110 protein-coding genes and 1 riboswitch (2 of these 111 running past the window's edge) are annotated in these 112169 nt (G+C 72.3%); of the genes, 59 read left to right on the top strand and 51 right to left on the bottom strand.

Annotated elements, in window-relative coordinates:
* The 3 genes from ACWENQ_RS12670 to ACWENQ_RS12660 all read left to right on the top strand — a co-directional run.
* Positions 1-142, top strand: the 3' portion of a protein-coding gene (locus tag ACWENQ_RS12670) for a sugar phosphate isomerase/epimerase family protein (protein WP_452414179.1). 647 nt of this gene lie to the left of the window's left edge; only the last 142 of its 789 coding nucleotides appear in the window; its start codon lies off the left edge, out of view; the stop codon is at positions 140-142.
* Complete coding sequence (locus ACWENQ_RS12665) at positions 139-1029, top strand: alkaline phosphatase family protein (protein ID WP_452414177.1); 891 nt, start codon at positions 139-141, stop codon at positions 1027-1029. The genes ACWENQ_RS12670 and ACWENQ_RS12665 overlap by 4 nt, the downstream gene beginning before the upstream one ends.
* Positions 1030-2189: 1160 nt before the next feature.
* Entirely contained in the window at positions 2190-4844 is a 2655-nt protein-coding gene (locus ACWENQ_RS12660) for a PEP/pyruvate-binding domain-containing protein (RefSeq protein ID WP_452414175.1), read from the top strand.
* Between the two features lie 115 nt (positions 4845-4959).
* Here the strand turns inward: ACWENQ_RS12660 and ACWENQ_RS12655 are convergent, their stop codons facing one another.
* From ACWENQ_RS12655 to ACWENQ_RS12630, 6 genes are all read right to left on the bottom strand, one after another.
* Entirely contained in the window at positions 4960-5796 is an 837-nt protein-coding gene (locus tag ACWENQ_RS12655; protein WP_452414173.1) for a sugar phosphate isomerase/epimerase family protein, read from the bottom strand.
* The gene (locus tag ACWENQ_RS12650) at positions 5793-6956 is read right to left on the bottom strand and encodes a dihydrodipicolinate synthase family protein (RefSeq protein ID WP_449924313.1); all 1164 of its coding nucleotides are present in this window, start codon (positions 6954-6956) and stop codon (positions 5793-5795) included. Before ACWENQ_RS12650 ends, ACWENQ_RS12655 begins: the two co-directional genes overlap by 4 nt.
* A complete protein-coding gene (locus tag ACWENQ_RS12645; protein WP_354904378.1) occupies positions 6953-8092 on the bottom strand; it encodes a Gfo/Idh/MocA family protein in 1140 nt (379 codons plus the stop codon). Before ACWENQ_RS12645 ends, ACWENQ_RS12650 begins: the two co-directional genes overlap by 4 nt.
* A 150-nt stretch (positions 8093-8242) precedes the next feature.
* The gene (locus tag ACWENQ_RS12640; RefSeq protein WP_449924929.1) at positions 8243-9469 is read right to left on the bottom strand and encodes an HRDC domain-containing protein; all 1227 of its coding nucleotides are present in this window, start codon (positions 9467-9469) and stop codon (positions 8243-8245) included.
* Between the two features lie 65 nt (positions 9470-9534).
* On the bottom strand, positions 9535-10128 hold the full coding sequence (locus ACWENQ_RS12635; RefSeq protein WP_354904375.1) for a DUF3000 domain-containing protein: 594 nt from the start codon (positions 10126-10128) through the stop codon (positions 9535-9537).
* Positions 10129-10188: 60 nt separating this feature from the next.
* Positions 10189-10392: a hypothetical protein gene (locus ACWENQ_RS12630; RefSeq protein ID WP_452414171.1), complete on the bottom strand. Its 204-nt coding sequence runs from the start codon at positions 10390-10392 to the stop codon at positions 10189-10191.
* Between the two features lie 348 nt (positions 10393-10740).
* Between ACWENQ_RS12630 and hemE the strand changes: the two genes are divergently transcribed.
* Positions 10741-11772, top strand: coding sequence for a uroporphyrinogen decarboxylase (gene hemE, locus ACWENQ_RS12625; RefSeq protein WP_452414170.1), 1032 nt, complete (start codon positions 10741-10743; stop codon positions 11770-11772).
* A 212-nt stretch (positions 11773-11984) separates the two neighbouring features.
* Here the strand turns inward: hemE and ACWENQ_RS12620 are convergent, their stop codons facing one another.
* Complete coding sequence (locus ACWENQ_RS12620; RefSeq protein ID WP_452414168.1) at positions 11985-13076, bottom strand: DUF4349 domain-containing protein; 1092 nt, start codon at positions 13074-13076, stop codon at positions 11985-11987.
* A gap of 145 nt (positions 13077-13221) precedes the next feature.
* Between ACWENQ_RS12620 and ACWENQ_RS12615 the strand changes: the two genes are divergently transcribed.
* The 4 genes from ACWENQ_RS12615 to ACWENQ_RS12600 all read left to right on the top strand — a co-directional run bounded on the left by ACWENQ_RS12615 (position 13222) and on the right by ACWENQ_RS12600 (position 16731).
* The gene (locus tag ACWENQ_RS12615; RefSeq protein ID WP_452414166.1) at positions 13222-13863 is read left to right on the top strand and encodes a class I SAM-dependent methyltransferase; all 642 of its coding nucleotides are present in this window, start codon (positions 13222-13224) and stop codon (positions 13861-13863) included.
* Between the two features lie 19 nt (positions 13864-13882).
* Positions 13883-15295, top strand: coding sequence for a protoporphyrinogen oxidase (hemG, locus tag ACWENQ_RS12610; RefSeq protein ID WP_452414164.1), 1413 nt, complete (start codon positions 13883-13885; stop codon positions 15293-15295).
* A gap of 4 nt (positions 15296-15299) precedes the next feature.
* On the top strand, positions 15300-16004 hold the full coding sequence (gene hemQ, locus ACWENQ_RS12605) for a hydrogen peroxide-dependent heme synthase (protein WP_449924291.1): 705 nt from the start codon (positions 15300-15302) through the stop codon (positions 16002-16004).
* A gap of 88 nt (positions 16005-16092) precedes the next feature.
* The gene (locus ACWENQ_RS12600) at positions 16093-16731 is read left to right on the top strand and encodes a hypothetical protein (RefSeq protein WP_449924288.1); all 639 of its coding nucleotides are present in this window, start codon (positions 16093-16095) and stop codon (positions 16729-16731) included.
* A gap of 2 nt (positions 16732-16733) precedes the next feature.
* Here the strand turns inward: ACWENQ_RS12600 and msrB are convergent, their stop codons facing one another.
* Positions 16734-17135 (bottom strand): peptide-methionine (R)-S-oxide reductase MsrB, encoded by a 402-nt coding sequence (gene msrB / locus ACWENQ_RS12595; protein ID WP_354904354.1) that lies wholly within the window; start codon positions 17133-17135, stop codon positions 16734-16736.
* A 347-nt stretch (positions 17136-17482) separates the two neighbouring features.
* On the opposite strand from msrB, the gene ligD reads away from it, so the two are divergent.
* The 3 genes from ligD (at position 17483) to ACWENQ_RS12580 (ending at position 19756) form a co-directional block, all read left to right on the top strand.
* Positions 17483-18481, top strand: coding sequence for a non-homologous end-joining DNA ligase (gene ligD, locus ACWENQ_RS12590; RefSeq protein ID WP_452414163.1), 999 nt, complete (start codon positions 17483-17485; stop codon positions 18479-18481).
* A 62-nt stretch (positions 18482-18543) separates the two neighbouring features.
* Positions 18544-19077, top strand: a complete 534-nt coding sequence (locus ACWENQ_RS12585; RefSeq protein WP_452414161.1) for a hypothetical protein — start codon at positions 18544-18546, stop codon at positions 19075-19077.
* Positions 19070-19756 (top strand): class F sortase, encoded by a 687-nt coding sequence (locus tag ACWENQ_RS12580; protein WP_452414160.1) that lies wholly within the window; start codon positions 19070-19072, stop codon positions 19754-19756. Before ACWENQ_RS12585 ends, ACWENQ_RS12580 begins: the two co-directional genes overlap by 8 nt.
* 89 nt (positions 19757-19845) lie before the next feature.
* Here the strand turns inward: ACWENQ_RS12580 and ACWENQ_RS12575 are convergent, their stop codons facing one another.
* The 4 genes from ACWENQ_RS12575 to ACWENQ_RS12560 are packed head-to-tail and all read right to left on the bottom strand — an operon-like array spanning position 19846 to position 23539.
* Positions 19846-21276, bottom strand: a complete 1431-nt coding sequence (locus ACWENQ_RS12575; protein ID WP_452414525.1) for an aldehyde dehydrogenase family protein — start codon at positions 21274-21276, stop codon at positions 19846-19848.
* A 36-nt stretch (positions 21277-21312) separates the two neighbouring features.
* A complete protein-coding gene (locus ACWENQ_RS12570) occupies positions 21313-21666 on the bottom strand; it encodes a hypothetical protein (RefSeq protein ID WP_449924277.1) in 354 nt (117 codons plus the stop codon).
* A gap of 26 nt (positions 21667-21692) precedes the next feature.
* Positions 21693-22817, bottom strand: coding sequence for an ATP-dependent DNA ligase (locus tag ACWENQ_RS12565; protein ID WP_452414158.1), 1125 nt, complete (start codon positions 22815-22817; stop codon positions 21693-21695).
* 2 nt (positions 22818-22819) lie between these two features.
* The gene (locus tag ACWENQ_RS12560; protein WP_354904339.1) at positions 22820-23539 is read right to left on the bottom strand and encodes a pyrimidine reductase family protein; all 720 of its coding nucleotides are present in this window, start codon (positions 23537-23539) and stop codon (positions 22820-22822) included.
* Positions 23540-23669: 130 nt separating this feature from the next.
* Here ACWENQ_RS12560 and ACWENQ_RS12555 point away from each other — a divergent pair, with 130 nt between their 5' ends.
* On the top strand, positions 23670-24068 hold the full coding sequence (locus tag ACWENQ_RS12555) for a hypothetical protein (RefSeq protein WP_354904337.1): 399 nt from the start codon (positions 23670-23672) through the stop codon (positions 24066-24068).
* Here the strand turns inward: ACWENQ_RS12555 and ACWENQ_RS12550 are convergent.
* Positions 24061-24966, bottom strand: a complete 906-nt coding sequence (locus ACWENQ_RS12550; RefSeq protein WP_452414156.1) for a LysR family transcriptional regulator — start codon at positions 24964-24966, stop codon at positions 24061-24063. The genes ACWENQ_RS12555 and ACWENQ_RS12550 overlap by 8 nt on opposite strands.
* Before the next feature lie 73 nt (positions 24967-25039).
* Here ACWENQ_RS12550 and ACWENQ_RS12545 point away from each other — a divergent pair, with 73 nt between their 5' ends.
* A complete protein-coding gene (locus tag ACWENQ_RS12545) occupies positions 25040-25429 on the top strand; it encodes a RidA family protein (protein ID WP_449924264.1) in 390 nt (129 codons plus the stop codon).
* Between the two features lie 123 nt (positions 25430-25552).
* On the opposite strand, the gene glgX is transcribed toward ACWENQ_RS12545, so the two are convergent.
* The 4 genes from glgX to ACWENQ_RS12525 form a co-directional block, all read right to left on the bottom strand.
* A complete protein-coding gene (gene glgX, locus ACWENQ_RS12540; protein ID WP_449924261.1) occupies positions 25553-27682 on the bottom strand; it encodes a glycogen debranching protein GlgX in 2130 nt (709 codons plus the stop codon).
* A gap of 170 nt (positions 27683-27852) precedes the next feature.
* Entirely contained in the window at positions 27853-28281 is a 429-nt protein-coding gene (locus ACWENQ_RS12535; protein ID WP_449924258.1) for an OsmC family protein, read from the bottom strand.
* Positions 28282-28385: 104 nt separating this feature from the next.
* Positions 28386-28919 (bottom strand): peptidase inhibitor family I36 protein, encoded by a 534-nt coding sequence (locus tag ACWENQ_RS12530; protein WP_449924255.1) that lies wholly within the window; start codon positions 28917-28919, stop codon positions 28386-28388.
* 133 nt (positions 28920-29052) lie between these two features.
* Entirely contained in the window at positions 29053-30444 is a 1392-nt protein-coding gene (locus ACWENQ_RS12525; protein WP_449924252.1) for an ankyrin repeat domain-containing protein, read from the bottom strand.
* A 94-nt stretch (positions 30445-30538) separates the two neighbouring features.
* Between ACWENQ_RS12525 and ACWENQ_RS12520 the strand changes: the two genes are divergently transcribed.
* Positions 30539-31201 (top strand): DUF1707 SHOCT-like domain-containing protein, encoded by a 663-nt coding sequence (locus ACWENQ_RS12520; protein ID WP_354904325.1) that lies wholly within the window; start codon positions 30539-30541, stop codon positions 31199-31201.
* 134 nt (positions 31202-31335) lie between these two features.
* Here the strand turns inward: ACWENQ_RS12520 and ACWENQ_RS12515 are convergent, their stop codons facing one another.
* From ACWENQ_RS12515 to ACWENQ_RS12490, 6 genes are all read right to left on the bottom strand, one after another.
* Entirely contained in the window at positions 31336-32049 is a 714-nt protein-coding gene (locus ACWENQ_RS12515) for a sirohydrochlorin chelatase (RefSeq protein WP_449924249.1), read from the bottom strand.
* A 239-nt stretch (positions 32050-32288) separates the two neighbouring features.
* A complete protein-coding gene (locus ACWENQ_RS12510; RefSeq protein ID WP_354904321.1) occupies positions 32289-33017 on the bottom strand; it encodes a phosphoadenylyl-sulfate reductase in 729 nt (242 codons plus the stop codon).
* Positions 33014-33157 (bottom strand): Insertion element protein, encoded by a 144-nt coding sequence (locus ACWENQ_RS12505; RefSeq protein WP_354904319.1) that lies wholly within the window; start codon positions 33155-33157, stop codon positions 33014-33016. The genes ACWENQ_RS12510 and ACWENQ_RS12505 overlap by 4 nt, the downstream gene beginning before the upstream one ends.
* Positions 33154-34827, bottom strand: a complete 1674-nt coding sequence (locus tag ACWENQ_RS12500) for a nitrite/sulfite reductase (RefSeq protein ID WP_449924244.1) — start codon at positions 34825-34827, stop codon at positions 33154-33156. The genes ACWENQ_RS12505 and ACWENQ_RS12500 overlap by 4 nt, the downstream gene beginning before the upstream one ends.
* A 123-nt stretch (positions 34828-34950) precedes the next feature.
* Entirely contained in the window at positions 34951-35022 is a 72-nt protein-coding gene (locus tag ACWENQ_RS12495; RefSeq protein ID WP_354905218.1) for a putative leader peptide, read from the bottom strand.
* Between the two features lie 61 nt (positions 35023-35083).
* Positions 35084-35224 carry a hypothetical protein gene (locus ACWENQ_RS12490; protein ID WP_354904315.1) on the bottom strand — a complete coding sequence of 47 codons (141 nt, stop codon included), beginning with the start codon at positions 35222-35224 and terminating at the stop codon, positions 35084-35086.
* Between the two features lies 1 nt (position 35225).
* Here ACWENQ_RS12490 and ACWENQ_RS12485 point away from each other — a divergent pair, with 1 nt between their 5' ends.
* The 4 genes from ACWENQ_RS12485 (at position 35226) to glyA (ending at position 38825) form a co-directional block, all read left to right on the top strand.
* Positions 35226-36008, top strand: a complete 783-nt coding sequence (locus ACWENQ_RS12485) for a TIGR03084 family metal-binding protein (RefSeq protein ID WP_452414155.1) — start codon at positions 35226-35228, stop codon at positions 36006-36008.
* A 32-nt stretch (positions 36009-36040) separates the two neighbouring features.
* Positions 36041-36412, top strand: coding sequence for a YccF domain-containing protein (locus tag ACWENQ_RS12480; RefSeq protein ID WP_354904310.1), 372 nt, complete (start codon positions 36041-36043; stop codon positions 36410-36412).
* 66 nt (positions 36413-36478) lie between these two features.
* Positions 36479-37441, top strand: coding sequence for a YihY/virulence factor BrkB family protein (locus ACWENQ_RS12475; protein WP_452414153.1), 963 nt, complete (start codon positions 36479-36481; stop codon positions 37439-37441).
* A gap of 24 nt (positions 37442-37465) precedes the next feature.
* Positions 37466-37546, top strand: a riboswitch (ZMP/ZTP riboswitch).
* 25 nt (positions 37547-37571) lie between these two features.
* Complete coding sequence (gene glyA / locus ACWENQ_RS12470; protein ID WP_354904305.1) at positions 37572-38825, top strand: serine hydroxymethyltransferase; 1254 nt, start codon at positions 37572-37574, stop codon at positions 38823-38825.
* Between the two features lie 69 nt (positions 38826-38894).
* Here glyA and ACWENQ_RS12465 read toward each other — a convergent pair whose 3' ends face one another.
* The gene (locus ACWENQ_RS12465; protein WP_452414151.1) at positions 38895-39887 is read right to left on the bottom strand and encodes a LacI family DNA-binding transcriptional regulator; all 993 of its coding nucleotides are present in this window, start codon (positions 39885-39887) and stop codon (positions 38895-38897) included.
* 106 nt (positions 39888-39993) lie between these two features.
* On the opposite strand from ACWENQ_RS12465, the gene ACWENQ_RS12460 reads away from it, so the two are divergent.
* The 6 genes from ACWENQ_RS12460 (at position 39994) to ACWENQ_RS12435 (ending at position 45362) form a co-directional block, all read left to right on the top strand.
* On the top strand, positions 39994-40869 hold the full coding sequence (locus tag ACWENQ_RS12460; RefSeq protein WP_449924230.1) for an ABC transporter substrate-binding protein: 876 nt from the start codon (positions 39994-39996) through the stop codon (positions 40867-40869).
* Positions 40866-41966 (top strand): amino acid ABC transporter permease, encoded by a 1101-nt coding sequence (locus tag ACWENQ_RS12455; RefSeq protein WP_449924227.1) that lies wholly within the window; start codon positions 40866-40868, stop codon positions 41964-41966. The genes ACWENQ_RS12460 and ACWENQ_RS12455 overlap by 4 nt, the downstream gene beginning before the upstream one ends.
* Positions 41966-42709 carry an amino acid ABC transporter ATP-binding protein gene (locus tag ACWENQ_RS12450; RefSeq protein ID WP_354904296.1) on the top strand — a complete coding sequence of 248 codons (744 nt, stop codon included), beginning with the start codon at positions 41966-41968 and terminating at the stop codon, positions 42707-42709. Before ACWENQ_RS12455 ends, ACWENQ_RS12450 begins: the two co-directional genes overlap by 1 nt.
* Positions 42706-43413, top strand: a complete 708-nt coding sequence (locus ACWENQ_RS12445) for a type 1 glutamine amidotransferase (protein WP_452414149.1) — start codon at positions 42706-42708, stop codon at positions 43411-43413. Before ACWENQ_RS12450 ends, ACWENQ_RS12445 begins: the two co-directional genes overlap by 4 nt.
* 175 nt (positions 43414-43588) lie before the next feature.
* Complete coding sequence (gene rsgA / locus ACWENQ_RS12440) at positions 43589-44689, top strand: ribosome small subunit-dependent GTPase A (protein WP_452414148.1); 1101 nt, start codon at positions 43589-43591, stop codon at positions 44687-44689.
* A gap of 43 nt (positions 44690-44732) precedes the next feature.
* The gene (locus ACWENQ_RS12435) at positions 44733-45362 is read left to right on the top strand and encodes a phosphoribosyltransferase (protein ID WP_354904290.1); all 630 of its coding nucleotides are present in this window, start codon (positions 44733-44735) and stop codon (positions 45360-45362) included.
* Between the two features lie 11 nt (positions 45363-45373).
* On the opposite strand, the gene ACWENQ_RS12430 is transcribed toward ACWENQ_RS12435, so the two are convergent.
* Complete coding sequence (locus tag ACWENQ_RS12430) at positions 45374-45847, bottom strand: ATP-binding protein (RefSeq protein WP_449924221.1); 474 nt, start codon at positions 45845-45847, stop codon at positions 45374-45376.
* A 178-nt stretch (positions 45848-46025) separates the two neighbouring features.
* On the opposite strand from ACWENQ_RS12430, the gene ACWENQ_RS12425 reads away from it, so the two are divergent.
* Positions 46026-46916, top strand: a complete 891-nt coding sequence (locus ACWENQ_RS12425) for a helix-turn-helix domain-containing protein (protein WP_452414146.1) — start codon at positions 46026-46028, stop codon at positions 46914-46916.
* A 63-nt stretch (positions 46917-46979) separates the two neighbouring features.
* Positions 46980-47213 (top strand): DUF397 domain-containing protein, encoded by a 234-nt coding sequence (locus tag ACWENQ_RS12420; protein ID WP_449924216.1) that lies wholly within the window; start codon positions 46980-46982, stop codon positions 47211-47213.
* 189 nt (positions 47214-47402) lie between these two features.
* Here the strand turns inward: ACWENQ_RS12420 and ACWENQ_RS12415 are convergent, their stop codons facing one another.
* The 4 genes from ACWENQ_RS12415 to ACWENQ_RS12400 form a co-directional block, all read right to left on the bottom strand.
* Entirely contained in the window at positions 47403-47714 is a 312-nt protein-coding gene (locus tag ACWENQ_RS12415) for a WhiB family transcriptional regulator (RefSeq protein WP_192773819.1), read from the bottom strand.
* A 101-nt stretch (positions 47715-47815) separates the two neighbouring features.
* A complete protein-coding gene (locus tag ACWENQ_RS12410) occupies positions 47816-48730 on the bottom strand; it encodes a sucrase ferredoxin (protein ID WP_452414523.1) in 915 nt (304 codons plus the stop codon).
* Between the two features lie 80 nt (positions 48731-48810).
* The gene (locus tag ACWENQ_RS12405) at positions 48811-50304 is read right to left on the bottom strand and encodes a glycerol-3-phosphate dehydrogenase/oxidase (protein ID WP_452414144.1); all 1494 of its coding nucleotides are present in this window, start codon (positions 50302-50304) and stop codon (positions 48811-48813) included.
* The gene (locus ACWENQ_RS12400) at positions 50301-50798 is read right to left on the bottom strand and encodes a TetR/AcrR family transcriptional regulator (RefSeq protein WP_354904278.1); all 498 of its coding nucleotides are present in this window, start codon (positions 50796-50798) and stop codon (positions 50301-50303) included. Before ACWENQ_RS12400 ends, ACWENQ_RS12405 begins: the two co-directional genes overlap by 4 nt.
* Positions 50799-50830: 32 nt before the next feature.
* Between ACWENQ_RS12400 and ACWENQ_RS12395 the strand changes: the two genes are divergently transcribed.
* Entirely contained in the window at positions 50831-52390 is a 1560-nt protein-coding gene (locus tag ACWENQ_RS12395; RefSeq protein WP_452414521.1) for an FAD-binding oxidoreductase, read from the top strand.
* Here the strand turns inward: ACWENQ_RS12395 and ACWENQ_RS12390 are convergent.
* Entirely contained in the window at positions 52359-52742 is a 384-nt protein-coding gene (locus ACWENQ_RS12390) for a hypothetical protein (RefSeq protein WP_452414143.1), read from the bottom strand. The two genes, ACWENQ_RS12395 and ACWENQ_RS12390, sit on opposite strands and share 32 nt — an antisense overlap.
* 95 nt (positions 52743-52837) lie before the next feature.
* Here ACWENQ_RS12390 and ACWENQ_RS12385 point away from each other — a divergent pair, with 95 nt between their 5' ends.
* Together ACWENQ_RS12385 and ACWENQ_RS12380 are read left to right on the top strand one after the other, a co-directional pair.
* Positions 52838-54334 carry a metallophosphoesterase family protein gene (locus ACWENQ_RS12385; RefSeq protein ID WP_449924202.1) on the top strand — a complete coding sequence of 499 codons (1497 nt, stop codon included), beginning with the start codon at positions 52838-52840 and terminating at the stop codon, positions 54332-54334.
* A 121-nt stretch (positions 54335-54455) separates the two neighbouring features.
* Complete coding sequence (locus ACWENQ_RS12380; RefSeq protein ID WP_452414141.1) at positions 54456-56051, top strand: bifunctional 3'-5' exonuclease/DNA polymerase; 1596 nt, start codon at positions 54456-54458, stop codon at positions 56049-56051.
* A gap of 3 nt (positions 56052-56054) precedes the next feature.
* On the opposite strand, the gene ACWENQ_RS12375 is transcribed toward ACWENQ_RS12380, so the two are convergent.
* From ACWENQ_RS12375 to ACWENQ_RS12350, 6 genes are all read right to left on the bottom strand, one after another.
* Entirely contained in the window at positions 56055-57302 is a 1248-nt protein-coding gene (locus ACWENQ_RS12375; protein WP_452414140.1) for an MFS transporter, read from the bottom strand.
* Positions 57303-57482: 180 nt separating this feature from the next.
* Entirely contained in the window at positions 57483-58298 is an 816-nt protein-coding gene (locus ACWENQ_RS12370; RefSeq protein ID WP_452414138.1) for an MOSC domain-containing protein, read from the bottom strand.
* Between the two features lie 221 nt (positions 58299-58519).
* A complete protein-coding gene (locus ACWENQ_RS12365) occupies positions 58520-61312 on the bottom strand; it encodes a protein kinase domain-containing protein (RefSeq protein ID WP_452414137.1) in 2793 nt (930 codons plus the stop codon).
* A 153-nt stretch (positions 61313-61465) separates the two neighbouring features.
* Positions 61466-62845: a DUF1116 domain-containing protein gene (locus tag ACWENQ_RS12360; RefSeq protein WP_452414135.1), complete on the bottom strand. Its 1380-nt coding sequence runs from the start codon at positions 62843-62845 to the stop codon at positions 61466-61468.
* Positions 62842-64194, bottom strand: coding sequence for an FdrA family protein (locus tag ACWENQ_RS12355; RefSeq protein ID WP_452414134.1), 1353 nt, complete (start codon positions 64192-64194; stop codon positions 62842-62844). Before ACWENQ_RS12355 ends, ACWENQ_RS12360 begins: the two co-directional genes overlap by 4 nt.
* Positions 64191-65054: a DUF2877 domain-containing protein gene (locus ACWENQ_RS12350; protein ID WP_449924182.1), complete on the bottom strand. Its 864-nt coding sequence runs from the start codon at positions 65052-65054 to the stop codon at positions 64191-64193. The genes ACWENQ_RS12355 and ACWENQ_RS12350 overlap by 4 nt, the downstream gene beginning before the upstream one ends.
* A gap of 110 nt (positions 65055-65164) precedes the next feature.
* Here ACWENQ_RS12350 and ACWENQ_RS12345 point away from each other — a divergent pair, with 110 nt between their 5' ends.
* The 8 genes from ACWENQ_RS12345 to ACWENQ_RS12310 all read left to right on the top strand — a co-directional run bounded on the left by ACWENQ_RS12345 (position 65165) and on the right by ACWENQ_RS12310 (position 74659).
* The gene (locus tag ACWENQ_RS12345; protein WP_452414133.1) at positions 65165-66796 is read left to right on the top strand and encodes a PucR family transcriptional regulator; all 1632 of its coding nucleotides are present in this window, start codon (positions 65165-65167) and stop codon (positions 66794-66796) included.
* Positions 66797-66806: 10 nt separating this feature from the next.
* Positions 66807-67016, top strand: coding sequence for an RNA-binding S4 domain-containing protein (locus ACWENQ_RS12340; protein ID WP_452414131.1), 210 nt, complete (start codon positions 66807-66809; stop codon positions 67014-67016).
* Positions 67017-67097: 81 nt separating this feature from the next.
* The gene (locus ACWENQ_RS12335; protein ID WP_354904248.1) at positions 67098-68408 is read left to right on the top strand and encodes a uracil-xanthine permease family protein; all 1311 of its coding nucleotides are present in this window, start codon (positions 67098-67100) and stop codon (positions 68406-68408) included.
* Positions 68409-68616: 208 nt separating this feature from the next.
* Positions 68617-69969, top strand: a complete 1353-nt coding sequence (locus tag ACWENQ_RS12330; RefSeq protein WP_449924173.1) for a uracil-xanthine permease family protein — start codon at positions 68617-68619, stop codon at positions 69967-69969.
* A complete protein-coding gene (locus ACWENQ_RS12325; RefSeq protein WP_449924171.1) occupies positions 69966-70829 on the top strand; it encodes an FAD binding domain-containing protein in 864 nt (287 codons plus the stop codon). Before ACWENQ_RS12330 ends, ACWENQ_RS12325 begins: the two co-directional genes overlap by 4 nt.
* Positions 70819-71301: a (2Fe-2S)-binding protein gene (locus ACWENQ_RS12320; protein WP_449924168.1), complete on the top strand. Its 483-nt coding sequence runs from the start codon at positions 70819-70821 to the stop codon at positions 71299-71301. Before ACWENQ_RS12325 ends, ACWENQ_RS12320 begins: the two co-directional genes overlap by 11 nt.
* The gene (cutA, locus tag ACWENQ_RS12315) at positions 71298-73652 is read left to right on the top strand and encodes an aerobic carbon-monoxide dehydrogenase large subunit (RefSeq protein ID WP_452414130.1); all 2355 of its coding nucleotides are present in this window, start codon (positions 71298-71300) and stop codon (positions 73650-73652) included. Before ACWENQ_RS12320 ends, cutA begins: the two co-directional genes overlap by 4 nt.
* Positions 73649-74659, top strand: coding sequence for a leucine-rich repeat domain-containing protein (locus tag ACWENQ_RS12310; protein WP_452414129.1), 1011 nt, complete (start codon positions 73649-73651; stop codon positions 74657-74659). Before cutA ends, ACWENQ_RS12310 begins: the two co-directional genes overlap by 4 nt.
* Positions 74660-74721: 62 nt before the next feature.
* Here the strand turns inward: ACWENQ_RS12310 and ACWENQ_RS12305 are convergent, their stop codons facing one another.
* The 4 genes from ACWENQ_RS12305 to ACWENQ_RS12290 form a co-directional block, all read right to left on the bottom strand.
* Entirely contained in the window at positions 74722-75954 is a 1233-nt protein-coding gene (locus ACWENQ_RS12305) for an MFS transporter (protein ID WP_452414127.1), read from the bottom strand.
* A 105-nt stretch (positions 75955-76059) separates the two neighbouring features.
* Positions 76060-77010 (bottom strand): cytochrome d ubiquinol oxidase subunit II, encoded by a 951-nt coding sequence (gene cydB, locus ACWENQ_RS12300; protein ID WP_452414126.1) that lies wholly within the window; start codon positions 77008-77010, stop codon positions 76060-76062.
* A gap of 10 nt (positions 77011-77020) precedes the next feature.
* A complete protein-coding gene (locus tag ACWENQ_RS12295) occupies positions 77021-78361 on the bottom strand; it encodes a cytochrome ubiquinol oxidase subunit I (protein ID WP_452414124.1) in 1341 nt (446 codons plus the stop codon).
* A 231-nt stretch (positions 78362-78592) separates the two neighbouring features.
* Complete coding sequence (locus ACWENQ_RS12290) at positions 78593-78802, bottom strand: hypothetical protein (protein ID WP_452414122.1); 210 nt, start codon at positions 78800-78802, stop codon at positions 78593-78595.
* A gap of 61 nt (positions 78803-78863) precedes the next feature.
* Here ACWENQ_RS12290 and ACWENQ_RS12285 point away from each other — a divergent pair, with 61 nt between their 5' ends.
* Positions 78864-79625, top strand: coding sequence for an SRPBCC family protein (locus ACWENQ_RS12285; RefSeq protein WP_449924152.1), 762 nt, complete (start codon positions 78864-78866; stop codon positions 79623-79625).
* Between the two features lie 34 nt (positions 79626-79659).
* On the opposite strand, the gene ACWENQ_RS12280 is transcribed toward ACWENQ_RS12285, so the two are convergent.
* Positions 79660-80325, bottom strand: coding sequence for a B3/B4 domain-containing protein (locus ACWENQ_RS12280; RefSeq protein ID WP_452414121.1), 666 nt, complete (start codon positions 80323-80325; stop codon positions 79660-79662).
* Between the two features lie 8 nt (positions 80326-80333).
* On the bottom strand, positions 80334-80930 hold the full coding sequence (locus tag ACWENQ_RS12275; protein ID WP_449924147.1) for a LysE family translocator: 597 nt from the start codon (positions 80928-80930) through the stop codon (positions 80334-80336).
* Between the two features lie 28 nt (positions 80931-80958).
* Between ACWENQ_RS12275 and pdxR the strand changes: the two genes are divergently transcribed.
* Genes pdxR through ACWENQ_RS12260 form a run of 3 tightly spaced genes read left to right on the top strand, consistent with a single transcriptional unit; the run spans position 80959 to position 83891 of the window.
* Positions 80959-82431 carry a MocR-like pyridoxine biosynthesis transcription factor PdxR gene (gene pdxR, locus ACWENQ_RS12270; protein WP_452414119.1) on the top strand — a complete coding sequence of 491 codons (1473 nt, stop codon included), beginning with the start codon at positions 80959-80961 and terminating at the stop codon, positions 82429-82431.
* A 33-nt stretch (positions 82432-82464) separates the two neighbouring features.
* On the top strand, positions 82465-83262 hold the full coding sequence (locus tag ACWENQ_RS12265) for an ArsR/SmtB family transcription factor (RefSeq protein WP_449924141.1): 798 nt from the start codon (positions 82465-82467) through the stop codon (positions 83260-83262).
* A 56-nt stretch (positions 83263-83318) separates the two neighbouring features.
* Positions 83319-83891 carry a TetR/AcrR family transcriptional regulator gene (locus ACWENQ_RS12260; protein WP_354904214.1) on the top strand — a complete coding sequence of 191 codons (573 nt, stop codon included), beginning with the start codon at positions 83319-83321 and terminating at the stop codon, positions 83889-83891.
* A gap of 20 nt (positions 83892-83911) precedes the next feature.
* Here ACWENQ_RS12260 and ACWENQ_RS12255 read toward each other — a convergent pair whose 3' ends face one another.
* The 3 genes from ACWENQ_RS12255 to ureA are packed head-to-tail and all read right to left on the bottom strand — an operon-like array spanning position 83912 to position 87277.
* Complete coding sequence (locus ACWENQ_RS12255) at positions 83912-84949, bottom strand: agmatine deiminase family protein (RefSeq protein WP_452414117.1); 1038 nt, start codon at positions 84947-84949, stop codon at positions 83912-83914.
* A gap of 15 nt (positions 84950-84964) precedes the next feature.
* The gene (locus ACWENQ_RS12250; RefSeq protein WP_449924133.1) at positions 84965-86599 is read right to left on the bottom strand and encodes an urease subunit alpha; all 1635 of its coding nucleotides are present in this window, start codon (positions 86597-86599) and stop codon (positions 84965-84967) included.
* Positions 86600-87277, bottom strand: a complete 678-nt coding sequence (ureA, locus tag ACWENQ_RS12245; RefSeq protein ID WP_354904206.1) for an urease subunit gamma — start codon at positions 87275-87277, stop codon at positions 86600-86602.
* Positions 87278-87417: 140 nt separating this feature from the next.
* On the opposite strand from ureA, the gene ACWENQ_RS12240 reads away from it, so the two are divergent.
* Together ACWENQ_RS12240 and ACWENQ_RS12235 are read left to right on the top strand one after the other, a co-directional pair.
* A complete protein-coding gene (locus tag ACWENQ_RS12240; RefSeq protein WP_449924130.1) occupies positions 87418-88314 on the top strand; it encodes a hypothetical protein in 897 nt (298 codons plus the stop codon).
* Between the two features lie 15 nt (positions 88315-88329).
* Positions 88330-88929: a DsbA family oxidoreductase gene (locus tag ACWENQ_RS12235; RefSeq protein WP_452414116.1), complete on the top strand. Its 600-nt coding sequence runs from the start codon at positions 88330-88332 to the stop codon at positions 88927-88929.
* A 157-nt stretch (positions 88930-89086) separates the two neighbouring features.
* On the opposite strand, the gene ACWENQ_RS12230 is transcribed toward ACWENQ_RS12235, so the two are convergent.
* The gene (locus ACWENQ_RS12230) at positions 89087-89314 is read right to left on the bottom strand and encodes a response regulator transcription factor (protein ID WP_449924124.1); all 228 of its coding nucleotides are present in this window, start codon (positions 89312-89314) and stop codon (positions 89087-89089) included.
* 553 nt (positions 89315-89867) lie between these two features.
* On the opposite strand from ACWENQ_RS12230, the gene ACWENQ_RS12225 reads away from it, so the two are divergent.
* Both ACWENQ_RS12225 and ACWENQ_RS12220 read left to right on the top strand, forming a co-directional pair.
* Positions 89868-90518, top strand: a complete 651-nt coding sequence (locus ACWENQ_RS12225) for a DivIVA domain-containing protein (protein WP_452414115.1) — start codon at positions 89868-89870, stop codon at positions 90516-90518.
* A 33-nt stretch (positions 90519-90551) separates the two neighbouring features.
* Positions 90552-92288, top strand: a complete 1737-nt coding sequence (locus ACWENQ_RS12220; RefSeq protein WP_452414114.1) for a hypothetical protein — start codon at positions 90552-90554, stop codon at positions 92286-92288.
* Between the two features lie 222 nt (positions 92289-92510).
* Here the strand turns inward: ACWENQ_RS12220 and ACWENQ_RS12215 are convergent, their stop codons facing one another.
* Entirely contained in the window at positions 92511-93161 is a 651-nt protein-coding gene (locus tag ACWENQ_RS12215; RefSeq protein ID WP_354904190.1) for a thymidine kinase, read from the bottom strand.
* 55 nt (positions 93162-93216) lie between these two features.
* Between ACWENQ_RS12215 and ACWENQ_RS12210 the strand changes: the two genes are divergently transcribed.
* Positions 93217-93603 (top strand): hypothetical protein, encoded by a 387-nt coding sequence (locus tag ACWENQ_RS12210; protein WP_452414112.1) that lies wholly within the window; start codon positions 93217-93219, stop codon positions 93601-93603.
* Positions 93604-93646: 43 nt separating this feature from the next.
* Here the strand turns inward: ACWENQ_RS12210 and ACWENQ_RS12205 are convergent, their stop codons facing one another.
* Complete coding sequence (locus ACWENQ_RS12205) at positions 93647-94798, bottom strand: RNA-guided endonuclease InsQ/TnpB family protein (protein ID WP_452414111.1); 1152 nt, start codon at positions 94796-94798, stop codon at positions 93647-93649.
* A 262-nt stretch (positions 94799-95060) separates the two neighbouring features.
* On the opposite strand from ACWENQ_RS12205, the gene ACWENQ_RS12200 reads away from it, so the two are divergent.
* The 5 genes from ACWENQ_RS12200 to ACWENQ_RS12180 all read left to right on the top strand — a co-directional run bounded on the left by ACWENQ_RS12200 (position 95061) and on the right by ACWENQ_RS12180 (position 102088).
* Positions 95061-97076 (top strand): hydantoinase/oxoprolinase family protein, encoded by a 2016-nt coding sequence (locus tag ACWENQ_RS12200; protein WP_452414109.1) that lies wholly within the window; start codon positions 95061-95063, stop codon positions 97074-97076.
* A complete protein-coding gene (locus tag ACWENQ_RS12195) occupies positions 97073-98875 on the top strand; it encodes a hydantoinase B/oxoprolinase family protein (RefSeq protein WP_452414108.1) in 1803 nt (600 codons plus the stop codon). Before ACWENQ_RS12200 ends, ACWENQ_RS12195 begins: the two co-directional genes overlap by 4 nt.
* 133 nt (positions 98876-99008) lie before the next feature.
* On the top strand, positions 99009-99899 hold the full coding sequence (locus ACWENQ_RS12190; RefSeq protein ID WP_452414106.1) for a Gfo/Idh/MocA family protein: 891 nt from the start codon (positions 99009-99011) through the stop codon (positions 99897-99899).
* A 72-nt stretch (positions 99900-99971) separates the two neighbouring features.
* Positions 99972-100979, top strand: a complete 1008-nt coding sequence (locus ACWENQ_RS12185) for an NAD-dependent epimerase/dehydratase family protein (RefSeq protein ID WP_452414104.1) — start codon at positions 99972-99974, stop codon at positions 100977-100979.
* Positions 100980-100984: 5 nt separating this feature from the next.
* Entirely contained in the window at positions 100985-102088 is a 1104-nt protein-coding gene (locus ACWENQ_RS12180) for a dihydrodipicolinate synthase family protein (protein ID WP_452414102.1), read from the top strand.
* Here the strand turns inward: ACWENQ_RS12180 and ACWENQ_RS12175 are convergent.
* Positions 102085-103290, bottom strand: coding sequence for a hypothetical protein (locus tag ACWENQ_RS12175; RefSeq protein WP_452414100.1), 1206 nt, complete (start codon positions 103288-103290; stop codon positions 102085-102087). The genes ACWENQ_RS12180 and ACWENQ_RS12175 overlap by 4 nt on opposite strands.
* 47 nt (positions 103291-103337) lie before the next feature.
* Between ACWENQ_RS12175 and ACWENQ_RS12170 the strand changes: the two genes are divergently transcribed.
* The 7 genes from ACWENQ_RS12170 (at position 103338) to ACWENQ_RS12140 (ending at position 109619) form a co-directional block, all read left to right on the top strand.
* On the top strand, positions 103338-104624 hold the full coding sequence (locus ACWENQ_RS12170) for a DegT/DnrJ/EryC1/StrS family aminotransferase (RefSeq protein ID WP_452414098.1): 1287 nt from the start codon (positions 103338-103340) through the stop codon (positions 104622-104624).
* Between the two features lie 62 nt (positions 104625-104686).
* On the top strand, positions 104687-105937 hold the full coding sequence (locus tag ACWENQ_RS12165; protein WP_452414096.1) for an ABC transporter substrate-binding protein: 1251 nt from the start codon (positions 104687-104689) through the stop codon (positions 105935-105937).
* 75 nt (positions 105938-106012) lie between these two features.
* Positions 106013-106879, top strand: a complete 867-nt coding sequence (locus ACWENQ_RS12160; RefSeq protein WP_449924091.1) for a carbohydrate ABC transporter permease — start codon at positions 106013-106015, stop codon at positions 106877-106879.
* Complete coding sequence (locus ACWENQ_RS12155) at positions 106876-107739, top strand: carbohydrate ABC transporter permease (protein ID WP_449924088.1); 864 nt, start codon at positions 106876-106878, stop codon at positions 107737-107739. Before ACWENQ_RS12160 ends, ACWENQ_RS12155 begins: the two co-directional genes overlap by 4 nt.
* Before the next feature lie 63 nt (positions 107740-107802).
* Positions 107803-108894, top strand: coding sequence for a dihydrodipicolinate synthase family protein (locus ACWENQ_RS12150; RefSeq protein ID WP_452414094.1), 1092 nt, complete (start codon positions 107803-107805; stop codon positions 108892-108894).
* Positions 108895-108948: 54 nt separating this feature from the next.
* Positions 108949-109209 carry a CopG family transcriptional regulator gene (locus ACWENQ_RS12145; protein ID WP_452414092.1) on the top strand — a complete coding sequence of 87 codons (261 nt, stop codon included), beginning with the start codon at positions 108949-108951 and terminating at the stop codon, positions 109207-109209.
* Entirely contained in the window at positions 109209-109619 is a 411-nt protein-coding gene (locus tag ACWENQ_RS12140) for a PIN domain-containing protein (RefSeq protein ID WP_452414091.1), read from the top strand. The genes ACWENQ_RS12145 and ACWENQ_RS12140 overlap by 1 nt, the downstream gene beginning before the upstream one ends.
* 85 nt (positions 109620-109704) lie before the next feature.
* Here ACWENQ_RS12140 and ACWENQ_RS12135 read toward each other — a convergent pair whose 3' ends face one another.
* Together ACWENQ_RS12135 and ACWENQ_RS12130 are read right to left on the bottom strand one after the other, a co-directional pair.
* Positions 109705-110445, bottom strand: a complete 741-nt coding sequence (locus ACWENQ_RS12135; RefSeq protein WP_449924082.1) for an amidohydrolase family protein — start codon at positions 110443-110445, stop codon at positions 109705-109707.
* Positions 110442-111164: an amidohydrolase family protein gene (locus ACWENQ_RS12130; RefSeq protein WP_449924079.1), complete on the bottom strand. Its 723-nt coding sequence runs from the start codon at positions 111162-111164 to the stop codon at positions 110442-110444. Before ACWENQ_RS12130 ends, ACWENQ_RS12135 begins: the two co-directional genes overlap by 4 nt.
* A 178-nt stretch (positions 111165-111342) precedes the next feature.
* Between ACWENQ_RS12130 and ACWENQ_RS12125 the strand changes: the two genes are divergently transcribed.
* Positions 111343-112169 carry the 5' portion of a PQQ-binding-like beta-propeller repeat protein gene (locus ACWENQ_RS12125; RefSeq protein ID WP_452414089.1) on the top strand. 1111 nt of this gene lie beyond the right edge of the window, so only the first 827 of its 1938 coding nucleotides appear in the window; it begins with the start codon at positions 111343-111345; the stop codon falls past the right edge of the window.

The raw sequence follows: 112169 nt of genomic DNA, 5'->3' as shown, positions 1-112169 counted from the left end.
GCTGCTACGCGCGCACGGCTACGACGGGTGGGTCTCGCTGGAGTGGGAGCGCACCTGGTACCCGCAGGTCGCCCCGGTGCAGGACATCCTGCCCGGCGCGGCCGACTGGGTGCGCCGCTTCTCCGCCCCGGCCGCGGCGTGACGCCGACGGCCAAGGTGCTCGTCGTCGGGATGGACGGGCTCAGGTTCGACCGCGTGCCGGCCATCAGGCCGCCGGTGCTGCTCGGGCTGATGGCGGCGGGAACCCACGGCACCGCCCTGCTCCCGTACGGCGAGGCCGTCGCGCCGCGCACCGGGTCGCCGGGCGAGGTGGTGCCCGGCAGCCGGGCGGGCGTCACGGCCAGGACGGACTCCGGGCCCGGCTGGTCGTCGATCGCGACGGGCGTGTGGCCCGACAAGCACGGCGTGGTGGACAACAGCTTCGCCGCCGCCAACTTCACGAAATATCCGGACTTCCTCACGCGGGCGAAGGTAGCCCGCCCCGACCTGTCCACCTACGCGATCTTCTCGTGGGCCGCGCTCGCCGAGCACGGCGCGTTCGGCGAGGCCATCGACGTGCGGATCGCGCTCGACGGCTACGCCGACACCTTCGCCGCCTGCGACGCCCGCGTCGCCGACGCGGCCGCCCGGCACCTGGCGGCGCAGGACCCCGACCTGGCCTTCGTCTACTTCGGCGACACCGACGAGGTCGCCCACGACCTCGGGCCGCTGTGCCAGGAGTACACCGACGCCCTGCTGCTGCAGGACGCCTTCCTCGGCCGGCTGCTCGCCGCGGTCAGGAGCCGCGCGAGCTACCCGGGCGAACGGTGGACCGTGATCGTCACCACCGACCACGGGCACGTCGACTCCGGCGGGCACGGCGGCGTCTCCGACGAGGAGCGCACCACCTTCGTGGTCCTGTGCGAGCTCGACCGCCCGACGCGGCCGGTGCGCGCCCCCCGCCTGGTCGACATCGCCCCGACGGTCCTGTCGCGCCTCGGCATCCCCGTCGACCCCGCCTGGAACCTCGACGGCCACCCCCTCCCCTGACCCCGTCCGTCCTCGCTCCCAGGCATCTCCCACCGGGGGGCCACCACGTCGTGTCTCCCACCCACAGGGCCACCCCGGCGCGTCTCCCACCGGCGGGGGCCGCCCTGTCGCGTCTCCCACCGGCGGGGCCACCCTGTCGCGTCTCCACCCACAGGGCCACCTCGTCGCGTTCTCCCACCAGCGGGGGCCGCCCTGTCGTATCTCCCACCGGGGCTGCCCTGACGTGTCTCCCGCCCGCGACTCCCGTCGTCTCCATCGCCCCGGTCGGCCCTCGCCCATCCTGTCCACTCCTTTCCGCGGGCCCGGCCGTCTCCTTCGGCCCCTGCTTTCCCTGGCCCGGCCGCTTTCCCTGGCCCGGCCGCTTTCCCTGGCCCGGCCGCTCCTGCGGTCCCGTTCTCCATGCATAGCCGTCCGCGACTCGCGGCCCCTCGACCCTCGGGCCGTTCCTCGCCTCCTCCCGCGCTCCCTCACGCCTGCGGTTCCCGTCGGCTCGACCGCTCCGGCGCCGGACCGCGTCGAACGCCTCAGGGCGGCCGCGCCAGGGGGTCAGGTGCGCGGCGCAAGACCGACCCCGACGCCCGCCGCCACCGGATCCGGCACCCGCCGACCGCCCACCGCCGGCCGCCGCCCCTCTCCGGCCACTCGCCCGCCAGCCGCTTGCCGTTGGCCGCGCCCCGGTTGGCCGTGTCCCGGTTGGTCGTGCCTCGGTTAGCCGCCCCGGTCGGCCGCGCCTGGGCCGGCTGCTCCGGTCGGCTGCTCTCCGCCGATCGCTCGTCGTCGCCCGCCCAGTCATCGCCATCCGCAGGTCGGTCGCGTGCTGGCGTCGTCCGACGCTGCCGGGATCCCAGCGCCCAGGCCGGTCCCGCCTGCCGTACGCCCTGGAGCGCCTCGGGCCGGCCTGCCGTACCTCTCGGAAGACCTCGGGCTCGCCTGACGTACGCCCTGGAACGCCTCGGGCCGGCCTGCCGTACACCCCGGAAGACCTCGGGTCCGCCTGACGTCCGGAACGTTCTGGCTCGCCGTCCCAGGTAGTCGGCCGAGAGAGAAGTTCATCACTTGATGAATTTTTTCACAGAAAGGCATTCCATCGCCGCTCTCCGCGATGCACACTGCTGGCAAACAGGGATGAGAAGTACAGCCGACCGCAAGGGGAACACCGGATGAAGACCGCACGCGAACCACTCGCCCTCCCGTTCGCGGACATCGACGCGGGCATGCTGGCCCAGGTCGGCGGTAAGGCCGCCAACCTGGGCGAGATGACCGCCGCTGGTCTCCCCGTGCCGCCCGGCTGCTGCCTGACCACCGAGGCCTACCACCGGGTCGCGGAGGGCACCGCGCTGAAGGACGTCATCGCCGAGCTGGCCACCACCGAGCCCGCCGACGCCGCCCGGCTCGCCGAGCTGGCGGGCAGGGCCAGGGCGCTGCTCCTCGAGGCGCCGGTTCCCGAGGAGGTGCGCGAGGCGGTCGACGACTCCTACGCGCGCCTCGGCGACCGGGTGCCCGTGGCCGTGCGGTCGTCGGCGACGGCCGAGGACCTGCCGTACGCCAGCTTCGCCGGCCAGCAGGACACCTACCTCAACGTCGTGGGCCCCGAGGCGGTGCGCGACGCGGTCCGCCGCTGCTGGGCCTCGCTGTGGACGGACCGGGCGGTGGCCTACCGGGCGGCCAACGGGATCGACCACGCGGCCGTCCGGCTCGCGGTGGTGCTGCAGCGGATGGTCGCCGCCGAGGTGGCCGGCGTGATGTTCACGGCCAACCCGGTGACGGGCCGCCGCCACGAGGCGGTCATCGACGCGGCCCCCGGCCTGGGCGAGGCGGTGGTGTCGGGCGCGGTCAACCCCGACAGGTTCGTCGTCGACATGGCAGGCGGCCGGATCACCGAGCGCGGGATCGGCGACAAGCGGGTGTCGATCCGCCCGCTGCCCGGCGGCGGCACCGAGCGCGCCGACCTGGACGGCACGCGGGAGGCGTGTCTCACCGACCGGCAGGTGCGCGACCTGGCCGCGCTCGGGCGCAGGGTGGAGGACCACTACGGGGCGCCGCAGGACACCGAGTGGGCGATCGACGCCACCGGCGCCCTCTGGCTCACCCAGGCCAGGCCCATCACCACGCTGTACCCGCTGCCCGCCACCACCAGGCAGGGCCTGCGGGTCTACTTCTCCGTCAACGTCGCGCAGGGCGTGATGCGCCCCTTCACGCCGATGGGCATGGCCGCGTTCAGGCTGATCAGCGGGGGAGCCACCGCCATGGCGGGCTTCCCGCCCGCCGACCCGCTGGCCGGGGCGCCGATCGCGGCCGAAGCGGGACAGCGGATGTTCCTCGACATCACCGCCGCCGTGCGCAGCAGGATGGGGCGGGCCGTCCTGCCCAGGGCGCTGGCGTTCGGCGAGGCCCGCGCGGGGGTGGTCTTCGCCCAGGTCGCCGAGGATCCGCGGCTGTCGGTGACCACCACCTCCCCGCTCCCGTTCGTCCGTGCGGCGCTGCGGGTGGCCAGGCGCGTCGGCGCGCACCGGCGGGTGGCGCTGGCGCTGGCCAGGCCCGAGGCGGCGCTCGCCTACACCAGGCGGCTCGGCAAGGCGCTGGAGGCGCGCCTGCGCGTCGACCCCGGCGCCACCGCCGAGCAGCGGCTCGACCACGCCGAGCGCTGCCTGCGCGGCACGTTCCCGATGATCTTCTCGATCATGCCGGTGGCGCTCCTGGGTTACGCGGGGTTCGGCCTGGCGGGCAGGCTCTCCGGCGCGAAGGGCGACCAGTTGCAGGCCGTCCTGCGCAGCCTGCCGCACAACCCGACCACCGAGATGGACCTGGAGCTGTGGCGGCTGGCCACGGGCATCGGCGCCGATCCCGAGGCGGCCGCGCCGTTCCGGACCCTGCCGGTCGGCGAGCTGGCGGCCCGCTTCGCGCGCGGTGAGCTGAAGGCGCAACGGCTGATCGAACGCTTCCTGGCCCGCTACGGCCAGCGCGGCGTCGCCGAGATCGACCTCGGCATGCCCCGCTGGTCCGACGAGCCGGCGCACATCCTCGGCGTGCTGGCCAACTATCTCCGGCTCGAGGACGGCGGCCTCGCGCCCGACGAGATGTTCGCCAGGGGAGCGGAGGAGGCCGAGCGCGCCGTGCGCGCCATCGTGTCCATGGCGGCGGCCAAGGGCCGGTTGCGGGGCCGGCTGGCGGCGGCCGGGCTGCGCCGGACCAGGATGTTCGGCGGCCTGCGCGAGCTGCCGAAGTACTACATGGTCGAGGTCCTGGCCACGGTACGGCGCAGCATGCGCGTGGTGGGGGAGGAACTGGTGGCCAAGGGCGTGCTCGAGGCCGCCGACGACATCTACTTCCTCGACTTCCGCGAGGTCCGCCAGGCGCTGTCCGGCGGGTCACGGGCCGCGCTGGTGGCCGAGCGGCGGGCCGCCTACGAGCAGGAGGTGCGCCGCCGCCACGTGCCCAGGATGCTGCTGTCCGACGGCACCGAGCCGGAGGCGCTTGCCGTACCGGCGGTCGCCGAGGAGGGCGCGCTGACCGGCACCCCGGCCTCGGCCGGCACGGTCACCGGGCCCGCCAGGGTGGTGCTCGACCCGGTCGGCGCGCACCTGGAGCCCGGCGAGATCCTGGTCGCCCCCTCCACCGACCCGGGGTGGACGCCGCTGTTCCTGACGGCGGGCGGGCTGGTCATGGAGATGGGCGGCTCGATGTCGCACGGCGCGGTGGTCGCCAGGGAGTACGGGATCCCCGCGGTGGTGGGCGTGGCCGAGGCAACCCACCGGATCGTCACCGGGCAGACGATCACCGTGGACGGCTCGGCGGGCGTCATCTCGATCGACTGACCCCGGCCTCCCCGGCCTCCCCAGGCTCCCGGGCGTTCCCGGCATCCCCGCTGTCCGCGGTCTCCCCGGCCGCGGCGGACCTCCGCCTCCGGTCAGGGAGGGTGCCCGCCGTCGATCAGGGCGCGAGGACGACGGAGGCGAAGCGCTCCTTCATCGTGGACACCACCGTGTCGGGGTCGGCCGCCCAGACGTCGGCGTTGAAGATCTCCACCTCCACGTCCCCCGTGTAGCCGGCCGCCCGCACCGCCCGGGTGAGCGGCGCGAAGTCGATCACCCCGTCGCCCATCATCGCCCTGCCGAGCAGCACGTCGGCGGGCAACGGCTGCAGGAAGTCGCACACCTGGTAGGAGGCGATCCGCGACCCCGCCCGCGCGATCTGCACGAAGACCGCCGGGTCCCACCACACGTGGAAGGTGTCGACCACCACCCCCACCTGCTCCACCGGGTACGGCTCGGCCAGGTCGAGCGCCTGGCCCAGCGTGGACAGCACCGCCCGGTCCGCGCAGTACATCGGGTGCAGCGGCTCCAGCGCCAGCCGCACCCCGCGCTCGCCCGCGTAGGGGGCCAGCACGGACAGCGCCTCGGCCACCCGCTGCCGCGCCCCCGCCAGGTCCCGGGAGAACCCCTCGGCGGGCGGCCGGCCGGCGGGGACGCCGGGCAGGCCGCCGACGACCATCACCAGGCAGGCCGCGCCCAGCTCGGCGGCCTCGTCGACGGCCCGCCGGTTGTCGTCGAGGGATTCCGGCGAGCCGCTGGTCAGGAAGCCGCCCCTGCACAGCGACGAGACACGGAGCCCGGCGCCGGTGACCCGCTTGACCGTCTCGGCCAGCCCCTGCGCCGCCACCTCCTGCCGCCACAGCCCGATGGCCTCGACGCCGTGCCGTACGCACCCGTCGACGGCCTCGGCCACCGTCCACCGCCTGGTGGTCCACTGGTTGAGAGAGAGCTTCACAGCCCGTTCACCGCCAGCAGGGCCCGCATCCGCCGTACGGCGAGCTCCTGGTCGGCCAGCAGCCCCGCCCGGTCGGCCAGCCTGAACACCTCGCACAGGTGCGGCAGCGACCTGGCCGCCTGGGCGCCGTTGACCATGGTGAAGGCGTCCTGGTGGCCGTTGAGCCAGGCCAGGAAGACGATGCCGGTCTTGTAGTGGTACGTCGGCGTCTCGAAGATCTTGCGCGACAGCGGGACGGTCGGGGCGAGGATCTCGTCGTAGTGCGCCAGCAGCCGGTCGCGGGCCTCGTCGGTGCAGGCGGCCTCGGCGGCGTCGAGCACCTGCAGCGCGGCGGCCGCCGCGGGCGCGATCGCGTCGAAGATGCCCAGCAGCGCGTGGGAACCGGTCCTGATCAGCGACGGGTAGTTGAAGTCGTCGCCGGTGTAGAGCTTGACGCCGGGCGGCAGCGCGGCGCGCAGCGCCACCTCGTGCGCCTCGTCCAGCAGCGACACCTTGACCCCGTCGACCATCGCGGCGTGCGCGTGGACCAGCTCGAGGAAGGACGCGGTGGCCCCGGCGACGTCGCGCGCGCCCCAGTACCCGGCCAGCTGCGGGTCGAACATCTCGCCCAGCCAGTGGAGGATCACCGGCCGGTCGGCCACGCCGAACAGCTTGCCGTACACCCGGTGGTAGTCGGCGGGCCCGGTGGCGAGGCGGGCGAGCTGGCGCGAGGCCATCACGATCACGCGCGCGCCCGCGGCCTGGACGGTCTCGATCTGCTCGGTGTAGGCGGCGACGACCTCGTCCAGGGTGGCCGCGGCGGGCGCGTGGTCGGTGCCGGCGCCGCAGGCCACCAGCTCGGCCGGGTCCCCGACGGTGGCGGCCTCGGCGGCGCTGCGCCTGATCAGCTCCCGGGTGGCCGCCCAGTCCAGGCCCATGTTGCGCTGGGCGGTGTCCATGGCGTCGGCGACGCGCAGGCCGTGCGACCACAGGTGGTGCCGGAAGCGCAGCGTGGCCTCCCAGTCGACCGCCGCGGGGGAGCCAGGGGTGTTGTCGCCCAGCGGGTCGGCGACCACGTGGGCGGCCGCGTAGACGACGCGGCTCGTGGCGGGCCCGTCGACGGCCGGCCAGGTGACGGGATCGCTCAGCGTGTGGCTCCCGCCGGGCAGGTCGATCCTCACAGCTCCGCCACCGCCATCCTGCGGCCCTCGGCCGAGCTGCGCAGCCCGAGCTCGGCCAGCCGTACGCCGCGGGCGCCGGAGGCGAAGTCGTAGGGGAAGGGCGCGTCCTCCACGACGTGCCGGACGAACAGCTCCCACTGGATCTTGAAGCCGTTGTCGAAGTCGGCGTTGTCGGGCACCTCCTGCCAGTCGTCGCGGAAGCGCGCCGTGACGGGCAGGTCGGGATTCCAGACCGGCTTCGGGGTGGTGGCGCGGCTCTGGACGCGGCAGTTGCGCAGGCCCGCGACGGCGCTGCCGTGCGTGCCGTCCACCTGGAACTCCACCAGTTCGTCGCGGTTGACGCGGACCGTCCAGGAGGAGTTGATCTGCGCGATGACGCCGCCGGCCAGCTCGAAGACGGCGTAGGCCGCGTCGTCGGCCGTCGCCTCGTACGGCTCGCCCCGCTCGTCCACCCGGGTCGGGATGTGCGTGGCCGCTCTGGCGTAGACCGACTCGACCGTGCCGAACAGGTTCTCCAGCACGTAGTTCCAGTGCGGGAACATGTCCAGGATGATGCCGCCGCCGTCCTGGGCGCGGTAGTTCCAGGAGGGCCGCTGGGCGCTCTGCCAGTCGCCCTCGAAGACCCAGTAGCCGAACTCGCCGCGCACCGACAGGATGCGGCCGAAGAACCCGCCGTCGATCAGCCGCTTCAGCTTGAGCAGGCCCGGCAGGAACAGCTTGTCCTGCACGACCCCGTTCTTCACGCCCTTGGCGGCGGCCGCCTCGGCGAGCGCCACCGCCTCCGCGTAGGACTCGGCGGTGGGCTTCTCGGCGTAGATGTGCTTGCCCGCCTCGATCGCCTTCAGCACCGACTTGACCCGGGCCTGCGTGACCTGGGCGTCGAAGTAGACGTCGGCCTCCCGGAGGGCGGCGTCGAGGTCGGTGGTGTGGTCGGCGATGCCGTGCCGGGCGGCCAGGTCGGCGAGCTTGGCCTCGTTGCGGCCCACCAGGATCGGCCGCAGCACGACCCTGCCGCCGTCGGAGAGGGTCACGCCGCCCTGCTCGTTGATGGCCAGGACCGACCGCACCAGGTGCTGGCGGTAGCCCATCCGGCCGGTGACGCCGTTCATCGCGACACTGATCGTGCGCACGCTCATGTGACCTCTCCTCAGGGAAAGCGCTTTCCAGATGACCGTACGGCGGCCGGAGCCGGGCCGTCAAGCGGCTTGCACGCGTCCTTGTCGTCAGGCGCCTTGCACGGCGCCCTTGGTGGCCAGGTGCTCAGACGGCGACCTTGGTCGCCAGGCTTACACGGCGCCCTTGGTCGCCAGGCGGTCGAGCGCCTTAGCCAGCGGGCGGGAGACGAGCACGACCTGCCACTCGCGGGCGCCCAGCGAGCGCAGCCGCTCGGCGACCGCCTGCTCGCTGATCTCCTCCGGCGGCTCCCAGGTGAGCCGGCGCACCGCGTCGGGCTGCAGGAGGTTCTCCGTCGGCATGCGGTGCTCGTCGGCCAGGGCGGCCACCACCGAGCGGGCCGCGGCCAGCCGCTTGGCGGCCGCGGGGTCGCGGTCGGGCCAGCGGTTGGCGGGCGGCGGGCCGTCGCCCGGCATGCTGGGCGACGGCAGCTCCGAATCGGACAGCGCGCGGGCGCGGTGGACCGCGTCGAGCCAGTCGCTCATGTGGCGGCGGGCGGCCCGGCCGGTGAAGGCGGTGATGTCGGTCAGCGCCTTCTTAGTGCGCGGCATCTCCAGCGCCGCGGTGACGATGGCCGCGTCGGGCAGCACCCTGCCCGGGGCGATGTCACCCTCACGGGCGATACGGTCGCGCATGGTCCACAGCTCGCGCACGATCGCCAGCGCCCTGACGTTGCGCACCTTGTGGATGCCGGAGGTGCGCCGCCACGGGTCGGAACGCGGCGCCGGCGGCGGGGTGGCCAGCACCGCGGCGAACTCCTCCTCGGCCCACGCCAGCTTGCCGCTGTCGACGAGCTGGCCGTGGAGCACGTCACGCAGCTCGACCAGCACCTCGACGTCGAGCGCCGCGTAGCGCAGCCAGTCTTCCGGCAGCGGCCTGGTCGACCAGTCTGCCGCCGAGTGGCCCTTCTCCAGGCGCAGCCCCAGCACGGTCTCGACCATCGTGCCGAGACCCACCCGCTCGTAGCCGAGGAGCCGCCCCGCCAGCTCTGTGTCGAACATCCGCCGCGGCCTGAACCCGACCTCGGTCAGGCACGGCAGGTCCTGCGAGGCGGCGTGCAGCACGATCTCCGCGTCGGCCACCGCCGCGTCGAGCTTCGACAGGTCGGGACAGGCGATCGGGTCGATCAGCGCGCTGCCCGCACCCGCCCGGCGCAGCTGCACCAGGTAGGCCCGGCCGCCGTAGCGGTAGCCCGAGGCGCGCTCGGCGTCGACCGCCACGGGGCCGCTGCCCTTGGCGAACTCCTCCACCGCCCTGGCCAGCTCCTCCTCCGAGCCGATGACGGGCGGGATGCCCTCCCGCGGCTCGAGAAGGGGGACGACGGTGTTGTCCTGGCTCAGGAGGTCTCCTCCTGCGGCCTCGGGAGGCTGCTCGCTGCGCCTGCTGGTGCCCTCACTACGTTCGGTCACGGCCTGGTGGACTCCGGATCTTCGCGTCGGCGCGGCATCGTGGCCACGTCAGGTGGTAGCGGTGGAATGCCGGCCGCCAGGCACATCAGATCGCACCAGGCGGCGACGTGGCCGGAGAGCTCCTCCTCGGCGGGCGACCACGACGCCCGCAGCTCCAGCTCCGTGGAGACGGGGGCGTCGGCCTTGTCGCCGAAACCCTCGGAGACCGCGCGGGTCACCGTGCCGCCCGCCGCGTGGTAGCCCGCCGCGTGGGCGTCGAGCGCCTCGGTCAGCCAGCTCCACACCACGGGCCCCAGCAGCGGATCGGAGGTGATCTCCGGCTCCATGTCGGCCCTGACGTAGGCGACCAGGCGGAACTGCCCCTCCCACCCGCGCTGCCCGTCGGGGTCGTACAGCAGGATAAGCCTGCCGACCGCCAGTTCCTCGTCCTCGCGGTAGACCGACGCGCCGATGGCCGCGGAATACGGCGCCAGCCGCTGCGGGGCGGGCAGGTCCTCCAGCTCGATCTCCGGCCTGACCTCGGCCGCGCGCAGGCTCTCGGCCGCCCGGCTGAAGGCGGCGGGGGCCGGCGGCGCGTCACCGAAGGTCATAGCCGAAGCGTAGGTCGAGGAGGGTCGCATGGGGACCACGGGGGTGCTCATCGGTGCCGATCAAGCCGCGACCGTCAGCGGGCGCGCGTGGGGGACGGCCAGATCGAAGGGAGCGACGAGCAGCGCATGACCGCACTCCAGGCAGGCCCACTCCGGGCACACCTCATGCTCGTCCGGGCACGGCGGCTGCTCGAACAGCCGCTCGCGTGCGCAGGACGGGCAGTGCTCACTGCGGCGCTCGGGGGAACTCCACAACGCGGTCATCGGTACGGAGCCTTTCTTCGCGGACGTGGCTCCGACGTTGGCATGCCACGCTGACAATTCCGCGCAACGCGCTCGGCGTGTCACGAAAGTCGGGCGGTATTCGATGACGCGCGGTGGATTGGCGAACATTTGGTCCAGTCAGGAGGGGATTAAGGGGAGATCGTGACAGGAACTGTACCGGGGTGGCGCCGATGGCGGAGCCGGGTGAGGGTGGCAGGCCCTCGCTAATGGGATGAACTGCGCTAAACCTCATGTTCGACTCCTGATCGTGACTTTAGCGGTTGCATGCGTATGTTTCCGATTAGCGCCGATGGAGCGACCGCCACCGGCCCATGGCACCCTTGAATGGTGAATCTCGCCGACTCCGCCTTCCTGCGCGCCTGCCGCCGCCAGCCCGTCCCGCACACCCCGGTGTGGTACATGCGCCAGGCCGGGCGGTCCCTGCCCGAATACCTCAAGGTGCGCGAGGGCGTGCCGATGCTGACCGCGTGCGCGCGTCCCGACCTGATCGTCGAGATCACCCTGCAGCCGGTCCGCCGCTACGGCGTCGACGCGGCCATCTTCTTCAGCGACATCGTCGTCCCGCTCAAGGCCATCGGCGTCGACCTCGACATCAAGCCCGGCGTCGGCCCGGTCGTCGCCGACCCCATCCGCGACCGCGCGGGCCTGGCGGCGCTGCGCCCCCTGGAGCCCGGCGACGTGCCGTACGTCACCGAGTCGATCGAGGCCCTGGTGGGCGAGCTGGGCGGCACCCCGCTCATCGGCTTCGCCGGCGCGCCCTTCACGCTCGCCTCGTACCTGATCGAGGGCGGGCCGTCCAAGAACCACGACCACACCAAGGCCATGATGTACGGCGAGCCCGCGCTGTGGCACGCGCTCATGGACCGGCTGACCGGCATCGTCATCGAGCACCTGCGGATCCAGATCAGGGCGGGCGCCTCCGCGGTCCAGCTGTTCGACTCCTGGGTGGGCGCGGTCGCGCCCGACGACTACCGCGAGCTGGTCCTGCCCTACACCCGGCGGATCTTCACGGCGGTCTCCGAGGTGCCGCGCATCCACTTCGGCGTGGGCACCGGCGAACTGCTCGGCGTGCTCGGCGAGGCCGGGCCCGACGTGGTGGGCGTCGACTGGCGGGTGCCGCTCGACGAGGCCGCGCGCCGCGTCGGCCCCGGCAAGGCGCTGCAGGGCAACCTCGACCCCGCCATCCTGCTGGCCCCGTGGGAGGCCGTCGAGCGCAAGGCTCGGCAGATCCTGGAGCGCGGGCGGGCCGCCGAGGGCCACGTGTTCAACCTCGGCCACGGCGTGCTGCCCTCGACCGACCCCGACCAGCTGCGCAGGCTCACCGACCTGGTCCACTCCTTCACCCCCGAATCCGCCTGACCGGACCGGACCCCCGGCCACCGGCGGCCCGATCACTGAGGGCCCAGTCGCCAAGGGGCCGCGGTCGCCAGGGGGGCCGATCGTTGAGGGCCCGGTCTCCGCAGACCCGATCGCTGTGGGTCCGATCGCCCAGTGCCGGGTCGCCCAGTGCCGATCACCGAGGGGCCCGACCGGTGCGGATTCGGTCTCCGCGGGCCCGGTCGCGGCGCCGTCTAGGGCGGGGGTGGCGCGTCGCCGGTCCGGGGGCGCCGCGGGTTCGGCTGGGCCGGTGCGTCGTCGGGCCGCGGGTCAGCCTGGGCCTGCTGGGCCGGGGGCTGGTCGTCGCCGGGCCGAGGGTGGTGCGGCCGTTCGCCGGACGCCTGCGGGTCGCGCGGCCCGCCGTGGGCCGCGGGCACCGGGGGAGCGGCGGGCCCGGTCCGGGACACCGGACGGCGGGCCCGGCCCCGCCGTACCAGGAGCAGGATGACGACGGCCACCGGAAGCATCGCCACGAGCCACGGCAGCAGCACGCCGACCACGGTCAGCGCGATCTGCACGAAGCCGACCAGCGCCGACCAGCCGGCCCGCAGACCGCCGAGGAAGCCCGCGGGCTCCTCCGACGGCTCCGCCACCGGCGTCACGGGCCCGATCAGCCGCAACGTCAGCGTCGCCGTCGACACCTGTGCGGCCAGCGCCTTCTGCCTGGCCTGCAGCGACTCCAGCTCGGCCTCGCGGGTGGCGATCTCCCGCTCGACCTCGATCACCTGCCCGACGGTGTCGGCCCTGGTGAGCAGCGTGCGCATGGCGGCCAGCGCCTGCTCGGCCGACTTCAGCCGGCTGGCGACGTCGGCGACCTCCTCGGTCACGTCCGTGGTGTTCTGCCGCAGCGACTCCCGCTTGCCGAGCAGCTTGCCCATCCGGTCGAGCAGCCCCTGGTAGGCCGCCGGCGGGATCTTGAAGACCAGCGTGGAGCTGCCGTCGCCGCCGTCGAAGGCGTCGGACTCCTCGCTGGACAGGTAGCCGCCCGCCGCCGTGACGAGCTGCTTGGCCTGCTCGGCCGCCTTGGTGACGTCGCCGGCGCGGACCGTCATCTCCGACACGTAGATGATCGAGCGCTGCTCGGGCGCTATCGTGACCTTCTTGGCGGACTCGCCGGAGACCGTGCTCCGCCCGGTGCCCGCCGTCTCGGCCTGCGCGGCAGGCGCGGCCGCCGGCGCCGTGCCCCCGGAGTCGTTGCGGGCGGCGGAGTTCCCGCCGCCGCAGCCGGACAGGACGAGCACGGCGCACGCCGCCGTTAACGCCATGCCGTACCGAATTCTGCTCATATCCGTGAGACGGATCCGGTACGGGAGCTGCCGTCACGAAGGCGTCACGTTCGGCATTCCACCCGATCACGGCACGACCGCGGTACCAGAGAGAAATCGTCCTCGCGGACGATCATCGCGGCGCCGCGTCGCGCAGGCTGGAATCATGCGGACGCTTCCTGACAGGCTGCACAGGACCTTCTTTCGCACGATGTCGCTGTTGCCCGCGCGCGGGCAGGGTCGTTTCCTGCAGCGTTACTTCGACTGGTTCCACCGCAACCCCGATCCGTGGCGGCACGCCGTCGACCCCTACGAGGCGGCCAAGTACGACGCCACCCTCCGGCACGTCGGCGCCGGCGAGTTCGGCAGGATCCTGGACGTCGGCTGCAGCGAGGGCACCTTCACGCTGCGGGCCGCCGCCGCCTACCCCGCGGCGGACGTGGTCGGCGTGGACGTCTCCGACCGCGCCGTCGAGAGGGCCACGGCCAGGGCGGAGGGCAGAGCCGCCTTCGTCGCGCTCGACTTCCTCAACCAGGATCCCGGAGGCCGCTTCGACCTGGTCTTCTGCGCCGAGACGCTCTACTACGTGGGCAGGGAGGAACGGCTGCGGCTCGCCTGCGGACGGCTGCGCTCCTTCCTGGCGCCGAGGGGCACGCTGGTCGTCACGCATCCGTGGCCTGAGGCGCGCCGGCTGCACGGATTCCTCGACCGGGATCCGGCGTTGAGCAAGGTCGGCGAGCGCGTCGAGAGCGGGAACGGACGGCCGTTCGCCGTCAGCTCCTACCGGCTCGGCGAGGCGGCGGGGTGAGGCGGTACCGTCAGGAGACGTGGAAGGGAATCAGCGGCATGTAGTGATCGTCGGCGGCGGCATCTCAGGGCTGGCCGCGGCGTGGTTCCTCAGCCAGGGCGGCGCCGGCCGGGTGAGGGTGACCGTGCTCGAGGGCAGCCCCAGGATCGGCGGCAAGCTGTACGCCTCCGAGGTGGCGGGCATCGCCGTGGACGAGGGCGCCGAGTCGATGCTGGCCAGGCGGCCGGAGGGCACCGAGCTGGCTCGGGCGGTCGGACTGGGCGCCGACCTGGTCCACCCCGGCACCACCCAGGCGAGCATCTACTCCAGGGGCGTCCTGCGGGCGATGCCCAAGGGCCAGGTCATGGGGGTGCCCGGCGACCTGACCGAGCTGGCCAGGTCGGGCATCGTCTCGCCCGGCGGGCTGCTGCGGGTGCCGCTCGACCAGGTGCTGCCCGCCACGCTGGTGCGCACCGACGTGTCCGTCGCCGCCTACGTCCGGGCGCGGATGGGCTCGGAGGTCGTCGACCGGCTGATCGAGCCGCTGCTCGGCGGCGTCTACGCGGGCCGGTCCGACATGCTCTCGCTGGAGGCGACGATGCCGCGCATCGCCGCCGCCGCGCGCTCGGAGCGGTCGCTGCTGGGCGCGGTCAGGGACATCGTGCAGGAGACGCCGAAGGACGCCGGCCCCGTCTTCGCCGGCCTGCGCGGCGGGCTCGGCAGCCTGCCGGAGGCCGTGGCCAAGGCCTCCGGCGCCGACATCAGGACCGGCGTGACCGTCAGGGAACTGCGGCGCACGCAGGACGGCTGGCGCCTGGTCACGGGCCCGGTCCCGCGGCCGGAGATCGTCGAGGCGGACGCGGTGATCCTCGCCACGCCGGCGACCCCCGCCGCGCGGCTGCTGAAGGACGAGGTGCCGAAGGCCGCCGCCGAGCTGTCCAGGATCGAGTACTCCAGCATGGCCATCGTCACTCTCGCCTACCCGCTGGCCGCCTTCCCCTCGCCGCCCACCGGCAGCGGCTACCTGGTGCCGCCGGTCGAGGGTCGTCCCGTGAAGGCGGCCACGTTCAGCTCGGTCAAGTGGCCGCACCTGGCCGCGTCCGACCCCTCGGTGGTGGTGGTGCGCTGCTCCATCGGCCGCATCGGCGAGGAGCAGCTGCTCCAGCGCGACGACGCCGAGCTGGTGTCGCTCGCCACGGCCGAGATGGGCGAGGTCGCGGGCGTGCGAGGGCTGCCGCTCGACACCCGCGTGACCAGGTGGGGCGGATCGCTGCCGCAGTACAACGTCGGCCACCTCGACCGGGTGGCCCGCGTCCGCGCGGCCGTGACCGTCGAGCCGGGGCTGGCCGTCTGCGGCGCCGCCTACGACGGGGTGGGCGTGCCCGCGTGCATCTCGACCGCCCGTACGGCCGCGGCCCGGATTCTGGACCACCTGGGTGGCAGGGGAGAATGACCACATGACTGAGGGGACGACCCAGCGGCCCAAGGCCCGCGACCTTAACCAGGTGATCCGCTACACGATGTGGTCGGTGTTCAAGGCCACCGAGCAGTGCCCTGGCAACCGCGAGGGCATGGCCGACGAGGTCAACGAACTGCTCGAGCAGGCCGCCGGCAAGGACGTCGTGACGCGCGGCTGCTACGACGTGGCCGGCTTCCGCGCCGACGCCGACTACATGCTCTGGTGGCACGCGCCGACGGCCGAGGACCTGCAGGACACCTACTCGCGCTTCCGCCGCACCACGCTGGGCCGGCTGAGCGAGCCGGTGTGGTCGGCGATGGCGCTGCACCGGCCCGCCGAGTTCAACAAGTCGCACATCCCCGCCTTCCTCGCCGAGGAGGAGCCGAGGGGGTACGTCTGCGTCTATCCCTTCGTGCGGTCGCTGGAGTGGTACCTGCTCGACGACGCCGAGCGCCGTTCGATGCTGGCCGAGCACGGCAAGATGGCGCGCGAGTACCCGGACGTCAGGTCCAACACGGTGGCCTGCTTCGCCCTCAACGACTTCGAGTGGATGCTCGCCTTCGAGGCCGACGAACTGCACCGCATCGTCGACCTCATGCGCCACCTGCGCGGCGCCGAGGCCAGGCGGCACACGCGGATCGAGGTGCCGTTCTACACCGGCGTCCGCAAGCCGGTGGGCGAGCTCATCGCGACGCTGCCCTGACGGGTCGAGGCGCTCGCCCGGCGGATCCGCCATCTCCCGAGACGGATCTCTCCTGCGCTGTCATAATCAGGCCAAATCCCCTGTCGTTGTGAGGCAAAGGGTGGCTGAAGGCGGCGGCCTGGCACGCTCCAGGCGTGGCAGGCACGGGCGGCGGCGCGGCAGAGCGCGCGGGTTACGGGTGCTGGAGGGCGCGGTCGCCGGGGCGGCGGTGGTGGCGCTCGCGCTGGCGGCCGGCGCCGGGATGTTCGGGCGGGAGCGGGCCCAGCGGGCGGCAGGCACGGTGGTGACCGTCGCTCCCTCCGCCCCGGTCGCCGCGGCGGCCTCGGTGGGAGGGGTGGGCGAGCCGACGAGCCGGGCCCCTTCGTCCGGGGCGGCGCCCGCGGCCGTACCGGACAGACGGAAGAGGTCCGAGCACACCGACCAGCGGGCGGCCGAGTACTTCGACAAGCGGTGGGGCCGCGGCGACAAGGCGGCCAAGCGGCTCAAGGACATCCGCAGCGTGGGGGGATACCTGCGCATCTATACCGACCTGCCGGAGTCGGCCCACAACTCCAAGCAGGCGATCACGCTCTGCGAGCGGGGGCTGGAGTACCTGCGGGAGATCGGCGAGGACCGGCCCGTGGTCTTCGTCCAGGCCGAGTTCGGGGAGAACGGCAATCCCGTCCTCGCCAACGTCCTCGGCCCCGACGACGGCGACTGCCGCGTCACCCATCCCGCTCCCGGCTGACGCTACGCCTTGGGCTCGAGCCGTACCGAGATCGAGTTGATGCAGTAGCGGTCGTCCGTGGGCGTGGGGTAGCCCTCGCCGTGGAAGACGTGCCCGAGATGGGAGTCGCACGTGGCGCAGCGCACCTCGGTGCGGACCATCCCATGGCTGTGGTCCTCGATCAGCGTGACCGCGCTCGACTGGGACGGTTCGAAGAAGCTCGGCCACCCGCAGTGCGACTCGAACTTCGCGTCGGACCTGAACAGCTCGGTGCCGCAGGCGCGGCAGGAGTAGACGCCCTCGGTCTTGGTGTCGACGTACTCACCGGTGAACGGACGCTCGGTGCCCGCCTCCCGGAGGACGTGGTACTCCTCGGGGGTGAGCTGCGCGCGCCACTCGGCCTCGCTCTTGACCACCTTGTTCATGCCCTCCACCTTATGCGGAGGAAGAATCATTCGAGCGAAGCATCCATTCCGGGGTCTTTCTGCGTCTTTGTCGATGTGGGGGTGACTTCGCCTCCCTAGAGGGGTGAGACCGCTCGCCTGGGGTCGTCGCCGCTGCGCAGCATGCCCGTACTGCGCGCCGGCGGCCCGTTGAGGCCGGCCGGACGATGCGCCAGCGTCCGGGACGGCGTGAAGGCGGGCGGTCGTCAGGTTCGTCCTGTCGAGCGCCCGGTCCCGCCACCGCGGCGCTCCGGGACGAACCCACCCACTCCTTCGCTCGTCGGCCCCGTCAGGGGCGTCATGCGGGGATTCGGGGTAGGTTCAGCCCCATGGCGTCGCCCTTCATCGAACTGCAGGCCGGGGACCGTACCATCAAGGTCACCAATCCCGACAAGGTGTACTTCCCGGGCATCGGGGCCACCAAGCGAGAACTGGTGGAGTACTACATCAGCGTGGGCGAGGGCGCGCTCCGGGCGCTCAGGGACCGCCCGACGCATCTGAAACGGCACCCCGACGGCGTCCAGAGCGAGGCCATCTACCAGAAGCGGATGCCGGCCAAGCGCCCCGACTGGCTGCGGACGGTCACCGTGACCTTCCCGAGCGGGCGGACGGCCGACGCGCTCAGGGTCACCGAGGTGGCCTCGATCGCCTACTGCGCCAACCTCGGCACCATCGACTTCCACCCGTGGCAGGTGCGGGCCGACGACGTCGAGCACCCCGACGAGCTGCGCATCGACATCGACCCGCAGCCCGGCCTCGGGTTCGACGCGGCCCGCCGGGCCGCCTTCCTGGCCCGCGAGGTGCTGGCGGAGGCGGGCCTGACCGGCTTCGTGAAAACCTCCGGCAACAGGGGCGTGCACATCGCGGTCAGGATCGAGCCCCGCTGGGACTTCGTCGAGGTACGGCACGCGGGCATCGCGCTGGCCAGGGCGGTCGAGGAGCGCGACCCCGACCTGGTGACGACGGCCTGGTGGAAGGAGGAGCGCGGCGAGCGGGTGTTCATCGACTACAACCAGAACGCCAGGGACAGGACCGTCGTCAGCGCCTACGCGGTGCGCGCCCAGCCGCACGCGCCCGTCTCCGCGCCGCTCACCTGGGACGAGCTGGCCGACGCCGAGCCGGGCGACTTCGACATCAGGACCATGCCCGAGCGTTTCGCGCGGATCGGCGACGTGCACCGCGACATCGACGAACGCGCGTACTCGATCGAGACGCTCCTGGACTGGTACGCCAAGGACGATCGCGGCGACCTGCCGTACCCGCCGAACTATCCCAAGATGCCCGGCGAGCCGAAGCGGGTGCAGCCCAGCAAGGCCAGGGACGAGTGACGTGTATCACTTGAATCACATTACTTGACGCCCGGTCCAATAGTTCGGGAGGCTCTCGGACTATGGCTCTGGCATCAGCACGACGGCTCGCCGCCGCTGGAGCGGTGACGGCCTTCATCATCGGCGGCGTGACCATGGCGGCGGGTGTGGGCACCGCCATGGCCGCCGACTGCAAGCTGCTCGTCCTGGCATGCGAGGACGATCCGGTCCAGGGTGGCGACCCGGGAGATCCGTGGCAGCCCGAGGTGCGGCCACCGCAGCTGCCGGTCCCCGACGACGTCTGGTCCGACGTCCCCGTCCCCCGCGACACCTGGTCGAACGCTCCCGCGCCGCAGGACACCTGGTCCAGCGGCCCCGCCCCCCAGGAGACCTGGTCCTCGGGCCCCGCCGAGCCGCCGCGGCCTGAGGCGCCGTGGAAGCCGGCGGACGAGGACAAGCACCGCATCCCCGACGGGCCGCCGCAGACCGGCGCGGGCGGGCTCGCTCCCGCCGACCCGATGTGGCCCTTCGCCGCGGGCGGCGCCGCCCTGCTGGCCGGCGCGGGTCTCGCGGGCTTCGCCGTACGGCGCGGCGCCGCGGAACGGCGGAGTGGCTAGGCCGCCCGGGCACAAGCCGATCATGGCGGGGGCCGTGCTGGTGTCGCTCGCCGGGCTCGCGCTGATCTGGTTCGGGATCACCGGCATGGCCGGCGCGCCCGAGAGCGCGCCGGCGTCCGCCACGACCGGCACGGCGCTGCCCGAGGTCGGCGCGCCGGCGCTGACCGGGCCGCCCGAGGCGCTGGTCGGCCGGGTGGCCGCGCCCATGAGAGCCGCCAGGCCGACGGCGGTGTACATCCCCAAGCTCGGCGTGTCGGCCCCGCTCATGGAGCTCGGGCTCGACGCCAGAGGCGCCATCGAGAACCCGCCGCTCGACCATCCCAACGTGGCGGGCTGGTACCGGTACGCGCCGGTGCCGGGCGCGCGGGGCGCGGCGGTCATCACCGGTCACCTCGACACGCGCACCGGCCCCGCGGTGTTCGCCAACCTCCGCTCCATCAAGCCGGGTGACCAGGTGCAGGTGATGCGGGCCGACCGGTCGGTGGCCATCTTCGTGGTCGACCGGGTCGAGCAGGTGGCCAAGAGCGCCTTCCCGAGCAGGAAGGTGTTCGGCAAGGTGACGTACGCGGGGCTGCGGCTGGTGACGTGCGGTGGCGCCTTCGACAGGAAGGCGCACAGCTACCGGGACAACACCATCGTCTACGCGCACCTCGCCCACGCCTACCACCCCGGCTCCTGACGCGCACCAGGGCGGCGCGGACCCGGGCGGCGCGGACCCGGATCGGGGATCGCGGGGAAGGCTTAGCGCGCTCAGCCGGCCGGGGCCCGTCACAGGTTGATGATCGCGGCCTTCTCCCTGGTGTACTCCAGCACAGCGTCGTGACCGTAGCCGCTGTCCTTCACCCCGCCGAACGGCAGGCTGGGCGGCATCTGCCGGAAGGTGTTGACCCACACCGCGCCGCTGTCCAGGTCGCGCACGAACCGGTGGGCCCGGCCCAGATCGCGCGTCCACACGCCCGCCGCCAGCCCGTAGACCGAGTCGTTGGCGATGGCCAGCGCCTCCTCGTCGCTGCCGAACGGCAGGGCCACCGCGACCGGCCCGAAGATCTCCTCCTGGCAGACGCGCAGCGCGTTGTCGGTGGCGGTGTAGAGCGTCGGCGCGACCCAGTAGCCGCCGGGCAGGCCGGGCACCACCTCGGCGCCGGTCGTCCCGCCGAAGACGAGCTCGGCGCCCTCCTTCTCGGCGATCTCCAGGTAGGAGGCGACCCTCTCGTACTGGCCCGCCGACACGATGGGGCCCATCGTGGTGCCCAGGTCGAGCGGGTCGCCGAGCACGATGCCGGCCGCGGTCGCGCGGATCCGCTCCAGCATCTCGTCCCAGATGTCGCGGTGGATGAGGATGCGGGAGCCGGCCACGCAGACCTGGCCGGCGTTGCCGGTGAAGACGGAGTTCACCGTGACGCCCTGGGTGGCCGCGTCGAGGTCGGCGTCGGGGAAGACGATGTTGGGCGACTTGCCGCCCAGCTCGAAGGTGAGCGGCTTGATCCCGGCCGCCTGGGTGATCGCGATGCCGGTCTGGGTGGAGCCGGTCAGGCTGATCTTGTTGACCCCGCGGTGCCTGACCAGCGCCTCGCCGACGTCCTCGCCCATGCCGGAGACGAGGTTGAGCACGCCCGGCGGCAGCACCTCGGCCAGCAGCTCGCCCAGGCGCAGCACCGAGGCGCTGGCCTGCTCGGCCGGCTTGACGATGACGGTGTTGCCCGCGGCCAGCGCGAAGGCCGCCTTGGCGGAGAACGTCGAGACGGGGGAGTTCCACGGGATGATCGCCAGCGCCACGCCGTACGGCTCCCGCCTGGTCAGCCCCAGGCTGTCGGGACCGAGGATGACGGTGTCGCCCTTGACCGCGTCGAATACCTGGCCCGCGGCCAGTTCCCAGAGGAAGCGCATGCCTGGCAGGTCCTTGTGCAGGGTGTCGCGCAGGATGCGGCCGTTGTCGCGGGTCTCGATCCTGGCCAGCTCCTCGGCGTGCTCGGCGAAGACCGCCGCGACCTTGCGCAGGTACTGGGCCCTGCCCAGGGCGGGCATCGCCGACCAGGCCGGCAGTGCCGCCCGGGCGGCCGCCACGGCGGCGTCGGCGTCGGCCTTCCCGCTGGCGGGGATCCGCGCCCACACCTCGCCGGTGGCCGGGTTGACCGAGTCGAGGGTGCGGCCGTCGGCCGCGCTGACGAGCCTGCCGCCGATGAGGTTGCGATACTCCATCACGCAACCAAGCATATGCTTGCTTGCTCGACGAGGCTAGCGGCGCGACGACCCCAGTGTGAAGGCGACGTTCACCAGGACGACGCCGCCCCAGACGACCAGATAGGTGAGCAGCCCCGCGTCGCCGACGGTGATCGCGATGGTCGCGATCGTGCCCATCACCAGCGAGACGATCGCCAGCGCCAGCCGCATGCCGGTGATGCTCTGCTGCTGCTTCAGCGTGTGCCACGTGGCGCCCGACTCGGCGGCCACGCGATCGTCCACGCGCCGGTCGACCTCCTTGCCGATCTTGTCGAGGAAGGACTCGACGAGGGAGTCCTCGAAGTCGGGCCCGAGGTCGCGGCGCGCCGCGACGGCCGCACGCAGCTCATCGCCAGGAGTTGACGTCATAGATCGAGATATAACGTATCTTGCGCTCAGCGGGCAAGAATGTCATCAAGGTTGTACGAAACTGGCCTTTCCAGCTGCTCATAGGTGCAGGATTCGGGCGTCCGATCCGGCCGCCACCGCCGGAACTGCGCGGTGTGGCGGAACCTGTCGCCCTCCATGGCGTCGTAGGCCACCTCGATCACCAGCTCCGGCCTGAGCGGGATGAACGACAGGTCCTTCTTGGCGTTCCAGCGCGACACCGCGCCCGGCATCCGCTGGCCGCCGCTCGACGGGGTCGCCGCGGGCAGGCCCGCGCGCAGCAGCGCCTGGTCGGCCCACTCGCCCCAGGGATGCTCGCCCAGCGCGGCGAGGTACGGCTTGAGCTCCTCGACCAGCTCGGCCCTGCGCGCCATGGGGAAGGAGGCGGCCACCCCGACATGGTGCAGCCTGCCGTCGGGGCCGTAGAGGCCGAGCAGCAGCGACCCCACGATCGGCCCCGTCTTGTGCTCGCGGTAGCCGGCGATCACCACGTCGGCGGTGCGCTCGTGCTTGACCTTGAACATGGTGCGCTTGTCGGGGACGTACGGCTGGTCGCCGGGCTTGACGATGATGCCGTCGAGCCCCGCCCCCTCGAACATCTCGAACCACTCCGACGCCTGCTCGTCGTTCGTGGTCACCGGGGTCAGCCTGATCGACTCGCGGGCCTCGGGGAAGAGCTCCTCCAGCCGCGCCCGCCGCTCGGCGAACGGCGCCTCCATCAGCGAGCGCGAACCCAGCGCCAGAAGGTCGAAGGCGACGAACGAGGCGGGCGTCTGCTCGGCGAGCATCCGCACCCTGGAGGCGGCAGGATGGATGCGCTGCTGCAGCGCCTCGAAGTCGAGCTCCTGCCCCCTGCGCAGCACGATCTCGCCGTCGACCACGCACTTGTCGGGCAGCTCCGCCCTGACCGCCTCGACCAGCTCGGGGAAGTAGCGCGTGAAGGGCCGCTCGTTGCGGCTGCCCAGGAACACCTGCTCGCCGTCGCGGAAGATGATGCAGCGGAAGCCGTCCCACTTCGGCTCGTAGAACAGCGTGCCGTCCTGCTTGGGCATGCCCTTGACCGCCTTGGCCAGCATCGGCGCCACCGGCGGCCGTACCGGCAGGTCGAGCTGGGGATCGAGCTCGTCGTCCATGGCTACTCCCTGATGTATCTGCAGAAGAGGAAGCCCTCCTCCTCCAGCACGTGCGCCAGGCCGAGGCCGGTCTGGTTCGCCTCGCCGTTCAGGATGCGCGCGGCGCCGCCGCCGATCAGCATCGGGCTGATCGACAGGCACAGTTCGTCGACCAGCCCGGCGGCGGCCAGCTGGGCGTTGAGCCGCGGCCCGCCCTCGCACAGGATGCCGCCGAGCCCCCGGTCGTGCAGCGCCTCGACGGCCAGGCCGAGGTCGACCCGGTCGGCGCCCGCCACGATCACGTCGGCGAGCTCGGCCGCCTCCGCGCGGCGGTCCTTCGGCGCGGCCTCGCAGGTGATCACGATCGTCCGCGCGTACGGCGCCGCCTCGGTGAACAGCGGGCTGCCCAGGTCGAGGTCGAGCCGGCGGGTCACCACGGCGATGGGCGGTGCGGGAGGGCGGCCCTCGCGCAGCGGCTGCCACGACTGCCTCGGTCTGGCCGGGCCGTAGCCCTCGGTCCTGACGGTGGCCGCGCCCGCCATCACGACGTCGGCCAGGCCGCGCAGGACCCCGAAGATCCGCCGGTCACCCTTGCTGGACAGGCCGCCCGACAGACCCTTCACCCACGAGCCGCCGTCGGCGCTGGCGACCATGTTGACGCGCAGCCAGGGCCGCCGCTCGGGGTAGGCGTAGGCCTGGGGGATGTCTGGATCGTCTGCTGTGTCGGGATGGATGCGACGCACCCCTCTACCTTGGCACACAGCACCGACGAACCGGGGCGAGGGGCGTTATTAGCAGTTTGGTGTAACAGGAGACGTACATAGCCGTTTGTGCATAACGTGGCGGCAGGGCTGCTGCTTCGGAGGAGGCCGGGTGGGCGTGGTCACGGTCGCGTCGTGGGTGCTCAACGCTCTGATCGGCGGCTACCTGCTGTACCTGTGGCTGTCGGGGGGCGGGCTGCGGCAACAGGCGACGAAGGTCACCCGCTTCCCCGTGGCGCTGATCTTCTCCCATCCGGTGCTGGCGTGCTCCGCGCTGGCCTGCTGGGTGGGATACCTGGTCACCGGGCAGCGGGCGCTGGCGTGGCTGGCCTTCGCGGTGCTGTCGGTGGCGGCGCTGCTGGGCTTCACGATGTTCACCAGATGGCTCGGCGCCGGACGCCACGCGCGGGGCGCCGAGCAGCGCTTCCCGCTGCTGGCGGTGCTGGCGCACGGGGTGGTGGGCGTGACCACCTTCGTCCTGGTCCTGCTGTCCGCGTCGTCGATCAGCTGAGCCGCGGCGCGGGCGGGGCGAGGGTCGTGGCCAGGGTGGCGAAGGCGTCCACCAGCGGGTCCCTGGTGTCCGCCCGCCAGGCCAGCGCGACGCTCGTCGTCGGTGCGCCCGCCAGCCGCCGGTAGACCACGCCCGCCGGCCGTACCATGCCCGCCGCGGCGGGGGCCAGGCTGACGCCGAGTCCGGCCGCGACCAGGCCCGCCACCGTCTGCCACTCCACCGCCCGCTGCGCCACCCGCGGCTCGAAGCCCGCCGCCCTGGCCAGCCCCAGCAGCCGGTCGTGAAAGCCGGGGCCGTGCTCGCGAGGGAAGAACACGAACGGCTCGGCGGCCAGGTCGGCCACCTCGATCCGGCGCCGCGCCGCCAGGCGATGGCCCGAGGGCAGCACGGCCACCACCTCCTCGGCCCGCAGCGGCCGCAGTTCGAGCCCGGGCTCCTGCTCCACCTCGCGCACCAGTCCCACGTCGATCACCTCGTCGCGCAGCGCCGCCAGCTGCCGCGTCGTGGTCATCTCGTGCATCTCCACCCGCACCGCCGGCCGCGCCCGGCCGAAGGAGGCGATCAGATCGGGCACGACGGTCAGCGCGAGGGAGGCGGCGAAGCCGACGCGCAGCCGTCCCACCTCACCTCGCCCGGCCCGCCTGGCGGCCTCCAGGCCGTCGGCGACCTCCTCCAGCGCCCGCCGCGCGGCCGGCAGCAGCTGCGCGCCCACGGCGGTCAGCTCGCGGGCGGCCCGGTCGAACAGCGGATGCCCCACCCGCTCCTCCAGCCGCCTGATCTGCTGGCTGAACGGCGGCTGCGCGACGCCGAGGCGCTCGGCGGCCCGCCCGAAGTGCAGCTCCTCGGCCAGCACCACGAAGGCGTGCAGCTGCCTGAGGTCCAGCTCCGGGCGTTCCATATCTCAAGAGATATCAGGCATGCCCACGCCGCGTCTTGGACATATCGCCCGTGCCGCTGTGAGGATGCCTGCCATGACAGCACGCACGCTCATCTCCAGCGGGTCGACCTTCGAGGAGGCCATCGGCTACTCCCGCGCCGTCGTCCAGGACGGTTGGGTCTTCGTCTCCGGCACGACCGGCTTCGACTACCGGACGATGACCATCTCCGACGACGTGACCGAGCAGGCCGCTCAGTGCCTGCGCAACATCGGCGACGCCCTCGACCGCGCGGGCGCGTCACTCGCCGACGTCGTCAGGGTCACCTACATGCTCCCCGACCCCGACGACTTCGAGCCCTGCTGGCCGGTGCTCCGCGCGGCCTTCGCGCAGGTACGGCCGGCCGCCACGATGATCGCCTGCCGCCTGGCCGACCCGCGGATGCGCATCGAGATCGAGGTCACCGCCCTCCTGCGCGCGTCCTAGCGCCCGGCCGTGCCGCGGACGGCCGCTCACCGTCCGGTGCCGGCCGGCGGCATGCGCGCCCACTGCTCGAAGGCGCGCGGGGACGCCGGGCAGGGTAGCGGTGCCGGCGACCTCGGCACTCGTCTAGGGCTGGGACGCCGGCCGCGCGTGGCGCAGGACCTGCATGCTGTGGGCCGTGACCGGCACCAGCGCGCCCGGCGACCGCTGATCGTCCAGGGACTCCTCGCGCGGCGTCTCGTCGTCCGTGTTCAGCACGATGGTCCACGAGTCGGCGAACTCCGCGCCGGGCAGCGTGAACGTCATGTCCTCGTGGTGGGCGTTGATCAGCAGCAGGAAGGAGTCGTCCACGATGCGCTCGCCGCGCGGCCCAGGCTCGGTGATGGCCTCGCCGTTGAGGTAGACCGACATCGACTTGGCGTAGCCGGTGTGCCAGTCGCTCGCCGTCATCTCCGCCCCCGCGGGGGTGAGCCAGACCAGGTCGCGCTTGCCGTCCTCCGGCGTGTGGCCGCGGAAGAAGCGGCGGCGCTGGAAGACCGGATGCTCGCGGCGCAACCGCGACAGCGCGCGGACGAAGTCGAGCAGGCCCTCCTCGGTGCGGGCCATCGACCAGTCGACCCAGGCGATCTCGTTGTCCTGGCAGTAGGCGTTGTTGTTGCCGCGCTGGGTGCGGCCCAGTTCGTCGCCGTGGGAGAGCATGGGCACCCCCTGCGACAGGAACAGCGTGGTCAGGAGGTTACGGCGCTGGCGGTGCCGCAGCCGGACGATCTCCGGATCCTCGACGGGCCCCTCGGCGCCGCAGTTCCACGAGCGGTTGTCGTCGGTGCCGTCGCGGTTGTCCTCGCCGTTCTCCTCGTTGTGCTTGCGGTTGTAGGAGACCAGGTCGGCGAGCGTGAAGCCGTCGTGGCAGGTGACGAAGTTGATGGAGGCCACCGGGCGGCGGCCTGAGGTGGCGTACAGGTCGGCGGAGCCGGCCAGGCGGGAGGCGAACTCGGGCAGCGCCGACCCGGTGCCGCGCCAGAAGTCGCGCACCGAGTCGCGGTACTTGCCGTTCCACTCGGTCCACAGCGGCGGGAAGTTGCCGACCTGGTAGCCGCCCGGACCGACGTCCCACGGTTCGGCGATCAGCTTGACCTGGGAGATCACCGGGTCCTGCTGGATGAGGTCGAAGAAGGCGCTCAGCCGGTCGACGTCGTGCAGCTCGCGGGCCAGCGCGGCGGCCAGGTCGAAGCGGAACCCGTCGACGTGCATCTCGAGCACCCAGTAGCGCAGGGAGTCCATGATGAGCTGCAGCGCGTGGGGGGAGCGCACGTTGAGGCTGTTTCCGCAGCCGGTGTAGTCGAGGTAGTAGCGCCGGTCGCCGTCGTGCAGGCGGTAGTAGGCGCCGTTGTCGATGCCGCGGAAGCCGAGCGTCGGGCCCATGTGGTCGCCCTCGGCGGTGTGGTTGTAGACGACGTCGAGGATCACCTCGATGCCCGCCTCGTGCAGCGCCCGCACCATCGCCTTGAACTCCAGCACCTGCTCGCCGCGCTGGCCGGCGCTGGAGTAGGCGCCGTGCGGCGCCAGGTAGGCCATCGTGTTGTAGCCCCAGTAGTTGGTCAGCCCGCGGGCGACCAGGAAGTGCTCGGGCACGAAGTGGTGCACCGGCATGAGCTCGACCGCGGTGACCCCGAGCGAGAGCAGGTGGTCGATGATCGCCGGGTGCCCGATGGCCGCGTAGGTGCCGCGCTGCTCCTCGGGGACCGCGGGATGGCGCATGGTCAGCCCGCGCACGTGCGCCTCGTAGATGACCGTCTGGTGGTACGGCGTGTGCGGCGGCCGGTCGTTGCCCCACTCGAAGAACGGGTTGATGACCACGCTCTTCGGCATGTAGGGGGCGCTGTCGACGGTGTTGATCTTGGAGGGGTCGGTGAAGTGGTAGGAGAAGACCGCCTCGTTCCACCGCAGCTCGCCCTCGATGGCCTTGGCGTAGGGGTCGAGCGTCAGCTTGGCGGGGTTGCAGCGGTAGCCGCGCGGCGGGTCGTAGGGGCCGTGCACGCGGTAGCCGTACCGCTGGCCCGGCATGATGCCGGGCAGGTAGCCGTGCCAGACGAAGCCGTCGACCTCGGGCAGCTCGATGCGCTCCTCGGCGCCGTCGTCGTCGAACAGGCACAGCTCGACCCGCTCGGCGACCTCGGAGAACACCGCGAAACTGGTGCCTACGCCATCCCAGGTGGCGCCGAGGGGATAGGGCTCACCCGGCCAGACCTCTCGCATGTGGCCCGATTGTCGCACGTGTCCGCCTTTCCGTCGCTATGACGAGAGTACGAACCCTTGAGGGGTTCTCGCTCCCGCGGCGTGTCGCCGTCCCGTCAGGGGCGGGGAAGATGTCGCGTCGCGGGCCCCGCGTCGAGCGGCGGCGCCGGGCCCGCGCCGACCGGCGGGCCTCAGCCGAGCAGTTCGGCGTTGAGCGAAATGATGGTGCCCGCCAGCGCCTTGCTCACCGGGCAGTTGGCCTTGGCCGTCTCGGCCGCCTCCTGGAACTGCTCGGCGGTGATGCCGGGCACCTGCGCGCGCACGCTCAGCACGATGCCCGTGATGCCCTCGCCCGGCTGGAAGGTCACGTCGGCCTTGGTCTCGATCGTCTGCGGCGGGGTGCCTGCCTGCGCCAGCCCGTGGGACAGGGCCATCGAGAAGCACGAGGAGTGCGCGGCCGCGATGAGCTCCTCGGGAGAGGTCTTGCCGTTGGCCGCCTCGGCCCTGGAGGGCCAGGAGACGTCGAAGGTGCCGACGCCCGAGGTGTCGAGCGAGACCTGACCGGAACCGTCGAGGAGCGCGCCCTTCCACTGCGTGGTCGCGGTACGGGTGGTCGCCATGGCGATGTCCTTTCGCTGGAAAACCCCAACATATCCCGCTGGTCGTCGATGATCGCCGGTACCCGCCGCGGGGTCGCGGGGCCGCGTCGACGGCCGGCGGGCGGTCAGTCGCAGCCGCCCGAGCCGCGCGTGCTCAGGCAGGCCCAGCCGAGCGTGCCGGCCTGGCGGCGCGCGCCCGAGGGCAGCGTGTTGGGGCTGCCCAGGTAGGACCCGTAGACCTTCACGGTGGGGGTGTCACGGGTGCGGCGCAGCAGCAGCTGGGCGGTGTGGTGGTTGTTGTGCACCGAGCCGAACCGGTCGATCCGCAGGTCGACCCACTTGCCCTTACCGCTGAGCACCCACTGGTTGCCGCGGTAGCGCGACCGCTCCCAGAAGCAGGCCACGCCCGAGTCGCAGTCGCCCTGCCCGTCGAGACTCGCGCACGTGGACGGGAAGACGTGGACGCTCAGCGCGCCGTCGTCGTAGCTCACGGTGTTGGTGTCGACCCTCGTGCCGCCGGGATGGCGGGCCAGCTGCGCCGCTATCGCGTTGTCGCTGTCGAGCGCGCACTGGTCGGTCGGGTCGGCGGCGGCATGGCCTGCCGAGGCGGGCAGGCAGGCGGCCAGGAGGGTGATCGCGGCGGCGAGTCCGATGTGCACGCACGGTCCTAACGTCGGAGGCTGATGACGAACGGAACGTTAGCGTGTGACTGCGCTGTGTTACACCACCTTCTCGCCAAAGTCGCCGCGTGACTCCCGCGCGGCACGTCGGGGAGTCACGCGGCGTGCGCGCTCAGCCCTCCAGGGACCTGCGGGCCTCCTCGGCCACCTCGCGGGCGTAGTCGTCGTCACTGTCGGCCAGCACCCGCTCGAACCCGGCCCTGGCCCTGTCGTCCTTGCGCAGCGCGAGCCCGCGGGAGGCCTCGGCGACGGTGCGCAGGTCGCTGTCGGCCAGCCTGTTCGCCAGCGCCTCACGGATCTGCGGGGTGTCGGCGTCGAGGTTGGCCAGACCCGTGGTGGCCCAGTCGCGGACCTCGTCCTCGTCGTCGGCCGACATCTCGACCAGCAGCGCGAGGCCCTCGCTCCAGAGCCCGCCCTCCTCGCCGCCCAGCTGTTCGGCATCGCCCGGCAGCACGTCGGCCAGCGCGATCGCGTCCGTCATGGTGCGCTTGTGCCCGGGGCGGCCGATGATGCCGAGCACCTGGGGCAGCGCCCTCGGGTCGCCCTGGTGGCCGAGCGCCGCCAGCACCGACCGCAGCACCTGCGGGTCGCCCTCGGTCGTGGCCATCTTGCGCAGCAACGGCAGGGTCCGCTCCCGGTACGGCTTGTCGCCGTCCTCGGTGACCCCGAACTGCGCGATGGCGTCGACGCCGAACTCCCGCTCGCGGGCGTCCTCGCTGACGCACAGCCGGGACAGCGCCTCGTAGGTCTCCTCGTCGGCGCGCTTGCCGAGGGTGTCGGCGACGATCCACCACGTCTCGGCGTCCTCGTCGGTGTCGCGGTGCGCCACCGCCCTGGCCACGAGCTGGTCGACGGGGGTGTGGATGCCGTCGGCCTCCTCCAGGAGGGTGGCGATCGCCGCGTGGCCGCGCTGGGCCTGGACCTGCTCGCGCTCCTCGCCGTCGGGGGACTGGCCGGCCACCGTGACCAGCTCGGTGCCGTCCTTGGCGTACTGGCGGCCCACGACGTACTCCCAGCCCTCCTGCTCGATCTGGTCGAGCAGCGCGCTCTCCAGGTGGACGCCCACCCAGTCGACCGCGATGTCGAGCGGTGTGTCGCCGTCGGCGTCGTACTTCTCGATGTCGGCGCCCGCGTCGAGCAGCACCCTGACCACGCCGAGCGCGCCACGCCTGGCGGCCAGCGTCAGCGGCGTGTCACCGTCGTCGTTGGCCGCGTTCACGTCCGCGCCCGCCTCGATGAGCACCTGGGCGGTCTCGGCATGGCCGTTGGCCGCCGCCCACGCCAGCGCCCGCCAGCCGCCGCTCTCGGCGCCGTCGACGTCGGCGCCCCCGGCCAGCAGCGCCTGCGCCACGGCCACGCGGTCCCACGCGGCCGCCGCGCACAGCGGGAGGCCCTCCTCCTCGCCCTGGCTGACCACCTTGGGGTCGGCGCCCGCGGCCAGCAGCTCGCCCACGGTCTCCAGGTCGCCGGTCAACGCCGCCCTGTAGAGCTGTTCCTCATGCATGACAGGACCCTAGCGTCTTCCGTCTCGGCCCAGACTCGTGCGGCTCGGCGATCTCGGGCTCCGCAAGCCCGTCAAAACGCGATATGTTGCGTCTATGAATGAACCGGGGGACCTGCGCGCCTCAGACGCCGAGCGAGAGGCCGTCGTCGAGCGGCTGCGAGAAGCCTCGGTCGAGGGCCGGTTGACGCTGGTCGAGCTGACCGACCGGACGGAGGCCGCCTACCAGGCGACCACGCACGCCCAACTGGCCCTGATCACTCAGGACCTGCCGGCCGCCGGCATCGCGGCACCCCTGCCCGCCGCGCCGCCCTCACGTCGCCGGCGGTGGTTCGTGGCGATCATGGGTGACTCCAAGCGCCGCGGCAAGTGGCGGATCGACCAGGAGCTCGGCGCCGTCGCGGTGATGGGCGACGTGCTGCTCGACCTGCGCGAGGCCGAGGTCCGCACCAACACCATCGACGTCACGGCCGTCTCCGTGATGGGCGATGTGAAGATCATCGTTCCGGACGGCGTGGACGTCGACCTCGACGGCATGGCCGTCATGGGCGACAAGAAGGTCGACGTGCTGGAGGCCGCGCCCGGCATGAACGTGCCCGTGGTGCGCGTGCACGCCTACGCGGTCATGGGCGACGTGAAGGTCATCGGCGACTCGCGGGCCAAGCCGATCAAGCGAGGCTGGGCCGCCTGGCGCGAGCACCTCGGCCTGTCCCACGAACAGCTGTGGAGCGGCGAGCGGCGGCAGCTCGACCGCGACTGACCCCGCGGGACCGGGCCGGGCCGACCACGCCGGGTCCGGGCCGGGCCGACCACGCCGGGTCCGGGCCGGGCCGACCACGCCGGGTTTCGAACCGGGCCGGACGGGGTCGCCCCGATAGGCCGGGGCAGCCCCGATCAGGCCGGGACCGCGGCGGGTTCGGCCCGCAGCGCGAGCTCGTAGCGTTCGAGCAGCACCTCGACCAGCTCGGGGGCCGGACCGAGCACGTCCGACACGACGTCGGCGCCCGCGCCGCGCCGTACCTTGTCGGCGAAGAAGCCGGGCGCCAGCAGGTACGGCGCGACGGCCACCCGCGGTGCTCCCGCGGCACGCAGGGCCGCGACCGCCTCGGCGGGGGTGGGCCCGGCCGCGGACGCGTAGGCGGGCGTGACGGCCCACCAGCCGGACCGGCGGTCCCAGTCGCGGGCCAGAGCCGCGACGACGGCGTTGGCGCGGGCGTCGCTCGAGCCGGCCGAGACCAGCACGACGGCCGTGCCGGGATCGCCGGTGGCGACCCCCGCCTCCGTCAGGCGGCGGTCGAGGGCGTCGAGCAGCAGCGGGTGCGGGCCCAGCGTCGTGCCGTAGCGCACGCGCAGGCGGGCGTCACGGGCGCGCGCCTCGGCCAGCGCGGCCGGCAGGTCGACCCTGCTGTGGTAGGCCTCGGTCAGCAGCAGCGGCAGCACGACCGCCTCGCGCAGGCCGTGCAGCGCCTGGCCGAGCGTCGGCGGGCCGTGGTCGAGGTAGGCCGAGCGGACCTCCAGGCCGGGCCGCCGCCGGCGGACCCGGTCGAGCAGGGCCTCCACGGTCGCGGCGGCGCGCGGGTCGCGTGACCCGTGCGCCACCGCGACCAACGGGATCGCGCCCCTGCCAAGGCGCGCTCCCTCACCCGCCGAATGCCGACCGGCGGTGGCAGGAGGTCCCGGGGCATGCGGTTCAGCGGCCACCGCTCCCGGGACGACAGCTCGCGGGGTCACAGCTCCCTGGGCCACCGCTCCCGGGAGCAGGGCTGCAGGGATCGGAGTCCCTGCGGCCAGGGTCTCCGGAGCCGGCGTTTCCCGCGTCAGCGCTTCCTGGATCAGCGCTTCCTGGATCAGAGGTGAATGCCGCATTCGGTCTTCCCCATGCCCGCCCAACGGCCGCTGCGCGGATCCTCGCCCTCGGCCACCTGTCGCGTGCAGGGCGCGCAGCCGATGGACGGGTAGTTGTCGTAGTGCAGCGGGTTGATCAGGACGCCGTTGTCGGCCATGTAGTTGTCGACGTCGTCCTGGGTCCACGCGGCGATCGGGTTGACCTTGACCATCTGGCGCTTGGCGTCCCACTCCACGACCTTGGTGCCCGTGCGCGTCGGCGACTCGTCGCGGCGGATGCCGGAGAGCCACGCCAGGTACGGCTCGAGCGCCCGGTTGAGCGGCTCCACCTTGCGCAGGTAGCAGCACAGGTCGGGATTGCGGCCGAACAGCCGCGGACCGAGGTCACGCTCCTGTTCCTCCACCGTCCGCGACGGCTTCACATCGATCACGTTGACGTCATAGACCTGCCGTACCGCGTCACGGGTGCCGATCGTCTCGGCGAAGTGGTAGCCCGTGTCGATGAACAGGACGTCAACACCCGGCTTCACCCTGCTCACCAGGTCGATCAGCAGGGCGTCGCTCATGGAGGAGGTCAGGCACAACCGGTCGCCGAACGTGGCGGCCGCCCACCGGATGATCTCCCTGGCGGGCGCGCCCTCCAGGAACACGGCGGCGGACTCGACAATGGACTGCAGGTCGAGCGTGCCGCGCTGTTCTCTTAACGTCACCTCGATGTCAACCAGCGTCATATCCTCACTCCGATCCCGAGAAACTTGAGCTTGAAGGCGCGGGCGCAGGCCCGGCAGTACCAGCCGCCGTCGCCCTCGTAGGGCTCCAGGTCCTCCTCACCGCAGTACGGGCAGTGGAAGGGAACCGCGCGCTCGCTCATCTGAGGTCCGCCTCGTCCGCTCGCTGGACCCAGTCGGCGAACGACTCGCCCTCTTTCTTCTGGTCCTCGAAGTGGGTCAGGACCCGCTCGACGTAGTCGGGCAGCTCCTCGGCCGTGGTCTTCAGGCCGCGCACCTTGCGGCCGAAGCCCGCGTTGACGCCGAGCGAGCCGCCGAGGTGGATCTGGAAGCCCTCGACCTGCTCGCCCTTGTCGTTGACGACCAGCTGGCCCTTCAGGCCGATGTCGGCGACCTGGATGCGGGCGCAGGAGTTCGGGCAGCCGTTGACGTTGATGGTCAGCGGCTCGGCGAAGGACGGCAGCCGCTTCTCCAGCTCGTCGATCAGGTGGGAGGCGGTGGCCTTGGTCTCGACGATGGCCAGCTTGCAGTACTCGATGCCGGTGCAGGCCATCGTCTGGCGGCGGAAGGTGGAGGGCGTGACCTGCAGGTCGTGCGCCTCCAGCGCGGCCACCAGCGAGTCGACCTGGTCGGGCGCGACGTCGAGGATGACCATCTTCTGCTCGACGGTGGTGCGGACCCGGGCCGAGCCGTGCCGCTCGGCCAGGTCGGCGATCACGTGCAGCGTGTCGCCGTCGAGTCGGCCGACCTTGGGCGCGAAGCCGACGTAGAAGTTGCCGTCCTGCTGCGGGTGGACGCCCACGTGGTCGCGGCGGCTGTTGCGCGGCTGCTCGGGCGCGGGGCCGTCGGGCAGGTCCTCCTTGAGGTACTCCGTCTGCAGCACCTCGCGGAACTTCTCCGGGCCCCAGTCGTTGACCAGGAACTTGATCCTGGCGCGGTGCCTGAGCCTGCGGTAGCCGTAGTCGCGGAAGATGCCGATCACGCCGCCGTAGACGTCGCCCACCTGGTCGGGGCGGACGAACACGCCGAGCCGCTTGCCGAACATCGGGTTGGTGGACAGACCGCCGCCCACCCACAGGTCGAAGCCCTTCTCGCCCTGCTCGTTGACGACCCCGACGAAGGCCACGTCGTTGATCTCGTGCACCGTGCAGTGGGCCGGGCAGCCGGAGATGGCCGACTTGAACTTGCGCGGCAGGTTGGAGTAGGCCGGGTCGCCGATGAAGCGCTCGTGCACCTCGCGGATCGCCTCGGTGGCGTCGAGCACCTCCTCGGAGTCGATACCGGCCAGCGGGCAGCCGAGGATGACGCGCGGCGTGTCGCCGCAGGCCTCGGTCGTCGACAGGCCGACGGCCTCCAGGCGCTGCCAGATGTCGGGCACCGCCTCGATCTCGATCCAGTGGTACTGGATGTTCTGCCGGTCGGTGACGTCGGCGGTGCCCCGGCCGTACTGGTTGGAGATGTCGGCCAGCACCCGCAGCTGCTCGACGCTCAGCTGCCCGCCGTCGATGCGGACGCGCAGCATGAAGTAGCGGTCGTCCAGCTCCTCCGGCTCCAGGACGGCGGTCTTGCCGCCGTCGATGCCGGGCTTGCGCTGGGTGTACAGGCCGTACCACCGCATGCGTCCACGCAGGTCGGCCGGGTCGATGGAGTCGAAGCCGCGCTTGGAGTAGATGTCGATGATGCGCTGGCGTACGTTCAGCCCGTCATCGCTCTTCTTGTTCTCCTCGTTCTTGTTCAGCGGCTCGCGGTAGCCGAGAGCCCACTGACCTTCGCCGCGCGGGCGCTTGTGATGCCGGCTGGCAGGGGTGGTCATAGCGCGTCCTTTGGGTCATGGGCGCGCGCCGGCCTCCTCCTGCCTCATCGTCGAGTGCAGGGGACCGGGGTGTGCGACGCGCGCGTCGTTCCAGAAAGAAAACGGAAAGGAGAGCGGGCGTCGCTAACAGATGGCGCTGCGGACACGCTGAAGGTCGACGTGACGTCGCACGACGAGCATTGGGTCCGCTGGCATACCTCAGACCATACCTTGGCGGTCTGCCATGTCCAACAGTGGTCCAGAGTCTGGACGATCTTCAGCCCTGCCTGGGCCAGTCGAGTTCCGACTCCTTGGGCGTGTCCTCGCTCTGGTGCTGGCAGTCGCACCACGAACCGCCCCTGCACTCCTCGTGATGCTTCTCCTTGCACTTCTCGCAGATCACCACTTGATTATTCATCGTGGACTTCTTCCCGGCCCTGCTCATCGACCTGCGCGACGAGACCGCCGACCTCGAGTCGCTCCTGGAGGGCGCCGACTGGGAGCTCCCCACGCCGGCCGAGGGGTGGCTGGTCCGCGACCAGGTCGGCCACCTGGCGTGGTTCGACGAGGCGGCGGTCAGAGCCGTCACCGACCCCGGCTCCCTGCGGGCCGGCGAGGTGGCCGAGACCTTCGTCGACGACCTGGTGGCCGAGGCCCGCGCGCTGCCCGCCGCCGAGGTGCGCGCGTGGTTCCGTACGGCCCGCGCCCGCATGCTGGAGGTGTTCGCCACGCTCGATCCCAGGCGGCGCGTCCCCTGGTACGGCCCGCCCATGTCGGCCGCCTCCTTCGTCACCGCCAGGCTGATGGAGACCTGGGCCCACGGCCAGGACGTGGCTGACGCGCTGGGCGTGGTCAGGACTCCCACCGCCAGGCTCAGGCACGTGGCCACGCTGGGGGTGCGGGCCATGCCGTACGGCTTCGCGGTCAGAGGCAGGCCGGTGCCCGCCGACCCGGTGCGGGTGGAGCTGACGCTGCCGGACGGCGCGCCGTGGACGGCCGGGCCCGCGGGAGCGCGGGACGTGGTGCGCGGGCCGATGCTCGACTTCTGCCTGCTGGTGACCCAGCGGCGGCACCTGGACGACCTGCGCCTGGAGGTGACGGGCGAGACGGCGCGGGAGTGGACGGCGGTCGCGCAGGCGTTCGCGGGCCCGCCGGGGAAGGGCAGGGACCCGTCAGGGGTGATTCAGGGCGATTCCGGATGATCGTTTGGGATATGTGCTGACATGCTGAGCATATGCGCACCATTCTGAACGTGATCTGGCTGGTCCTGGCCGGCCTCTGGCTGGCGATCGGCTACGTGATCGCCGGCGTCATCTGCTGCATCCTGATCATCACGATCCCCTTCGGCATCGCCTCGTTCAGGATCGCCGGCTACGCGCTGTGGCCCTTCGGCAGGACCGTCGTGCGCGATCCCGACGCCGGCGCGATGTCGACCATCGGCAACGTCATCTGGATCATCTTCGCGGGCTGGTGGCTGGCGCTCGGCCACATCATCACCGCGATCCCGCTGTTCATCTCGATCATCGGCATCCCGCTGGGAGTGGCCAACATCAAACTCATCCCCGTCTCGCTCCTGCCCCTCGGCGCGCGTATCGTCGAAACCTGACACGAGATCGGATTGTCACAGGTCATGCGGGGAAGCTGACCTCGGACAGCGAATACCTTGGTTGCCATGACGTCCACCGACGCACCGCCCGGCGCGAAGCGCCGCGGGCCGCGGCTCAGCATGAGCCGCGCGAGGGAGCGGCTCAGCTGGGTGCTGGACACCCGGTCGTGGGCCATCGTTCGCGCGTCCGTGGACGCCGGCGTCAACTACCGCGTCACCGGTCTGGCCGGCGAGGCCGCCTTCTTCGCCCTGCTGTCGCTGCCGCCGTTCGTGCTCGGGCTCATCGCCGTGCTGGCCCAGCTGAGCTTCGTGCTGGGCCCCGACACCGTCCAGACCGTGCGCGCCGAGGTGGAGAAGCAGGCGCAGTTCATCTTCACCGACAACGCCATCGACCAGGTGATCAAGCCCCTGCTGGACGACGTGCTCAGCAGCGGCAACACGGTGCCGCTGATCTCGGTCGGCTTCCTGCTGGCGCTCTGGTCAGGCTCACGCGCGCTGTACGTGTACGTGGACCTCATCTCGGTGGCCTACGGCCTGGGCGAGGAACGCGGCATCATCCGCACCCGGCTGATGTCCTTCGGCCTCTACCTCATCGCCCTGCTCATCGGCGTCGTCGTCATGCCGGTCATGCTCATCGGGCCCGACCTGCTCAGATCGGCGATCAAGGACTACGCGGTGCTGGTCGACGTGCTGTACTGGCCCGTCGTCATCATCGGCTCGGTGCTGTTCCTGACCCTGCTCTACCACGTCAGCGTGCCCGTGCGGACCCGGTGGTTCCGCGAACTGCCCGGCGCGGTCCTGGCGCTGTTCCTGTGGCTGGTGTGCGCGATGGTGCTGCGCACGGTCCTGGCCTCCTGGTTCTCGCCCGTCTCGGTGTACGGCTCGCTGGCCGCGCCCATCGCCGTGCTGCTGTGGCTGTACATCACCGCGCTGGCCGTGCTCATCGGGGCCATCCTGAACGCCGAGGTCGACCGGCTGTGGCCGGGGGAGGGGACGACCAGGGGCAGGGCCGGCCGTACGGCAGGCTGACAGCCGATGGACATCCGATATCGTCTAGGGCGTCGCGACTGGCGCATTAGGTGGTTGACCACCGGGGAGCGGAAGGGGCGAAGGCCGAGCGCCTGGGTCTTCGCGCAATGTCAATGATGACAGGGGAGTCATGAGTTCTCTCGCCAACGTCGACCCGCAGCTCGCCGAGCTCATCAAGGCCGAGGAACGCCGTCAGGCCGACACCGTCAAGCTCATCGCGTCCGAGAACTACGTGTCCAAGGCGGTCCTCGAGGCCACCGGCACCGTTCTCACCAACAAGTACTCCGAGGGTTACGCGGGCAAGCGCTACTACGAGGGCCAGCAGGTCATCGACCAGATCGAGACGCTGGCCGTCGACCGGGCCAAGGCGGTGTTCGGGGTCGAGCACGCCAACGTCCAGCCCTACTCCGGCTCGCCCGCCAACCTGGCCATCTACATGGCCTTCCTCAACCCGGGCGACACCGTCATGGGCATGGGCCTGCCGTTCGGCGGCCACCTGACCCACGGCTGGTCGGTCAGCGCCACCGGCAAGTGGTTCAACCCGGTCCGCTACGGCGTCCGCCAGGACACCGGCCGCGTCGACCTCGACCAGGTCAGGGAGCTGGCCCTGGAGCACCGGCCGAAGCTGATCTTCTGCGGCGGCACCGCGATCCCGCGCACGATCGACTTCGAGGGCTTCGCCTCGATCGCCCGTGAGGTCGGCGCGGTCCTGGCCGCCGACATCGCGCACATCGCCGGCCTCATCGCCGGCGGCGCCCACCCGTCGCCCGTCGGCCACGCCGACGTGATCTCCACCACCACGCACAAGACGCTGCGCGGCCCGCGCGGCGCGATGCTGATGGCCTCCTCCGACGAGCACGCCACGGCGCTGAACAAGGCCGTCTTCCCCGGCCTGCAGGGCGGCCCGCACAACCACACGACCGCCGCGATCGCGGTGGCCCTGCACGAGGCGGCCCAGCCGGCCTTCCGCGAGTACGCCGCTCAGGTCGTCGCCAACGCCAAGGCGCTGGCCGAGGAACTGTCGAGCCGCGGCTTCGACCTGGTCTCCGGCGGCACGGACAACCACCTGATCCTGCTCGACCTGACGCCCAAGGGCATCGGCGGCAAGCCTGCCGCGCAGGCGCTCGACCGGGCGGGCCTGGAGACCAACTACAACACGGTGCCGTTCGACACCCGCAAGCCGTTCGACCCGTCCGGCATCCGCATCGGCACGCCGTCGGTCACCTCGCGCGGCATGAAGGAGGCCGAGATGCGGCAGATCGGCGCGTGGATGGACGAGGTCGTCACCGCGCTGGCCAAGGGTGACGCCGAGGACGTGATCACCCGCGTGCACCACGAGGTCTCCGAGCTGACCGCGCGCTTCCCCGCGCCCGGCCTGTCCTAGACCGCCCAGCTCATCCCGCCCCGCCGCGCACGTCGTGGCGGGGCGGTGGCGTTTCGGCCCGTCGGCGTGTCAGCCCGTCGAGGCGCGGATGACCAGGCGGGTCGGGACGTGCAGCCGGTCGGCCGCCTTCCCGGCCAGAACGTCGATCAGCGCCGCCGCCGCGATCGCGCCGCGCTCGGCGGCCTCCAGGCTGATCACGGTGAGGGGCACCTCCCAGCGCTTGTCCTCCGAGGTCTCGCACATCATCGACACGCGCAGGTCGCCGGGGATGGACAGGCCAAGCCTCCTGGCGGCGGCCAGCAGCGCCTCGCCGTAGGTCTCGTTGAGGCCGTGGACGGCGTCGGGCCGGTCGGCCCGCGACAGCAGCCGCTCGGCGGCCATCTCGGGGACCTCGTCGGGCTGCAGCGCCTCGACGATCGGCGGGTTGCCGGTGGCCGCGCACCAGGCGCGGTAGGCACGGTCGGTGTCGATCGTGTAGGAGTCGGCCTCGGTGCCGGTCAGCAGCGCGATGCGGCGCGAGCCCGTGGCGCGCAGCCGGTCGAGCAGCGTGCGCAGCACGTCGTCGGCGTCGCTGTGGATGACCGGGACGGTCGCGTGCCCGGGGTCGAGGGGCGCGCCGTCGGCGACCACGGGGATCGCCCTGCGCAGGCAGTCGGCCAGGATGGCGTCGTTCGGCTCGGGGTCGACCACGATGACGCCGTCCAGCGGGACCCTGCGGATCATCCCCGAACCGGGTGCGGCCGGCACGACGACCAGGGCGTGCTCGCGCTCGACGGCCAGCATGGTGGCGCCGGCCGTGAACGCGGCGTAGTAGGGCCGGTAGGTGTGGCCCCAGTGCCGCGAGTCGAGGTGGACGACGGGCACGCCGATCACGCCCACCCGGCCGGAGGCCAGGCCCGCGGCGATCGGGTCGGGCCGGTAGCCGAGCTCCTCCGCGGCGGCCAGGACCATCGCCCTGGTCTTGGCGGAGACGCGGCCCTTGCCGCTGAGGGCGTGGGACACCGTCGTGATCGACAGCCCGGTGGCGGTGGCGACGTCGCGGATGCCGGCGCGTGAGCTCATGGAATGATCCTATCGGCGTTTGAGAAAACGTTTTGGCAACACCCATTGACCGAGCCAAAGCGTTTTTGCAACCGTGGCGTACCCCAGAACGACTCAGGAGTGAGCCATGACCCGAACCCGCTCCGGCCTCGCCGCCGCCGGTCTCACCGTCCTGCTGCTTGCGGCAGGTTGCGGATCCTCCACCTCCAGCACCACCGAGGCCAGCGGCACCGCCTACGGCAACTGCACCGTGACCGGCAAGCGCGGCGAGTTCAAGCTCGCGACCGTAACCGAGGACACCCTGACGGTGCAGGGCGACCTGCCCTCCAAGGGCTGGTGGAACGGCGACACGGTGGCCGACATCAAGGACGGCTTCGAGTACTGCATGGCGGCCACCATCGCCTACCGCGCGGGGCTGTCCAAGCTGGCCGTCGAGAACGCGCCCTTCGACGCGCTGGTCGCCGGCCACACCAAGGACTTCGACCTGGCCCTGGCCGAGATCTCCATCACCGAGGCGCGCAAGAAGGTGGTGACCTTCTCGGCGCCCTACTTCGCCTCCAACATCGGGGTGATGACCAAGAAGGGCGCCGACGTGACCGCAGGCAACCTGCGCACGCTGCGCCTGGGCGTCAAGCAGGGAACCACCGGCGCCGACTTCGTGGCCAACGTCCTCAAGCCCGAGCAGCAGCCCAAGGTCTTCCCCAACGACCCCGAGATGGCCGCCGCCGTCAAGGCCGGGCAGATCGACGCCGGGCTCCAGGACGTGGCCATCATGCTGGGCACCGCCGCCAACTCGCAGGGCGCGCTGACCGTCGTCGGCCAGTACTCGACCGGCGAGTCGTACGGCGCGCTCTACCCCAAGGGCTCGCCCAACGCCGCCACCCTCGACGCGATCATCCAGCAGATGAAGTCCGACGGGACGTTCGACAAGCTGTCGGCCGACCACCTGGCCAAGGTGTTCGGCGGCGACCCGGCCTCCGTCCCGCTCTGGCAGGCGTCGTGACCGCCCAGCAGACGCTCCTCGGGGGCGCCTCGGCCGCGCCGGAGCGCGCCCAGCCCGTCCCCGCGCCGGGACGCGGTTTCGCGGCGGCCGGCATGACGGGAGCGGCGCTCGCCACCGCCGCCACCTGGGCCGTGGCCGCCGACCTCGTCGGGGCGGCCACCGCCGGGCCCTGGCGCTGGGTGCTCGGCGCCGTCGCGGTCGCGGGCGCGCTGGCCGTCCTGGCGGTGTTCCGGCCCGCGTGGGACGCCTGGCGAGCCTCGCGTGCCTGCGCCGCCGCGCTTGAGGAGACCGACGTAGTGGCGGCGCGCCGGCTGGCCGCGCGCGTGCGCGAGTCGGCCTGGACGGCGCTCGGCGCGGCGCTGGCCGTCCTGTGCGCGCTGGGCGCGATCGTCTTCGTGCTCGCCAACGACGCGGCGGTGCAGAAGACCTTCCTCGACGGCGCCCTGATGTGGGCGAGCTTCCCCGACATCGCCCGCGCCTTCGCCACCAACCTGGTCATCGCCGTGGTGGCGCAGGCGCTCGTGCTGGTCTGGGCCCTGGTCCTGGCCCTGGCCAGGCTCGCGCCCGGCCGGGCGGGGCGGCCGATCAGGCGGCTGGCGACCTTCTACATCGACGCCGTCCGGGCCGTTCCCGCGATCATCGTGATCTACCTGATCGGCTTCGGCCTGCCGCTGGCCGAGGTTCCGCTGCTCAGCGGGCTCAACCAGACCTGGTACGCGATCCTGGCGCTCACCGTGGTCTACGGCGCCTACGTCGCCGAGGTCTTCCGCGCCGGCATCGAGAGCATCCACCCCAGCCAGATCGCGGCCTCGCGCTCGCTCGGCTTCTCCTACCTGGCGACCATGCGGCACGTGGTGGTGCCGCAGGCCACGCGCCGGGTGATCCCGCCGCTGCTGAACGACTTCATCAGCCTGCAGAAGGACACCGCGCTGGTGAACGTCATCGGCAGCATCGACGCCTTCAACCAGGCCAAGATCCTGGCCGCCAACAACTTCAACCTCTCCTCGGTCACGGTCGTGGCGGTGCTGTTCATCCTCATCACCATCCCGCAGGCCCGGCTCGTCGACCGTCTCCTCACCCGCGAACGGAGCACGTGATGGCCTTCCTGGAGCTCGAAGGGCTGCGCAAGAGCTACGGCGGCCACGAGGTGCTCAAGGGCATCGACCTGTCCGTGGAGCGGCACGAGGTGATCTGCCTGATCGGCGCCTCGGGCAGCGGCAAGTCCACCCTGCTGCGCTGTGTCAACGCGCTGGAGTCCATCGACGCCGGCACCGTCCGCCTGGACGGCGAGGTGGTCTCCGGAGCGGGCGTGGACGTCAACCTGCTGCGCAAAGACATCGGCATGGTCTTCCAGAGCTACAACCTGTTCCCGCACATGAGCGTGCTGGACAACATCACGCTGGCGCCGGTCAGGCTCGGCGGCCTGCCGCGTGAGCAGGCCCGTGCCCGCGCGCTGGAGCTGCTGCGCAGGGTGGGCCTGGAGGAACGCGCCGACGCCTACCCCGACCGGCTGTCCGGCGGGCAGCAGCAGCGGGTCGCGATCGTCAGGACCCTCGCCATGGGGCCTCGCGTGCTGCTGCTGGACGAGATCACCTCGGCGCTCGACCCCGAGCTCGTCGCCGAGGTCCTCGGCATCGTCCGTGACCTGGCGGCCGAGGGTCTGACCATGCTGCTGGCCACCCACGAGATGGGCTTCGCCCGCGAGGTGGCGAGCCGGGTGTGCTTCCTGCACCAGGGCTGCCTGCTGGAGGAGGGGCCGCCCGAACAGATCTTCACCGAACCACACGAGGAGCGTACGCGCATGTTCCTGAAGTCCATCATCGAGGCGGGACGCCTGTGATCCTCGGCATCCAGCACGAACACGGCACCGGCCCCGGCCTGATCGGGGAGCGGATCGAGCGGGCCGGGCACAAGCTCGACCTGCGCCACCCGTACCTGGGCGAACCCCTGCCCCCCGACCTGTCGGGACACGACGGCCTGGTCGTGCTCGGCGGCACCCCGGGAACCGGCGACGTCGGCCTGGCCCCGTGGCTGCCCGCCGTGGAGGCGCTGCTGCGGGAGGCGGTCCGCGACGAGGTCCCCGTCCTGGGGGTCTGCCTCGGCGGCCAGCTGCTCGCCCAGGCCTGCGGCGGGACAGTCACCGTCGCCGCCGCCGCCCAGGTCGGCCTCTTCCCGCTCGGCGCCTACCCGGCGGCCGACGACGACGAGCTGTTCTCCGGCTTCCCCGCCGACGGCCAGGCCGTCCAGTGGCACTGGGACGAGATCGCGGAGCTGCCGCCAGGGGCCGTCCCCCTCCTGCGCGACGACGCCTTCCCGCACCAGGCCTTCCGCCTGGGCCGGCGCGCGTGGGGTGTGCAGTTCCATCCCGAGGTGCTGCTCGCCTCGGCCACCGAGTGGGCCTCGGGGGAGTCGCCGCAGCTGGCCGAGCTCGGCCTGGACGTGCCCGCCATGCTGGGCGGCGTCGCCGCGGCCGAGCCGGCGCTGCGCGACCTGTGGGGCGGGATCACCGACCGCTGGCTGGCCCTGGTCCGCGAGCCCGCGTGACCGCTCACGACGCACGTGATCTGCGGGAGTGATACTGTTCGGCTAGGCAGACGGCCACGACACATGGGAGGTGAGGACTATGCGGGTCTTTCTGAGCTGCTCGCTGTCCGAAAACTTCCGGGTGCCCGCCTGACCTTTCACGCCGCGGGGCCCGGCTTCCGAAGGGTACCCAAGCGTGACCACACACGATCTTTCCCTGCTCGGCTGGACCGGCTCGCTGGCCGCCGAGCTTCCCGCGGACACCGTTCCCGCGCGCGTGGCGCGGGTCGACCGCGGAGCCGCGGAGGTCATCGCCTCCGACGGCCATCACCATGTCAAATACGGCGCCCGCGTGCGCAGGGCCGCGGCCGGCGACCCGGTCGCACTGCCCTGCGTGGGCGACTGGGTGGCGCTGCGGGCGCTGCCCGAGGGCCGCTACGAGCTCGACGAGGTACTGCCCCGCCGTACCGCCTTCGTGAGGGGCGGCGTCAGCCGCGTCTCGCGCGGGGGACTGTCCGGCGACGGACAGGGGCAGGTGCTCGCCGCCAACGTCGACGTCGTCTTCGTGGCCGAGCCGTCCATGCACGCCACCGACTTCGCCGACCTCGGACGCATCGAGCGGCTGGTCGCCCTGGCGTGGGAGAGCGGCGGCACGCCCGTCGTGCTCATCACCAAGTCCGACCTGTTCGAGCTGGGGCTCGACCAGCTGCTGGCCGACGTCTCGGCGGCGGCGCCCGGCGTGCCGGTGCACGCCGTCTCCTCCCTGCTCGGCGAGGGTGTCGCGCCGGTGCGCGAGCATCTCGCCGGCTCGCGCACGGCCGTGGTGCTCGGTCCTTCGGGAGCGGGCAAGTCCACGCTGGTCAACGCGCTGGCCGAGGAGGGGGTGATGGACACCCAGCAGGTCCGCGCCGCCGACGGCAGGGGCCGGCACACCACCGTGCACCGGGAGCTCATCCCGCTGCCCGGCGGTGGGCTGATCATCGACACGCCAGGCATCAGGCGGGTCGGCCTCTACGAGATGACCGACGGGGTCGACCTCGTCTTCGCCGACATCGAGGACCTGGCCCGCTCGTGCAGGTTCGGCGACTGCTCCCACAACGGCGAGCCGGACTGCGCCGTGCAGGCGGCCCTGGATTCGGGTCTGCTGCCCGAGCGCAGGCTGGAGAGCTGGTTCAAGCTCCAGCGGGAGGCCGCGTGGATGGCCGGCAGGACCGACGCCAGGCTGCGCAAGGAACAACAGCAGAAGTGGAAGATCATCCACAAGGAGATGCGCAGGTCAGGGCGTAATCGGTCCTAGCCGGCGCAGGGATGCGCGGCACCGGTACGGGTATGACTCGGGCATGGGGCCGCTGTTCGCCGACAGAGCCGAGGCAGGCGCCCTGCTGGCCGAGCGCCTGCGCGGGCTGAAGGACCCCGTCGTCCTGGCGTTGCCACGCGGCGGGGTCGCCGTGGCGGTGCCCGTGGTCCGCAGGATCGGCGGCGTGCTGGACATCCTCGTCACCAGGAAGATCGGCTACCCCGCCCAGCCCGAGCTGGGCGTGGGCGCCATCGCCGAGGGAGGGGAGCCGGTCTTCGACGAGCGGCTGATGGCCGGTCTCGGCCTGACCCGCTCCGGCCTGGAGAAGGTGGTCGAGCGGGAGCGCGAGGAGCTGCGCCGCAGGGTGCGCGTCTACCGGGGGGACCGGAAGCTGCCGTACCTGACGGGCCGGGACGTGGTGGTCGTCGACGACGGGCTCGCCACCGGCGGTACGGCGAGGGCGGCGCTCAGGGCGGTCGAGGCGGCCAAGCCGGGCAGGCTCACCCTGGCTGTGCCGGTCGGAGCGCCGCAGACGGTCAGGGCGTTGCGCGGCGAGGCCGACGAGCTGGTCGTGCTGGCCACGCCGCCCGACTTCCACGCGGTCGGGCAGTGGTACGGAAGCTTCGAGCAGCTGACCGACGCCGACGTGCTGGCGCTGCTGGCCCAGCAGTGACGTGGGCCGCCTCAGTTGAGCGCGGCCCAGACGAGCTTGCCGCCGCCGGCCGGATGAAGCCACCCCCAGGTGGTCGTGAGCGCCTCGATGAGCGGCAGCCCCCTGCCGAACTCGGCCAGGAAACCGGTTGTCGCGGTCACCGGCACCGCGCCGCTGAAGTCACGGACCGCGCATCCGAGCCGGCGCTGCGAGCACACCAGCCTGAGCGACCTGGCGCCCCCGCCGTGCCTGATGGCGTTGGTCACCAGTTCCGAGACGACGAGCTGCGCGTCGAACACCGCGTCGCAGGACTCCCATCCCGCGAAGGTGGTGCGCACGAACGACCTGGCCACCCCCACGACGGCCGGGTCGGCGGGCATGGCGAAGTCGAGCACCACCGCCTGGTCGCCGGGCGGGCTGCCGGACAACAGGGTGCTGAGCCAGTCGGGCGGTGCGGTGCCCGTGGCGGCGTGCCATGGTGCTGATGGTGCGGCGGAAGTGGTCATGGAGGTCCCCGGGGCTCGGATACTTCGCGCGGTCCAAGTGACCATATTTACGGCGAGAGCTTACAGATGCAAGACTTTCCGTGCTTTACCGATGCAAATCGCAAATGCACGTGCGTGAAGGGTGATGCCCGCCCCGGATCCGTGTCACACTGGATCTTTACTCGAGAGGAGACAGCGCGTGGAAGCGGCGGAGAACGTGCGACCCCTGAGCTCTGTCAAGGGTGGCGGCCCGACGGTTCTGCGTATCCTGCTCGGTGCCCAGCTCAGGAGGCTGCGCACCGCCAAGGGGATCTCCAGGGAGGACGCCGGCTACGCCATCAGGGCCTCGCACGCCAAGATCAGCCGACTCGAGCTGGGCCAGGTGAGCTTCAAGGAGCGCGACGTCGCCGACCTGCTCACCATGTACGGCGTGACCGACCCCGGCGACCGGGCGCGCCTGCTCGACCTGGCCAGGCAGGCCAACCAGCCGGGCTGGTGGCACAAGTACAACGACCTGCTGCCGAACTGGTTCGAGGTCTACATCGGCCTGGAGGGGGCGGCCTCGATCATCCGCACCTACGAGAACCAGTTCGTCCCCGGCCTGCTGCAGACGCCCGACTACGCGCGAGCGGTGATCTCGCTGGCCCACGACAAGGCGCCGAAGAGCGAGATGGAGCGCCGCGTCACGCTCCGGATGACCAGGCAGGAACGCCTCGGGGGCGAGCGGCCGGTCGCGCTGTGGGCGGTGCTCGACGAGGCGGTGCTGCGCCGCGCGCTGGGCGGGAACGAGACCATGCGTGGCCAGATCGGGCACCTCATCGAGGTCGCCGACCTGCCGAACGTGACGGTGCAGGTCATGCCGTTCGAGCGGGGCGGGCACGCGGCGGCCGGCGGCGCCTTCTCCATCCTGCGCTTTCCCGAGCCCGAGCTGCCCGACGTCGTCTACATGGAGCAGCTGTCGAGCGCGCTCTACCTGGACAAGCTGGGTGAGTCCGAGCACTACATGAAGGTCATGGACCGGCTCAGCGTGCAAGCGGACACTCCCGCCGAAAGTCGGCGCTTTCTGGAGCGACTGCGCAAGATCTTCTAGTTCGCGTATCCTCGTGCCCTGCAAGCACCGATGCACGTGCATTCGCACGCACGAGGAGGAACCATGGGGGAGATTCCCAACGGCATCGCCGCGAGCAGACTCGCGGTGGCCTGGCGCAAGGGCAGGCGCAGTAATCCGAACGGCAACTGCGTGGAGGTGGCCGCCCTGCCGACGGGCCAGTACGCGGTGCGGAACTCCCGCTTCCCCGACGATCCCGCGCTCGTCTACACCAAGGCGGAGATGACCGCGTTCGTACTGGGCGCGAAGGACGGGGAGTTCGACGACCTGATCGCCTGAGGCGCGGCATCGTCACGCTGCCCTCGACGGGGGGGAGTCGCGCGCCCCCTGTTGGGAGGGGGGATGTGATGCCGGCGACGCCCGTGGTGCTTGATGGTGCTTGATCAGGCAGTTGTCCCGACCGGGTTCGAGGTGGTCATCGGGACAACTGCGTGATCACGCTGCTGCTGGACGCTGCCGGGGTGGACCTCAGGCGGCGGAGATGCCTGCGCTGGCCGCGCGGCGCATGCGACGGCGGCGCTCGGAGGCGCGCTCGTCCTCGTTAAGACCGCCCCACGTGCCGTACTTCTCGGGCCGGGACAGCGCGTAGTCAAGGCACTCGGCGCGAACGGGGCACTGGGCGCAGATCGCCTTGGCCTTCCGCTCGCGAACGTCACGCTCGGGCTGCCGCTCGCCGTCGGGACCGAAGAAGAGCACGAGGTCCTCACCTCGGCACGCGGCATCATCCTGCCAACCCCAGCTGGGGCGCGGGCGGGCGATCTGCCGACGTACCTGAGACATGAGAAAACCACCTTCGTGAGAGGTATTTCAGTGATTGAGCCGCATTGGACGCTTTCGGCGTCACTGTTCCAACGCAGGGGTGTGCCGTGATGTTCCCGTGATCAGGCGAGAGCGGGCGTGGCGTACCGCACAGGCGCGAGCCTGTCCAGCGAGACCAGCCGGTAGGTCGTGATCGTCTCGGCGCAAGCCGTACCACACGGTGTTGGGAACACCGCTGGCTCAACCACAACCTGGAACCGGACGTCACCGCAGCGCACGAGGGCCTCGGTGACGTCGCCGTCCGACCTGGAGGATTCCACGGCCACTTCGCCGACCGACAGTTCACCCGTGTGGGCACGGGCGAAATGCTCGGCGGCCTGCAATGGCTCAGGGATGCCTGCGCGTCCCCGGTAACGGTCGAGAATCACCTCGCCGGACCGGTACGCGTTGACTGCTGCGATCGCAGCAGCCTGAGACATGCTGCCGTAGAAAATTCCGTGTGGCAAGCACACGAGGTTGGCGGCGTAGCGATCGCCGCCAACATGTGAGGTTTCCCACACTCTGTCCGGCAAAACTTCTGCCAGCCGTCGAGCGAGGGGTAGTCCAATGCGGGCGCAGCACGCATTGCGCTTGGCGTGCGTGCAGACCAGAAATACCGGCTCGTCTTCAAGTATGCAGGACTCTGGGACCACTCCGGCCACCACGGCGTCCAAGTCAAGATCGTCAGGACCTGCGATGACACCGCTGGCCAGCCAGGGGTTCTCGCCTGCCGCGTAGCCGACTAGCACACGGATGTGCTGCTCCCGCTGCCGGGTTCGGCGCCCTGGGCGGCGGATGAGCTGGGGTCTGATACCGCGTTCGGCGGCTCTTCGCACGAGTTCCGCGATCTCTTCAGGAAGTTCACAGTTTTCCAGGTGCGAGGCCCACGGACCCTCGTGCTCGATGAGCAGCCACAGGCGGGCGCCGACCGTCGCGCTGGCGAGGGTCGGCACGTCGCCCGTGTGACAGCCGACCGGATGGTCGCACCCCTTGGCCATGCCCACCTTCCCCTTGATCCTTCTTCCTTAGGTAAGACTAACCTAACGGTTTGGGGAGTGTGCATGCGGCCGACACGCGCTCAGAGGGTCAGGGCGTGCCGGGCCGCCGCGAGCGCCGCCGCCCGGTCCTCGGGGACCAGCCCGATCCTGGTGCGCCGGTCGAGCAGGTCGGCCTCGTCCAGCGCGCCCTCGTGCCGGACCGCCCACACCAGTTCGCCGAGCGTACGGCCCGCGCCCACCGGCTCGGGATGCCGCTTCACCAGCTCGTGGACGGCCGCCGCCTCGCCGCCGTACCGAGCGACGAGGTCCGCGGGGCCGCCCGCGAGCCGGGCGCCGACCAGCGGCAGCCGATCCGACACGCACGGGCCCGCCGGCAGCGCCCGCCGCGAGACGGCCAGGTCCACGGCGTCCTGCGCCATCCGCCGGTAGGTGGTCAGCTTGCCGCCGGTGACGGTGACCACCCCGTCCGCCGACATCAGCACCGCGTGCCGGCGGGACAGGTCGGCGGTGCGTCCCTCGGCCTCCAGGAGCGGCCTGAGACCCGCGTAGGCGCCCGCCACCGCGCCGCGGTCCACGGGGACCTCCAGGACCGTGTTCAGCACGCTCAGCAGCGCCGTGACGTCCTCTTCGGGCACCTCCGGCACGTCGGGGACCGGGCCGTCCACCGGCTCGTCGGTGAGACCGACGTAGACCCGCCCGTCGTGCTGGGGGAGGACCAGGGCGAACCGGTTGCTCTCGCCGGGTATGGGCACGTGAAGCCCGGCGCGCAGCCCGGGCAGCGTCTCGCCGCGCAGCACCAGATGGGTGCCGCGCGAGGGGCGCAGCCTGAGGTCGGGGTTGAGCAGGCCGGCCCACACGCCCGCCGCGTTGATCACCGCGCGGGCCCTGATCGTGAACGTCTCGCCGGTCAGCTCGTCGCGCACCTCGGCGCCGTCGCCGTGCAGTTCCAGGGCCCTGCACCTGGTCAGGATCCGGGCGCCGTGGCCGGCCGCCGTCCGGGCGATCGCCACCACCAGGCGGGCGTCGTCGACGAGCCTGCCGTCCCACGACAGCAGCGCCCCGCGCAGGCCGTCGCCGCGCAGGGGCGGCGCCAGCTCCCGCGCCTTGGCGGAGGGCAGCCGCGACGGCCCCGGCAGCAGCCCGCGCGGCGTGCGCGCGGCCACGCGCAGCGCGTCGCCCATCCGGTAGCCGGTCATGACCAGCGCGGCCTGCGCCCGCGAGACCGCCGGGGTGAGCGGCAGCAGGTACGGCGCGGCCCTGACCAGATGCGGCGCGGTGCGGGTGAGCAGGATGCCGCGCTCGACCGCGCTCTCGCGGGCCACCCCCACCTGGCCCTTGGCGAGATAGCGCAGCCCGCCGTGGATCATCTTCGAGCTCCACCTCGAGGTGCCGAAGGCCAGGTCGTGGGCGTCGATCGCGGCCACCGTGAGTCCGCGGGAGGCGGCGTCGAGCGCCACGCCCGCCCCCGTGGCGCCGAGCCCCACGACCAGCACGTCGACGGTCTCGTGGCGGACCCGCTCCAGCTCGGCGAGCCTGCGCGCGGCGGTCAGGGAGGTGTTCGTCGCGGGTGTCATGCCAGATACCTCTCCAGGAGGGTCGTCAGTTCGGCGTCGAGGGCGTCGGGGTCGCCCATGGTGTGGGCCGACAGCAGGAACGACTGGGCGGTCAGCAGCACGGCGCGGGCCCGCGCCGGGCTCATGCTCCGCTCCAGGACCTCGAGGATCGCGTCGTGGCTGGCGCCCCTGCGCACGGTCAGGTACGGCAGCAGCAGTTCGGGGTCGACCTCGACGATCTTCCGCCACAGCGGGTGCTCCCGCAGCGTCCGCACGCCCTTGACCACGGCCGGCACGGGATCGCTCAGGTCGAGCTCGGCCACCACGCGCAGCCACTCGCGGGTCATCAGATCCGCCACCAGGCTGCCCACGTCGGGCCAGCCGCGATAGATGGTCATCCGCGACACCCCGGCCCGCCTGGCCACGTCGGTCAGCGTCGTGCGCCGCACCCCGTAGGCCAGCACGCAGGCACGGGCGGCGTCCAGTACGACGTCATTGTGACGAATTGCCGTCATGTGTCACAGTGTAAGGCGTGGAGAACGAACCGATGCTGTGGAGCGGCTGGGGCGACCCCGCCAAGGCCCGCGAGCTGCCCGACCAGATCCGCAGGCTCCTGCACGACCTCATGGGGGTGAGCGCGCCCGCGCCCGCCGTGGCCATCGACGAGGTGAAGCTCCCGCCGGCCTCGCTGCCCGGCGCGGCGCTGGCCGAGCTGCGGGAGGCGGTGGGAGCGGCCCACGTGCGCGACGACCACGAGGCCAGGGTCCGGCACACCCGCGGCAAGTCCACCCCCGACCTGCTGCGCATACGGGCCGGCGACGGCTCGGAGGCCCCCGGCGCGGTCGTCCTGCCTGGCTCGCACGAGGAGGTGCTGCGCGTCCTCGAGGTGTGCGGGCGACACGGCGTGGCGGTCGTCCCCTACGGCGGCGGCACCTCGGTCGTCGGCGGCGTGACAGGCGGCGTGACGGGCGACGTGACGGGCGGCGGCGTGATCGCCCTCGACCTGGCCAGGCTCGACCGGCTGGTGTCGGTCGACACCGAGTCGATGGTCGCCGAGCTGGAGCCCGGCCTGCGCGCGCCCGACGCCGAGCGGCTGCTGGGCGAGCACGGGCTCACGCTGGGGCACTTCCCCCAGTCCTACGAGTACGCCACGCTCGGCGGCTTCGCCGCCGCCAGGTCCAGCGGGCAGGCCTCGGCCGGGTACGGGCGCTTCGACGACATGGTCGTGGGCATGACCGTGGCCACCCCCACCGGGACGCTCGACCTCGGCCGGGCGCCCAAGTCCGGCGCGGGCCCCGACCTGCGCCAGCTGGTCCTCGGCTCGGAGGGCGCCTTCGGCGTCATCACCTCGCTGCGGCTGCGGGTGCGCAGGATCCCGGCCGAGACGGTCTACGAGGGCTGGCGGTTCGAGTCGTTCGCCGCCGGCTCGGCGGCGATGCGCGCCCTCGCGCAGGCGGGGTCGCTGCCCACCGTGCTGCGACTGTCCGACGAGACCGAGACGATGATCGGCCTGGCCAAGCCCGAGGCCATCGGCTCCGGCGACGCGGGCTGCCTGCTGATCGCCGGCCACGAGAAGGACCGGCAGCCTGCGGCGGCCGTGCTGGCCCAGGCGGGCGGCACCTACCTGGGCGCCGAGCCGGGGCAGGCCTGGGCGCACGGCCGCTTCGCCGCGCCGTACCTGCGGGACTCGCTCCTGGCCGCCGGCGCCACCGTCGAGACGCTGGAGACCGCGACCTTCTGGGCGAACCTGCCCAGGCTCTACGACGCGGTACGGCTGGCGCTGCTCGGCGCGCTCGGCACGCCGCTGGTCATGTGCCACATCTCGCACGTCTACGAGACCGGCGCGTCGCTGTACTTCACCGTGGTGACCGGCCACGGCCTGGCCGCATGGGAGAGCGCCAAGCGGGAGGTCAACGCCGCGATCGTCGCCGCCGGCGGCACCATCTCGCACCACCACGGCGTCGGCAGGGACCACCGGGAGGCCTACGCGGAGGAGATCGGCCCGCTCGGCGTGGAGATCCTGCGCGCGGTCAAGGAGCGCCTCGACCCCGCCGGGATCATGAACCCCGGCGTGCTCATTCCTTCTCCGCCTCGACCAGCAGGATGAACGCCTCCTCCTTCCGGCCGAGCGCCGTCAGCACCTCGGCGGTGCAGCCCAGCGCCATGACCAGCGGCGCGCCGCCGAGGCTCCTGGCCAGCTCCAGCGCCTCCTCCGCCAGCGGCAGCGCCCTGGCCGGCCGGCCGCGCGACATCAGCAGCCCGCAGCCCGCCCGTAGCGCCCTGACCAGCAGCCCCGTGTGCGTGACGGGATCGCGGGCCGCCAGTGCGCGCGCGCCCGCGATCGCCCTTTCCGTCGTTCTCATCGCCGCACCGCCGAACCCCCGCTGCGTCGCGGCATAGGCGAGCAGGCCCTCGACGGCGTCGGCGCTGATCCCATCCCCTGAACCGGTGCGGGCCATCCCCAGCCCCCCGCAGCATCGACAACCGCTTGCTTGGGGGTGAAGGCTACCGCACGTGGTCGCCTGATGACAGCTTCATGAGATCAGGTAAACATATGACCATGGTCGACGTCGCCGCAGAGCGTGGAAAGCGGTCCTCCTCCCGCACCTCGGAGGAGGGCGCCGGATGGCGGTGCCAGCAGATCGGAACCTACCGTGACCTGCGCCCGGACAACGACACCTTCTCCTGGCTCAACCCCCGGACCCTCTGGCGTTCGCGCAACGAGATCCTCGCCGGCCTGTTCGGCGACCCCTCGGGAGAGGTACGGCGGCGCTGGGTCGAGGCGCAGCGGCGGCGGGGCGTCGACGCCGACCTCAGGATCAGGCCGGGGCTCGGCAAGCGCTTCGGCTTCCTGCTCTTAGGTGATCCCGGCGAGGGCGACGCCTCCCAGTACGCGGTGGTGCCGGGGATGCTCGAGGTCGGCCGGGACACCTCCTTCGCCGTCATCGCCAGCGACGTGATCTATCCGACGGGCGCGGGCAACGAGTACCCGAACAAGTTCTTCCGGCCCTACAAGGACTACCCGGCGCCCGTCTACGCCGTTCCCGGCAACCACGACTGGTACGACGGGCTGGGCGGGTTCATGCGCGTCTTCTGCGACGCGCCGCCGCTGAAGCCCCGGCCGGACCGGGGCCCGCGCGGCCTGCTGTGGCGCAAGCCCGAGCCGATCGACGAGGCGGCCCTGGCCGCGGCCCGCCGGCTGCGCGGCGCGCCGGAGCAGCAGGCCCTCCAGCCGGCCTCCTACTGGGCGATCGAGAGCGAGAGCCTGCTGATCGTCGGGATCGACACCGGGATCCGCGGACTGATCGACAAGGACCAGGTCGCGTGGCTGCGCAGGACCTCCCTGGACCCGCGGCCCAAGATCCTGGTCACCGGCAAGCCGATCTACACCCGCAACGTCTACAAGCCCTCGCCGCTGGAGGGCGGCGGGACGATCGACGACATCGTCCGCGACCCCGCGCACCGCTATGTCGCGGCCATCGGCGGCGACGTGCACAACTACCAGCGCTACCCGGTCAGGGTGGGGGACCGGGTGATCCAGTACGTCGTCGCGGGCGGGTCGGGCGCGTTCATGCACGCCACCCACACCATCGAGCGCGTGGACGTGGCCGGCGTGCACGAGGACGACTTCAGGTGCTACCCGCTGCGGGGCGACTCGCTGTCGTTCTACAGCCAGTTGTACGCCAGGCGGCTGCGCATGCGGTGGCTGTACCTGACCCCGGCCGAGGCGGCCTGCATCATGGCCGACCGCGTCAAGAACACCCCGGTCAGGCCGATCCGCCCCGAGGTGACGATCACCCGGCGGATGCGGTGGGCGGCGCGCGTGCTCGGCGCGTGGCCGATGCCGCTGCGGCTGCCGGTGGGCAGGACCTTCCACCGGTCGCTGTCGGAGCTGTCCGACTGGGACACCCCGCCGTTCTTCAAGAGCTTCCTGCACCTGGACGTGACGCCCGAGGCGCTGACGCTGCGCTGCTTCGCGGCCACGGGGTGCCTGCCGCAGGAGCTCGACCCGCCGCTGGAGGACGAGGTGACCATCCCCCTGACCCCGTGACTCTATGACCCCGCGGCCCCCTGACTCCCCGGGACCCCGACCTCCTGGCCTTGTGACCGAGACCTCGTGACCTCCTGGGAGGCGCGGGAGAACTGTCGGTACGGCCTGGCAGGCTGGAGGCGTGTACGTCGCCCTGACCCCTGACTCCTCGGGCGGCGGGACGCTGCGCCCGATCGAGGGCCGGGCCCGCCGCGTCGCCGACCTCGCCGCCGCCGTCGGCGAGCTGGAGCCGCGCCGCCCCCGCTGGGTCTGGGCCGACGCGCGGCAGGTCTACCCGGCGCTGCTGGCGGCGGGCGTGCGGGTGGCGCGCTGCCACGACCTGGCGCTGACCGAGGGGCTGCTGCTCGCCCACGAGGGCAGGTACGGCGAGCCGCGCTCGGCCGAGGCCGCCCACGCCAGGCTCCACGGGCTTCCGGTGCCCGACGACGGCGGCGGGCCCGCGGCCAGGCAGGACACCCTGTTCGAGCCGGAGCGGGCCGAGCTCGGCGCCGACGCGCTGGCCGAGGTGCTGCACGACCAGCTGGCCAGGATCGAGGCGCTGCCCGACCCCGGCCGCTTCCGGCTGCTGGTCGCCGCCGAGTCGGCAGGGGCGCTGGTCGCCGCCGAGCTCGGCCACGACGGCATGCCGTGGCGCAGAGACGTGCACGACGACCTGCTCACCGAACTGCTCGGCCCGCGGCCCGTCCACGGCATGCGGCCCGCCAAGCTGCAGGCGCTGGCCGACCAGGTGTCGGCCGCCTTCGGCCACCCCGTCAACCCCGACTCCGTGCAGCAGCTGGTCAAGGCGTTCAAGACGGCGGGCGTGGCGGTCAAGACCACCAGGTCGTGGGAGCTGAAGAAGATCGAGCATCCCGCCGTCGCGCCGCTGCTGGCCTACAAGGAGCTGGCCAGGCTCCACAGCTTCCACGGCTGGGCGTGGGCCGACCAGTGGGTGCGCGACGGGCGTTTCAGGGCCGAGTACGTCGTGGGCGGCGTGGTCTCCGGCCGCTGGGCCACCAGCGGCGGAGGGGCGTTGCAGATCCCCAAGGTGATGCGCAGGGTCGTGCTGGCCGACGAGGGGTGGGCGCTGATCGTGGCCGACGCCGCCCAGCTGGAGCCGCGGGTGCTGGCCGCCATGGCGGGCGACAGGGGCCTGGCCACCGCCGCCGGCGAGATCGACCTCTACTCCGCGCTGGCCAAGGCCTTCGGCGGCGAGCGCGACCACGCCAAGATCGCGATGCTGTCCGCCATGTACGGCGGCACCAGCGGCGACGCGCCCAAGCTGCTGGCCGTGATGCGGGAGCGCTTCCCGCTCGCCTACCGGTTCGTGGAGGACGCGGCCAAGGCGGGGGAGGAGGGCAAGCTCGTCAGGTCGTGGCTGGGCCGTACCAGCCCGCCGCCGTCCCAGCGGTGGAAGCAGCTCGTCTCGGGGCCCGACGGGGCGCGTGCGGCCCGCGACCGGGGGCGCTTCACCCGCAACTTCGTCGTCCAGGCCACGGCGGCCGAGTGGGCGCTGGCCCTGCTGGCGGTGCTGCGCGGGCTGCTGCCGGAGCCGGCCAGGCTGGTGTTCTTCCAGCACGACGAGGTGATGGTGCACTGCCCGCTCGACCAGGCCGAGCAGGTGAGCGCCGCCGTGGCCGCGGCCGCCGCCGAGGCGACACGGCTGCTGTTCGGGGCGACGCCGGTGCGCTTCCCGATGGAGACGGTGACCGTCTCCTGCTACGCCGACGCCAAGTGAGCGTCAGGCCGCGGGTGCCGCCTGACCCGGCCGTCCGCGCAGCACCAACCAGCCGCCCGTGATCGTGACCATGACGCCGACGACCAGACCGAGCACGCCGTACGACAGCGCCCCCACGATCGCGCCCGCGACGATCGTGCCGGTCGCGCCGCAGACGTTCATCAGCAGGTCCGACAGGCCCTGCACGGCGGGACGGCGTTCGATCGCCACCGACTCCGACAGCATGGCCGAGCCCGCCACCAGCCCGCACGACCAGCCCACCCCCAGCAGGACGAGCCCCACGGTGACCTGGCCGACGCCGTGCCGGCCCGCCGTACCGGCGAGTGCCGCCGCGGCCAGCAGCAGCGCCATGCCGAGCACCAGCACGGGCACCTTGCCCAGCCGGTCGGCGAGCCAGCCGACCACCGGCGACAGCATGAACATGCCCGCGATGTGCAGGCTGAGCACCAGCCCGATGACCTCCAGGTCGGCGCCCCCGTGGTCCAGGTGGACGGGCGTCATCGACATCACCGACACCATCGCGGTGTGGCTGACGGCGATCGCGAGCAGCGCCCTGCGCGCGGTGGGGGTGGCGCGCAGGGTGTCCCAGGCGTCCCTGATCGTCCTGGATCCCGCCATGGACGGTGTGTCGGTGCCGCTCAGCTGCCTGGCGAGCGTCAGCGGATCGGGGCGCAGGCCCACCACGACGATCAGCAACGCCACGGCGAAGGAGAGCGCGGCGACCGCGAACGGCCCTGCCGCGGGCACCAGCCCCAGGTCCCTGCCGATCGTGTCGGCCGGCCCGGCCAGGTTGGGACCGGCCACCGAGCCGATGGTCGCGGCCCACACCACCAGCGACAGGTGCCGGGCGGCGTGCCCCTGCGGTGAAAGGTCGGTGGCCGAGTAGCGGGCGGCGAGGTTGCCCGCGCTGCCGCCGCCGACCAGGACCAGCCCCGCGAGCAGCAGCGGCCACGAGCCGACGGTGATCGCCAGCACCGAGATCAGGCACCCGGTCAGCGCCGCCAGGTACGCGAGGCCGAGCCCGGCCCTGCGCCCGCCCTTGCCCGACACCTTCGCCGCCGGAAGCGCCAGCAGCGCCGCGCCGAGGACGGTGGCCGTGCCGGCCAGTCCGCTGACCGCCTCGGAGCCCGACAGCCGGAAGACGACGAGCGAGCTGAGCGCCAGCCCGACGGCCACGCCGACGCCTCCGGTGATCTGGGCGGCGGAGAGCACGGCGAGGGTACGGCGCTGCACGCCCTGTACTGACGACACTGACGGTTTTGTCGGGCTGGTGGTCACCGGTGAAGTGTCGCATAACCTCCAACATCATCCCAAAGCGGACGATCTGGCGGGGCGGGGGGCCGGGACGCCCGGCCGCGGGCGGGGCGGGAGGTGGTCGGCCGCGGGTCGGCCGGGAGGTGACCGGGCAGTCCGGAGGCGGTCGGGAGGCGATCAGGAGGCGGTCACGGGGTCGCCGGCGCGGATCACGCCGGGACCGTCGGGGATGAGGTTGACCGCGAACAGCAGCTTCCTGTCGATCTTGCGATGCTTGCCGAGCGTGCGCAGCGGCTCCTTGCCTTTCTCCAGGGTGTCGGGGTCGATCGTGGTCAGGACGCACCTGGCGCACGGCTTGGTCACGCGGAAGTCCACCTCGCCGATGCGCACCCGCTTCCAGCCGTCCTCGACGAACGGCGCCTCGGCACCCGAGACGACCACGTTCGGCCGGAACCTGGTCATGGGCAACGGCGCGGGCGGCTCCTCGCCGCGTTCGACGGCCCCTTCGGCGATCCAGTCGTTCAGCTGGTCGAGGGAGGCGATCGAGGCCAGCAGCAACGGGTAGCCGTCGGCGAGCGAGACCCGGTCCTCGGGCGTGCCGTACTCGGGGTTCACCGGACGGCGGGTCGGATCGTCCAGCCACATGAGTCGCACGGGCCTGTCCACCAGGGCCGACAGCCACGCGGCCGCGTCGTCGCCGCAGTCGGTGAGCTTGACGCGGGTGCGCCACACCTGCGTGTCGCTCAGCTCGGCGGTGGGGGTCACCAGCAGCGGCGGGCGGTGGGGGCCGGTGAGCGTGAGGCGGCCGCCGGACAGTTCGGCCCTGCACGCCAGCAGCCTGGGCTCCTCCCTGGCGGTCAGCATCCCTCCGTCGGGGGTGGCGACCATGTAGCGGCGGTCGTCCTTCAGACCCCATGGCTCCACCTCGGCCTCGGTGACATCGTGGCCTCGGGTGGACTTGACCGGATAGAAATGGATGCTCGCCAGCTTCATGGCGTGACGGTAGCGCACCGGCGGACGCGCCACGGTGCCCGCCCCTGCCGCTGCGCGGGTCGGGCAGCAGCAGGGGAGGCCCCGCTGTCTCCGGGCCCGGGAGCACGGGGCGCCGCCTGCCGGGACAGCGGCTCGGGGCCTGCTCACTCCGGGCCCCGCTGTCTTCGGGCCTGGGAACGCGGGGCGTCTGCCGGGACAGCAGCCCCCGGGGTGGGGGCGGGTCAGGAGGTGGGGCGGAAGGTGTCGAGGAAGATCCTGCGGGTCTGGGCCTGGTCGTCCCACTGCAGCTGCGGCATGGTGAAGGTGATCTTGAAGGCGTCCCTGTCGTCCAGGGTGACGTAGCGGGTCAGCGCCTGCATCGGCACCCCGTTGCCCTGCGTGTACTGGTACTCCCAGTCGGCCGCCTTCCACGAGCGGTACTTCACCTGCTGCAGCTGGACCTGGATGTATCCGTCGACGCCGCCGTCGGCCTCCTCGCCGGTCAGCTCGGCCAGGCCGCCGTCCTCCTGTGGCGAGACCTGCTCGACGGCGATCTTCATGCCGGAGTCCTTGGGGCCGGTGAAGATCGCCTCCCCGCCCGACGCGGACAGCTTCCACGCCTCGGGTACGGCCGCGGTGAAGCCTTCGGGGGTGTGCTCCTTGAACCCGTCGGGTACGGCCACCGCCGCCATCGGCTGCTTGACCGGCTCGGAGGCGGCCGGGGTGGCATTGGCGACGCCAGGCTCGGACGGGGAGCCGCCCGAGGTGAGGAAGAAGACCGTGGCCGCGGCGACGCCGAGGGTGGCGACGACGGTGAGGATCAGGCGCGGGGTGGGACGCCCGCCGCGCATCCACCCGCCGCCGTCGGTGCTCCTCCTGCGGCCGGTGGCCGGGCGGTCGCGGCGGTCGCTGGCGCCGGGGCGGGGCTTCTCGTCCTGGGACAGCGGCCACGGGGCCTGGGCGGCCGAGTCGGGGCGCAGGCCGTCGGTCAGCGGCAGGATCGGCGGCGGCTCCGCGCCACCGCTCGCCGCAGCGGCCGACGCCGGAAACCCGCCCGACCCCGAGTGCGGAAACCCCGCCGACCCCGAGTTCGGAGCCCCGCCCGACCCGGAGACCGCGAACCCGCCCGATCCTGGGGTGGGGAAGCCGCCTGATCCTGGGGTGGGGAAGCCGCCTGATCCTGGGGTGGGGAAGCCGCCTGATCCTGGGGTGGGGAAGCCGCCTGATCCTGGGGTGGGAAACCCACCTGATCCTGGGGTGGGGAAGCCGCCCGATTCTGAGGTGGGGAAGCCGCCTGATCCTGGGGTGGGGAAGCCGCCCGATTCTGAGGTGGGGAAGCCGCCTGATCCTGAGATGGGAAACCCACCTGAACCTGAGGTGGGGAAGCCGCCGGACGCCGATGCCTGATGCGCGCCCGAGCCCGGGGCGGGCGACGTGCCGGACCCCGACGGGGCCGGGGTGGGGTAGGGATCGGAGGAACCGCGCGGCACCTCATGGCCGCGGGGGTCCGACGAGCTCCGCGGCGCGTCGTACCCTCGCGATCCCGGCGCGCCGCCCAGGGAGTCGTACCGGTGCGGTCCTGAGGCACCTCCCAGGGAGTCGTACCTGTCCGACCCCGAGGGCCCGCCCAACGAGCTGTACCCGTGCGATCCTGCAGGTCCGCCCAACGCGTCGTAGCCGGGCGACCCCGCAGGTCCGCCCAGTGCGTCGTAGCCGGGTGACTGCGCAGGTCCGCCGAGCGCGTCGTACCCGGGTGACCCCGCAGGGTGGCTCGGCGCGTCGTACCGGTGGGGGCCTGACGCGCCGCCCTGCGTGTCGAACTGGTGCGGTCCCGAGGGGCCGCCCAGGGAGTCGTGGCCGCCCGGCGAGTCGTACGGTCCTTGACCGCCCGCCGCGTCGAAACCGCCCATCGAATCGAAACCGCTCGTCGAGTCGTAACCGCTCATCGAGTCAAAACCACTCTTCACATCGGAACCACTGCTCGAACCGCCCGGCGGGCCGTCCACCGCCGGGTCGTAGGGAACCCGCACCGGCCCCGAGGGCGTCTCGACGATCCGCGAGGGCAACGGCCCCGACGGAGGGTCGAGCGGCGGCAGCAGGTGCGCGGGAGTCGAGTCCGACGGCGTCGGGATGGGCCCCGCCGATCGCGCGGCCCCGCCGCCGTGGCTGGCCAGGATCCGTTCGAGCAGGCCGGCGACCTGGGCCGCGTTCATCCGCTCGGCGGGGTTCTTGCGCAGCAGCCCCTCGATGACCGGCAGCATGGCCCCGGCCCGCTGCGGCTTGACCGGCTCGTGCGTCAGCACCGCGCCGAGCACGGCGATCGCGTCGGGCCCCTCGTACGGCGGCCGCCCCTCCACGGCCGCGTAGAGGGTGGCGCCGAAGGACCACAGGTCGGCCGCCTGCGTGATGGGCTGTCCCGACAGCCGTTCCGGCGGGACGTAGGCGGGCGAGCCCATGAGCAGGCCGGTCTGCGTGATGGACACGTCGCCTTCGATGGCCGCGATGCCGAAGTCGGTCAGCACGACCCGGTCGGCGGTGAGCAGGACGTTGCCGGGCTTGACGTCGCGGTGCAGGATCCCGGCCGCGTGCGCGTGCCGGAGCGCGTCGAGCACCCTGATGCCGATCTCGGCGGCCTGGACGACGGGCAGCGGGCCGCTCCGCCGTACGGCCTGCTCCAGCGACCACGCGCGGACCAGTTCCATCACGATCCACGGCCGGCCGTCCTCCTCGACCACGTCGTGGACGGTCACGATCCCGGGGTGGCCGAGCCGCGCGGCCGAGCGGGCCTCGCGCATCATGCGCCGGTGCGCCACCTGCTTGCCGGCCTGGTCGAGCCCATAGGGAAGGATCAGCTCCTTCACCGCGACGGGCCGGTCGAGCAGCACGTCGTGCGCGTGCCACACCATGCCCATGCCGCCTCTGCCCACGGGGGACAGCAGCTTGTACCTGCGACCGATGAGACGACCCCGGCTCTCGGCGCCCCCCGGCGCACCAGGTCCCTCGGCAGGGACCTTTCCGAGCAAGCGGTCAGACATCTCCCGCCCCCTACCTATTTCCCCTACGCCGAATTGCGAGGTTCGCCACCATATCGGCATGCGATTAGTAAACGGAAGTCGACACGCGATCAACGTAATCAAACGGCCGGCAATGGGCGGGTGACCAGCGAGAATACGGAAACTGCTAATTGATCACTTATCGAATGCGAGTGCGTTGAGCGCGGCAATGAAGGCTTCGGCGGGCGGGTTCACCAGCCCCGCGCCGACCTGTCCCGTTCCCGCGACCTTGCCGGCGATACCGGTGTTGACGACGGGCAGCAGCCCGGTCCTGGCCACCAGGACCACGTCGATGCCGACGGGCGTGCCGCGGAAGCCGAGCCCGGGGATCTGGTAGGCGGGATGCTCGGCGAGCGTGATCTCGTACATCGAGCGGGTGGCCGTGATCGCGTCGCCCACCTCGCCGCCGACGAACCTGACGATGGCGGGCGCCGCGGCCATGGCGAAGCCGCCCAGGCCCGAGGTCTCGGTGATCGTCGAGTCGCCGATGTCGGGGTTGGCGTCGTCGGGGCCGTACGCGCCGAGGTAGAGGCCGTCGGGGACGCCCGCGGGCCCGGTGAACCAGCGGTCGCCCAGCCCGGAGACCTGCACGCCGAAGTCGGTGCCGTTGCGGGCCATGGCCACCACCAGCGACGAGCCGGGCACGCCGCGGGCGGCGTCGGTGCTGACCTTGCCGGCGGCCATGGCCGGGTTGAGGAAGAAGTGGTCGTTGCCGGCGGCGAAGCGCAGCACCTCGGCGGCGCGCGCGGGGGCCGCCTCGACCAGCGCGGGCGCCAGCTCGCGCAGGAACAGCGAGGTGGCGGCGCGGTTGCGGTTGTGCAGCTCGTCGCCCATCTGCAGCGCCTGCGCGATCATCGCGCGCAGGTCGACGGGGCCGCTGATCCGCAGCGCGTCGCGCAGGGCGGGGCCGAGCACCTCGCCCATCCAGCGCAGCCGGTCGAGCACCTCGGGGCCGTAGGCGCCGTAGCGGAGCACCTTGCCCAGGCCCTCGTTGAGGGAGCAGTAGGCGGTGCCGCCGTGCTCGGCGTCACGCACCTCGAACAGCCACATCGACGGGCTGACCACGCCCGCCATCGGGCCGACCGTGCGGTGGTGGTGGCAGGAGTCGAGGGTGACCTCGCCGGCCGCGAGGCTGCGCTCGGCCTCCTCGACCGTGGCGGCCAGGCCCTCCAGGAGCATCGCGCCGATCAGCGCGCCGCGCAGCGGGCCCGAGGCGCGCTCCCAGGTGATGGGCGGCCCCGCGTGCAGGAAGGTCCCGCGGGGCAGGCCCAGCGCGTCGGCGGCCGGCCGTACGTCGACCAGCTGGGGGCGGGCGCTCAGCAGGCGGGCGACGGCCGCCTCGTTGGCGGCGGCCCTGCGCGGGTCGGCCAGCACCCTGGCCAGCGCGTCGGCGGTGCCGGGCAGCGGCGGCCGCCAGTCGACGGCGGTCCTGGGCACGGCCTGGGCGTCCAGCGCCTGGCCGAGCAGGTCGGCGCCGACGGTGACGACGTGCGGGTCGACGGGCAGCAGGCTCACGTGTCGCTCCCTGCGGCGTGCCGGGCGGCGTGGGCGTTGGAGGTGAAGACCGACGCGCCCGCCTCGTGCAGCGCGGCGGCCTGGCGGAGCAGCCCCTGCGGGTCGTTCTCGGTGCCGACCAGGGCGACCACCACCTGGACGCCCCTGCCCGCCGCGGCCTCGATCGCCGGGGCGAGCCGCAGCGCCGGGTCGGGGTCGGCGCCGTGGCCGAGCACCACGTCCATCAGCGCCACCTCACCGGGCCGCACCTTGGTGAGGGCTTCCAGCCTGAGCGTCGGGTCGATCATCGGGTGCGCCCTGCCCCGCGTGAAGACGTCGTCGCCGTAGTCGACGAAGCCGCCGGGCGTGATCAGCGACGCCTCGGTGCACAGCGTGCCGCCGGAGTACAGGCCCCTCACCGGGCCGCGGGCGACCGGTCTGCTCCAGGACGGCCAGGCGGGCGGCGTGCGGCCGAGCGCCTCCAGCGCGCTCTCCGCGGCCGAGGTGAGGTCGCCGCCCGAGGTGCCCAGCAGCGCCTGGACGACGGGCGTGCGCAGCTTCTCCACGACCTCCTGGACGGCCCGCGCCACCTCGGGCGCGGGCGGTTTGGAGATGAGCACGATCAGCTCGGTGGCCGGATCGTCGTCCAGCCGGCGCAGCGCCCGCATCGCCGACAGCCCGCCCACCTGGGCCGACAGGTCCCGGCTGCCCACCCCGAGCACGTGGCTGACGCCCACGCCCGCCAGATCGAGCAGGGAGGTCACCTGCTGGGCCCCGGTGCCGGAGGCGGCCACGACGCCGACGGGCCCGGGGCGCAGCACGTTGGCGAATCCGAGCCCCGCCCCGCCGATCACCGCGGTGCCGCAGTCGGGACCCATGACCAGCCCGCCGCGCTCCTCGGCCAGCCGCTTGAGCAGCACCTCCTGCTCCGCCGGCACGTTGTCGCTGAAGATCATCACCGGTACGCCGGCCTCGACGGCGTCGAGCGCCTCGGCGAAGGCGTGCTCGCCCGGCACCGAGACCAGCACGAGGTCGGCCGCGCCCGCCCTGATCGCCGAGCGGGTCGTGCGCGGCGGGACGTCGGAGGCGTGGGCGGGCAAGCGGCCCGACAGCTCCGTCAGCAGGCGGTCGAGCTCGCCTGACGCGGCCGCCACGTCCTGGGCCCTGATCGCCACCAGCAGCTCGGCCGCGGCCGGCGCGGCGGCGGGAACCTCGAAGCCCAGCTCCCTGGCCAGGTCGAGGTTGAGGGGTGTGGCCATCGCGATGACGGCCACGTCCACGCCCGGCATGGCCGACAGCGACTGGCTGACCCGCATCAGGCTCACCGAGTCGTGGTAGACGCCGGCGACCAGTTTCACCAGGGTGTTCATGGGGCCGCTCCGAGGGCCAGCACCGCGTCCAGACCGATGCGCACGCCCTGGGCCAGATCGGCGCCCGAGGTGTGGCCCAGGCGCAGCAGCCGCCTCAGCGCGGGCTCGAGCGGCTGCAGGCCGGCGATGCCGCGCAGGACGCCCGTCACCTCGGGGCTGGCCTCGCCTCTGGCGGCGCAGTGCAGGAGGGTCGCCGAGATCGGCGTGGTACGGGTGCCGGCGTCGAAGGTGACGGCGGCGGCCAGCCAGTCGGCCAGCCACACCGCCCGCCCGACCCGCGCGGCCGCGCCCAGGTGGCGCAGCGCCACCAGCAGGCCGGCCAGCACGTCGTCGCCGCTCGGCGTGAGGCCGGGGCCGAGCCCCACCAGCTGCTCGGCCGCGGTGACCGCGCGCACCAGCGACGCCTGCGCGCAGCCGGCCGCCAGCTGGGAGATGGCGGCGTTGCCCTCCAGCCCGGGTCTTCTGGCCGTCTGCGGCGACATCGCGGGTACGGCCCCGGCCAGCCGTGCGAGCTCCACGGGCGGCAGCGGAGGCGCCGGATCCCACCAGCGCCGCGCCTTCACCCGGTAGCGGCCGACCTCGATGACCCCGTCACCCACGACCGCCTCGTCGCCCACGCTCACCCGGGGCAGCTCGCCGGCCAGCACCACCGCGTTCGGCAGCCTGGTCGCCTCGCCGGTCACCATCGCGATCACCGAGGGCTCCAGCTGGGTCCGCACCTCCAGGTACACCCCCACCGGCACCGTCGCCAGCACGCGGGCGGGCATCCTGGCCGACTCCAGCACAGGGCGCACGGCCGCGCTGGCCGCCCCGGTGAGGTGGATGCGCGGCTGGACCCGTCTCTGCGTGCCGAGCGTCATGGACCCGACGGTAGAGCGGCCCCCCACACCTCCGTACGGAGAAATGTGCCAACACTCCATCAAAAGGTTGGCTCTTCCTGACACACAGGGTCATCGGTAACAATCGCCTCATGGAGCCACCTGTCCGCCTGGCCAGCACCGGAACGATCATCCACGGCGTTTCGGTGGGCGAGGTGCTGGGCGTCTCCACGCTGGCGAAGGCCAGACTGATCGCGGGGAAGGCGGGCCTCGACCGGATCGTCCAGCGGCTCAACGTGATGGAGGTCCCCGACGTCCTGGCCTGGGTCAAGCCGCACGAGTTGCTGCTCACCACCGGCTACCCGCTGCGCAACACCCCCCAGTCGCTCGACCGCCTGGTCGCCGACCTCGACGAGCGCGGCCTGGCCGCGCTGGCCATCAAGCTCGGCCGCTACCTGGACGAGCTGCCCGACGAGATGGTCGCCCAGGCCGACAGGCTCGGCTTCCCGCTGATCCTGCTGCCCGACGACGTCGGCTTCGACGACATCCTCAACCAGGTGCTCACCGACATCCTCAACCGGCAGGCGGCCGTGCTCGTCCGCGCGGAGGAGGCGCACCGGGCGCTGGTGCAGGTGGTGCTGGCCGGCGGCGGCCTCGGCGAGGTCACCGCCGAGGTCGCGGGGCTGCTGGACGTGGCCGTGGTCGCCGTCGACTGCGCGGGCAGGCTGCTGGCCGCCGCGGGGCCGCCCGAGCACGTGGCCGCCCTGCGCCGGCTGTCCGACCCCGCGGGCCGTACCGGGGACGATCCGGGGGGCCGTGCCAGGGGCGCCGATCCCACGGGCCGCAGCGGCCACTACGCCTCCGTCCCTGTCGTGGCGGGTGGCCACCACCACGGCAGGATCCTCGCCCACAGCCCCGCGGGCGTGATCCGCGACAGCGACATCGGCATCCTGGAACGTGCCGCCACCGTCGCCGCGCTCGTCATCACCCGGCAGGACGCGGTCAACGCGGTCGAGAGCAAGTACCGCGCCGACTTCCTGCGCGACGTCCTGACCGGCAGGGCGGGCTCGGCCGAGCGGATCGCCAACCGGTCGCGGGCCTTCGGCTGGGACCTCGAACGCCCCGTGACCGTCCTGGTCGCCGAGCTCGACCCGGAAGGCGACGAGCGCACCGCGCAGGACCGCCTGGTCACCTCGTGGACCTCCGCCATGCGCCGGCACGACCCGAACGGCGCGGTCGCCGGCTTCTCCCACGAGGTGGTCGCCGTCGTCGACGCCGCCGTGGACAGCGCGCGGGTGGCCAGGGACGCGGCCACGTCCTTCGCCGACGCCATCTCCGCCGGGACCTTCTCCACCGGCACCAGCCGTACCTGCCCAGGCGCCGACAGCCTGCCCGAGGCCTACGGCCAGGCGCTGAAGGCCGCCAGGGTCGGCCGCCAGCTGCACGGCCCCGGCGCGATCGCGCACTTCGACCAGCTCGGCGTCTACCGGCTGCTGTCGCTGGTCAACGACACCGCCGAGCTGCACGCCTTCGTGCGCGAGACGCTCGGAGCGCTGGCCACCGACGACGACAGCGACAACGCCGACCTGCGCAGGACGCTGCAGGTGCTGCTGGAGACGAACCTGAACGTCGCCGAGACGGCCAGGCGGCTGCACTTCCACTACAACACGCTGCGCTACCGCATCGGCAAGCTCGAACGCCTCCTCGGCAACTTCACCGAGGACCCCCACCTGCGCCTCAACCTGACCCTGGCCCTGCACGTGCTGCGCATGCGGGGCATCTAGGCTGGGGTGCGTGGATCTGGACTTCGAGCTCAACTCCGACTACATCCCGCTGTGCGACCTGCTGAAGTACTGCGGCGTCACCGAGACCGGCGGGATGGCCAAGCACCTGATCGCCGAGGGCATGGTGCTGGTCGACGGAGAGGTGGAGCTCCGCAAGACCCGCAAGATCAGGCCCGGTCAGGTGGTCACCGGCGAGGGGTTCAGCATCCACGTCGCCTGATGACCGCCCGGCTTCCCACTGCCTCTAAGGTTCTCTCCGACATCACGTAGGAGACGTAACCGCAGGTTGGGAAGTGGTCCGATGGCATTGGGATGGAAGCTGCACGGCGAGGGGAAGGCGCCGGCGGCCGGTGAGGTGGTCAGGCCGGGCGAGCGTCTGACGTGGCCGCGCATGGTGGGGTTCGGCGCGCAGCACGTGATCGCGATGTTCGGCGCGACGTTCGTGTTCCCGCTGGTCATGGGCCTGGACGCGAACCTCGCCGTCATGATGTCGGGGGTCGCGACGATCCTCTTCCTGCTGATCGTGAAGGGGAGGATCCCGAGCTACGTCGGCTCGAGCGCGTCGTTCGTCGGCGCGGTGGTGGCCATCAGGGCCGCCGGCGGCGGCGACGGCACCGTGACCGGCGCGCTGCTGGCCGTCGGCGTGGTGCTCGGGCTGGCGGGCCTGGCGATCCACCTGCTGGGCGTGCGGATCATCAACAGGGTCTTCCCCCCGGTCGTCACCGGCGGGGTGGTCATGCTGATCGGGTTCGGCATGGCCTACGTGGCGGCCGACGTCTACTGGCCGCAGGACCCGTGGGTGGCCCTCATCACGATGATCGCCACGTTCGTGTTCGTCGGCGTCCTGCGCGGCTTCCTCGGCCGGATCGGCGTGCTGCTCGGGCTGGTCTTCGGGTTCGTCCTGTCCTGGGTGTGGGACCGCGTGGGCGGGCCGATCACCTCGCCAGGCGGCGACGGGAAGGTCACCGAGCACTTCAGGGTGAGCTTCGACCAGGTCGCCGCGGCCGACTGGATCGGGCTGCCGACGCTGCACGGCCCCGTGTTCGAGGTGTCGGCGATCGTGCTGGTGCTGCCGGTGGTCATCGCGCTGATCGCCGAGAACGTCGGCCACGTCAAGGCGGTCGGCGAGATGACCGGCACCGACGTCGACCCCTACCTGGGGCGGGCGGTCATGGCCGACGGCGTCGGCACGGTGGTCTCGACCGCGGTCGGCGGCCCGGCCACCACCACCTACGCGGAGAACATCGGCGTCATGGCGGCGACCAGGGTCTACTCCACGGCCGCCTACTACGTCGCGGCGGTGATCGCGATCCTGTTCGGGCTGTGCCCGAAGTTCGGCGCGCTGGTCGCCGCCACGCCCGGCGGCGTGCTCGGCGGCGTGACGACCATCCTGTACGGCATGATCGGCCTGCTCGGCGCCAAGATCTGGATCGAGAACAAGGTCGACCTCGACGACCCGGTCAACCTGGTGCCGGTCGGCGCCGGCGTCATCTGCGCGATCGGGCCCGTGGCCTTCCCCGTGACCGGCACCTTCGCCCTCAGCGGCATCGCCCTCGGCACCGTCGTCGTGCTGGCCGGCTACCACGCGCTGCGCGCCGTCAACAGGAACTGACCGCCCTGGTCGGGGGTGGGGGTCTGTGCCGCGGGGTACGGCGTGCGGTAGCGGTCGGTCACCGGCGGCGCATGACCCGGCTTGCCGTACGAGATCCGGAACGTTGGCAGATCATGCCGGTGAACGCCCGCCGGAGACGTCCTAATGTGCCCGCAACGGCCTGCGGGGCGGCCACCGAACCGATGGAGCGCGAAACAGAGGGGCTCTCATGGTTTTGGGTTGGACCAAACACGGAGACGGCAAGCATCTGGGCCCCGGAGAGGTCGTCAAGCCTGACGAGCGCCTCTCCTGGCCCCGCATGGTGGGGTTCGGCGCGCAGCACGTGATCGCGATGTTCGGCGCGACGTTCGTGTTCCCGCTGGTCATGGGCCTCGACCCGAACGTCGCGATCATGATGTCCGGCGTCGCGACGATCCTCTTCCTGCTGATCGTCAAGGGGAAGATCCCCAGCTACCTCGGCACCAGCGCCTCCTTCGTCGGCGGCGTGCTGGCCATCAGGGCGGCCTTCGGCGGCGACACGCCGGCCGTCGACGCCATCGTGACCGGCGCCATCCTCGTCGCCGGGTTCGTGCTGTTCCTCGCGGGCGTGGCGATCCACGTGCTGGGCGTGGAGATCATCCACAAGATCTTCCCGCCGGTGGTCACCGGCGCGGTGGTCATGCTGATCGGCTTCGGGCTGGCGTTCGTCGTCGCCGACGTCTACTGGCCGCAGGACCAGTGGATCGCGATGATCACGATGGTGATCACCTTCGTGGTGATCGTCGCCTTCAAGGGGTTCATCGGCCGCATCGGCATCCTCATCGGGCTGATCGCGGGGTTCGTGCTGTCCTGGGCGGCCGACCGGATCTTCGGCGACATCACCGCCTTCAACGCCGCCACCAGCAAGATCGACACCCATCCCCGGCTCAACCTGAGCGCCATCGCCGACGCCCCCTGGATCGGGCTGCCCAACATGCACCTGCCCGACATCAGGTTCTCGGCCTCCCTGCTGGTGCTGCCCGCGGTGATCGCGCTGATCGCCGAGAACATCGGCCACGTCAAGGCGGTCGGCCAGATGACCGGCGCCGACGTCGACCCCTACATGGGCCGCGCGGTCGCCGCCGACGGCATCGGCACGATGGTCACCAGCGCGGTCGGCGGCTCGCCCACCACCACCTACGCCGAGAACATCGGCGTCATGGCCGCCACCCGCGTCTACTCCACCGCCGCCTACTACATCGCCGGCATCATCGCCATCCTGTTCGGGCTGTGCCCGAAGTTCGGCGCGCTGGTGGCCGCCACGCCGGGCGGCGTGCTGGGCGGCGTCACCGTGATCCTCTACGGCATGATCGGCCTTCTCGGCGCCAAGATCTGGGTCGAGAACAGGGTCGACTTCTCCGACCCCGTCAACATGGTCCCCATCGGGGCGGGCATCATCATGGCGATCGGACCGGTCAAACACATGATCACCAGCGACTTCACCCTGGAGGGCATCGCGCTCGGCACCATCGTGGTGGTGGGCGGCTATCACCTGCTGCGCGTGATAGCGGGCCGGACACCGGCGAGGGAGCACACCGGGTGAAGCCGGCCCCGTTCGTCTACCACGCCCCACGCGACCTCGACGAGGCCATGGCGGTCCTGGCCGAGGCGGGGGCGCACGGCAAGGTGCTGGCCGGGGGCCAGAGCCTGATCCCGCTGCTCAACATGCGCCTGGCCGCGCCCGAGCAGCTGGTCGACATCAACCGCGTCGCCGCCCTCGAACCCTTCGGGATCGAGGGGGCGGGCGTGCGCGTCGGCGCGCTGGCCCGCCATTCCCAGATCGAGCGCTCGGCCGAGGTCGCGCGGGCGCAGCCGCTGCTGCGCCAGGCGCTCAAGCTGGTCGCGCACCCGGTGATCCGCAACCGCGGCACCGTCGTCGGCAGCCTGGTGCACGCCGACCCCGCCGCCGAGCTGCCCGCCGTCCTGGCGCTGCTCGAGGGCACGGTACGGCTGGCCCGCGTCGACGCCGTACGCGACGTGCCGGCGAGCGAGTTCTTCACCGGGCCGCTCGAATCGGCCCTGGAAGCGGGCGAGCTGGCCGTCTCGGCCTACTTCCCCGCGCTGCCCGAACGGGCCGGCACGGCCTTCGTCGAGGTGGCCAGGCGGCACGGCGACTACGCGCTGGCCGGCGTCGCCGCCTTCGTCCGGCTCGACGACGACCTGCGGGTGGCCACCGCGAAGGTCGCCTGCGTCGGCGTCGGGCCCGTCCCGATGGTGGCCGACGTGAGCGAGGAGTGCGAGCACCGTCCCGCCTCGACCGTCGACTGGGCGGGCGTGGCGCGTGCCGTACAGGACGGGACCGAACCGGAGGCGGACATCCACGCGACCGCCGAGTACCGCAGGCACCTGGTCGGGGTGCTGGCCGTGCGGGCACTGACGGAGGCGGCGAGAAATGCGGCATGACATCACGCTGGTCGTCAACGGCGTCACCCGGCGGGTCAGCGTGCCCGCGCGCCGCCTGCTGTCCGACTGCCTGCGCCACGACCTCGGGCTGACCGGCACCCACGTGGGCTGCGAGCACGGGGTGTGCGGCTGCTGCACGGTGCTGCTCGACGGCGAGCCGGTGCGCTCGTGCCTGACCTTCGCGGTCACCGTCGACGGCAGGCGGATCACCACCGTCGAGGGCCTGGCCGGGCCCGACGGGCTGTCGCCCGTGCAGCGCGCCTTCGCCGAGTGCCACGGGCTGCAGTGCGGCTTCTGCACCCCGGGGTTCCTCTGCACGGTCACCGCGCTGCTGGAGGAGAACCCTTCGCCCACCGACGAGGAGATCGTGGACGGGATCTCCGGGAACCTGTGCAGGTGCACCGGCTACCAGAACATCGTCAAGTCCGTCCACCGGGCGGCCGAGCTGATCGCGGAGGAGGAGAGCAGATGACGACGCGGCTGTTCGGAGAGCGGATCCAGCGCAAGGAGGACCCCCGCCTGCTGACCGGGCAGGGCCGCTTCCTCGACGACCTGGGCCGCGACGCCCTGGCCGTCGCCTTCGTCCGCTCCCCGCACGCGCACGCCCGCATCCTCGACATCGACGTCTCCGGCGCGCTCGACGTCGAGGGCCTGGTCGCCGTCTACACCTGGGAGGACCTGCCGGGCCGCGTCGCCGAGCCGCTGCCGCTGCTCATCCCGCACCCCGCGCTCACCCACGGCCGCACCGCCTACCCGCTGGCCAAGGAGTTCGTCCGGCACGTCGGCGAGCCCGTCGTCATGGTCGTCGCCGAGGACCGCTACCTGGCCGAGGACGCCTGCGCCCGCATCCACGTCCACTACGAGCTGCTCAAGCCGGTCGTCGGCATCGAGGAGGCGGCCCAGGGCGCCGCCCTCGTCCACGACGACGTGCCCGGCAACATCGGCGCGCACCTCGTGCAGGAGGTGCCCTCCAGGGAGGGGAGGAGCGCCCGCGAGGCGATCGAGGCCGCGCCGCACACCCTCGCCTTCCGGCTCGACATCGAGCGCAGTGCCAGCATCCCGCTGGAGGGCCGCGGCGTCCACGCCCGCTGGGACGGCACCGACCTGCGCGTCCACTCCTCCACCCAGACCTCCACCAGCGTGCGGATGGCGATCGCCGCCAAGCTCGGCCTGCCCCTGCCGCACGTCGAGGTGATCGCGCCCGACGTCGGCGGCGGCTTCGGCGTGAAGATCGTGCACCCGTGGCCCGAGGAGATCCTGGTGCCCTGGGCGGCGATGCTGCTGGGCCGCGAGCTGAAGTGGACCGAGGACCGGCGCGAGCACTTCATCTCCTCGGCGCACGAGCGCGGCCAGGTCCAGCACGTGCGGGTCGGCTTCGACGACGAGGGCCGGGTGCTCGGCCTGGACGTGACGATCCTGCACGACCACGGCGCCTACACGCCGTACGGGATCATCGTGCCGATCATCACCTCGACGCAGCTGCTCGGCCCCTACAAGATCGGCGCCTACCGGGTCGCGTTCAGCTCGATCTACACCAACACCGTGCAGGTCACGCCGTACCGGGGCGCGGGCCGCCCGCAGGGCGTGTTCTGCATGGAGCGGACGATGGACAAGATCGCCCAGTACCTCGGCAAGGACCGCACCGAGGTGCGCTCGGCCAACTTCATCCAGCCCGAGGACTTCCCCTACGACCAGGGCATGATCTTCCAGGACGGCCGGCCGCTGATCTACGACAGCGGCGACTACCCCGCCATGCTCGCCATGCTGAAGCGGCTCATCGGCTGGGACGACTTCGAGAGGCGGCCGGGCCTCGGCATCGGCGTCGGCTGCTACGTCGAGGGCACCGGCGTGGGGCCGTACGAAGGCGGGCACGTGCAGGTCACCTCCGACGGGCGCGTGCACGTCTCGACCGGCCTCACCTCGCAGGGGCAGGGCCACGAGACGGTGTTCGCGCAGATCGCCGCCACCGAGCTCGGCGTGCCGATCGAGCGGGTGTCCGTGGTCACCGGCGACACCCGCAGGTTCGGGTACGCCGTGGGCACCTTCGCCTCCCGGGCGGCCGTCATGAGCGGCAACGCCATCGCCCTGGCCTGCCGGAGGGTGCGCGAGAAGGCGCTGCGCATCGCGGCCGACGCGCTGGAGGCCGACCCGCGCGACCTGGAGATCACCGACGGCGTCGTCCACGTCGTGGGCGCCCCGACGGCCGCCATCCCGCTGTCGACGGTGGCGGTGCTGTCCAACCCGCTGCGCTACTCCTTCGACGCCGAGACCGCCAAGGCGACGCAGTTCTCCGGCACCGGCTCCTTCGACAAGCCGCCCGTCGCCGAGGGCGACGAGCCGGGGCTGGAGGGCCGCGACTACTACTCGCCGCTGCGCTCCACCTTCGCCGCCGGCATGCACGCCGCGATCGTCGAGACCGACAAGGACACCGCCGAGATCCGCATCCTGCGCTACGCCGTCGTCCACGACTGCGGCAGGCTCATCAACCCGATGATCGTCGAGGGCCAGATCCACGGCGGCGTCGCCCAGGGCGTGGGCGGCGCGCTGTACGAGCGGATGGTCTACGACTCGCACGGCCAGCTGCTCAACGCCTCCTTCATGGACTTCCTCATGCCGTACGCCACGGAGATCCCGCGCATCGAGACCGACCATCTCGAGACGCCCTCCCCGCTCAACCCGCTGGGCATCAAGGGCGCAGGCGAGGCAGGTGTCATCCCGGTTGCCGCGGTGATCGCCAGTGCGGTCGAGGACGCCGAAGGACTGGCCGTCGACCGGATGCCGATCTCGCCGTCGGAGCTGTTCCATCTAAGATCCGGCGGGTGAGCGAACTACGAGCACCCGCGGCGGGCCTGACCGAGCTGCCCGCCGTGCCCGCCGACGTCCGGCTGATCGACCTGGCCTGGAACGCGCTGACCGAGCTGCCCGCCCGGGTGGGCGAGCTGGCACTGCTGGAGGAGCTGCGGCTCGACGGCAACCGGCTCGCCTCGCTGCCCGCGCTGCCGTCCTCGCTCAGGGCGCTGCACGTCGACGGCAACCGGCTGACCCGGCTGCCCGCGTGCCCGCCGGCGCTGGAGACCCTGTTCGTGTACGGCAACGCCCTGACGAGCCTGCCCGCCGAGCTCGGCCCGCTCAGACACCTGGCGGCCGGCGGCAACCGGCTGACGGAGGTGCCCGCCGCGGTGTGGCGCCTGGAGCGTCTCGAATCACTCAACCTCGCCGAGAACCGGCTCACCCGCCTGCCGGAGGCGATCGGCGGCCTGGGCCGCCTCCGGATGCTGGACCTGGCCCACAACGAGCTGCGCGAGATCCCGCCGGCCATCGGCGAGCTCGACCTGACCGACTACCTCTACCTCGGCGACAACGCCTTCACCTCGGTGCCCGAGACGCTGGGCAAGCTGACCCGCCTGGCCTACCTCAACCTGGCCGACAACGCCATCGCCGAGCTTCCTGACACGATCGGCGGGATGGCGGCGCTCAAGGAGCTGCGGCTGTCAGGCAACAGGCTGGCCACGCTGCCCGGGACGGTCGGCGGCCTGGGCGAGCTGCGCGAGCTGCACCTGCGGGGCAACCGGCTGACCCGGCTGCCCGCGCTGCCGGCCGGGCTGCGCCTGCTCGACCTGCGCGACAACCATCTCCCCGAGATCCCCTTCCTCGGGAACCTGGCCGCGCTGACGCACCTCGACCTGCGCAACAACCGGCTGCGCGCGGTGCCGTCCTGGCTGGGCGAGCTGCCCGCGCTGGAGAAGCTGGACCTGCGGTGGAACAAGCTCGACGGCGGCACCGCCGTCCTGCGCGACCTGCAGGCGCGCGGCTGCGTCGTGCTGCGCTGAACGGCGCGGGCCGAGGGCTCGGCGGCGACCCGCACCTGAAGGACCACCGCGTCAGGAGCTGATCAGCGGCCGGACGGCTCCTGCGGCAGGTCGCGCATCGTCCGCAGCGGCGACAGCAGCAGTGGGATGACCGACAGCGGCGTCAGCGCGCAGGCGATCCACAGCGCCGCCACCACGCCCAGGCGCTCGCCGAGCACACCGCCGATGAGCGCCCCCAGCGGCAGCGTGCCCCACACGATGAAGCGCATGGTCGCGTTCATCCTGCCCAGCAGATGATCGGGGGTGATCGCCTGGCGGAAGCTGAGCTGCGACACGTTGTAGACCACGATGCCGGCGCTGACCACGAACCAGGCGAGCACGTACAGGCCCAGCCGCCACCCCTGCGCCGCGAGCGGCACCAGCAGCATGAACGGCGAGGTGAGCAGGGCCGACAGCCAGATCGTCCGGGCCGAGCCCGCCCACCTCGACACCGGGCCCACCAGCGCCGCGCCCGCCAGACCGCCCACGCCCGCGGCCGAGAACAGCAACCCCATCACGCCCGGGCTGACGCCGACGACGTTGATGAGGAAGAGCACGGCGAGCGCGTTGTTCATGGCGTTGGCCAGGTTGGCCGAGGCCGTACAGGCGGCGATCATCCGCAGGATCGGGTGCCGCAGCACGAACGCCAGGCCCTCGCCGATCTCCCTCACCAGGCCGCGCCGCTCGTCACGGGCAGGGGTGTCCCTGTCGCCCTTGATGCCCGCCAGCAGCAGTCCCGACAGCAGGAAGCTGACCGCGTCGACCAGGATCGCCACCGGCGCCGTGACGAGATGCACCAGCCATCCGGCCGCCCCGGGACCGGCCACCTGCGCGCCCGAACGGACGATCTCCAGCTTGGCGTTGCCCTCGACGATCCGGTCGCGCTCGACCAGCGACGGCAGATAGCTCTGGTAGGCGACGTCGAAGAAGACCGTCGCCACGCTGACGCACAGGCCCACCACGTACAGCTGCGGCATCGACAGCACGCCCAGCCACCACGCCACCGGCACCGAGGCCAGCAGGGCCGCCCGCGCCAGGTCGCCTGTGATCAGGATCGGCCGGCGGCGCAGCCGGTCCACCCACACCCCGGCCGGCAGCCCGATGAGCAGGAACGCCGCGGTCTCCGCCGCGACCAGCAACCCCATCTCGAACGGCGTGGCGCGCAGCGCCACGACCGCCACCAGCGGCAGCGCCACCATGCTGACCTGCGTGCCGACCTGGCTGATGGTGTCCGCGCCGAACAGCAGGAGGAAACCGCGATGCCGTAAGAGACCCATCTGCGGTATCCAACCAGACCGCGCGGGCCGGCCCCCCGCCCGGTCCGGTCGGCGGACGTGGGCCACCGGCGCCGCGGTATCGGCCGCCGTGCGGGGCGCGGCGGCCTAGTGGCCGATACCCGCCGGGGCGCCCTCCACCCGGGTAGCGCGCCCGGGGGCTGCGATCCGCTTCCTGAACACCCAGTACGTCCAGCCCTGGTAGCCCAGCACGAACGGCAGGACCGCCAGGCCGATCCACGTCAGCACGCCCAGCGTGTAGGGGCCGGACGCGGCCTCGGCCAGGGTCAGCCCGGGCAGGGGCCGCTGCGCCAGCATCCCGAACACCGCGACGGAGGTCAGGACGATCGCTCCCGCCGTGGCGGCGAACGCCCAGCCCTCCCTGCGCCGCCAGATCAGCGAGCCGCCCGCGGCCAGCAGCGCCATCGCGCTCACCGCGGCGACCCACACCGCCGGGTCGCCCTCGCCGGGGATGGACGACAGGGCCACGATCGCCAGCGGGATGACGGCGACGGTGGCGCCCGTCGCGACGGCGCGGGCGCGCTGCCGTACCCGGCCCTCGGTCTTGAGCGCCAGGAACACCGCGCCGTGCAGCACGGTGACCGCCAGGGAGAAGGCGCCGCCGATCAGCGCGGCCACGCCGCTGTCCAGCAGCACGTCGGCGAAGACGGCGCCCCACAGGAAGGCGGGCAGCGCGCTGCCGGCCAGGATGCCCGCGTCGGCCCAGGCCCGGTCGGCGGCGTGCTCCAGCTTGCCGCGCCACTCCAGCGCGACCCCGCGCACGATCAGCCCGACCAGGACCAGCGTCAGCGGCAGGTAGAAGGTGCTGAGCAGGCCCGCGTACCAAGCGGGGAAGGCGGCGAACATCGCGCCCACGGCGGTGATCAGCCAGACCTCGTTGCCGTCCCACACCGGGCCGATGGTCTGCAGGATCTGCTTGCGCTGCCCCTCGTTGCGGCCGAGGAACGGCGACAGCATGCCCACCCCGAAGTCGAAGCCCTCGAGGACGAAGTAGCCGGTCCAGAGGAAGGCGATGATGACGAACCACAGATCGATCACGGTGCTCTCCTCAGTACATCAGCGACGGCTCGCGCACCGGTTCGCGGACCGGCGCGGGAAGCGGTTCGGGACCCTTCTTGACGTTCCTGACCAGCAGGACGCCTTCGGCCACCGCCAGCAGGCCGTACACGAGGGTGAACAGCGTCAGCGACGTGGCCACCTCGGCCAGCGACACGCCGGGCGAGACGCTGGAGGCGGTCAGCAGCTCGCCCGCGACCGTCCACGGCTGCCGCCCGATCTCGCTGAGCAGCCATCCGGCGATGATCGCGAGCAGCGGCAGCGGGAGCGCCAGCACCAGCGCCCTGGCGTACCAGGACGGCACCTGCCGGCGCCTGCGGGTCAGCCACAGGCCGAGCAGCGACAGGCCCACGGTCGACAGGCCGAAGCCGAGCATCACCCGGTAGGACCAGAAGACGATCTGCTGGTCCGGGCGGTAGTCGCCGGGGCCGAACCGCTGCTCCAGGCGGCGCTGGACGTCCTCGGTGCCCTGGACGACGGCCTCGGTGTCGCCGGCCGACAGGAAGCTGAGCAGCTTGGGGATCTCGATGCCCGGCACGACGTGGAACGGCGCGCCCTTGGTGTCGTGCGTCAGGCCCTCGGCGGCGGCCAGCTTCATCGGCTGCTGCTCGTACATCAGCTTGGCCGACATGTCGCCGGTGCCGGCGACCACGGCCCCGGCGATCGCGGTCATGACCAGGGCGCCGCGCAGCGGGCCGCGGAAGGTCGTGTCGCCCTTGAGCAGCCGGTAGCCGCTGACCGCCAGCACGAACCCGCCGGCGACGATGAAGCTGGCCGCGACCACGTGCGGCACCTGGGCGAGGGCGGTGGAGTTGGTCAGCACGGCCCACAGGTCGGTCATCCTGGCCTTGCCGTCGACCACCTCGTATCCCACGGGGTGCTTCATCCACGCGTTGGCGGCGAGGATGAAGTAGGCGGAGATGTTCGAGCCGATCACCGCCGCCCAGATGGTCGCCAGATGGACTCGCTTCGGCAGCTTGTCCCAGCCGAAGATCCACAGGCCGAGGAACGTCGACTCCATGAAGAAGGCGACCAGCGCCTCCAGGGCCAGGGGGGCGCCGAACACGTCGCCCACGAACACGGAGTACTCGCTCCAGTTCATCCCGAACTGGAACTCCTGCACGATGCCCGTCACCACGCCCATCGCGAAGTTGATCAAAAACAGCTTCCCGAAGAACTTCGTCAGGCGCAGGTAGTGCTCCTTGCCGGTGCGGTGCCAGGCGGTCTGGAGTCCGGCGACGAAGACGCCGAGCCCGATCGTCAACGGTACGAACAGAAAGTGGTAGACGGTGGTCACCCCGAACTGCCACCGTGCCAGGTCAAGCGCGTCCATCTTCCCCTCAGCGGGCTTGGAGCTCTACGAGCTGTAGTTCTACTAGAAGTAGTACTACGGCTTGTAGAGCAATGCGACGGGGGAGCGCTGCGATCTTTGTCACAGACATGACTCGAGGGGTGCGAGGCCGCACACCTCGCACCCCTCGAGAGCCCCCTGGAGTTCCCCCTCCGAGGTCAACAATGGCCGGTCGGGGCGGTGCCGCGCGTCACCCGTGCGGCTGATCCTCCCCTACGCCGCCCGGCGGAGCGCCGCCCGGGGGCATGCGTCGGGATTGTCGTCGTCGACGGTCGGGAGGACCACCGCGCGTGGCGTGCGATCGAGCGACGACCCGGTGGGGGTCGGCGCGACCTCGCCGGCCGCGATCCCGGCCGGCGCGCGCACCAGGCGCGTCGCCGCCGGTCGCCCCGCGACCGTGGGCCCCATCCTGCCATGGATCATGTGCCATTCTCGGCGTGAGTTGCCATGAGGAAGGGGCGCGGGGCTGCCTAGAGTGGCCTGTGTGAAGGTCGCAGGCAGTGCGGTGCTCGGCATCGGCAGAGATCGTGTGTGGGCCGCGCTCCAGGACCCGGCGGTGCTGGTGCGCACCATCCCGGGCTGTGAGCGCCTGGAGGAGACGGGCCCCGGCACCTACCGGATGACGGTCAGTGCCGGCGTCGCCTCGATCAAGGGCGTCTACCAGGGGGAGGTGGCGCTGTCGGAGCCGCTGCCGCCCGAGCGTTTCGTGCTGCGGGCGCGCGGGCAGGGCGCGCCCGGCACCGTCGACGCCACCGTGGAGGTACGGCTGGCCGAGGTCGAGGGCGGCACGCGCGTCGACTACGACGCCGAGGCCGTGGTCGGCGGCATGATCGGCGGGGTGGGCCAGCGCATGCTGGGCTCGGTCGCCAAGCGCACGGCGGGCGAGTTCTTCAGCGCCGTCGAATCCCACCTGGTCGCCGGGGTGCCGGTCCACGCGGCGGCGGGTCAGGCCGCCCTCGCCGGATCGGCGGCCGCGCCCGGCCATCCGGTCCCTGCCGTGCCGGCGGCCGCCCTCGACCTGCCGCGCCAGCGGGGCGGCTCGCCCGCCGCGCCCGCTCCGGCGCCCGCTCTCACACCCGCTCCGGCACCCGCGGCCACGGGACAGGTCTTCGAACGGCCGCAGCCGGTGAAGGAGCAGGCGCAGACCCGGCCGTGGGTCATGCTGGCCGCCTTCGGCATGGGCGCGGGCATCGCCCTGGGCAGCGCCGCCATCGGCTGGGTCCTGGGCCGCGCGGGCCGCCGCTGAGCCACTGAGTCGCTGAGCCGCTGAGCCGGGGGCGCTAGTGGCTCCTGATCGAGGTCCGGGGGTCGGCCGGCCAGAGGCGGCGCAGTTCCCCGGCCAGCACCGCGGTCAGGTCCTCGAGGTCGGCGCGCGCCGTGGCGTGCATCGCCTCGGCGACGATCAGGACGGCGCTCGTGCCGTCCCTGACGGCGGAGTGGCCGCTCTGCCGGTTGGACCAGCGGCGCGCGTGCGCCCGCCCCTCGGCGTCGGCGAAGATCACCTCGCCGGGTTCGGGCCGCTCCACCTCGCCGCCGAAGGTGAGGTAGCTCTCGTCGCCGGCGGCGTAGCGGACCTCCAGGTCGCCCGCGACGCGGGCGAGATCGAAGACCCCGACGGGGATGGCGTAGGCCAGCGAGATCGCGTTGCACAGGTCGATCAGCGGGTGGAGGCGCGGCAGCGCTCCCTCCCGCCGGAAGCGCCGCAGCAGCGACTCCGAGGCGCACCGGTACTGGGTCGGCTTCAGCCCCATCCGGGAGAAGGCACGGCGCCACGCCTGGATCTCGGGAAGATCGGCCTCGGTGCCCGAGGCGAGCCGTTCCTTGGCGGCGGCGGTGAACCTGTCCAGGTCGGGCGCGGCGTCGGGCGTGATGCCGTCGGCGCGGACCACTCCCACCGCGAGCTCGGGGAAGTCGGACCAGACCGACGGTGAGTGCTGGAAACGCATGAGGATCCCTAGAGGTCGGCGAAGGCGAGTCGGACGCCGAGAGCGACGAAGGAGGCGGCGAAGACCCGCCCCATCCAGGCCATCACCCTCGGCCGCGAGGTCACCTGGTCGCGCACCGAGGCGGCGCACACGCCGTACGCGGCGAACACGACGAACGTGACCAGCATGAACACCCCGCCCAGCCACAGCATCTGCGCGCCCGAGGTGGCGAACTGCGGCAGGAACGCGAGGAAGAACATGGTCAGCTTCGGGTTGAGTATGTTGATCAGGACGCCGGAGACGATCGTCCTGGTCGCCGAGCGCGGGGCGGCCGCCTCGTCCACGGCGACCGCGCCCCTGTCGCGCAGCGCGTGCCAGGCCATGAACAGCAGGTAGGCCACGCCGAGATACTTCAGCACCTGGAAGGCCGCCGGGCTGGCGTGCAGCAGCGCGGCGAGCCCGGTGACCGTGGCCAGCAGGTGCGGCACGATGCCGAGCGTGCAGCCGAGCGCGGCCACGACGCTCGCCCCCCGTCCGTGGGACAGACCCGCCGACAGCGTGTAGACGACGCCGGTGCCCGGTGTGGCCACCACGACGAGCGTGGTCAGCAAGAACGCGAAACTCACCCGTCCACCCTGCCGCCACAATGGCCTGATGAACAGGTCCAAAGAGGGCGGCTTTGACAGGTCCATAACCGTCGGCTCCGATTTCCTGCAACTGGATGCCGGCGACGCGCCGCCGGGCGGGCTGTCCGACTGGCTGGCCGGGCGGCTCAGGCTGGCCATGGCCGACGGCCGGCTGCCGGTCGGCGGCAGGCTGCCACCGACCCGGGTGCTGGCGGGCGAGCTGGGCGTCTCGCGGGGCGTGGTCACCGAGGCCTATCAGCGGCTGCGGGAGGAGGGTCACGTGGCGGGCCGCGGCAGGGCCGGAACGGTCGTCGTCGCCGTCCCCGCGACGCCTCCCGCTCCCGGCCCGCCACGCCTGGCCCCGGCGGGCGGGCCGTTCGCGGGCGAGCCGGCGGCCGACGTCTTCGACGCGCTGCGCGCCGCCCCCGCCCGCGTCGACCTGTCGCCCGGCCTGCCCGACCTGGCCGCCTTTCCCCGCGCGGCCTGGCTGAGGGCCGAGCGGGCGGTGCTGGCCCACCTGTCGGCCGCCGACCTCGGCTACGGAGATCCCAGGGGCGCGCCCGCCCTGCGCACGGCCGTCGCCCACTGGCTGGCGCGCACCAGGGGGATCGGCGCCGACCCCGGCGACGTCCTGATCGTGTCGGGGACCGCCCAGGCGCTCGGCCTGCTGGCCCGCGTGCTCGGCGGCGATGGGATCGACGAGGTGGCGGTGGAGGAGCCGGGCTCGCTCGGCGCCCGCCAGCACCTCAACGCGGCGGGCGTGCGCACCCCGCCCGTCACCGTCGACGCCGAGGGCGTGCGGGTGGACGAGCTGCGCGCGCTCGGCTCGCCCGCCGTCCTGCTGACCCCGGCTCACCAGTTCCCCACCGGCGTGGTGCTCGCCGGGCGGCGGCGACGGGCGCTGGCCGCCTGGGCGAGGGCGGGCGGCCTGATCGTCGAGGACGACTACGACGCCGAGCACCGCTACGACCGCGCCCCGGTGCCCGCCGTCCGCTCGGTGCTGGCCGAGCAGGTCTGCTACGCCGGAAGCGTCTCCAAGCTGCTCGCCCCCGCCCTGCGCCTGGGCTGGCTGCTGGCGCCCGCGCGATACCGGGAAGCGCTGGTCGAGGCCAAGCGGTTCGCCGACCTCGGCAACGCCGTCCTGCCGCAGCTGGTGCTGGCCGCCCTCATGGACGGCGGGGCAATGGAACGCCACCTGCGCCTGGTGCGCACCCGTCACCGGCGGCGCAGGGACGCCATGGTCGAGGCGATCGCCGCGCACCTGCCGGGGGCGGTGGTGCACGGGGCGGCCGCCGGCCTGCACCTGACGGTCACCTACGAGGCGGGGCCCGCCGACACGGAGCTGGCCGCGGCGGCGCTGGCCCGCGGGGTGAAGGTGCAGCCGCTGTCGTGGCACGCCCAGCGTCCCGGCCGGCCCGGGCTGGTGCTGGGCTACGCCGCGCGGACGGCCGCGGAGATCGGTGAGGGCGTGGCGATCCTGGGGGACCTCCTGCGCGAGTAGACAGGCAACCATATGGTTGCCTATTCTGCGGGTGTGGACGCGGTGTTCAAGGCGCTGGCCGACACGAGCCGCCGCAGGCTGCTCGACCGCCTCAACGAGCGCAACGGGCAGACGCTGCTCGAGCTGACCCAGGGGCTCGGCATGAGCAGGCAGGCGGTGAGCAAGCACCTGGCGGTGCTGGAGGCCGCCAACCTGGTCAGCACCGTGCGCCATGGCAGGGAGAAGCTGCACTACCTCAACCCCGTTCCCATCCACGAGATCGCCGACCGCTGGATCGGCCGCTACGAACGAGGGCGGCTGTCCGTGCTGGCCCGGCTCAAACAATCGCTGGAGGCACCTGTGAACAAGCCCGAGTTCGTCTACGTGATCTACATCCAGACCACCCCGGAGAAGCTCTACCAGGCCCTCACCGACCCCGAGCTCATCAAGGTCTACATGGGCGGCACCGGGCCCGAGTCCACCTGGGAGATCGGCTCGCCGGTGCGGTGGAAGTCCTTCCCCGACGGCGAGTTCCAGGAACTGGGCCAGCGGGTGCTGGAGGCCGAGCCGGGCAAGCGGCTGTCGTTCACCTGGCACACGCTCCAGCCCATGCACCGCGAGATGTTCGACTCCGACGAGGCGTTCGCCGTGGCGGTGAAGGAGCGCTCGAAGGTGACCTTCGAGATCGAGCCCGCCGAGCTGGAGGTCTTGGGCGTCAAGCTGACGATCATCCACGACGGCTTCGACAGCCCTGACAGCAAGATGCTGGGCAGCGTCAGCGGCGGCTGGATCATGATCCTGTCGGCGCTGAAGACGTTCCTGGAGGGCGGCAGCCTCGTCACCGGCCAGTGACGGCCGCGCGCCGCGGGCGTGCCCGCGCCGTGCGGGCTCGTGATAGATAGGGGGACATGGGCAGACGGGCCGGGCGGCGCAGGCAGGACGTGCTCGAGGGGGCCGCGCGGGTGATCGCCGAGCGGGGCGCGGAGGCGACCAGGTTCGCCGACGTCGCCGAGGCGTCGGGGGTCCCGATCAGCACCCTGCAGTACTACTTCGGCAACCGCGAGGACCTGCTCGTCGCCGCCTTCCGGCACGCCGCGGCCACCGACCTCGAAACGGCCAGGCAGGGGCTGCGGGGCAGCCCCTGGGAGCGGCTGCTGCACATCGCCCGCCACGTGGCGGGCGAGGAGGGCGGCGGCTGGCGCGTCTGGGTGGAGTCGTGGCGGTGGGCGCTGCGCGACGCCGAATGGCGGGGGGAGTTCCTGCGCGACTACGAGGCGTGGCGCGGGCTGCTGGCCGAGGTGATCGCCGACGGTGCCGCCGACGGCAGTTTCGCCGCCGGCGACGACCCCGTCCTGCTGGCCAGCCAGGTGCTCGCGCTGCTCGACGGCCTCGGCATGCCCTCGGCGCTGGCCGACCCCGCGCTCAAGGACCCTGAGGTGCTCACCGGGGCTCTCCGGAGGCTGCTGGCCGTGACCGGCTGACCCCGCTGGGCGTGACCCCGCTAGGCGTGCGCGCGGGAGACGGCGGGCTGCTGCTGGGTGATGCAGTGGATGCCGCCGCCGCCCGCGAAGATCTGCCTGGCGTCCACCAGCTCGACCGCCCGTGAGGGGAACACCTTGGCGAACAGCGCGGCCGCCTCCTCGTCGCGCGGGTCGTCGAAGGCGCACAGCACGACGGCGTCGTTGGCCAGGTAGTGGTTGATGTAGGAGTAGTCGACGGGCTCGCCGTCCACCTCGGTCACCGTGGGCGCCGGCACCTCGACGACCTCGAGGGCGCGGCCGCGGGCGTCGGTGAACGAGCGCAGCAGGGCGATGTTCTCGCGGCACACCTCGTGGTCGGGGTGCGACGGGTCGGGCTGGCTGTGCGCCAGCACCAGGCCGGGGCGGGCGAAGGCGGCGAAGACGTCGATGTGGCCGCGCGTGCCGTACTGGCCGTAGTCGGCGGTGAGGCCGCGCGGCATCCACAGGCACTTCTCGGCGCCGATGAACGCCTTCAGCTCGGCCTCGACCCGCTCGCGGGTCCAGCCGGGGTTGCGGAACGGGTCGAGCTGGACCGTCTCGGTCAGCAGCACCGTCCCCTCGCCGTCCACGTGGATGCCGCCGCCCTCGTTGACCATCTCCGACGCGTACGGCACCGCCTCGGCCATCTCCGAGACGAGCGTGCCCACCTTGGAGTCGTTGTCCCAGCGCGCGAAGCTCTGCTGACCCCAGCCGTTGAAGACCCAGTTCGCCGTGGCGAGCCCGCCCTTGCCGTCCACCAGGAAGGTCGGCCCGCTGTCGCGCAGCCACGCGTCGTCGATGGGCCGCTCGACCACGGTGATGCCGGGGTCGAGGTAGTAGCGGGCGTCGGCGCTCTCCCCGGTGTTGGCGACCATCACCACGGGCTCGTACCTGGCGATCGTGTCGGCCACCTGGCCCCACGCCCTGCGGGAGGCCTCGAGGTCGGTGAAGGTCGGGTTGGCGGTGGGGAAGGCCATCCACGTGCGGGCGTGCGGCTCCCACTCGGCGGGCATCCGGTAACCGGCGGCGGCTGGAGTCATGGCGTGTCCTTTGGGCTAGAGGAAGTACAGGCGGCTGAGCGGGACCGACGTGGCGGGCTCGACGCCGACGAGTTCGCCGTCGAGCGTGACCTGCCCGGTGCGGGGGTCCACCCTGACCTCGCCCAGGCGGTCGTTGCGCACCATCGAGGCGGGCCCGATCCCGCGCGTGCCGCGCACCGGCACCTGGCGGCGCCTGGTCGGCAGGGTCTGTGACACCCCGCTGACGAAGGCGACCGACAGCTCGGCGGGGGTGGCGCCGTGCCCGCCGAACTGCGGGCCGTACACCAGCGGCTGGCAGCCGTCGGTGGAGGCGTTCGGGTCGCCGGTGACGCCCCAGGCGGGAAAGCCCGCCTTCAGCACCAGCCACGGCTTGGCGCCGAACGAGGCCGGGTCCCACAGCACGATGTCGGCCAGCTTGCCGACGCTGATCGAGCCGACCTCGTGCGACAGCCCGTGCGCGATCGCCGGGTTGATCGTCAGCTTGGCGATGTAGCGCAGCACGCGCGCGTTGTCCGGCTCGCCCGAGGAGAACCTGGAGGCCAGCTGGAAGGTACGGCGGACGGTCTCGCCCGCGCGGCCCATGCCCTGCGCGTCGGAGGAGGTGATGCCGATGACGCCGAGGTCGTGCAGCACGTTCTCGGCGCCCATCGTGCCCGCCCTGATGCGCTCGCGGGCGATGATCTGGTCGCTGGGCAGGTCGGGCTTGAGCCCGTGCGCCGCCACGATCATGTCGTAGTGCTCGCCCAGCGCGTCGCGGCCGAAGGGCAGCGTGGGGTTGGTGGACGAGCCGATCACGTTGGCGACGCCCGCCATGCGCAGCACGTTGGGGACGTGGCCGCCGCCGCAGCCCTCGATGTGGAAGGCGTGGATGGTCCTGCCGTCCAGGACGGCCAGCGTGTCCTCCACCGACAGGCACTCGTTGAGCCCGTCGGTGTGCAGGGCCACCTGCACGTCGTGCTCCTCGGCCACCCGCAGCGCGGTGTCGAGCGCCCTGGTGTGCGCGCCCATGTCCTCGTGCACCTTGAACCCGCACGCGCCGCCCTCGACCAGCGCCTCCACCAGCGGGTCGGCCACCGACGACGAGCCTCGGGCCAGGAAGCCGATGTTCACCGGCCAGGCGTCGAACGCGGCGAAGGCGTTGCGCAGCGCCCACGGCGAGTTGACGCCCACCCCCCACACCGGGCCGAACTCCTGGCCGATGATCGTCGTCACGCCCGACGCCAGCGACGCCTCCATGATCCGCGGCGACATCAGGTGGACGTGCGTGTCGATGGCGCCCGCCGTGGCGATCAGCCCCTCGCCCGAGACGATCGTGGTGCCGGTGCCGACCACCACGTCCACGCCGTCGAGCGTGTCGGGGTTGCCGGCGCGGCCGATCGCGTGGATGCGGCCCCCGCGCACGCCGATCGACACCTTCCTGACGCCCAGCAGCGCGTCGATCACCAGCACGTTGCTGATGACCAGGTCGCAGGTCTCGCGGATGGCGGCGGCCTTCAGGTGCAGGCCGTCGCGGGCCGTCTTGGCGAACCCGGCCAGGAACTCCTCTCCCGGCTCCTGCGAGTCGTGCTCCACCTCGACGACCAGGCCCGTGTCGCCGAGCCGTACCAGGTCGCCCTGGCGCGGCCCGTGCACCCCGATGTAGTCGTCCACCTACGCCCCCTCGTATCCGCAGGCGCGCGCCCGGCGCAGCGCCTCCTCCTTCGCGCCCGGCGCGTCCAGCGGCCCGTCGACCAGTCCCGCGAACCCGACCGCGGTACGGGCGCCGCCGATCGCGACCAGCTCCACCTCCACCGTCGAGCCGGGGTCGAAGCGCACGGTCGCGCCCGCGGGCACGTTGAGCCGCATGCCGTACGCCTCCTCCCGGGGAAAGCGCAGGCGCGGGTTGGCCTCGAAGAAATGGAAGTGGGAGGTGACGGAGACCGGCACCTCGGCGGTGTTGAGCACCTCGAGGCGCACGGCCGCCGGCGGCAGCTCCCACGTGGACCTGGACACGACGGCTCCCGGCGCGGCGGCGCCGAGCGAGCCGCCGCCCAGCGGGTCGGTGACCACCGCCAGCCTGCTGCCGTCGTCGAAGACGGCCTCGACCGTCACCTGGGTGACGATGTCGGCCACCCCAGGCAGCACGTCGTCGGGGCCCAGGACGCTCTGGCCCGCGGCGATGGCCTCGGCCAGCCGGGCCCCGTCCCTGGCCGCCTCGCACACCGTGTCGGCGATCAGCGCGGTCGCCTCGGGGACGTTCAGGCGCAGGCCGCGGGCCCGCCTGGCGCGGGCCAGCTGCGCGGCGGTGAAGAGCAGGAGCCGGTCCCGCTCGGTCGGCGTCAAGCGCACCAGTGCCTCCTTCTTTCGATGGCCCGATGGCAACAGTGGAACATTCGCAGGTGGGAACCGCTGACGCGGGTGACCGTATCGTCATACAGGTTCGCCGTACAAGCTGTTGGAAAAGGATCTCCCGGCGTAGCGTGGCTGGTATGCGGGAGGCACACGCTGAAGACGCAAGGAACGAGGCCCGACGAGTCATCAACAACCTGCTCGGACAGGAGCGGCCGACGGCGGCCGCGCTGATCGCCGAAGCGCGCGCCACCCTGGGCGAGGACCGCACCTCCCGATGTCTCGAGCTGGCCCTCGGCGCGTCGCTGACCAGGCGTTCGGCCGAGCTGTCGGCCATCGCCGCGCTCGTGGTCGGCGTGCGGGAGCTGGGCGCGGTCTGGTGGGAGTCCGAGCGGGGCGCCAAGCTGCCCGCCCCCGTCGAGGTGCTGCACACCGCCGCGGCGATCGAGCCGTGGACCGACCTGACGGTGCTGGAGATGCTGGCCGCGTGGATCGCCGACGACGCTGCCGACGAGCTGTGGGGACGCCCGGTGGCCGAGGTCGACCTCAACTCGTGGCAGGCCGAGGACCGCGTCGAGCTGCCCGGCGGCGTCCAGGCGGGCGACCGGCTCGTGGTCCACTTCGACGCCGGCGGCAGGCTGGACGCCGTGGTGACCAGGCGATCCGACGGCGAGCTCGGCTCCAACCTCGACTTCTCCTCCCTGCGCTACTCCAGGCCCGCCGAGGCGCAGTGGAGCTGGGGCGTGGCCGCGGGGCTCGGACCGCATCCGCTGCCGGGCGAGGAGCCCGACCCCTACGCGCGGACGGTGCCCGACGACGCGGTACGCATCCTGCGCGGGTGGGCGCTGGGCCACGGCGCGACACGCGAGCAGCTCGGCGAGGGCTGGTCGAACGTCGGCGACGTGGTGGGCGCCATCGAGCGGGTCGACTGGATGTGGCGCAGCGCCGAATGGTTCGGCTGGTGGCGCGGGGCGTCGGCGCTGGTGGACGCGTCGGGTTATCTTCCCCACAGGCTGGAAGAACTCGCGGCGGGCTGAGCGTTACGCCATGTCGTGAAAGTTGAGATCTTCTCCGACGTCGTCTGTCCCTGGTGCTACATCGGACACCGGCGCTTCGCCCGGGCCGCGGCGCGTTTCGCGGGCGAGGTCGAGGTGACCTACCGCCCCTTCGAGCTCAACCCCGACGCCCCGGTCGAGGGTGAGCCGCTGCTGGAGGCGCTCGGGCGCAAGTTCGGCGGCTCGGCCGCGCAGATGACCGAGCACGTCGCGGCCGTCGGCGCCGAGGAAGGGCTGGAGCTGCGCTTCGGCCAGGCGATCAGCGCGAACTCCTTCGAGGCGCACCGGCTGATCGAGCTGGCCGCCGGCCAGGGCCTGGCCGCGCGGATGGCGGACCGGCTGTTCGCCGCGCACTTCACCGACGGGCTCAACATCGGCGACCCCGAGGTCCTGGCCAAGCTGGCGGCCGAGGTGGGCGTCACCGACACCGGGGAGGCGGCCGCGCAGGTGCGCGAGCAGCTGGCCAGGGCGCGCGAGCTGGGGATCACCAGCGTGCCGTTCTTCCTGTTCGAGGAGCGGTTCGGGGTGTCGGGCGCGCAGCCGGAGGACACCTTCCTGGCCGCGCTGGAGGAGGTCGCCCAGCGCACGGCCGGCTGAACGGCGCGCCCCGTCCCTGTCGGCGCCCTGTCCCTGCCGGCGGCCCGTCCCTGCTGGCGGCCCGTCCCTGCCGGCGGGCCGTCCCTTACGGCGGGCCGTCCCTTACGGCGGGCCGGGCCATCCCGTAGGGTCGGCCGGGCCATTCCGTACGGCGGCCTCACAGCCCCAGTTCGACGGCCAGCCGGGTGAGCTCGGCCTTGCCTGCGATCCCGAACTTGGCCCTGACCCTGCGGAGATAGGTGTCGATGGTGTGCATGCTGACCCCCATGCGCCGCGCCGCCTGGGCGTAGGTGCAGCCGGCGGCGATGTGGCGCAGGGTCTCCGCCTCACGGGGCGACAGGCTGGTGCGTTCACCGCCGCGGGCCCGTCGGACGAACAGGACCATCTCGTTTCTTCCGGTGACTCGGCGACGGCAGAGGAGACGTCGTGCTCCTCCGCCATGGATCTGCCGCCGCCGCGGCCTGATGTGCCGCGCCGGGACCGTAGGCGGCCGGCGCCTGCCGGTTCGCCCGTGACGGATGCGGACGCGGCCCGCCACGGCCCCGACCCTTCCGCTGTGTGCTGTCGCTGAGATTTGTACCGGTATCTGGTTGCAAGTCGCTTTCGGGTGGCTTGCCGGGCGAGCGGGTCAGGGGAGGCCGCGTTGGACGTCGGCGGTGCCGGCGAGGCCGGACTCGGCAGGTATGCGGGAGGCCGGACTCGGCGGGTACGCGGGAGGCTGTCGCCGCGACGCTGCCGGGGTTCACGAGGCGCGCGGCGCACCCGTCGATCGGCGTGACCGGCCGCCCGGGTGACCCGCTCACGGCGCGGCCGCGAGGGCATGCTGGTCGGGCATGTCGGACCTCCTGGCCGCAGGGGCCCTCCCGGCTTTACTTCCGAACATCTGGCCACACGTTTAAACGCAGTGCAATGACTCCATTACTCTCCGTATGGAGAGCATGGAGCACGTGCACGCTCACGGCCCCGGCCGGGTCTCGGACGGGGGCGCCGATCGGCTGACCCCCGCGGCGGTCCACCACCAGGTCTTCACCGTGGTACGGCTGCGCGAAGGCTACGACCTGGCCGAGGTCGACGCCTTCCTGGCGCGGGTGGAGGCCGGCCTGGCCCTGCTGTGGGAGGACAACGCCCGCCTGCGGGAGCAACTGACCGCCGGCCCGGTCGCCGCCCACGAGCGGGCCGGCCGGATCCTCGTCGAGGCCCAGGCGCGGGCTCTGGCCGTCGAGGACGAGGCTCAGGCGCGGGCGCGTGCCGTCGAGGACGAGGCCAGGGCGCGGGCGCGTGTTCTCGAGGACGAGGCGCAGGCACGCGGGCAGGCCGTCGAGGACGAGGCGAGGGCACGGGCCAGGACCGTCGAGGACCGCGCGCAGCAGTCCGCGAACGCACTCCTGGAGCGGGCCGGCGCCGCCTACCGGCAGTCGGCCGAGTTCCACCTCGACCAGCTGGCCCGCCTGGCCGCCGCCCACGGCGGGCACCTGCCCGACGGCCTCGCCGGTCACCTCGCCGAGCTGCGCCGCCTGCTGGACGGCACGCAGGGACGCGATCCCGCCACCGGACCGGCCGGGCACCCCCAGCACTCGCCCGTCGCCTGACCGCTTCACCATCCGCATCAGAAAGGCGGCGTCATGCCCGTGCCATCAGCGGCGCCCGCACTCGCCCTGACCCTGCGCCACGCCCTCGGACCCGACCTTCCCCAGCCGGCCGCCCCCACCTGGCCACCGGCCTGGCCACCCGCCGGGTCGTCGGCCTGGCTCGCCGCGACCCCGCCCGGCACCTGGCTGGCGGTGCTGCTGGTGTCGCTGTCGACGCTGGCCGGGGCGTGGCTGGCGCGCCGCAACATCGGCAGGATCGGGCTGTGGCTGGCCGTCGCCTCCGCGCTGATGCTCATCACCGCCCTGGTGGAGCTGCTGCCCGACGCCTGGCACGAAGCCGGCGACACCGGCACCCCGCTGTGGCTGCTCGGCCTGTCGGCCGTGTTCGGCTTCGCGGTCATCACCTACTTCACCCGCAAGGGATGCGGCCACGCCCACGACGAACCCAGGCGCGGACAGCACGCCCCCGGCCTGCACCGCCGCGTCACCCGCGCCGTCGGCGCCGCGCTGTTCGGCGGGGTCGGCACCGCCGCGGCGCTCACCGTGCACCGCCTCGTCGAGGGCGCCACCCTCGCCCTGGCCGCCTCGGTGGTGGTCGTGGCGGCCCTGATGATCCACTCGGCCAGCGAGGGCCTGGCCCTCACCGCCCTCCTCGACCTGGCCCGCCGGCGCCTGACGCCCTGGCTGGCGGCGTCGTGCCTGAGCCCGGCGGTCGGCGTGGTCCTGGCCGTGCTCGCGCCCCTGCCGCCGTCGCTCGTGCCGCTGCTGCTCGGCATGATCACCGGCGTGCTGCTGCGGACCGCCGTCGTCGGTCTCAAGCTGGCCCGTACGGCGGGCGGCGGCCGGCTGTCGGCCCGCCATATGGCGATCACCGGCGCCGCCGTCCTGGTGACCACGACCCTGCTGGTCGCCGCCCAGTACGCGCTCGACGACAGCCGCACACCCCCGGGCCTCGGCACCACCTCCAACGCCATCGGCGGCCACACGACCACCCCCCACCAGATGACCGGCCAGACGACGACCGGCCAGACGACGACCGGCCAGACGACGACCGGCCAGACGACCACTGACCAGACGACCACCGGCCAGGAGACAACGGAGCAGGCGACCACCGGCCAGGCGACCACCTCCGCCGAGAGCACCGGCCAGGAGACGACCGGCCAGGCGACAGCCGGCCAGGAGACCATGGAGCAGAGCCCCGGACAGGAGAGCACCGGCCAGGCGACCGTGGCACAGGGGACGACCAGTCAGGCGACCGTGGAGCAGGGGACGACCGGCCGGGCGACCGGGGAGCACGGGACGGACGGGCACGCGACCATCCCCGGCGAGGCCACAGGGCAGCAGGCCGCTGCCCAGACGGCCACTCCCGGCGCGACCGCGGAGCAGCCGACCCCCGGCCAGGCGAGCACCCCCCGCGAGACCACCGGGCACGGCCGGGCGGGCGGCCGGGCGGGCGGCCGGGCGGGCGGAACCCTCCTCACCCCGCAGGCGCTCCCCGCCCCGTCCGCGGCACCGGCGCCCGCTCTCAGCCGCGCGCAGCTACGGCAGGGGTTGGCGGACGGTCGTCTGGACCTGGCCGGGCTGCTGCGGCGCACCGACGCCACGACCGCCGCCACGCCGGTCGGCTGGCTGCTGCGGGCGGTGCCGGAGTTGCGCGACCGCCCGGTCGGCAGGCTGCTGAGCAGGGGCGGAATCGCCGCGGACGCCACCGTCGGCGAGCTGACCACCCGCCAGCGCCGCTACCTGCTACGCGCCCTCGCGCAGTCGTAGGCACGCCGGGTGTGCCGGCAGACCCTGGCGCAGTGGCAGGCACGGCGAGCCCTGGCGCAGTGGTAGACACGCCGGGTGCGCCGGCAGGCCCTGGCGCAGTCGTAGGCACGCCGGGTGGCCGGCGGGTTCTGGCGCAGTCGCAGACAGGCCGGGTGTGCCGGCAGGCCCTGGCGCAGTGGCAGTAACGCCGGGCGCGCCGGCGGGACGAACTCTCGCCGGCGGTCAGGAGGCCGACAGGCTGGGCTCGGGCATCGCCAGCTGTCCCGACCGGTGGTGGCGCCGGCACAGCACCTGGTAGCGCACCGGGGAGGCGTCGGTGTCGCCGATCACCACCTGCTCGCCGCTGCGGGCCATCGTCCCGCCCACCACGCGGGCGTTCAGCAGGCCTGGGCGCCCGCACCAGCACAGCACCTCCACCTGCAGCCTGCACACCTCGTCGGCCAGCTCGAACAGGCGCTGTGCGGCGGGGAACATCTGCGAGCGGAAGTCGGAGGCCAGGCCGAAGGCGTAGACGTCGATCCCGTGGTGGTCGACCAGGTCGGCCAGCTGCTCGATCTGCGCCACCGTGTAGAAGCACGCCTCGTCGCAGATCAGGTAGTCGATCCGGTCGTGCGCCACCACCAGCGCGACCAGGTCGAGCCCGTCGTCCACCTCGATCGCGTCGAGGCCGAGCCCGATCCGGCTGGTGACCTGGGGCCCGCCCGATCTGTCGTGCTTGGTCAGCACCAGCCCGCGCCTGCCCTGCCGCCCGTGGTTGTAGTTCATCTGCAGCGCCAACGTGGACTTCCCGCAGTCCATGGGGCCGAAGTAGAACTTCAGCACGGCGTCGCGGGCGGCCGAGGGGACGGGCGAGAGCGCGGACAATTCGGTCACAGGCCGCTAGCTTACTGCTCACCACTACTGCTCCCATCTGTAACAGGAGGCGACCTTGGCCACGGACAAGCCGGCGGCGCTGGAGGCCCTGATGACCCCTGACGACCTGACCGCGGCGCAGGCCGACGCCGCGCGCTGGCGCTACGGCTTCTTCGTGGTGCTGACCGGCATCATCGTGATCCTCGTCGCGTTCGGCGCCGCGGTGTTCGCCACCAAGGAGTTCGCCACGATGTTCGCCGGGGTCTGCGGCGTGATCGGCACCATCATCGGCGCCTACTTCGGCATCCAGGCCGGCCAGTCCGGCAAGGCGAGGGTGGAGATGGAGCTGCACCGCGCCCACGAGCTCGCCGTACGGCTGGCCGCCTACGTGGGCACCGAGAACGCCCCCAGGGTGATCGACGACGTGCTGGGCAGCAGGAGACGGTCAGCTTCTCGGCCGTGAACGACCGAGCTCGCAGCTCCTCATCGTCGATGGATTCGACGGTTCAGGCCGCGTCGTCGGCAGCGTGACTCACTGCCCAGCCCGTCACACCGCGTGAGGCGATGTTGCGGGCCGCGTTGACGTCGGCGTGCTCAGCGAAGCCACACGACGTACAGGCGAAGGCTTCCTGGCAGGGCCGGTTGCGTTTGTCCACGTGCCCGCAGCGCGAGCACCCCTGCGAGGTGTGTGCGGGATCTACGTAGACGACCGCGACCCCGGCCAAGGCCGCCTTGTAGGAGATGAAACTTCCCAGCTGGTGGAAGCTCCATGAGTGCAGGGTGACCCGCTGGGGCTTGCGGAGCCGTACCCGGTCACGTATCCCGCTCAGATCTTCGAGCGCGATGCCGCGGCCGGTGCGTTCTGCCTCGGTCACGATGCGTCTGGCGATGGTGTGATTGGTGTTGGCCGCGAACCGGGCCTCGGCCCGACGGCGGCGCTTGAGCAGCCGCTTGGCAGACTTGGTGGCCTTGGCCTGCAACCGGCGGCGCAGCTCGCGGTGGCGGCGCCGGACCGCGTTCAGCGACTTGCCCGAATGCCGGACGCCGTCGCTTGTGGTCGCGATGTTTGCGATCCCGAGATCGACGCCGACAAACCCGTCCGGGGCAGTCACAGGCACGTCGGGGATCTCGCAGGTAGCGATCAGCAGCCACAGACCGTCCCGGTGGATGAGGTCCGACTCGCCCTTGCGGTAAGCGGCCAGCATCCGCAGATGGTCAGCCGATCCGCTGAACGTGATGTTCTTCAACCGTCCGGCGACCGTCCAGATGGAGACGGTGCGCTCCTCGATCTGCCAGGACAGGCACCGGTCGTCGAACGGCTGCGCCGCCTTGGGCCGGAAGGCGATCGGCTTCGACTCGGCGTGGGTTCGGCGGTGGGAGCCTGCTGGTCCCAGGTTCCCCGCGCGGATGTTCGCCTTGAGCGCGGTGTAGGCGTGGGCCACCTTCTTGATCACATGCTGGGCGACCTGTGCCCCCAGCCCGAGTGTCTTCAGCTCGCCGTAGGTGTGCTTGCGCAGCGCGTACTCGCGTTTGGCGCCGCTGGCAAAAGCCACCTTCGAGACGAGATTGGCGGCATCGTTGACTGCGCGCAGGGTCTCCTCCAGCGCCGCCGACTGCTCAGGGGTCGGTCGCAGCCTCACCTGTACCACTAGCTTCATCTCGAACACAGTATCGTTTTGACTGGCGTGCCGTGCCCGATTCCGATGGCGAACACGACCACGTCATCCGGCAGGTCCACCACCGGGTCGAGGTCGCTCTCTCGACTACGGTCGAGGAGTGATCGCATCACACACGCGCGCCGGGCGGACGGCGGCCTAGCCCAGAGCCGGGCTGCTTCGCTAGATAGCGCTGAAGAATCGCCGGTTGTTCGGCAGGTTTCGCTGATCCCCGCGGGTCAGGGCCCAGGTAGACACTGAACCCATGCGCATCGGAGTGGACACCGGCGGCACGTTCACCGACGTCGTCGCGGTCGACGAGCGGACCGGCGAGATCTTCACGACCAAGACCCCCTCGACTCCCGCCAACCCCGCCGACGGCTTCATGGCGGGCATCGAGAAGGTGGGCGGCGGGCCGGTCACCGGGCTCGTCCACGGCACCACCGTGGCGACCAACCAGCTGCTCGAGGACAGGATCGCCGACCTGGGCTTCGTGACCACCGAGGGGTTCGAGTTCATCCTGGAGATCGCCAGGCAGAGCGTGCCCGACGGCTACGGCAACTCCTACTTCTGGGTCAAGCCGCCGCGGATCGTCCCGGTGCACCGGGTCAGGACCGTCGGCGGCCGGCTCGACCACCTCGGCGGGGAGGTCAGGCCGTTCGACGAGGATCAGGCCGTCGAGGTCGCCCGCTGGTTCAGGGACCAGGGGATCACCGCGATCGGCGTGTGCTTCCTGCACTCCTACGCCGACCCCGCGCACGAGCTGCGCATGCGGGAGGTGCTCGAGCGGGAGCACCCCGAGGCGGTGGTGTCGCTGTCGAGCGATGTGCTGCGCGAGTACAGGGAGTACGAGCGGTCGGTCACCACCCTGGTCGACGCGGCCGTCAAGCCGGCGATGCGGCGCTACATCGCCAACCTGTCCGAACGGCTCGGCATGCCGTACGCGGTGATGAAGTCCAACGGCGGCGTGCTGAGCGCCGCCGAGGTGGTGCACCAGCCGATCACCACCGTGCTGTCGGGCCCGGCGGCCGGCGCGCTGGGCGCCGCGCTGATCGCCTCCACGGCCGGGCAGCCGTCGGTGATCACGCTGGACGGCGGCGGCACCTCCACCGACGTGGCGGTGATCGTGGACGGGGAGCCCTCGCTGACCACCGAGGGGTCGATCGGGCGCTACCCGTGCAAGATCCCCATGATCGACATCGTGACCGTGGGTGCGGGCGGCGGCTCCATCGCGTGGATCTCGCCCGAGGGGACGCTCAAGGTGGGGCCCAAGTCCGCGGGCGCCGATCCCGGCCCGCTGTGCTACGGCAAGGGCGGCGGCGACGTGACGGTCACCGACGCGCACGTCTTCCTCGGCCGGATCCCGCCGCACCTGCTCGGCGGGGAGATCCCGCTCGACCGCGAGGCGGCGCGGCAGGGAATGGAGGCGCTGGCGGGCAAGCTGGGCATCACCCCTGAACGCACCGCGACGGGCATCCTGGAGATCAGCGCCTTCAACCAGTGCAACGCGATCCGCCAGATCACCGTCAAGCGCGGACTCGACGTGCGCGACTTCCCGCTCGTGACGTTCGGCGGTTCGGGGCCGCTGCTGGCCTGCCGCCTGATCGACATCCTGAACCTGCCCGCCGTCGTCGTGCCGCCCGACCCCGGCAACGTCTCGGCGTTCGGGCTGCTCACCGTGGACGTCAAGAACGACTACGTCCGCACCCACGTCACCCGCGAACCCGACGCGGACGCGCTGGCCGCCGTCTTCGCCGACCTGGAGGGCCAGGCCGTCGAGGCGCTCGAGCGGGAGGGCTTCACCTCGCCCGTCTGCCAGCGCGGCGCCGACCTGCGCTACTACGGCCAGGCCTACGAGGTGCGCGTGCCCGCGCCGCCCGGCCCTCCTGACGACCGCTGGCAGGCTGAGGTGGTCGCCCGCTTCCACGAGGCGCACGAGCGGCTCTACGGCTACGGCTACCGCGACGATCCCCGTCACGCCGTCGAGTGGGTCAACCTGCGGGTGTCCGGCATCGGGCCCATCACCCGTCCCACGATCCCCGTGCGGCCCGGACGCGACCGGCCGTCCGCCGAGCCGGGCAGCCGTCCCGTCTCCTTCGAGGACGCAGGGTGGGCCGCCTGCCCCGTGCACCCGCGCGCCACGCTGTTCGCCGGCGACGTGGTCCGCGGCCCCGCCGTCATCGAGGAGTACGGCTCGACGCTGCCGCTGCACCCCGGCTTCACCGCCACGTGCGACGCCCACGGCAACCTGATCGTCCGCAAGGAAGGGACCGCCCCGTGACCGCCGACCCGATCCTCGTCGAGATCGTCGAGGGCACCCTCGCCTCCGTGGAGAAGGAGGTCGAGACCGCCATCGCGCGCACCGCCCGCTCCCCGATGATCCGCGACGCCCACGACTTCCGCGCCGGTATCCACGACGTCAGGCTGCGCAAGCTCACCGGCCGCTCCTACTCCGCGCTCGTCCAGCCGATCGTGCGTGACTTCCCCGTCGAGACCATGAACCCCGGCGACGTGTTCTTCCACAACGACGTCTACCTGTCCGAGGGCGGCATCGGCCACCTGCCCGACCTCTGCGTGACCGTCCCGGTCTTCCACGCCGGCGAGGTGGTGGCCTTCGTGCAGGCCTTCGGCCACCACGACGACATCGGCGGCGCCGTACCGGGCAGCATGCCCTCTCACGCGCGGTCGGTCTTCGAGGAGGGGCTGATGGTCCCGCCGATCAGGCTCTGGGACCGCGGGGTGCCCAACGAGGCGGCGCTGCGGATCATGACCCGCAACTCCCGGATGCCCGACTCGCTGGCCGGCGACCTCGACGCCGAGTGCTCGGCCTGCCTGATGGGCGCGCGCAGGCTGGGAGAGCTGTTCGACCGGTACGGCAAGGCGGCCGTCGAGGAGTGCTTCGACGCCATCATCGCCAACACCACGGAGACCTTCCGCAGGGAACTGCTGTCGAAGATCCCGCTCGGCACCTACGTCTGGGAGGACTACGCCGAGCACGACGGCGTCGACGAGCCGCGCCTGCACACCCAGCGCATCACGCTCACCCGGCTGGAGGACCGCCTGGTGATCGACTTCGCCGGCACCTCGCCGCAGGCCAAGGGGCCGATCAACCACGCGGGCGACTACGCCGACGGGGTGTTCCTGAAGAAGTGGCTGGCGCCGATCCTGCGCAACCTGGCCGACACCCCGGCGCGGATGGCGGAGCTCGACGTCAACGAGGGGGTCGTCCCGCTCATCGAGATGAGGTTCCCCGAGAAGGGGACGCTGCTGACGCCGATCTTCCCCGCGCCGACCAACGCCAGGACCTTCGTCATCCTGCGGCTGCTGGGCGTGCTGGCCGGGGTGCTGGCCAAGGCCACCGGCGGCCGGATGCCCGCCGACCAGGAGACGATCAGGTACACCGGGGTCTACGGCGAGGACGCCGACGGCGTGCCGTACCTGATGAGGGAGGTGCTGGGCGGCGGCTCAGGCGGCCGGTGGTACGCCGACGGGGAGGACACCATCCACGTCGTGCCCGACTCGCGCAACATCCCGGTGGAGTTCGCCGAGGCGCGCTGGCCGTTCCGGGTGGAGCGGCTCGGGCTCGCGGTCGACTCCGGCGGTCCGGGGCTGTTCCGCGGCGGGCTGGGCTACGACAAGCACATCAGGATGCTGCGCGACGCCTCGTACATGTCGATCGCCGACCGGTCGATCCTGTCGTGCTGGGGGGTCAACGGCGGGCGGGCGGGGCGGCCCTTCACCGTCTCGGTGGCGGGACGCGAGATGGAGGGGCTGGTCGACGACCACCCCGTGCCGGCCGGCGAGATCATCCGCATCCGCACCACGGGAGGCGGCGGCTGGGGCTCGCCGTACGAGCGTGACCCGCGGCGCGTGGCCGACGACGTGCGCGACGGGAAGGTGTCGGTGCGGGGGGCGCGGGAGGACTACGGCGTGGTCCTGGCGGACGGCGTGGTCGACGAGAAGGCCACGGCGGAGTTGCGCGCCGGGCTCGCCGCCACGCCCGCCACGTTCTTCGACCGGGGGCCCGGGTATCCGAGGCTGGCGGGCGGCCGGACCGCGGCGGAGGTGGACCAGCCCTGACGCGGGCGCGGGGGCGTGCCGGGCCGATCATGCTCTTCCTGGGCGGGGGGTGGACCGGCTCTGACGCGGGCGCGGGGGTGTGCCGGGTCGGGGGTGCCATGATGGCGCGCATTCCCGAATTGGAGGACACACCGTGCGTATCGCTCTGGCCGGGTTGGCCACCAGCCACCCCTACACCGACGCCCGTACCCTGGCCCGCCACGCCGAGCTCGTCGTGTGGGAGCAGGACCCCGACCGGCTGCGGCGCTTCACCGACGAGCATCCCGGCGCCAAGGTGGTATCCAGCCTCGACGACCTGCTCGGCACCGGCCCCGACGGGGTGGTGCTCACCGTGCCGAACCCGCAGGCCCCCCGGGCGCTCGAAGCGGTCCTGGCGACCGGCGCGCCGGTGTTCATGAACAAGCCCGCCGCCGCCACCCGCGCCCAGCTCGACGCGCTCGACCGGCTGGAGATCACCGACAGGGTGCTGTCCACGTCGGTGCTCCGCTTCGCGCCCGCCTTCACCGCGGCCACGGTGGACCCCGCCTCCGTGCTGTCGGTGCGCGCCACCGTCCGGCACGACGTCGGGATCTGGGCGACCGGCCACAACCCGTGGCAGGACACCCCCGGCGAGGGCGGCGGCACGATGGTCACGATGGGCATCCACGGCGTCGAGCTGCTCGTCGCCCTGCTCGGCCCGGCCGTACGGCTGGCCGGCGCGGCCGGCGCCGTCAGGCACTACACGGGCCTGCGCTCGGAGGACACCGGTGTCATGGCGCTGCGCTGGGACAGCGGCGTCACCGGCACCGTGGAGATCATCGGCGTGTCGGAGTCCGAGGCCTACACGGTGACCGTTCACACCAGGGAAGGCTCGCGGGAGATCGTCATCGAGGGCGGCGACGACGTCCTCAAGGGCCTCGGGTACGAGGGCACCGTCGAGGCGTTCCTGGCCATGGTGGGCGGCGCGCCGAGCCCCGTTCCATGGGCGCAGACCAGGGCGATCCTCGACGTCCTCGTCCGCGCGCGCGAAGCCGTACCGGCCTGACCCGCCCGCACCCCATTGACAGGGCGAGACTCTCGAAGTTACGGTCTGGACCGTAAATGAGAGGAGTTCGGGGTGCGGACGGTAGTGGAGCTCGAGGAGCGGCTCGCGCGGCCCGGCGAGGGGCTGATCGCCGACATGGCCAGACTCGACGGCGACATCATGATCCTTGGCGCGGGCGGGAAGCTCGGGCCCAGCCTGGTCAGGCTGGCGCTCAACGCCACCAAGGGCGACCGGCGGATCGTGGCGGTGTCCAGGTTCTCCGAGCCGGGCCTGGCCGACGCCCTCACGGCGGAGGGGGCCACGGTGGTCAGCGCCGACGTGGCCGACGAGCAGGCGCTGCGCGACCTGCCCGACGTGGAGAACGTGGTGTTCCTGGTGGGCGCCAAGTTCGGCACGCAGGGCGCCGAGCACGCCACCTGGTTCACCAACTCCTACCTGCCAGGGCGGGTCGCCGACCGGTTCAGGGACAGCAGGATCGCGGCGCTGTCGACCGGCAACGTCTACCCGCTGGTCCCGGTGACCAGCGCGGGCGCCACCGAGGAGACGCCCACCGACCCGGTGGGCGAGTACGCGATGAGCTGCCTCGGCAGGGAACGGGTCATGTCGCACTTCAGCGTGAAGTACGGCACCCGCCTGGCCCTCATCCGCCTCAACTACGCCGTCGAGATGCGCTACGGCGTGCTCGTCGACCTGGCGCAGAAGGTCAACGCGGGTGAGCCCGTCGACCTGGCCACCGGCATGGCCAACGTCGTCTGGCAGGGCTACGCCAACGAGGTCACGCTCCGCTCGCTGCTGCACGCGTCCACGCCGCCGTTCGTCCTCAACCTGACCGGACCCGAGCTGATCTCGGTACGGCAGGCCGCGCTCGACCTCGGCAGGGCGCTCGGCAAGCAGCCCTCCTTCGTCGGCGAGGAGGCGCCCACCGCGCTGCTGTCCAACGCGGCCAGGTGCCACCGGCTGTTCGGCTACCCCGAGCTGACGCCAGCCGAGCTGATCGAGCTCACGGCCGCCTGGATCGCCGAGGGCGGCCCGCTGCTCGGCAAGCCGACCAAGTTCGAGCGCCGCGACGGCCGGTTCTGACCAGCATGATCATCGATCAAGGGGGAGGCGACGTGCTCAGCACGGCTCCGGAGGCTCACACGTCCGTGCGCGACCTGTTCAGGCGCGGGCTGGTCATTCCCGCGCACCCGCTCGCGCTCGACGCCGACCGCAGGCTGGACGAGCGCCGCCAGCGGGCGCTGACCCGCTACTACGTGGCGGCGGGCGCCGGCGGTCTCGCGGTGGGCGTGCACACCACGCAGTTCGCCATCCACGGCACCGCGCTGCTGCCGCCCGTGCTGGAGCTGGCGGTCGAGACCGCCCGCGAGGCGGGCCGCGAGACCGCCCGCGAGGGCCGCGAGATCGTCCTGGTGGCGGGCGCGACGGGCCCGACCGCGCAGGCGGTGGCGGAGGCGGAGCTGGCCAGGTCGCTCGGCTACCACATGGTGCTGCTCAGCCCCCACCGGGAACTGGACGAGGACGCCCTGATCGAGCGCGCCCGCGCCGTGGGCGAGGTACTGCCGGTCATCGGCTTCTACCTGCAGCCCGCGGTCGGCGGCCGTACGCTCTCGCGCGACTTCTGGACCAGGCTGGCCGCGATCGAGTCGGTCGTCGGCATCAAGGTGGCGCCGTTCGACCGCTACCGCACGCTGGACGTGCTGCACGGCGTGGTCAGGGCGGGCAGGGCCGAGCAGGTGGCGCTCTACACCGGCAACGACGACCACATCCTGGCCGACCTCATCACCACCCACCGCGTCGTCGTCGACGGCCGGCAGGTGGAGGTCGAGTTCGTCGGCGGGCTGCTCGGCCAGTGGGCGGTGTGGGTGAAGAAGGCGGTCGAGCTGCTCGACGAGGCGAAGCTGGCCCGCGCGGGCGACGACGCCGCCGTGCGCAGGCTGCTCGGCCTCGACGGTCACCTCACCGACGCCAACGCCGCCATCTTCGACTCGGCCAACGGCTTCCACGGCTGCATCCCCGGCATCCACGAGATCCTGCGCCGCCAGGGCCTGCTGGCGGGCCGCTGGTGCCTCGACCCGGCCGAGGACCTGTCTCCCGGGCAACTGGCCGAGATCGACCGCGTGTGGGCCGCCTACCCCTGGCTGCGCGACGACGACTTCGTGGCCGAGGGCCTGGACCGGTGGCTCGCCTAGAGCGTCAGCCGGTACAGGGTCAGCGGGCGGCCGCTGCTCCCGCTGGTCAGGTTCCCGGTGCGCTCGGCGAGCCCGGCCAGCTCCAGGCGGTGCAGCATGCGGCGGGCCGTCCGCTGCTGGACCGCGAGCCGTTCGGCGATCTCCCTGGTGGTCAGCGGTTCCCCGCCGGCCGCCGCGCGGGCCTCCAGCAGCTTCTCCAGCGTCGGCACCGACAGGCCGACCCGGCGGGCGATCACCGAGAGGTTCTGCTCGGCGGCGGGGGTCGCGCCGACCGACTCCAGCACGATGTCGGTGTCGGCGCGCAGCGACAGCACGGCGGCCACCTCGCCGATGCGCCGGGCGCGGGCCAGCGCCCTGCGCGCCAGGCTCTCGGCCTCGGCCGCGCTGCGGCCCAGCCCGAACCCCACCCTGACCACCTGGCCGGCCGTCGCCAGGCGCGACAGCATCGGCAGCCCGGTGAAATTGCCGGTCGCGTCGGCCAGCGGCCCGCGCGTGGTGACCAGCAGGTGGGTGCCGCCCCTGAAGGCGGCCAGCGTGCCGCCCAGCGCCGCCGCCTCCCGCAGCAGCCCCTCCTCGCTCTCGACCTCGATGAGGCCGAGGGCGATCTGCGCGTCCTCCTGCGCCTGGCCCTCCGCGGTCAGCAGCAGCTGGCGCAGCGCCACCCGCACCGAGTGGACCGACGGCGCCAGGCGCAGCACGTGCATGTCGTCGCGCAGCGCCTCGTGCACCGAGCTCAGGCAGGTGATCACCGCGTGCTCGCCGCCGCGCCGGTGGAAGGCCACGGCCTTCTTGGAGGTCATCTCCGGCCGGTAGGGGAGCGTGCGGACCTGCTCGGTCGGCAGCCCCGCCTCCTCGAACGTGGCGATGACGTCGGCGGCCGACAGGGTGTCGATGGACAGGCGCGTGATGTCCTGGCCCTCGTGCTGCAGCCGTACCAGAGCGGTCAGCAGCGTCGCCCCGGAGTAGTCGACGAACGCCGCGGGCCGGGTGAGCGCCTCGGCGTCGCGGGCCAGCATGTACGGCACGATGCCGGTGAACAGCCAGCCCTCCACCGTGGCGGCGTGCGCCTCGACGATCGCGGGTGCCTGCGACTCGTGGTCGTAGTCGAGCCGCAGCGCGGTCACGCCCGGCTGCTCCTCGCACGTGGCCGCGACGTCGTCGACCAGATCGTGCGGGCCGACGACCCCGATGACGATACCCACCCACGCCTCCCTCTGCCCTATTACGGTCAAGACCGAAAGGTTAGCTCGTGAACCCGAAGTTTCCAACCATGGCCGACCCCGAGGGCCGCACGCTCGGCGACGAGGAGGTGGCGGCCCTCGAACGGGTGATCCGTTCGGGCATGCTCAACTCCGTCTGGGGGACCGAGGGCCGAGCGCTCGAAGGCGAGATGGCGCAGCTGTACGGCTCCCGCCACGCGATCGCGTGCAGCTCCGGCACCGCGGCCCTCCATCTGTCGGTCGTGGCGGCGGCACCCGATCCCGGAGACGAGATCATCACGACGCCGATCACGGACTTCGGGACCGTGGCCCCCATCTTGGCCCAGAACGCCGTCCCTGTCTTCGCCGACGTGGACCCCGCCGACGGCAACCTCGACCCCGACGCGGTGGCCCGGCTGATCGGGCCGCGCACCAGGGCCATCATGGCCGTCCACCTGTTCGGGGCGCCCGCCAGGGTGGACGCGCTGCGGGCGCTGGCCGACGAGCACGGCCTGACGCTGATCGAGGACTGCGCCCAGGCCTGGCTCACCGAGCTCCCCGAACCTCCATCATCCCAGGTCATGCCGGGCAACGGCGACGAGCCCAGCAGTGGTTCCGGCGGTGATCTCAGCGGCGATCCCAGCGGTGATCCCATCGGCGAGCTCGGCGGTGCGCCCGTGCGGCTCGCGGGCACCGTGGGCCACGTCGCCACCTTCAGCCTCCAGCAGTGGAAGCACATCACCTGCGGCGACGGCGGCCTGACGATCACCCAGGACGACGTCCTGGCGCGCCGGATGCGGCTGTTCTCCGACAAGGGCTGGGACCGCGCCGCCGGCCGCTCGCACGCCGGCCTCGGCCTCAACTACCGCATGACCGAACTCCAGGCCGCCGTGGCGCGCGCCCAGCTGGCCAAGCTGCCGGGCGTCCTCGAGTCCAGGCGGCGCACCGCCGTACGGCTCATCGGGGCCCTGGAGGGCCTGCCGGGGATCCGGCTGCCGCGCCCCGAGGGGCACGCCTGGTGGTTGTTCCCCCTCGTCCTGCCCGACGGCAAGGCCGGGGCGCTGGCCGGTCACCTGCGGGAGGCCGGGATTCCGGCACGGGCCGGTTACCTCGGCGAGCCGCTGAACAGGGCGCCGGTGTGGAGCGGCCCCATCTACGGCGGCTCGACCTACCCGCTGGCAGGCTACGTGCCCAACGCCTGCCCCGAGGCGGAACGGCTGGTGGCCGAAACGCTGCTGGTCATCGACTGGAACGAGCACTACACCGACGAGCACGTCGACGCCGTCGCCGAGCGGGTCAGGAGCTGGTCGCAGTCACGTTCGTGTATCGGGCATTGACCGGCCGTCTCCCCGCTCATTAGGTTTCGGTCAGGACCGGTATTCATGAAAGGAAGCCGCCGATGAGGAAGGTAGCGGCAGCCGGAATCGCGGCCGCCATGAGCGTCGTGATCGCCGGGTGCGGGTCCGGTGGCTCAGGCTCGTCGGACAAGAGCACGGTGACCCTCTGGATGTACCCCGTGATCGCGGACTCCGCCAAGAACCAGGCGTTCTGGGGCAAGGTCGAGAAGGACTTCGAGGCCGCCAACCCCACGCTCGACGTCAAGATCGACCAGCAGCCCTGGGACGGCAGGCAGGAGAAGATCACCACGGCCCTGGCCTCGAAGACGGGCTTCGACCTGGTCCTGCTCGGACCCGACCAGATCCCGCAGTACGCCCAGCAGGGCACCCTCGAACCGCTGGACGACGTGATCGCCAAGGACAGGGCCGCCTACCTGCCCAACGCGCTCACCGCGCTGACGGTCGACGGCAAGCTCTACGGCGTCCCGATCTACCAGACGATCACCGCCCCCATCTACAACAAGAAGCTCTTCGCCGAGGCCGGCGTCACCGAGGTCCCCGACACCCTCGAGGAGCTGAAGGCGGCGGCGCCCAAGCTGGCCGCCAAGAAGGTCGCGGTTCTCGACTACCCCGGCAAGCCCGAGATCTCGCTCAACCAGAGCTTCTACCCCATCTTCTGGGCCAACGGCGGCAGCGTCTTCGCCCCCGACGGCAAGACGGTCGCCTTCAACGGCCCCGAGGGCGTGCAGAGCCTGCAGTTCCTGCTCGACCTGAAGGCCGCCGGCGGCCTGCCGGAGAACACCGCGAGCAAGGGCAACGACATCGAGGGCGGCTCGCTGGCCGGCGGCAAGACCGCGATGTACCACGCGGCCACCGCGGGCATGGCCGACCAGCTCGGCGCCGCGATCGGCCAGGAGAACGTGGGCATCGGCCTGCCGCTCGAGGGCAGCAAGCGGGTCGCCTTCGGCATCCCCGGCGGCCTCGTCGTCGCCAAGCACTCCAAGAACCAGGAGGCCGCCAAGAAGCTGGCGGCCTACATCGCCGGCCCCGTGGTGGGGGCCGAACTGGCCAAGGAGTCCGGCTTCTTCTCCGCGCGGACCGACGTGACGATCCCCGGCCAGAGCGAGGCCTCGAAGGAGTTCGCCAAGTCGCTGGAGTTCGCCTTCCCCGGTGACACGCACCCCAAGGCCCGCCAGGTGATGGCCATGGTCGCCGCGCACATCCAGGCGGCGCTGCTCGGCAAGGAGGATGCCAAGACCGCCCTCGACGCCGCGGCGAAGGAGGCCAACGAGCTGCTGTCCAGCGGCAGCTGACACGATCGGGGGCCTTCCCTCGGGAAGGCCCCCGCTTTTCTGGGCCCCCGCTTTTCTGGAAAGGTGTGAACCCCGGTGCGTCATCGCCTGCGCGACCCGGTCACTGGACTGCTGTTCGTCCTGCCCGTCCTCGTCCTCTTCCTGATCTTCCGGATCTTCCCCACCCTGGGTGCGGCGGGCATGAGCCTCACCAACTGGAACATCGGCGGAGAATGGGACGTCGTCGGCGCCGACAACTACGTCCGGCTGTGGAACGACCCGAACTTCTGGGCCAGCCTGCGGGTCACCCTGGTCTACGCGGCGATCTTCGTGCCGCTGACGGTCGGCGTCTCGCTCGCCACCGCGCTGCTCCTCAACGCGGTGATCTTCATGCGGGGCCTGTTCCGCAGCATGCTCTTCCTCCCCTACGTGACCAGCTTCGTGTTCGCGGGCATCATCTGGCGCTGGATCTACGAGTTCGACGGGCTGCTCAACGGCCTGCTCGCCAAGCTCGACCTCGGCCCCCTCCAGGTGCTGGAGGACTCGGCGCTGGCGCTGCCCGCGCTGGCGATCGTCTCCTGCTGGAAGGGGTTCGGCTACTCGATGCTGATCCTGCTGGCCGGCCTGAAGGCCATCCCCGGCTCCTACATGGAGGCGGCCAGGGTCGACGGCGCCGGCGCGTGGCAGCGCTTCCGCCGTATCACGCTCCCGCTGCTCAAGCCCGTCCTGTTCTTCGTCCTGGTCATCGAGACGATCAGCTCCTTCCAGGTCTTCGACACCATCTACGTGATGACCGGCGGCGGCCCCGCCAAGGCCAGCTACACCCTCATCTACGGCATCTACGAGCGCGGCTTCAGGTTCTTCGAGTTCGGCTACGCGGCCACCTGGGGCATGGTGCTGTTCGTCATCGTGCTGGCCATCTCGCTGATCCAGCGCCGCTTCCTCGGCAGGGGGAACACATGACGCTGACCGCCACCCGTCCCGCCACCGCCACCACGGCCGCCAGGGTGAAGCGCCGGCGGCCCCGCGGCACGTGGGCGCTGTACACCCTGCTGGCGGTGCTGTCGCTGCTGACGCTCGCGCCGTTCGTCGCGATGGTCGTCGTGGCGCTCAGCCCCCGGGGCAAGCCCACCGTCCCGCTCCAGTGGCCCGAGTCGCTCACCTTCGACAACATCGCGCAGGTGCTGTCGGCCTCCGGGTTCGCGCAGTGGACGCTCAACTCGCTGATCTACTCGGCCGTCTCCGTCGTGATCATCCTGATCACCGCCTCGATGGCCGGCTACGCCTTCGCCAAGAAGCGCTTCCCCGGGCGCGACGCCATGCTCTGGACGTTCCTCGCCACCATGATGGTGCCTTTCCAGGCGACGCTGATCCCGGTGTTCGTGCTGATCTCCGACCTGGGCGGCGTCGACACCTTCTGGGGCCTGATCGTGCCGACACTGGCCAACTCGCAGGCCGTCTTCCTGATGCGCCAGTTCATCCTGGGGCTGCCCGACGAGCTGTTCGACGCGGCCAAGGTCGACGGCGCCTCCGAGCTGCGCGTCTACTGGACGATCGTGGTGCCGCTGACCAAGCCGATCATGGCCACGCTGGGCGTGTTCGTGTTCCTGTGGCACTGGAACGACTTCCTGTGGCCGCTGGTCATCGCGCAGAGCGACGCCACCAGGACGCTCACGGTCGGCCTGACGATCCTGCGCACCGAGGAGCTGCAGTGGTCGATGGTCATGTCCTCCGCGGCCATCTCGGCCGTGCCCTGCCTGCTGGTGTTCTTCCTGCTGCAGCGGTACCTGGTCAACAGCATCGCGATGACCGGCCTGAAGTAGCCGGCGCGCCGCCCGGCCGGGGACGCCCTACGCTTGACGCCCATGTCCGGTGAGGGAGCGATCATGAGCACGGCAATCGACACGCGGGCCGCCCGGCTGCGCGACCGCCTGCGCGGCGCGCTGGTGGCCGCCGCCGCGACCCCGATGACCCGCGCGGGCGAGGTGGACCTCGACATCGCCGAGCGCTACTTCCACCGGCTCGTCGCCACCGGTGCCGACGCCCTCGCCATCCTGGCCCACACCGGCCGGGGCCCGTTCCTGCCGCCCGAGCTCAGGCGGGAGCTGATCCTGCGCGCCCGCACCGCCGGCGTCCCCGTCATCGTGGGCGTCGGCGGCGCCCCGGCCCCGGCCGTCCCCTCCGGCGCGGCCCCGCACCCACGCGCTGCCCCGGAGTCGCGTCCCGGGCCCAGGGAAGGCACGGGCGGGGGACCGGACCCCGCCCCGCGCTCGGCCGCCGCTCAGGAGTCAGGTCTGACGCACACGGGCGGCCGACCACGGGAAGGCGCGGATCGCGCGGCATCTCCTGTGGAGGGCGAGGGGGCGGTCGAGAGGACCGTGGCGGATGCACGGATGGCCGCCGAACTCGGCGCGGACGGCGTCCTCGTGTTCCCCTCACCGGGCGACCGGCTGGCCGAGCACGAGGCCGTGTGGCAGGCCGCCGGGCTGCCGATGATCGCCTTCGACCTGTACACCGCTCCCTGTCCGCCCGCCGTCCTCGCCCAGATCCTGCGCCACCCGGGCGTCGCGGGCCTGAAGACGGCGCTGCTGTCGGACGCCATGGGCTGCCAGGAGACGATCGCCATGACGCGCGAGGCGGGAAGGCTGGCGATCACGGGGGAGGACCGCATGTTCGGCCCCTCCCTGCTGTGGGGCGCCGAGGCCGCGCTCGTCGGCATCGCGGCGGCCCGCGTGGCCGAGACCGCCGAGGTGATGCGCGCCTTCCAGGGCGACGACCTGCGCGCCTTCGAGAAGGCGTCGGCGCGGCTCGACCGGCTCGCTGCGGCCACCTTCACCGCGCCGATGGAGGGCTACGTCCAGCGCATGCTCTGGCTGGCCGCCGACGAGGGGCTGATCCCTGAATCTCACGCCCACGACCCGTTCGGCCCCGGGCTGCCCGACACCGAACGCCCCGCGGTCCTCGCCGCGTCCGCCTGACGCCCGTCGAAGACCTCCCCTGGCGAAGGGGGTATCGCGGGTAGCATAAGTGGCATGAGTGAGCCTACTCAGAAGTATTCGATCACCATGCCCCGTGACATCGCGGAAGCCGCACGTGCTCGTAGTGGCCACTCCGGGCTCTCCGCGTACGTCACCGCCGCAGTGGCCCGCCAGATCGAGCGTGACAACCTCAACGAGCTCATCGCTGTCGCAGAGGCCGAACACGGTCCGATCACAGACGAAGAGGTTCAGGCGCGGCGAGACCAGCTTCAACGTGCCCGCGGGCGGCTGGGCTCGGGAACGACCGCCGCGTGATGGCGCTCCAGGCCACCCCTGGAGGCACCCTCGTCCTGGACAGCGAGGCGCTCGCGAAGGCCGTTCTTCGGGATCGGGAGCTGACCGCGTGGCTCTCCCTGGCCAAGGCCGACGACCTGCGTGTCATCACGAGCGCGGCCACCCTCGTCGAGGTGGTTCATCCGCGAATCAGGCGACCCGCGCTCGAATGGACCTTGTCCCGTGTCGTCGTGGAGCCTGTCACGGAGCGCCTCGCGAGACAGGCGGCGGCGCTTCTGGCGGATGCGGGCCTGCACGGTCACAAGCACGCCATCGACGCCATGCTCTGTGCCACCGCTCTCGCCGCTCCAGGTCAGGCCGTCGTGCTCACTTCCGACCCTGACGACCTCTCAGCCCTCTGCGGCGACCGCGTCGTCGTCATCAAGATCTGACCCGTCGACGAACCCCGCGAGGGCGAGCCGGTCAGGACGGCAGGCCGTAGGGGGAGACGGCGATGCCGACCAGGTTGCTCGACGGTCAGCTTCGACGCGCCGCCGAAAGGTCGAGTCCGAACAGCCGTACGGCATTGCGCCACGCGATGGCCTCGGCGGCGGCGGGGGAGAGGTTCGCCGCCGCGACGGCACCGAAGGCCGAGGCCGGATCGATGAGCGTCGAGTCGGTGCCGAACAGCAGGCGGTCCTGGTCGACGGCCTCGACCACGGCTGCGATGCGGCCGGCGGGCGCGTGGGAGAAGCACGGTTCGAGGTAGAGCCGGTCGCAGGCGGCCGCGGCCTCAATCGCGTGGCGGTAGCCGTCGGCGCCCATGTGCCCGGCGATCGCCCGCAGGCCGGGGGTGTCGAGGCAGACCTGCGCCAGGTCGAGCACCGACGGGCCCCAGGTGTGGACGAGGGCCGGGACGTCGCGCGAGGCCACCAGGGCCAGGGCCGCGCGCAGCTGGGGCGAGGTGACCGGGGAGCCGGTGTAGTCGGTGTGGATCTTCACGCCGACGAAGCGCCCGGTCGGCAGGTACTCGTCGAGGTCCCGCTCGGCGTCGGCCAGCCGGCGGGGGTTGACGGTGACATAGCCGTAGTGGCGGTCGGTCCGGGCGAGCCAGGCGTCCAGGGCCCGGTTGCCGGAGGCGGCGTCGTAGATGACCGCCTCGGTGGCCGACACGATGGACACGTCGATCCCGTAGCGGTCCATGGTGGCCCGGTTGGCCTCGGCCACGTCCATGGTGAAGAACCACGGGCCCCAGTGCGCGTGCACGTCGACGATCATCCGAACAGCCTCCTCGCGTTGCCGCCCGCCACAGCGGCGATCTCGTCCGGCTTCAGGCCGCTGGTCGCCAGCCGTAGCAGCGGGACGAGCGGTTCGTAGTGGGGGGTGCGGGAGCCGTACAGCAGCCGGTCGGCGGGGACGCTCTCCAGCGCGTCGGGCGAGTTGAGCAGCCGCGTGGAGGTGTGGAAACCCGGCTCGTCGGCGGCCACCACCAGGAAGTCGCCCAGGTGGTAGAAGTGCGTGTCGAGGAAGACGACCTTCGCCTCGAGCCCGGAGAACGGCTGCCAGAACCGGCGCACGTCGCCGCCGGTCAGCACCACCAGGCCGAGCGCCGCCGCCCGCCTGGCGACGTGCCGTACCGACGGGAAGCCCGCCTCGACGCCCTGCTCGTCGGGGAAGAGCCGGACGGCCCGCACCCCGAGGGCGGCCAGCCGTTCCATCTCGCGCACCGAGCCGATGGGGTCGCGCAGGTCGAGCGCGCCCACCGGGACGGCTCCCTCCAGCGCGAGCACCTCGGCGTTGCCCGAGCGCATGTCGAACAGCGCCGCCCGCAGCGACGCCACGGCCCCGGCCTGGATCCGGTGCTCGGCCAGCCGGCCGAGCACCGCCGACGGCGTGCCGGGTGGCCCGTCCCTGTCGGCGTAGGCGCCGACCAGCACGTCCACATCGAGCGTCACCGTGAGTTCGCCGATCAACCCGCGCGCGTCGAACGCCGTCACAACCGCCTCCATTGACTATTCGCGCTCAGAACATTACGGTCTGGGCCAAAATCGAGCAACAGGTGGCGGCCCACGGTCGTGCCGGGACCACTCCCCACACTCCCCGCCCCCGCTCCCGCGTCACGACCCCCGGACCCCGGCCCCGACCCTCCGACCCCCCGACCCCGGAAGTGATGCCGTGAGAACACTCGTCGTGGCGCTGGCCGCCGCGCTGCTCACCGCCGCGCCCGCGCAGGCGGCCGACTGCCGGCCGCCCACTGTGGAGAAGTTCGGCCCCGCCTCGGTGACCGGCGCCATCGTGGGCGCCTCCGTCCACGAGGGCAAGGCCTACCTGGTGACCAGAGGCCAGAAACCGCCCGTGCTCGCCGAGTTCGACCTGGCCACTCGCAAGGTCGTCAGGACCGCCACCCTGCCCGACGGGCCCGCGACCGGCGAGCCCGAGGGCGCGTGGGCCACCGCGGTCTCCGGCGGCAAGGTCTACGCGGGCACCTACCCGGTGCCCGACCTCTACAGCTTCGACCTGGCCACCGGCGAGGTGAAGCATCTGCACTCCTTCGGCAGGAACGGCGGCTTCGTCTGGAGCCTGGCCGCCGCGCCCGACGGCACCCTCTACGCCGGCACCTACCCCGACGGCCGGGTGTGGGAGTACAGGCCCGGCACCGGCGCCGTCCGCAACTTCGGCGTGCTGGCGGCCGGCGAGCGCTACGTCCGGTCGGTCGCCGCCGACGCGCGGAACGTGTACGCGGGCCTGCTCGACAAGGGCAAGCTCGTCGCGATCGACCGGCAGAGCGGTGCCGTACGCGAGCTGGCCCAGGGTTCCACCGGCATCGCCGTGGTGGCCGACCACGGCGAGCGGATCCTGGCCGTCAGCGGCACGACGCTGATCGACGTCCGCAAGGACGGCGCCGACGCCAGGCGCGTCGACACCGGGGCCGGCCTCGACGCGCTCGTGTCCACGCCGGACGGCACCGTCTACGCCACCAGCAGGCCCGACGGCACCGTCTA

It is taken from the genome of Nonomuraea sp. NPDC004354 (assembly GCF_053602555.1).
This window is presented reverse-complemented; position numbering and strand designations above follow the sequence as displayed.

Excerpts from the sequence above, each read along its gene's own strand:
- ACWENQ_RS12615 (WP_452414166.1), top strand. The coding sequence starts at position 13,222 with ATGCGGACGCTTCCTGACAGGCTGCACAGGACCTTCTTTCGCACGATG.
- ACWENQ_RS12220 (WP_452414114.1), top strand. The coding sequence starts at position 90,552 with ATGCCCGTGCCATCAGCGGCGCCCGCACTCGCCCTGACCCTGCGCCAC.
- ACWENQ_RS12180 (WP_452414102.1), top strand. The coding sequence starts at position 100,985 with ATGATCATCGATCAAGGGGGAGGCGACGTGCTCAGCACGGCTCCGGAG.
- ACWENQ_RS12135 (WP_449924082.1), bottom strand. The coding sequence starts at position 110,445 with ATGATCGTCGACGTGCACGCGCACTGGGGCCCGTGGTTCTTCACCATG.
- ACWENQ_RS12575 (WP_452414525.1), bottom strand. The coding sequence starts at position 21,276 with ATGGAGTATCGCAACCTCATCGGCGGCAGGCTCGTCAGCGCGGCCGAC.
- ACWENQ_RS12150 (WP_452414094.1), top strand. The coding sequence starts at position 107,803 with ATGAGCACGGCAATCGACACGCGGGCCGCCCGGCTGCGCGACCGCCTG.
- ACWENQ_RS12390 (WP_452414143.1), bottom strand. The coding sequence starts at position 52,742 with ATGGCCCGCACCGGTTCAGGGGATGGGATCAGCGCCGACGCCGTCGAG.
- ACWENQ_RS12400 (WP_354904278.1), bottom strand. The coding sequence starts at position 50,798 with ATGACGGCAATTCGTCACAATGACGTCGTACTGGACGCCGCCCGTGCC.
- ACWENQ_RS12345 (WP_452414133.1), top strand. The coding sequence starts at position 65,165 with ATGGAGCCACCTGTCCGCCTGGCCAGCACCGGAACGATCATCCACGGC.
- ACWENQ_RS12305 (WP_452414127.1), bottom strand. The coding sequence starts at position 75,954 with ATGGGTCTCTTACGGCATCGCGGTTTCCTCCTGCTGTTCGGCGCGGAC.
- ACWENQ_RS12255 (WP_452414117.1), bottom strand. The coding sequence starts at position 84,949 with ATGACTCCAGCCGCCGCCGGTTACCGGATGCCCGCCGAGTGGGAGCCG.
- ACWENQ_RS12230 (WP_449924124.1), bottom strand. The coding sequence starts at position 89,314 with ATGGTCCTGTTCGTCCGACGGGCCCGCGGCGGTGAACGCACCAGCCTG.
- ACWENQ_RS12585 (WP_452414161.1), top strand. The coding sequence starts at position 18,544 with ATGGCTCTGGCATCAGCACGACGGCTCGCCGCCGCTGGAGCGGTGACG.
- ACWENQ_RS12450 (WP_354904296.1), top strand. The coding sequence starts at position 41,966 with ATGGCCTTCCTGGAGCTCGAAGGGCTGCGCAAGAGCTACGGCGGCCAC.
- ACWENQ_RS12645 (WP_354904378.1), bottom strand. The coding sequence starts at position 8,092 with ATGAGCGTGCGCACGATCAGTGTCGCGATGAACGGCGTCACCGGCCGG.
- ACWENQ_RS12240 (WP_449924130.1), top strand. The coding sequence starts at position 87,418 with ATGCGGGAGGCACACGCTGAAGACGCAAGGAACGAGGCCCGACGAGTC.
- ACWENQ_RS12490 (WP_354904315.1), bottom strand. The coding sequence starts at position 35,224 with ATGAATAATCAAGTGGTGATCTGCGAGAAGTGCAAGGAGAAGCATCAC.
- ACWENQ_RS12660 (WP_452414175.1), top strand. The coding sequence starts at position 2,190 with ATGAAGACCGCACGCGAACCACTCGCCCTCCCGTTCGCGGACATCGAC.
- ACWENQ_RS12140 (WP_452414091.1), top strand. The coding sequence starts at position 109,209 with ATGGCGCTCCAGGCCACCCCTGGAGGCACCCTCGTCCTGGACAGCGAG.
- ACWENQ_RS12225 (WP_452414115.1), top strand. The coding sequence starts at position 89,868 with ATGGAGCACGTGCACGCTCACGGCCCCGGCCGGGTCTCGGACGGGGGC.
- ACWENQ_RS12205 (WP_452414111.1), bottom strand. The coding sequence starts at position 94,798 with ATGAAGCTAGTGGTACAGGTGAGGCTGCGACCGACCCCTGAGCAGTCG.
- ACWENQ_RS12330 (WP_449924173.1), top strand. The coding sequence starts at position 68,617 with ATGGTTTTGGGTTGGACCAAACACGGAGACGGCAAGCATCTGGGCCCC.
- ACWENQ_RS12460 (WP_449924230.1), top strand. The coding sequence starts at position 39,994 with ATGACCCGAACCCGCTCCGGCCTCGCCGCCGCCGGTCTCACCGTCCTG.
- ACWENQ_RS12480 (WP_354904310.1), top strand. The coding sequence starts at position 36,041 with ATGCGCACCATTCTGAACGTGATCTGGCTGGTCCTGGCCGGCCTCTGG.
- ACWENQ_RS12295 (WP_452414124.1), bottom strand. The coding sequence starts at position 78,361 with ATGGACGCGCTTGACCTGGCACGGTGGCAGTTCGGGGTGACCACCGTC.
- ACWENQ_RS12410 (WP_452414523.1), bottom strand. The coding sequence starts at position 48,730 with ATGGCCAAGGGGTGCGACCATCCGGTCGGCTGTCACACGGGCGACGTG.
- ACWENQ_RS12320 (WP_449924168.1), top strand. The coding sequence starts at position 70,819 with ATGCGGCATGACATCACGCTGGTCGTCAACGGCGTCACCCGGCGGGTC.
- ACWENQ_RS12165 (WP_452414096.1), top strand. The coding sequence starts at position 104,687 with ATGAGGAAGGTAGCGGCAGCCGGAATCGCGGCCGCCATGAGCGTCGTG.
- ACWENQ_RS12415 (WP_192773819.1), bottom strand. The coding sequence starts at position 47,714 with ATGTCTCAGGTACGTCGGCAGATCGCCCGCCCGCGCCCCAGCTGGGGT.
- ACWENQ_RS12395 (WP_452414521.1), top strand. The coding sequence starts at position 50,831 with ATGCTGTGGAGCGGCTGGGGCGACCCCGCCAAGGCCCGCGAGCTGCCC.
- ACWENQ_RS12465 (WP_452414151.1), bottom strand. The coding sequence starts at position 39,887 with ATGAGCTCACGCGCCGGCATCCGCGACGTCGCCACCGCCACCGGGCTG.
- ACWENQ_RS12550 (WP_452414156.1), bottom strand. The coding sequence starts at position 24,966 with ATGGAACGCCCGGAGCTGGACCTCAGGCAGCTGCACGCCTTCGTGGTG.
- ACWENQ_RS12280 (WP_452414121.1), bottom strand. The coding sequence starts at position 80,325 with ATGCGTTTCCAGCACTCACCGTCGGTCTGGTCCGACTTCCCCGAGCTC.
- ACWENQ_RS12200 (WP_452414109.1), top strand. The coding sequence starts at position 95,061 with ATGCGCATCGGAGTGGACACCGGCGGCACGTTCACCGACGTCGTCGCG.
- ACWENQ_RS12385 (WP_449924202.1), top strand. The coding sequence starts at position 52,838 with ATGACCATGGTCGACGTCGCCGCAGAGCGTGGAAAGCGGTCCTCCTCC.
- ACWENQ_RS12520 (WP_354904325.1), top strand. The coding sequence starts at position 30,539 with ATGAATGAACCGGGGGACCTGCGCGCCTCAGACGCCGAGCGAGAGGCC.
- ACWENQ_RS12535 (WP_449924258.1), bottom strand. The coding sequence starts at position 28,281 with ATGGCGACCACCCGTACCGCGACCACGCAGTGGAAGGGCGCGCTCCTC.
- cutA (WP_452414130.1), top strand. The coding sequence starts at position 71,298 with ATGACGACGCGGCTGTTCGGAGAGCGGATCCAGCGCAAGGAGGACCCC.
- ACWENQ_RS12435 (WP_354904290.1), top strand. The coding sequence starts at position 44,733 with ATGGGGCCGCTGTTCGCCGACAGAGCCGAGGCAGGCGCCCTGCTGGCC.
- ligD (WP_452414163.1), top strand. The coding sequence starts at position 17,483 with ATGGCGTCGCCCTTCATCGAACTGCAGGCCGGGGACCGTACCATCAAG.
- pdxR (WP_452414119.1), top strand. The coding sequence starts at position 80,959 with ATGAACAGGTCCAAAGAGGGCGGCTTTGACAGGTCCATAACCGTCGGC.
- ACWENQ_RS12505 (WP_354904319.1), bottom strand. The coding sequence starts at position 33,157 with ATGAGCGAGCGCGCGGTTCCCTTCCACTGCCCGTACTGCGGTGAGGAG.
- ACWENQ_RS12260 (WP_354904214.1), top strand. The coding sequence starts at position 83,319 with ATGGGCAGACGGGCCGGGCGGCGCAGGCAGGACGTGCTCGAGGGGGCC.
- ACWENQ_RS12370 (WP_452414138.1), bottom strand. The coding sequence starts at position 58,298 with ATGAAGCTGGCGAGCATCCATTTCTATCCGGTCAAGTCCACCCGAGGC.
- hemQ (WP_449924291.1), top strand. The coding sequence starts at position 15,300 with ATGACTGAGGGGACGACCCAGCGGCCCAAGGCCCGCGACCTTAACCAG.
- ACWENQ_RS12565 (WP_452414158.1), bottom strand. The coding sequence starts at position 22,817 with ATGGACGACGAGCTCGATCCCCAGCTCGACCTGCCGGTACGGCCGCCG.
- ACWENQ_RS12365 (WP_452414137.1), bottom strand. The coding sequence starts at position 61,312 with ATGTCTGACCGCTTGCTCGGAAAGGTCCCTGCCGAGGGACCTGGTGCG.
- ACWENQ_RS12145 (WP_452414092.1), top strand. The coding sequence starts at position 108,949 with ATGAGTGAGCCTACTCAGAAGTATTCGATCACCATGCCCCGTGACATC.
- ACWENQ_RS12525 (WP_449924252.1), bottom strand. The coding sequence starts at position 30,444 with ATGCATGAGGAACAGCTCTACAGGGCGGCGTTGACCGGCGACCTGGAG.
- ACWENQ_RS12350 (WP_449924182.1), bottom strand. The coding sequence starts at position 65,054 with ATGACGCTCGGCACGCAGAGACGGGTCCAGCCGCGCATCCACCTCACC.
- ACWENQ_RS12355 (WP_452414134.1), bottom strand. The coding sequence starts at position 64,194 with ATGAACACCCTGGTGAAACTGGTCGCCGGCGTCTACCACGACTCGGTG.
- glgX (WP_449924261.1), bottom strand. The coding sequence starts at position 27,682 with ATGCGAGAGGTCTGGCCGGGTGAGCCCTATCCCCTCGGCGCCACCTGG.
- ACWENQ_RS12630 (WP_452414171.1), bottom strand. The coding sequence starts at position 10,392 with ATGACCGCGTTGTGGAGTTCCCCCGAGCGCCGCAGTGAGCACTGCCCG.
- ACWENQ_RS12545 (WP_449924264.1), top strand. The coding sequence starts at position 25,040 with ATGACAGCACGCACGCTCATCTCCAGCGGGTCGACCTTCGAGGAGGCC.
- ACWENQ_RS12430 (WP_449924221.1), bottom strand. The coding sequence starts at position 45,847 with ATGACCACTTCCGCCGCACCATCAGCACCATGGCACGCCGCCACGGGC.
- ACWENQ_RS12290 (WP_452414122.1), bottom strand. The coding sequence starts at position 78,802 with ATGATCCATGGCAGGATGGGGCCCACGGTCGCGGGGCGACCGGCGGCG.
- ACWENQ_RS12155 (WP_449924088.1), top strand. The coding sequence starts at position 106,876 with ATGACGCTGACCGCCACCCGTCCCGCCACCGCCACCACGGCCGCCAGG.
- ACWENQ_RS12510 (WP_354904321.1), bottom strand. The coding sequence starts at position 33,017 with ATGACGCTGGTTGACATCGAGGTGACGTTAAGAGAACAGCGCGGCACG.
- ACWENQ_RS12475 (WP_452414153.1), top strand. The coding sequence starts at position 36,479 with ATGACGTCCACCGACGCACCGCCCGGCGCGAAGCGCCGCGGGCCGCGG.
- ACWENQ_RS12635 (WP_354904375.1), bottom strand. The coding sequence starts at position 10,128 with ATGACCTTCGGTGACGCGCCGCCGGCCCCCGCCGCCTTCAGCCGGGCG.
- glyA (WP_354904305.1), top strand. The coding sequence starts at position 37,572 with ATGAGTTCTCTCGCCAACGTCGACCCGCAGCTCGCCGAGCTCATCAAG.
- ACWENQ_RS12500 (WP_449924244.1), bottom strand. The coding sequence starts at position 34,827 with ATGACCACCCCTGCCAGCCGGCATCACAAGCGCCCGCGCGGCGAAGGT.
- ACWENQ_RS12620 (WP_452414168.1), bottom strand. The coding sequence starts at position 13,076 with ATGAGCAGAATTCGGTACGGCATGGCGTTAACGGCGGCGTGCGCCGTG.
- ACWENQ_RS12420 (WP_449924216.1), top strand. The coding sequence starts at position 46,980 with ATGGGGGAGATTCCCAACGGCATCGCCGCGAGCAGACTCGCGGTGGCC.
- ACWENQ_RS12335 (WP_354904248.1), top strand. The coding sequence starts at position 67,098 with ATGGCATTGGGATGGAAGCTGCACGGCGAGGGGAAGGCGCCGGCGGCC.
- ACWENQ_RS12405 (WP_452414144.1), bottom strand. The coding sequence starts at position 50,304 with ATGACACCCGCGACGAACACCTCCCTGACCGCCGCGCGCAGGCTCGCC.
- msrB (WP_354904354.1), bottom strand. The coding sequence starts at position 17,135 with ATGAACAAGGTGGTCAAGAGCGAGGCCGAGTGGCGCGCGCAGCTCACC.
- ACWENQ_RS12570 (WP_449924277.1), bottom strand. The coding sequence starts at position 21,666 with ATGACGTCAACTCCTGGCGATGAGCTGCGTGCGGCCGTCGCGGCGCGC.